Below are 115,343 nucleotides of genomic sequence, written 5' to 3' on the forward strand. Positions count from 1 at the left end.
TTTCCGGTATGGCAATAATGCCTACCTGGCCCCGCCCGTCTCATTTCCCTATAGGTCAATTTTCTTTAGCTTAACTAAGTTAAATTAACCTTGCTTAGTACAGTACAAAAGTAAAAGCCCCGCCCAATAAAAGGCGGGGGTGCTCCCATTCATATGCGTTAACCATTAAACCTTATCCTATAGCGTTACATACGAACAATCATGCCCATGGGATTTTCCGGGAGCGAAAAACAGCTGATTGTGTATTATTTGTGAACGATATACCAGTAATGCACATACTTACTTAGGTGTTTGAACTGATGAGGGTATTTTATGACCGGCTATGGGTTAATTATTCCTATAATTACAACATCGTACATCCCGGCTCCTTAACCACCAATAATTAATTGTGGAAACAACTTCCCGTCTTATACCCCCCATTGGGGAAACAGCCAAACCAGGCCGGTGTACAAAGAATTTGTTGAGCGCACCAGGTACCTGTCCACGAATTAACGAACCATTATCCAGCAGAAGTACAGGAGGAAGCACCCCTCACACCAACCCTTTCCCCAAAGAGATACATTCAAAACCATATAAAAATAAAGAACCCCTCTGCTTGCGCAGAAGGGCTCCTTTGCTTGTCATGTCAGTGTACCTATTTTATGTATAGTCGCTGACTAAGAAACTTTTCACGCAGCCACAAGGGCTTTATGAAGATCCTTAGCGCAGGAACAACATTTCGCGGTATTTAGGCAGCGCCCAGTATTCGTCGGCCACCAGCAATTCCAGCTTGTCAACGCGGTAACGGATATCGTCGAAGAACGCATCCTTTACCTGGCTTTGATAAGCAATAGCCTTGGTGCGCGTATCGGTCATCACATTAACCACCTTGCGGGCTTCGATCATCTTCTCAACCAGATCGCTCAGCTTGTTGATGTGCTCGGAGATCTTCTCGAGGATCTGCATTTGATTGGCATAGCTTTCTGCTTTCAGACCAATCTCTTTCAGACCCTTGATATTGTTGATCAGGATGTTCTGGTACTTGATCGCTGCAGGCAGTACATGACTGGTGCACAGCTCACCCATAATGCGGGCTTCGATCTGGATGTGCTTGATGTATTTTTCCAGCTCGATCTCGTGACGTGCTTCCAGCTCAACATGGTTCAATACGTTGTTGTGCTCGAACAGGTGTTTAGCCTTGTCAGTAATCATAGCGTCGAGGGCAAGAGGAGTAGTACGTACGTTGGGCAAACCACGCTTTTCAGCTTCAGCATGCCATTCGTCGCTGTAACCATCACCTTCGAACAGTACTTTCTCGCTCGCAACGATATACTCACGGATAACGTGCATGATCGCGATCTCTTTCTTCTCACCTTTCTCGATCAGGGCGTCTACGTCTTTCTTGAATTGCTTCAGGGTTTCAGCCATGATGGTGTTCAGGGAGGTCATCGCGTTGGCGCAGTTGGCAGCGGAACCTACCGCGCGGAACTCGAACTTGTTACCAGTGAAGGCAAACGGAGAAGTACGGTTACGGTCGGTGTTGTCGAGCAACAGTTCAGGAATGCTGCGGTGCAGGTCGAGCTTCAGGATAGCTTCATCCTGCTCGTCGAATTTGCCACCTACTCTTTCCTTCACATCAGCCAGTACCTTGCTCAGGTAACCACCAATGAATACAGAGATGATCGCAGGAGGAGCTTCGTTCGCACCCAAACGGTGGTCGTTACCGGCAGAAGCGATAGCAGCGCGGAGAATATCAGAATAATCATGTACAGCCTTGATCGTGTTTACGAAGAAGGTCAGGAACATGAGGTTGGTCTTGGGGGTCTTACCGGGAGCCAGCAGGTTTACGCCTGTATCTGTAGCAAGGCTCCAGTTGTTGTGCTTACCGCTACCGTTAACGCCGGCAAATGGTTTCTCATGCAACAGCGCGCGCAGTTTGTGACGGCGGGCAACGCGGTCCATAACATCCATCAGCAGGGTGTTGTGGTCAACGGCAACACTTACTTCTTCGAAGATAGGAGCACACTCGAACTGAGCGGGAGCTACCTCATTGTGACGGGTACGCAGAGGAATACCCAGCTTGTAAGATTCAGTTTCGAAGTCGCGCATGAAAGCGTACACTCTTTCGGGAATAGAACCGAAGTAGTGATCTTCCAGTTGCTGGCCCTTGGCAGGAGAGTGACCAAATACAGTACGGCCGCTCATCAGCAGGTCAGGACGCGCATTGAACATACCTTCGTCGATCACGAAGTATTCTTGCTCCCAGCCCAAAGTAGCAGAAACCTTGCTTACGTTCTTGTCGAAGTAGTTACAAACTTCAACAGCCGATTTATTCAGCGCCTCCAGCGATTTCAGCAGGGGAGCTTTGTAGTCCAGTGTTTCACCGGTATAAGAAACGAAAATAGTAGGGATGCAAAGGGTTTTGCCGGTGCCGATCTCCATGATGAAGGGAGGAGAAGAAGGATCCCAGGCAGTATAACCACGAGCTTCGAAAGTAGCACGGATGCCACCGTTGGGGAAAGAAGAAGCATCAGGCTCTTGTTGTATAAGTGCATCACCGTCAAAGGTTTCCAGAGCGCTTCCGTCACCTTTCAGTGTAAAGAATGAATCATGTTTTTCAGCAGTGGTACCAGTTAAAGGTTGGAACCAGTGTGTATAGTGAGTAACCCCTTTTGTTTCAGCCCATTGACGAAGTCCGGCAGAAATTTGGTTAGCCATAGCCCGGTCGATCTTCTTACCACCTTTAATAGAGGTCAGCAGGCTCTTATAAGCCTCATCACTTAAGAATTCACGAGCTGTTTTAAGCGTAAATACGTTCTCACCAAAGAAGCCGGTAATTTTGGTTGACCCCTCCACCACCGTACCATTCGAAAGCGTTAGGTCGTTGATAGCTTTAAAGCGTAATGATTCCATTTCTTAGTTTTTTGCGTGTTGTGCAAATAAACAATAAATGGAGTGGATAAAAAATTTTTTGAGGCAGATGGGGATTTTTTTAAACAAAATGTGGGAAAAGCTACTGTCCTATTGAATGAAACCTCAGAAATTGCTTCAATTCGGAGTAGAATTTAAATATTTTTCTTTTTACTAATTTAATGCCCGCCAGGCCGCCTCCAGCCTTGTTTAATGGGGCCTGGCCGGCCCGCCAAAACCATCGTTACCAGCAGCAATAACTCAGGAATAGCCTTGTACCGTACAATAGCGCCCGGAAACGGTACCACCAACCCAATGAACAGGTAATTGGCGATACTGAAAAACACCATAAACCAGATCCAGGCCTGGGCTGAGCCCCGCAGCCCGGCCGTATTTCTTCTCAGCAGGGTCATAATCAATAAGGTCCAAAAGAACAGCACTTCAACGGCAGCCATGATCTGCAAGGGCCCGCGCGCTTCCCATAAAAAGGGCCGTACAAAGGCATTCAAAAAGGCTTCGGGTAAAACCTTCAAAAAGCTGCCCGCATCAGGGCTCAGGGGGGTAAGGCCAAACCGGGTATTGCCATGCAGTGTCATGAATTCCGCTTGCCGGTCCGCCACCAGGGCCGCCAGGTTAAAAGGCCCGGGTAAAAAGCCGCTTACCAAAAAGAGGAACGTAGCTATCCCGAACGCAGCACCGAAAACAACCCCGGGCTTGCGATCATACCTTACTGCAATAAACCAGGCCACGACCGCCGGCAGCATGATCAGCACCAGCACATTCCTGAAAATGAAAACACCCGCCAGTCCCAGCAACGCCCACCATAAAGAACGGCGCCGGTGATCATGGATCCATCGGTAGGCATGTATCAGGAAAAAAGAGACGCAGAGAAAAAGGAATCCGTCCGCCCGGATACCCGTGAGCCAGAAAACCACCGGCGGGAAAAAGAAGATCAGGAGAAACAGCCACAAACGCCTGGCCGGAAAGAGTTGCACCGTAAGTTTGAACAATAAGAAATGCCCCCAAAAGGTCAAAAAGGAATAATAGATCGCATTAGCATAGTAGTTGCCTCCGCTCACGAGGTTGAAAATACCCAGCGTTTTAACCTGCAGGTGCCACTCCAGTTTGTCTAAATAATAAGCAAGTGCTTGTGATATATCGCCACCCGATATCCGCCAGGCCTTGATGGGAAGAAAGTCCAGAAAGAACTGAACAGGATCCGTTTTCAACAACGCACATTCATTGATTGACCCGATATGGACATCCCAGGTATCATCACCACCATAATAATGTATGAAAAGATAGCCATAAAAGCAAGCCAGCAGCGCTTTCCAGCCAAAAGCAAGCGCCGCTTCCCAAATAGAGAGAGCCGGCACTGTTCTGCGTGTCAGGTAAACGGTCAGCACTCCAAACAATAAAAAAAACAATATGGTAATAGCCATGAAAAACAATTACCGGTTATGGCAATTGCAATCAAATCTATACATTTGATACAATATTTGCCAATGTCCGGAAAATCAGCGCTACATAAAAAATGCATTGCGTTCGTATCCAACAGTGCCTGGTCGGTATATAATTTCCGGCTCGATGTGATCAATAATCTCCTGGCACAAGGCTATGAAGTAATAGTACTCGCACCCGACGACAAATATTCCGCCCCCCTCACAGAAATGGGATGCCGTTTCATCCCCATCGATTTCGACAACAAAACAAAGAACCCTTTTCTCGATCTGTCTTTTTACTGGCAGTTGAAGAAACTATACAGGCATCACCAGCCTGATTTCATCTTTCACTATGTGGCTAAGCCCAATATCTATGGTTCACTCGCTGCTTCTTCCAATGGAATACCATCAGTGGCTGTGATCACTGGATTAGGTTATGCATTTGCTAAAAAGAACTGGCTCTACCGCGTCATCAGGCTGCTGTATCGGAATTCACTGCGCAAAGCACAGGAAGTATGGTTCCTGAACAATGAAGATGCCCGCATCTTCATCGATGAGAAGATTGTCAACATTGAAAAAGTAAAAGTACTCCCCGGCGAAGGCATCAATACCCGGCATTTTGCACCGATAAAAGTGCACCGCCCGGCCAAACATAGTTTCACCTTTCTGATGAGCACCCGCTTGCTGAAAAGCAAAGGGATCGGTCTTTATGCGGATGCCGCACGCATCCTGAAGAAGAAGAACTACGACGTTCGTTTCGAGCTCATCGGCTTCTTCGAAAACCACCATCCCGATTCCATCACACAGGAAGAACTGACCCGTTGGGAAAAAGAAGGATTGATCCATTATGGCGGATTTGCCAAAGACGTAAGACCATTCCTCGCGAAAGCAGATTGCTTCGTATTCCCTTCCTTCTACAATGAAGGCATACCCCGTTGCCTTATGGAGGCGGCCGCTATGGAATTACCCGTCATAACTTCTATGAACCGGGGCTGTAAGGAAGTAGTGCTGAATAATTCAACCGGGTACATCTGCAACCGCCACGATCCGTTCGACCTGGCCGATAAAATGGAGAAGATGATCAACCTGTCGCACGAAGAAAGAGCGCGTATGGGAAAGAATGGACGTTCACTCGTGCTGCGCAAATTCAACATCGAACACATCATCGACGAATACACCGATACCCTCCAGCAAGACCTTACAGATTAAAGCCTCGGTCACCCGACACGCTGCAGCCGACCTAACCGATTAACGCATCCGGCACAGCCAGGCCTTACGCCTCATCGCACTTCCAACATAGCCGGAAAGAACGGCTTCAAATACGCCAGCACACCCGACTGCCTGATCTGCGCCGCCCAACTCCAATCACGCATATCCGGCGTGAAATAATCAAACGAAGTCACCTTCTCCCAGCTCAGATCGTGCAGGTCAGGCGCCACAAACAGGAACCGGCCGCCAGAGCTACGGGCAAAATCCTGCGCCCAGGCATAATCGGTCGTCACCACCGGCACACCGCAGGCAGCATACTCCAGGAATTTGGTAGAAGTGAGCTGATTAAAAGGAGCCTTATCGGGAATATAGTTCAGGGCAAACCGCGATTGTAAAATATGCTGCATCACCGCAGCCTTCTCTACGGGCCCTTTAAAGATGATATTGGAATAAGCCGAATAACGTTGTCGCAAGGCCTCATAGTTTCTACTCAACAGCAGCAACGACCGCTCCCGCAGATCCCCTTCGGTAAAGCGGTCCAGCAACTGCTCCGGGTTCCGCCCGGCCGAAAGATCGCCTACATATATAAAGTCGTATACCTTTTCGGTAACCCCGCTCACCCCTGCAAACCATTCATCGGCAATGCCCACCTCCATCATACAGGAAGGCACGCTGTCCCGAAATGGGAACCGCCCCTGGGTGTACTCATTTTTAAAGATCCGGAGGTCGGGCTTTGCATTCAACACCAGCTTGCCCCAGTCCTTGAGGCCGCGCAGGGGGGGCGTAGAAGGCGAGATGTACTGGTGGATCCTGAAAACACCGGGTGGGGCAGCACTCCTGTCGAGCCCCATAAAATACCAGTCAACCTGCCTTTTCAGGCCAGGAAGCTCCCGGGGTGTCACCGCCTCACAGCGAATGCCCAGCCCGGCAAAAAATCGGGTATACCCATAAATCGCCGGTAAAAAAGCCTTGTTGTGATGAATTAGTGCAATGGTCATAGACAAACTGGAAAGTCATAAAAGTAATACATTCCCGGCAGCCTCAGGAGAGGCCTTCACAACAAAACCTGGCCAGAAAGCAATTGTCAATCAGTGGCTTGCGCAATCAGCCAAACCGCCTGCTGTAAAAGGTATAGGGGTAAGCGGGGCAAAAAGAATCACGAAACCTAAAGGCTAAATCCGAAATCAATAGTACTTTTGCGGCACCATGGAAATATCAGTTAAAACGGCGCAGCAGTTGCGCCTTACTCCCGAAGAATTCGAGCTCATAAAACAAAAACTTGGTCGCACTCCCAACTTCAACGAACTCTGTGCCTTCAGCGGCATGTGGAGCGAACACTGTAGCTATAAGAATTCCATCAAATGGTTGAAAACACTGCCCCGTGACGGTAAAAGAATGCTGGTAAAAGCCGGCGAAGAAAATGCCGGACTGATGGACATCGGCGACGGCTACGGCGTAGTGTTCAAAATTGAATCCCACAATCACCCCTCCGCCATCGAACCCTTCCAGGGTGCCGCAACCGGTGTAGGGGGTATTCACCGCGATATCTTTACCATGGGCGCACGTCCCGTGGCATCCCTCAACTCCCTCCGTTTTGGTCACCTCAAAGATGCCAAAACCCAACACCTGCTCTCCGGCGTGGTGCATGGCATCGGTCACTACGGTAACTGCTTCGGCGTACCTACCGTAGGCGGAGAGATCTATTTCGAAGGCCGCTACCATACCAACCCCCTCGTCAATGCTATGAGCGTGGGTATCGTAAAAAGCGGTGAAACCATCTCCGCCACCGCGGCAGGAGTGGGCAACCCCGTATTCTTCGTAGGTTCTGCCACCGGAAAAGACGGGATCGGCGGCGCCTCTTTCGCATCAGCTGATATTACCTCCGATAGCGTACAGGAATTACCTGCCGTACAGGTGGGCGACCCCTTCCAGGAGAAAAAACTGCTCGAGGCCTGCCTCGAAGTCATCCAGACCGGCGCCGTAGTAGGTATGCAGGACATGGGTGCTGCAGGCATCATATGCTCTACAGCCGAAATGAGCGCCAAAGGTGGCGTAGGTATGCGCATCGACCTCGATAAAGTACCCACCCGCCAGGCCAATATGAAGACCTGGGAGCTCCTCCTCAGCGAAAGCCAGGAGCGCATGCTGATGGTGGTAGAAAAAGGCAAAGAAGAAGCCGTACAGAAAGTATTCGAGAAATGGGATCTTCCCTGCTCCAATATCGGTGAGGTAACCAACGATGGCCTCCTTCGTTTCTACATGCATGGAGAACTGGAAGCCGAACTGCCAGCCGAAGAACTGGTACTCGGTGGCGGTGCTCCTCAATATACCCGCGAGTACAAAGAACCCGCCTACATGGAAAAGATCAAGGCATTCGATCCTGCCGCGATCAAAGTACCGGCCGACCTCAAAGCCGTAGCGGAAGAACTGGTAACCGTACCCAACATCGCCAACAAACGTTGGATCTATGTGCAGTACGATAGCATGGTAGGAGCCGGCAACGCCTCTACCAACCAGCCCAGCGACGCAGCGATAGTGATCGGAAAGCCAACCGGTAAGGGTCTCGCGCTCACTACCGATTGTAACAGCCGTTACGTATTCGCCGATCCTTATAAAGGAGCCATGATCGCAGTAGCAGAAGCAGCCCGCAACATCGTGTGCAGCGGCGGTGAGCCTCTTGGCGTAACCAACTGCCTCAACTTCGGCAATCCTTATGATCCCGAAGTATACTACCAGTTCGTACACGCCATTCAGGGCATGGGCGAAGCCTGCCGCAAGTTCGATACGCCTGTAACAGGTGGTAACGTGAGCTTCTACAACCAGAACCCCGATGGAGCCGTATATCCTACACCTACCATTGGCATGGTTGGCCTGCTCGACAGCGTGAACGATAAAATGACCATGTACTTTAAAGAGGCCGGCGATGTGATCTTCCTCGTAGGTAAATCCCGCGCCGACATCAACTCTTCCGAATACCTGCACAAAGTGAACGGCGTAGAGCACAGCCCTGCCCCTCACTTCGATATTGAAGAAGAGTTTACCCTGCAGCAAAAAGTAACCGAACTCATCAAGGCAAAAGCCATCGAGTCGGCCCACGATACCAGCGAAGGTGGCCTGTTCATCACCCTGCTCGAATCCGGTTTCCACAAGAATCTCGGCGTAGACGTGAAGGCCGATGACAGCAGCATCCGCAAAGATGCCTATTGGTTTGGCGAAGCGCAAAGCCGCGTAGTGGTAAGCGTTAAGCCGGCGAAAGTGGCAGCCTTCCGCAAACTGATGGGCGATCACCCGTTTGCCGAACTGGGTACCGTAACCAATGGAGCTATCAACATCGATGGAGCCAACTGGGGACCCACCATCACCTGGAAAGAAAAGTATGATACCGCCATCGAGAACCTGTTGGCCGGTACAGAATCAGAACAGGCATTAAGCGCATTATAAAATCCTGCACCTGCATTAAACAAGCAGTAAACGCAATAGAACCGGTGATCAGTCAGGATGGTAACATGTTGATTGATCACCGGTCTCATTAAAAGCTAACCATGAACAAGAACGCAACCATCGTCGTAACCGGAGCAGCAGGATTTATAGGAAGTTGCCTCGTCGGTTTTCTCAATAACCACGGCTACAACAACCTTATCCTCGTCGACGAATTCACCAGGGCCGACAAAGCCCCCAATCTGGATGGCAAAACCTTCCGGGAGAAAGTAGAACGCGAACAATTCTTCGACTGGCTCGGCAACGAAGCCAATACGGTCGATTTCATTTATCATATAGGCGCCCGCACTGATACCACCGAATTTGATTATGCCGTACACCAGAAGCTCAATGTGGAGTATTCACAGAAGATCTGGTCTTATTGCGTATGGAACCAGGTGCCACTCGTATACGCTTCTTCAGCCGCCACCTATGGCGCCGGCGAATTGGGGTACAACGACGATCACGAAGTGCCATTCAACTTAAAACCTTTGAACCCGTATGGCGTGTCGAAGAATGAGTTTGATAAATGGGCACTGCAACAACCCACGCATCCCCCCTTCTGGGCCGGCTTGAAATTCTTCAATGTCTACGGACCCAACGAAAACCATAAGGGCCGTATGGCCAGTGTGATCTGGCATTCATTCAACCAGATCAAAAAAGACGGACTGGTAAAGTTGTTCAAGTCCCATCGACCCGATTTCAAAGACGGACAGCAGCTGCGCGACTTTGTGTACGTAAAAGACCTGCTCAATGTTTGTTACTGGTTGATGGAACAGCACGATGCAACCGGCAATCAGTTGACCAGCGGCTTATACAACCTCGGAACCGGAAAGGCAAGAAGCTTCGAAGCCCTGGTGAAAGCCACCTATGCAGGCCTCGATAAAGAAGCCAACATACAGTACATCGATATGCCCGAAGATATCCGGGACAAATACCAGTACTTTACCGAAGCCAATATGCAGAAGCTGATCGCTGCCGGTTACAAAATACCCTTCCACACATTGGAAGAGGGGGTGGACGATTACGTACGCAACTACCTCTCAACAGGTAAATATTATTAATAGGCTATTTTATAAAACGCCGGCCGCAACCAACCGGTGTTTTGTAAACCCTGCTCCAAACTAAACGCTCATGAGTAAGAAGATTGCCATCATCGGCGGGGGAAACCTCGGCACCGCCATTGCAGAAGGATTGATCAATAGCGGCTTCTCCAAACCCGAGCACATCCTCATCACTAAGCGCAACATCAAAACCTTGCAAGCCCTCGAGCAAAGAGGGGTGTTGGTGGGTGACAACAACCTCGAAGCAGTCGCTTTTGCCGACCTTATCATACTCGCCGTAAAGCCCTTTCAGGTAAATGATGTATTGGCCAAATTGAAAGACGCCATCGAACCGGCCAGGCATACCCTGATGTCGGTAATAACCGGTATCTCCATCGATCAGTTGCTGAAAGCAGTAGGGAAGAAGGTGCCGGTGATACGCGCCATGCCCAATACCGCCATCGCAATCCAGGAAAGTATGACCTGCCTGGCAGCACACGAGGTCAGCAAGGAACTGGTTACCTACACAGAAGATCTTTTCAATCAACTGGGCCGCGCGGTTTGGATCGACGAAAAGCTGATGGATGCAGCCACCGTATTGGGTGCTTGCGGAACAGCCTACGCCATGCGTTATATCCGGGCCAATATACAGGGAGGAATAGAGATTGGTTTCGATGCGGCCACGGCAACGCTGATAGCTGCCCAAACAGTAAAAGGAGCGGCAGACCTATTGTTGAAGAAGGGAACCCACCCCGAGCAGGAGATCGATAAGGTAACTACTCCCAAGGGATGCACCATCGCAGGTCTTAATGAAATGGAACACCAGGGCTTTAGCTCATCCCTGATCAAAGGCATAGTAGCCAGCTACGATAAGATCGCCAAAGATTAGCAGTTCCATAACGCGCATACTTGCCATTAAACCTTGTTCACCAAATCTACAAATATGAAAAAGCAGATCTTATCCTGCGTATTATTGATCTCTGCCCTTTATTTGCAATCTTGTACCAAAAGTGTTGAAAAGGAAGCGCCTTTGGAAGAAATCAAATCAGCTACTCCTGAAGAAAGAGAAACGCTGAGTGTCCAGGATCCCAGTAAGGTATTTGTCGAATACGTTAATGGGCAATATGTAACCTCTTATCAGGGGGGATTAACTTTCGGCCCCACATTGCCACATCCCATTGACGATCCTACAGGGGTTTATGACGGTTATCAGATACCTACGATCGAGTTCCTCAACTGGACATTAAATGCTGCTGCACTGCCTTATACCCTCGACGGCGCTTATTTCTCCATGCTACAGCCTACATTTCCAAGTTCGGGTATAACTGGTGAGGCAGCCACGATTAGTTCAATAGAGACCTATCATTCGGCGCTTTATGATATATGGCAAAATGCAACCCTCACGCATACTCAAAAAGTACAGCAGGCAAATGCCGTTGCCACACCAACGATCACGGCTGTTGCGTCGGGAGGAGGAGAAGTTAAACGTGTTTCTGGTTTGCTGATCAGGGATCATGAATCCCCTACCAAAATGTCGGTGGTAAATGAGAAGTATATGGTTCCAACTGTTACAGGAACAGATAAAATAGTTGGCGTAGTTAACACTGGTGGTTATCGAATAGATATGTTTGCGCCAAGTTCAAGCACGGCCGGGCCTGTAACAAGGGTGACTGTCGAATATCTAACTTCTCCAAGAACCGTAGCATCATACAATATAACTTACTCAGGAACCTGGGAAAGCTATCATACGGTAGGAACACTTACACTCTCCAACGGTACTGTGTTTAATATCAACCATTACCTGGAGCCCTAAATTATAGATCAGCGAAGCATAATTGATTTATACGAGAAGAAGATGGCATTTTGTCATCTTCTTTTTTTTAGGATAGATGCCTTAATAGAACTTCCCATTCTCTACATCTACCTGGAAGGCGCGCAGGTTCACCAGTCTTTTTTCATATTGGGTCACCTCACTAACGCCGGCCGATGCCAGCAACAAGGGCCAGCTCGCACCGGCAATAACAGGCATGCGGGGCGCTTTGAATTCCATGGAAGCCGTGCCATAAAATTCCCAGGTCTGTTGATGGTTGTACAGCGGGAAAAAGTTCGAGCCCATCCGGATGAAGGTGATCTCGCCATCGCAGAAGCCCCATACATTCTTACGGGGATACAGCTTGCCATCCTGCTCTTTCACGTATAGGATATCGGTCAACGATTCAAACCTTACTTCAAAGTCCGGGGCAGAAGGGGTTCCTTTTTTAAATTCATTGAACGACAGGTAAACACCCTTTGCCGGCTTCCACTGGTCGGGGGTAAGGAAATACCGGCTGTTAAAGGCATCCACTTGTTCCTGGGTCATTTTCCGTCTCCGCATCACCTGGGCAAAATCGGTGCGTCCCAACTCCTCCAATCCTTGTAAGAGGGTATTGGTGATAAAGCCGCCCGAAGTATAGCCGTTATGCTTACGCGCATATACCACGGTATCGATGCGGTACACCGGATGCAGGGCTTCAGCCGATTGCAGGTAAACTTCCGCTTTCAGGTAAAGCCAGGCATTTTTCGGATGCGTATTGTGCAGGCTCAGTTCTGCCGAGTCGAATTCCGACAACCACATTTTCCTCAGGTACACGACCAGTTGCTGCGTCGATCCCTTTTGCAGGTTCCCGTTATAGTGAGCCATGAGAAAATTGGTGAGTTCCTCACTGGTGTTGTTGGTAAAGCGGTATTTGTACGAGTGCCGGTCTTTGGTAGAACGGTAAAAGCCAAGTTTGGTCGTGTCGGGCCTGATATCCCGTACCACAATAGCCGAAAAAGGCAGCACACCGGTTTCCGTTGACGTAGCCACAACGGGATATATGACCTTATACAGGCTCTTATTGGAGGGGGCAAGGGTCGAAGAAAGCGACCGCTGACCGAAATGGGTTTGGCTGAGCAAAAGCAAGGCTGCTAGTAGAACGGATAACCTGGACATGCAAAATTGGATTAGGCAGTTAGAAAATGAGTCAGGGGCTCATCCACAGGTCTATGATTTTGAAAGGAGATTTTAAAAGGTATATAGATCAAAAAGGGAGGGCGAATACGAATAACTGCCGCACAGTCATTCAGAAACACCAAAATACTGAAAATATGTGTAACTGCGGTAAACCCGGTTCAATCTCTTAAATATGTGGCCCAACTGCGATATTTGAATAACCACACGCAAAACTCCTATAACAGGCAATCACCATTCGTAAAAATAACGTAGCCAGCAGCGTATTGCTACGAAAATGTCAATAAAACCCTGTCGGTAGCTTGCAAATGAAATAAAAATTGCCTTCCTTCGTTTTAGAAATACTTTAACTCCCTTGATCCAATTTTACTATGAAAAGTGAGAGGTTTACACAAGTCGTCTTACTGGTAGAGATCGTAGCAATCGGCTTCTTGCATTCCGCCAAGAGTAGCCGGCCAGAAACCGTAACTGCCAAAAGTATTCAAACTGCACCGCAGCAAGCGAAAGGGCAGCAGCCCAATCAATGGAATAATTTTACCCTCATCAGACTAAGATAAACCACGTAGCGCGCCCATCCCCCGTAAGGAGCGTTCACCTGCTTGCCCGCGTAAGCACTACTATCCACCTGCCGGTCCCGGCTAAGCAATGCCCGCTGCTTTTTCCTCCTAAGCAAGATCCCCCCTGCGCGTCACGCGCAAACAACATCCCGCTCAGTATCCTACGTACGCACCAGCCCATCCGCTTTTTCAGGCCCCGTAAAAGGCACCTCAAGGCCCAGGTCATCCTATCTCTATATAAGTTAATACCTCTTAAACGGTAGGTTTTTCCACATTACGTTTTTGTGATTTTTATCAGCCAAAAAATTCGTGTATCTTTGCATGACCTTCAGGAAATAGTATTCCCCTATTGTGGTTTTCCGCTGGTCATAACCGGACTGGTTCAATAATCAAGTAAAAAGTAGTACGCCAGATATACAGACATCCAAGTAAACCCTGTTAAATCCATTTGGCAGGGAGCCCGGCGGTGTTTGTGTGGCTTATTATTTTGTACCCGTCCTGCAGCCGTGTTAGAAACTGAGCATTGTAAACTGATTTAACGAATATATTATGGCCAAGTACATTTTTGTAACAGGAGGTGTAACGTCTTCATTAGGAAAAGGGATCATTGCCGCGTCATTAGCCAAGCTATTACAGGCAAGAGGATTAAGGGTAACTATTCAGAAATTCGATCCCTACATCAACGTGGATCCAGGTACACTCAACCCCTACGAGCATGGTGAGTGTTATGTGACTGAAGATGGTGCCGAGACCGACCTCGATCTCGGACACTACGAGCGTTTCCTGAACATCTTTACCACACAGGCCAATAACGTAACAACAGGCCGTATTTACCAAACTGTCATCAACAAAGAAAGGGAAGGAGCCTTCCTCGGAAAAACAGTTCAGGTAATCCCCCATATCACCGATGAGATCAAGCGCAGAATGCTCCTGTTGGGCAAAAACAATGAGTATGATGTGATAATCACTGAGTTAGGTGGAACTGTGGGCGATATCGAAAGCCTTCCGTTCATCGAGGCATTGCGCCAGCTCCAGTGGGAACTGCCCGAGGAAGATACCGTAGTCGTGCACCTTACCCTCATCCCTTACCTCAAAGCGGCCAAGGAACTGAAAACAAAGCCCACCCAGCACAGCGTAAAAATGCTGAGCCAGGAAGGCGTGCACCCCGATATTATTGTATGCCGTACAGAGCGCTCCCTGTCGCCCGACCTGCGCCGTAAAATAGCCCAGTTCTGTAATGTAAAGCAGGAAGCGGTGATCGAAGCAGCCGATGCCCCCACCATCTACGAAGTACCACTGGCTATGATGCGGGAGAAGCTCGATCTCATCTGTATGAAGAAGCTCAACATCACTACACAGAATGAGCCGGAACTCCACCGCTGGAAAGAGTTCCTCGACAAGCTGAAATACCCCAAGAGCCAGGTCACCATTGGCCTCATTGGAAAATATATTGAACTGCAGGATGCTTATAAATCCATCCTGGAGGCATTTGTACACGCAGGCGCCATCAATGAAGCCAAAGTACAAGTGGTAAACGTGCACAGCGAATTCATAACCGACGACAACGTAGCCGAAAAGCTCGCTAACCTCGATGGATTGCTGGTAGCCCCAGGTTTCGGTCATCGTGGCGTGGAAGGAAAGATCATAGCGGTGAAATACGCCCGTGAGAATAACCTGCCATTCTTCGGTATTTGTCTCGGCATGCAGATGTCGGTCATTGAATATGCCCGCGATATCCTCAATCTGAAGAAAGCCCATTCTACCGAAATGGACCCCAATACGCCCGATGCGGTCATCGATCTCATGGAAGAGCAAAAGAAGATCACCGCTAAAGGTGGCACGATGCGCCTGGGTTCTTACACCTGTCAAACGAAAGAAGGTAGTCTGGCGCGCACCATCTACGGCAAAGAAATGATCACCGAGCGCCACAGGCACCGTTGGGAGTTTAACAACCAGTACCTCGCCCGCTTCGAAGAATCCGGCATGGTAGCCAGTGGTAAGAATCCCGAAAGCGGACTGGTAGAGATCGTGGAACTGCCCGCGCACCCCTTCTTCATCGGCGTACAATACCACCCCGAATTGAAGAGCACGGTCGAAAACCCGCATCCGTTGTTCGTGCACTTCATTAAGGCAGCCAAAGAATACGCCGATCAGAAAAGCGCGGTAAAGAACCCGCTTCTGCAAAGCGAAATGATATAACGACACATTCAGCCTGATCCTGGATCAAGTTGAAAATCAATAGCGGCACATTGAGTAACAAGTATTTACGGTTATTCAATGTGCCGTAATATTTTAAGGCACACCACGACTAAATAGACGGGAAAGCCCCGGCTGGGCTTCACACATAAATCATTTGTCATAAACCCCGGCCCTAGCCATATTCCCCTATCTTTGCACCTCCTAAAATTTTGTATTACATGAACATGGATCGCAATACGATAATCGGCTTTGTGTTATTAGCTGGATTATTGTTTGTTTACCTCTTTATCTCAACCAAGAATACGCACGAGCTCCAGGGCCAGCGCCAGCACTACGAAGACTCTGTGGCCAGAGTGAAAAGGGCCCTCGATTCCACAGCCGCCATCGCCAAGCGCGATACGGCTATCAAAGCCGTGTTGGGAACCGACAGTCTGCTTCAGCAGGTTCAGGGAGTAGAAAAGTTGGTAACCGTAGAGAATGAAGTGATCAAAGTAACCTTTACCAACAAAGGCGGACAGCCCGGTAAAGTTGAACTGAAGAACTATAAATCTGCCGATAGCAACCTGGTAGTATTGAATGGAACATCATTCGATAAGATCTCTTATCCGGTTAATGCGGCGCCCAACCAGGTAACGCAGGTATCCGATCTGTATTTTATCAGCGGTGATGTCGTGAAGAATGCCGACAACAGTCAAAGCATTGTATTCCGGTTCCCGTCAACGAATGGTACGCTCACACATACCTTCACCATCAGGCCCAACGATTACCTCATTGATTTCAATGTACAACTGGCCGGTGCTGATAAATTGTTAACGCAAGGTGCATTTAACCTTACCTGGCAAAACCAGCCCGTATCTCATGAAAGTGATTTCAAGTACGAGCGCTCGCAAAGCACTATCTGCTATTACACGGATAACGACTTCGATTATGTGATGACCAAGTCCGACAGGAAGTTCGAAACCCCCACACAATGGGTGGCCGTATCACAGCAGTTCTTCAACACCGCGCTGATTGCGAAGACTGGATTCAACAGTTTCTCTACTGGCGAAACCCGTTGGACAAGGCACACCGATTCCTCCAACAAGATCGCCGATGTTACCACCACGCTGCAGGCCAAGCTGCCCCTGGGCGCTGATGCATTGGTTCCCCTCCAACTGTACTACGGTCCTAATGATTATAAGATATTGAAGAAGCAGCCGGTGGCTGAGATGGATAAGATCATCAACCTGGGTCGCGATATGTATGCCTTCGTAAGGCCGATCAACAAATACATCGTGATGCCGGTGTTCAACTTCTTCAACAGCTTTATCGGCAGCATGGGTATCGCAATCTTGTTGCTGACGCTCTTTATCCGTCTGGCTACGTCTCCTTTGATGTATCCTGGATACCTGACCAGCGCCAAGATGAAGATTCTTCGTCCCGACCTGGCAAAGCTGAAAGAGAAGTATCCCGATCAGCAGCAGTTTGCGATGGAGCAAATGAAGTTCATGCGCGAAGCGGGTGTAAATCAGTTTGCGGGTTGTTTACCGAGCTTGTTGCAAATCCCCATCTTCTTTGCCTTGTATAGTTTCTTTAACTCCAACATCGCATTGCGTGGAGAGGAGTTCCTCTGGGCCAAGAACCTGGCATCGTATGACGTGCTGGTGCACTTCTCCTTCGAGATCCCGGGTCTGGGTAACCACCTTAGCTTGTTCACGATCACTGCCTGTCTTACCAGCTTCCTGATCTCTTTCTACAACATGGCGTCTACGCCCGATCAGGGTAACCCGGCATTGAAATACATGCCTTATATATTCCCTTTCATCCTGTTGTTTGTGTTCAACAAGCTGCCAGCGGCGTTGACCTGGTACTACACCGTGTCGAACATCATTACGCTGTTGTTGCAGTTCGTGATCCAGCATTATGTGATCAACCATGATAAGCTGGTAGCCAAGATCGAAGACGCGCGCAAAAAGCCCAAGGCGAAATCCAAATGGGCCGAGCGCCTCGAGCTAATGCAGGAACAGCAAAAGAAGATGCAGGAAGAAAGAACCAAAGGAAAAAAATAACCACAGAAGCGCACGCTTCAAGTTCATAGCCCAAGGGCGCCTCGCTAGAGGCGCCCTTGGGCGTTTTATGATGGTAGCAGTGAAGTACCTTCCGTTCAAAATATGGATGTTAATGGATAAACTTATGGATATAACAGTATAGCTGTAAAGTCTGACTACAGCAGAACTTGCTGTTAACCCGCAGCTCCCACCCAAACACCTGTCCGCCAGCCCCCAAGTCCACGTCAGCACCAACCTACCCACAGTCCGACCCACCACCCACCTCACGCCACCATCCACCTAACCCCAATCCTGCCAGCCACCCACAACCCCGCCGCACCCCCCCATTTCACCCGCACACCAGCCCACTCTCACAATTCCAACCCAAACTTGCTCGTTAATCGAAAGTATTTCGTTAAAAATCAAGATAATAGTACCTTAAATTGACCGGTTGTTATTATTTTAGGCAACGCTTAAGGTTACTTAACGCGTCTTTAAGGCAACTCATCAACCCAGGCTCAACATGAAAAAATACATAGTGCTCTTAGCGTTGAATACGGTCCTCCTGCTTACCGCAGCCGGACAAAAGCGGGTTTCTGAGCTCACCCTCGTGTATGATGCCGCCATATCCTCCGGCAGCAAAGAGCCAAAAATGGCCGATGCCCTCGATGGGGCAACCACCACCGTGTACCTCAAAGGCCCCATGAGCCGTACCGAAATGGTGAGTGCATTGTTTTCCTCTACCACCATACACGACTCCAAGGCCGGCACGTCGGTAGTGCTGCGCGAAGTGAGCGGACAAAAATTATTGATCAGGATGACGGCCGACAACTGGGCCGAGAAGAATAAGCGGTATACCGGCATGACATTCACCGATACAAAGGAAACCAAGGTGATCGCAGGTTACAACTGTACCAAGGCCGAGGCCAAACTGGCCGATGGCACCACCTTTACCGTCTATTATACTGCTGATATAATCCCCGAGAATAAGGATTACGACTCCCAGTTCAAAAACCTCAATGGGTTACCCCTCGAGTACGAACTGGTTCAGGGAAAGCTCACCATCAAATACACCGTATCCAGGATCAACCTGAACCCGGTACCGGCCTCCAGGTTTGATCTACCCAAAAGCGGATATCGTGAGCTCACGTACGATGAGAGCAAGAGGATGAATTAACAAGACTTTTTAATGACTTTTTAATCGATAAAGCTTACTTATGTAGCTTTATTTTAAGATCTAACAGGTTGAAATTCGACTTGAAGGTCGGTTTTACATTCATTTTAACCTGCTGGGGCATGATGTACACGGTGTTCCCCTTTTGGTAGGTTACCACTGTCCCGAGCGTTACAAAACTCCGGTTACGTTCGGCACTGAAAATGTGGCTTCCCGTATAGGAAGGACCAGCTTTCAGCGTGAACCCATTAGTGGTTCTTATTGGTGTGTAGATGGGCTTTAGCGGCGCCTCAGACTTCTTTTTACCACCACCGCTGCTGGCTACAGCAGCAAGTGCAACCGCCCCGATCATCGCACAACTGATGAGGGTCTTTTTTAGCATGTGGGTAAATTTAAGAGTAGAGTTTGCCTTCATAACTAACGCAAAAATATTGAAAAAATTTTAGAATCCTTTAACCTCTCGTCACAAATCTTAGTATCTCTTTAACGAATAAAGATGCATAAAGGTTACAGATTCCATAAAATTGACACAACTATTTTAACAAATGTTGCACGTCACCCCTAAAATATTAAGGTTCAACCATTTTGACCTCCAGTTATCAACACCCTGTCGATAAGAAAAAATTGGTATGCATCCACTAATGAGCTATTTTACATAAACCTTTACTTAATTACATGAGAGACAATCCATCACGAAATGACAATGAGGAACTGAGGGAATTGGTAAAGCAGTTTCAAAACCTCAAATCGGGCCGGAGCCACTCCTTCCTCGATGAGGAGGCCTTTGAGCGCATAATCGACTATTTCGACGACCGCGAAGACCTGCAACAAGCCCTGGAAGCAGCCGAACTCGGTATTGAACAATACCCGTATTCGGCCATGCTGCTTATTAAGAAGGCCGACCTGCTCATCGCCACCCGCCATTACCAGGAAGCCCTCAAGATCCTCAAGCATGCCGAACTGTTAGACAGCAACGATATCAACCTCTATATCCTCAAAACCGACGCCTACCTGGCGCTCGACCAACAGGAAAAAGCCGTTGCCCTGCTCGAGAATGCCCTGCAGCTCTTCGAAGGGCAGGAGCGCATCGAACTGCTGTTCGAACTGGCAGACGTATACGACGATTACGAAGAGTTTGATAAGATCTTCGATTGCCTCAAGCTCATCCTCGAACAGGAGCCCAACAACGAAGAAGCCCTGTACAAGATCTGCTTCTGGACCGACTTTACCGGCCGCAACGAAGAAAGCATCCTGCTGCACCAGCAGATCATCGAAGAACATCCCTACAGCGAGCTCGCCTGGTTCAACCTCGCCGCCGCCTACCAGGGCCTCAAACTATACGAGAAAGCCATCGATGCCTATAAATATGCGATCGTGATCGACGAAAAGTTCGATTACGCCTACCGCAATATGGGCGATGCCTATATCCGGATGCGCAAATACAAGGACGCCATCGAAGTACTGGAAAAGGTACTCGAACTGTCGCGCCCCGAAGACGTCATCTATGAGGCCATCGGGCATTGCTACGATCGTATGAAGAACTTCGCACAGGCAAGGTTCTACTACCGCAAAGCATCCCACCTCAATGTGGAAGACAGTAAACTGCACTACAAGATCGCTTATACCTATATCAACGAGGCACAATGGGCTACCGCCATCAAACACCTCGAAACAGCCCTGCAGATACACCGCATGCAGCCCGAGTACAATATGGCCATGGGCGAGTGTAAAATGCAGATGGGCGAATACAAGGAGGCGATACAATATTTCTCCAATGTGGTGAGGCAGCGTCCCCGCAATATATCCAGCTGGGAAGCGCTTATACGCTGTCTTTACAATGGCGAGTTCTATGAAGAAGCACTTGAGCAGGTAAAAGCCGCCATCAAGATGACAGAGGGCAAACCGCTTTTCCTGTTTTACCTGGTAGGCGTATACTTTGCCCTGGGTAAGGTCAAGGAAGCACTACTTCAATTGGAGAATGCCATGAATGTAGCACCCCGTATGGTGAAGAAGCTGGTGCAGCTCAATCCTGCACTGCTGCAGCATCAGCTGGTGGTGGAAGTAGTGGCACGCTACAAAAAGAACAAGCCCCAGTAATGGGCAGCAGTCCTGCCCGGTTTTCTAAGATTGATCAGGTGTTATTATGAATCGATGCATGTTGTATTAGCATAAAAGCAGTCTTATACAGCTTTTATCTAATATACTGTGCAGGATACCTTGTATCATTTCTGTTGTTTCTTCCCTATTTTTGCGGCGGTTTTTGAAACCGTAATAGTAAAATCCAGCGAATGAATTTCAATCTCACACAAATGCCCGATAGAAACCTTAAGCCTCGTACCAATGGTATAACCATGGTCATGGATAAGGGACTTAGTATTCCAGAAGTGCATAATTTCCTGAGTGTGTCGGGCCCTCATGTTGATATCGTGAAACTCGGATTTGGAACCTCCTTTGTTACCCCGAACCTGCGTGAAAAGATCGAAGTATACCAATCTTATAATATACCCATCTATTTTGGCGGTACCCTGTTCGAAGCGTTCCTCGTTCGTAACCAATTCAATGATTACATTGCCGTTTGTAAGGATTATGGCATCGAGTACATGGAAGTAAGCGATGGCTCCATCACCATCCCCCACGCGGAAAAATGTGGTTACATCGAGAAGCTCACCAAGCACGGCACCATCCTCAGTGAAGTAGGTAGCAAAGATGCCGCCCACATCATCCCGCCCTACAAATGGATCGAGCTCATGCGGGCCGAACTCAATGCAGGCGCAACCTACGTGATCGCCGAAGCCCGCGAAGCCGGTAACGTAGGTATTTATCGTGGCAGTGGTGAAGTAAGGGAAGGCCTGGTGCAGGAGATCCTGACGCAGATACCCGGCGAAAAGATCTTGTGGGAAGCCCCCCAGAAAGCACAGCAACTGTACTTCATAGAACTGTTGGGCTGCAATGTGAACCTCGGTAATATCGCACCCACCGAAATGATCTCACTCGAAGCCATGCGCGTAGGCCTCCGTGGCGACACCTTTAGCTTATTCCTCAATAAAGAAGAAGTATAATGAAACAGTTCGGGCTGATCGGTTACCCGTTAAGCCATTCGTTTTCGCAGAAATTCTTCACCGACAAATTCAGGGAAGAACATATCACCGGATGTGTATATGACAACTTCCCGTTGGATAATATAGACGCCCTGCGTGGGGTATTGGAAAAATACCCCAACCTGGCCGGGCTCAACGTAACCATCCCCTACAAGGAAAAGGTGATCCCTTATCTGCACCATCAAAGCGATGTGGTGAAAAGGATCGGCGCCTGCAACTGTATAAAGTTCGTCAATGGCGAACTGCATGGTTACAATACCGACGTAACCGGGTTCGAGGAATCCCTGCGTCCGCTCCTGCAATCGCACCACCAGAAGGCCTTGGTACTCGGTACCGGTGGCGCAGCCAAAGCCATACATTTTGTATTGGAAAAACTGGGCATCATATTCCTGGAGGTATCCCGCAACCCCTTCACCGGCCGGCAGATCAGTTATGAACAACTGACGCCCGAACTGCTGGAACAGCACACACTCATCATCAATACCACACCGGTAGGCATGTACCCGCACGTAGAAGAATGCCCGCAGCTGCCTTATACAGCGCTCACTAAAAGACATTACCTGTTCGACCTGGTCTATAACCCGGCCAAAACCATGTTCTTGCAAAAAGGGGAGGAGCAGGGAGCCGTCATCAAGAACGGGGCCGACATGCTCGTGATCCAGGCCGAAGAGAGCTGGCGCATCTGGAACAGTTAACGCTCCAGTCGTTCCTTGACGTCAGCCGGAATAGCCGTCACTTTCTTTTTGCCGTAATCATAACACACCATGCCCGTCTTGGCAGTGGCCACGATCACTGTTTTATCTCCCACCGTCTTTTCAAACTTGTAATACAGGTCGAAGGAAACCTTTGTAAAGTCGCCGGCAGCCACCGAAGCCTTGATTTGGTCGGGATAAAAGAGCTCCTGTTTGAACTCGATGCCCACGTCGCTCATGATCAGGCCAACCCCCGCCAGGTTCAGTTCTGTAAAGCCATGATGCGCCAGAAACTGCACCCTCGCTTCATGGATCAGTGAAAGCACCGTGTCGTTGCCAACATGGCCTCCATAGTTAAGATCAGTAATACGAACAGGGATGGTAGTGGCGAAAGTAAATTGAGTGGGTAGGTCCACTTTAATGCGTGCCATGAATAGAGTAGTTATGATCCTTTCTTAAATGCTATTTCTCTTCGATCAGGTCCTTCAATGCCATAATATCCAGGAAATTGACGGCTGTAGGGGTAAAGCTTGCTTCCTGCATGAGCCTGGCGCGCCATTGAAGGAACCGGCCCTTCCATAAACCATTTCCTCTGATCAGGGCCTCAAAATACTCAGCAGGATCCATCGGCGTGTTGAGGTCCGTAAGCACCGGAAGGAACTTGGCGCTGAGTCTCGTTTGCTCCCCATTGGGGCCTGTAATGATAATGTAGTTGTTATCCCGCGAAACAATGAGGCTTTTGTCGAGGATGATATTGCCGCTGGCATCCTTGATCAGCGGCGCCTTCACGCCTCTGCGCATGGTCGTTTGCTCAGCATGCAGGTCACCCATCGCCGCGTATTGAATATCGGCCGACTGTTCTTCGGGCAGCGTGCCATTGCCGTAATCGCCTGGCAGGGACTGTACCGCATTCACCCTTTTGGAAATATCGATCCGGCGCTTCGGCCTTCCGCCGATAGAGGCGTCTATTACGGGCAGACTGGGTTGTACCGTCCTGTCTTCAGTATCAGTAACCGCAGGCTGGGTGGTAGTCGGGTTGCCTTGTTGTACGATCGGTTCACTGCCCTCGATGCTCAGGAAGCGCCAGGTGGCAAAACCCACAATGCCCAACACAGCCGCAGCTATGGCGAGTTTACGAAAAGGGAGGTTGATCACTTTGGCCGGCTGGGCGGCAGGCACGGGGCCAGGTTCAGCGATAGCTTCATTCACCTGCAAAGCCAGGGCAATGTGCTGCCAGGCAGCTGGTGGGGGAGCGGTTTCCCAATCGTGCAGTCTATCGGCAACGCTCCTTTCCCGGGCATCGAACTCCGTGTCCAGCCGGGAGCTAATAGCATCCCAGGCAGCTGGTGGAGGAGCCGTCTCGAGGTTAAAGAGAATATTTTTTACGTTGGCGGACATATCAGCGGGTAAAGGATTTTTTCGTGTCGCTTAAATACTGGGTCACTTTCTTCTGCAGGATCGATTTGGCCCTTGCCAATTGCGATTTGCTGGTGCCTTCGCTGATCCCCAATAACTCACCGATCTCTTTGTGAGAATACCCTTCCACCACATACAGGTTGAAGACGGTACGGTAACCGGGCGAAAGCTCCTGAACTAAATTGATAATATCTTTTTCTGCCAGGGTGTCGAGCGCTGAGATATCCGTGTCCTCTATCGTGTTCTCTTCCTTTTCACTGACGCTTGATAACTGAGCCGATTTCTTGCGGAAATGTTCAATGGAGGTGTTGACAAAGACCCTCCGCACCCATCCTTCAAAAGAACCCTCAGCGCGAAAACGGTGAAGGTTTCTGAATACCTTGATAAATCCTTCCTGTAGCAGGTCCTGGGCATCATCGGCATTATTGGCATAACGCAGACATACAGCATACATCTTGGGGGCAAACCTGCGATACAGTTCTTCCTGCATTCGCCTGTCGCCCGCAATACATCCCTTAATCAAGTCGGATTCGGAAATGTTATAGTTGCTTTTTTGGTCCAAATTTTTAAATAAATATTTGAAAGAGTGGAATGGGGTGATTGATCAGCAGAAACTACTGTAACTCACCATTCTATCAGGCGTGCAGCACCTTATCCTGCAAAAAAGAAACCAGCTTATCGGCCGCTTTTTTGCGGTGGCTCAGCTTCCCCTTTTCTTCAAGTGACATTTCTCCAAAAGTAAGCGTACTACCGGCAGGAACAAATACCGGGTCATAACCAAAACCACCGTTTCCTCTTCTTTCCCCAATGATGGCGCCTTCGCAGATGCCTTCAAAAAGGTACTCCCGGCCCTCCCACAAAAGGGAGATAACTGTGCGGAACCGGGCCCGGCGGTCGGGGTTATTCCCCAGCTTGGATAGCAATTTATCGATATTATTATCAAAAGCCTTGTCTTCACCTGCATAACGGGCACTTTTTACACCAGGCTCGCCACCCAGGGCATCCACTTCCAGACCGGTGTCTTCACTGAAACAGTTCAGGCCCGTTAGTTGTAAAATCGTGCGCGATTTCTCCGTAGCATTGGCTTCGAGGGTATCATGCGGCTCGGGGATATCGATATCGATACCCGCCTGCTTCAGGCTGATCACCTCGATCTTTGAGCCAATCGCCGCTTGGATCTCCTCTACCTTATGCGCATTGTTCGTCGCGAAAATCAGTTGTATCATCAGTTCGGTTTACAGTTCGTCAAACGCCGAAGATCTTTCTCAAGCTGTCCCACAGCCTGCGCTTCAGCAATTTCCCATCTTCCGTTTCCATGTTCAGTTCATCCAGCGAAGGGGTAAAAAGATAAGTGGTACCGGCATACTCCTGTGCCTTGAAAGCAGGGAAGGAGAGAGGTAGGCCCGCTTCTTCCGGCGTAACGCCAAATAACAAAGCTGTTTTGGGCTGAAGCTGCCGCTTCAGCAGGTTCATATCTACCCGCAGATTAGCGTCATTCACAATGGCCACATCGCCCAGGTTCAGCTTGCACGCGCCCAGCATCTTCGTGAGTAGCTGAAGATTATTCTCGGGTAGAAAGGCCTCACCGGGCGAACGTACGATCACGGACACCTGCTGGCGGTTATTGCCCAGTATTTTATAGACAGAAGATGCAGAGGGTTGTAACGGTTGGGCAGGGCCTACAGTGGTAGACACCGGCGGAACATCAATACCTGTAGTCGACCCCAGGTTCGCCACTGGCTCCGCAGTGCCGCTGCCTGGTACGGAGCTGGATCGCACGGGTTCAGTCGCCCCGGTGGCTTGCACGGGATTAACCGTCCCAGCGGCTGTCACCGCATTGATCGGTCGCTCTCCGGTCCCACCGGCTGCCACACCTGGCTGAGCCGCAACCCTGGCTTCAATAGCCGCCGTAGTGCCTGCAGCCGACTGATTACCCGCTACCGTAGTTGCGGCCGAAACACCTGCCGAAGCCTGACCACCAGCGGACGCCTGCGACGGCGCGACCGGCGCTTCCACCCGGTCTTCGGCAAGCGGCAGCGCATTAACGCCCACCACGGCTTTCCCTTCTCCCTGCACAATCGCCTTTTTGTAAAGGCCGGCAAGCACAATGCCCGGTAATTCTATGTTATAAGCCGACATATAATTTTTTAATGATATTACCCTTTCATCCCTGGCCGGGCATTTTATCTTGACACTAACAATTGTTAGCAAAAGTTGCCTGGATTTTTTGCAGGCAGCAAGTTTAATTGTTTCTTTGTGGCTCAAAAATACTGGATTATGATTGATGCATATAGCATACCTGTGACAAAAATTGAAAGAAGCAAACTGAATGATATTCCGATGGATAACATTCCGTTTGGCAGGTATTTTACCGACCACATGCTCGAAGCCGATTATGAGAACGGTGAATGGAAGAATGTGGAGATCAAGCCCTACCAGCCCCTCGTACTGAGCCCCGCACTGGCCTCCATCCATTACGGTCAGGCTATTTTTGAAGGGATCAAAGCCTACCGCAACGAAGACGGAGAAGCATATATATTTCGTCCATACGATAATTTCAAGCGATTCAACGTATCCGCCACCCGCATGGCCATGCCCGAAGTGCCCGAAGAGCTCTTCATAGAAGGAATGCGCCAGCTGATCGCGGTTGATAAGAACTGGATCCCTAATAAAGAAGATCATTCCCTGTATGTACGCCCGTTCATGTTCTCGACCGACGAAGTGATTGGCGTAAAAGCATCTGATACTTACAAGTTTATGATCATCCTGAGTCCCACCGGCCCATATTACGCCGCACCGGCCCGGATCTATGTGGAAGAAAAATATACCCGCGCCGCTCCGGGTGGAGTAGGGTACGCCAAAGTAGCCGGCAACTACGGCGCCAGCATGATGGTAACCGCCGAAGCCAAGAGCAAAGGATACGATCAGGTACTATGGACAGATGCCGTTGAGCACAAATATGTACAGGAGATCGGAACCATGAACGTGTTCTTCATCGTGGGCAACAAAGCGATTACGCCCGATCTGAACGCAGGCACTATCCTCGCCGGGGTTACCCGCGACAGCGCGCTCACCGTGCTGGCCGAAATGGGACTCACCGTAGAAGAAAGGCCGGTGAACATCGAGGAAATGATCGAAGCCTACAAGGCCGGTCAGCTGCTCGAAGTATTCGGAACCGGCACAGCCGCCACCATCTCGCCGATCAAAGAATTGAAATACAAAGACTTTGTAATGACGTTCAATGTAGACGAGTGGAAGACGGCCCCCGAAATGAAACGTCGCCTCAATGACATCCGGGAAGGCAGAGTTGCCGACAAACACGGATGGATGTTCAAGATATAGTATTTTAAAAATAAGCCATTAGCTGACAGGAGGTTACGTGGATAAGCCTGCAGCTGATGGCTTCTTGTTTCGGCAAGAAATTAAGGAGTTATCCACATTCACCGGGAGAAATACGTAAAATCCCCGATTAAGATTTGGTATTTAAATAGCAGCGGTTTACCTTTGCCCTCCCAAAAATAAAAGGTTCAGAATGCCTACAATTCAACAATTGGTTAGAAAAGGAAGAGAGATCATCAAGGCCAAGAGCAAGTCAAGGGCTTTGGATTCCTGTCCGTTCCGTCGCGGTGTTTGCACCCGCGTATATACAACTACTCCCAAAAAGCCAAACTCGGCTTTGCGTAAAGTAGCAAAGGTGCGTTTGACAAATAAAGTAGAGGTGATTGCTTATATACCCGGTGAAGGACATAACCTGCAGGAGCACTCCATTGTGTTGGTTCGTGGCGGTCGTGTAAAGGATTTACCAGGTGTACGTTATCACATCGTTCGCGGTAGCCTTGACACTGCTGGTGTAAAGGATCGTAAGAAGAGCCGTTCTAAATACGGTACTAAACGCGAAAAAGCCAAGAAATAAATTGGCGTAACCCTCCCTGCACGTTCATCGTGCCTGTTGGGTAAATCAATTAAATAAGATAAATCTGGATCGGCCTGGCTGGTCCAACTTTAATAAGCGATAACAATGAGGAAGACTAAAGCCAAAAAAATTGCCCCGGCTCCAGACGCAAAATACAATGATGCACTGGTAACACGTTTCGTTAACAACCTGATGTGGCAGGGTAAAAAGAATACGGCATTCACCATTTTCTACGACGCTATGGATCGTATTTCCAAGCAAACCAATGAAAATGGATACGAAATATGGAAAAAAGCGTTGTCCAATGTAACGCCTGCTGTAGAAGTACGCAGCCGTCGTATTGGTGGTGCAACCTTCCAGATCCCTGCTGAAGTTCGTGCAGACAGGAAGATCTCCCTGAGCATCAAGTGGCTCATCCGCTTCAGCCGTGAAAGAAACGGTCGTAGCATGGCCGAAAAGCTGGCGAACGAAGTAGTAGCCGCTGCAAAGGGTGAAGGTGGTGCATTCAAAAAGAAAGAAGATACCCACCGTATGGCTGAAGCCAACAAGGCTTTCGCTCACTTCAAAGTTTAATCTACTTGTAGAGCATCATACCGAGAACCATCCGGCTTGTCCGGATGGTTTTTTTATTTTCACCCGCTCCGCCACCTCCCCTTTTGGCTCGCCGTATAGTATTTATGCACATTTATAACCCCGGCTGCCTAAAATTAATATCTGCCCAGGCTCCCTTTCAAATTACCCGGCAAACCCTTGAACAGCAGTTGTTCTGTGTATGAACAATCCTCTCCATACATACCCGCCCCTCCCCAAATAGCGTTGATTTTTCTAATAAGTTATCCTCACAGGCTTGCATTAATGGCCAAAACCTATTTATTTTATTCTCGTATTTCAAGAGAGCCTATATCCTATAGAAAAAAATAATCCGAAATCGTACCCCATGAAGAGCCTGTTGAAATTGACGTGTAAGGGGCTACTTGTACCCCTACTGTACCTGCACCCTCTGATAGGAGCGGCCCAGGATTGTACTAAGCTGAATTTTACCTACGCTACCAAAGAGTCGAGGTGTATGGCCACCGGTAGTATCCAGGTAAATGTAACCGGTGGTTCGGGCAGCTACAACATCAAAGTGACCGGGCCTGTTACCACAGCCTACACATCTTCCACCAACATTACGGGTCTTGCGGCTGGAACCTACGTGGTCAGCGTAAAAGACATCACGACCAACTGTGTTACCGAAAAATACAATGTCGTCGTTCCGGGTTCCTACGGTGAACCCCGTTTCGTTTTAAACAAGACCGACGTTACCTGTATGAACGGAGCCGATGGTACCGTAACGGTCGCCAACCTGCTCGGCGGAAGATCACCCTTTACCTACACGATCGTAGCACCATCACCTACCAAGGTGGGCACTACCAATACATCCGGATATTTCACTGGCCTCATAGCGGGCGAATATGCCATCCAGTTAAAAGATTCCTGCGGCGGTCAGCAAACCCGCCGCGTTACCATTTTGAACTATCAGTGGTGGATCGATGGAGTAACCATCGGAAAACTGGGTTGCGATAGTGCACAGGTTACCGTAAGCCTCAAAGACAGTAAAGGCAACACAAGTGGCTTTAGCAATTTCCGCTATGGAGTAGTAAGAGCAGCAGGCGATACTGTTTGGTCTACCAACAGTAACTTCCGCCTCTTCATTGGCAAGAAACGGTCACTCACGGTAGTGATCAAAGACCCTTGCGGAACCATGCTGGTGAAGTCGTGGGTCGATCCAAACGTGCCGTCCGTAAGCGCCAATGTAACCAATGGCGACTTTACCTGTAATACATTTACAGCCACCGTATCCGGACAAAACAAGCTAACCACTCCGGCGTTCAGGCTGTACAACAGCAGTAATGTAATGATAGCCAGCAACACCACTGGTGTGTTCACAGGCCTGGCCTATGGCAGTTATTGTATCGATATCCGTGACAACTGTTACGATACCACGATCAGGCGTTGCTTCACCACTTCGCGCCCCGTACCAGCTATAGGCTGGTGGGTAAACCGCGCCGATTGGCAGTGTGGTACCTTCGATGCCAACGTTACCGATCAGGTAAACCTTACCAACCCTACTTACAAACTTTATAACAGCAGCAATACGCTGATCGCAACCAACACTACCGGGGTATTCAATAATATTCCCTATGGTGATTATTGCGTACAAATGAAAGATGGATGCTATGATACTACTATTACACGCTGTTTTTCTGAAAAGGCGCCAAAACCGGCGGTAGCACTCAACATTGCTACATCCAACAATTCCTGTTCAAACTTTACAGGTAGCGTGGCGGGACAAACCAACCTCACCAATCCTGAATACTGTTTGTACAATGCCAGCAATGTGAAAATTGCCTGCAACAATACCGGCGTATTCGATAACCTGAAATACGATACCAGGTATTGTATCAGGGTGAAGAATGATGTTTGTTACGATACCACGATCGAGCGATGCTTTATAATACCCCGTCAGGTTCCCGGCGTAAATCCCACAGTCGATATTACACAGGGTTGTAGCACGATCAATATAAAGATAGCCGGCCAGGCAAACCTGAATAATGCGGAATATTGCCTGTACAATGCCAATAATGTTAAGATATCCTGCAACACCACCGGAACGTTCAATAACCTTCCCTATGGTAAGTATTGTATGAGGATCACCAACGATCCAACTTGTTATGATACAGTCATTGTAAGGTGTTTTGAAGTGATCAGGCCCAAGCCATCCCTCTCTTCTGTAGTGAACATCAGCAGCAAGGGTTGTGATGGGTTTACGGCCAAAGTGACCGGCACCAACATTCCGGCACCCAAATTCGTTCTCTACAATTCGTCAAACGTAGCCATAGATAGCAATGCTACAGGCACATTCAATAATGTACCTTATGGCTATAATTGTATCCGCGTAAGGAACAGTTGTTACGATACATTGATAGAAAGATGCTTTACCGTGAAAAGGGATATCCCTACCGGCGGCAATGTTTCCATCAGCAATAAAGTTTGTGGCACATTCGACGCCAAAGCAACTGGTCAGAACAACATCAAGAGCGCACAGTACAGCGTATACGATACGCTCGGAAACCTGGTGGCAACCAATACCACAGGATCCTTCCCTAAACTTCCTTACGGGTATTATGATCTGAAGATCAAAGAAACCTGTTATGATACGGTAATGGTTCGACGTTTCTTCGCCGATCCCATACCGATCTCCATCTCTGTAACGGCCACAGAATCCTGTACCTTCGGTACCACCGATATTAAGGTTACATTTAATAGTGGTAATGCACCGTACAAAGTAGAAGTGCTGAACCCGGTTGGTGTAATTGTAACCACGGTAACATCGGCCACCAGCCCGGTGTTGATCAATGCCCTGCAGCCGCTTACCGGTGGTCAGCAATATACCGTGATCGGAATCGACAATTGTAATGTGAAGGATACAGCGAAAGTTACTCCTAAGCCAAGTATCATCCAGAAGACCAAGTTCGTAAAATCGAAATGTCCTTCTGGAGTTTGGGAGAACGGTGCTACGGATATCGATATCGACGTAAGCTCCAACATGGGAACCGTTACCCCGAAGATCATTAAAAAGAACAACGTCACTACGACGATCAACTTTACGAACAATGTAGGTACCACCTATAAGTTCATCGATCTGGAGCCCGCTACCTATATCGTCCAATACAGTGTGCCGAGTTGTACGGGTAAGATCTATGATACCATTGAAGTGGCGCCATATTCATTCCCTGGCCTGCAGCAGTCTGCCGCTTACCAGTGCGATAACAACAACTTCAGCGTTGGTGCGGTGGTGACCGGCGGATGCGGACCTTTTGAGTATGAGATCATCGGCAGTATACCTGCATCACCAAGTATCAATGCTACGGGACAAACCAGCCCTGTATTCACCATCACCAATGGCGTACAATATTCCCTGGTTCGTTTGCGTGCAGTTGATGCCTGCGGTAACGCCACCCTCAACGACGTCAACATCCTGCCATTGGCCAACACGCTGATCTATGCCAGCTCGGATTGTTACTACAACCAGGTGGACCTGAATGTAGACTCTACAGCCAATGCTACTTACAAATGGTACAAGAAGACGAGCGCCACAGATAGTGTACTGGTAAGTAATACTACATCTTATAAGATAGCTTACCTGTTGCCTACCGATATCGGAACCTATGTATGTCATATGTCGGTGAACAACGGATGTTTATCCAAGATATCTTATTTCGAAGTAACCGGTATGTGCGGTGGTACCCTGGCCGAAGGAGTGAACCTGACAGGTAAACAGATCAATGGCGTAAACCACCTCAACTGGATGGCAAAGAACGATGCCAATACGAAAACGTATATCATCGAACGCAGCAACGCCGCTAATGGACAGTTTACCGCCATCGGTACGGCCAACTCGCGCCAGCTGAGCGGCCAAAGTATCTATGCCTTTGCCGATGAAACACCGTTGTCGGGCGCCAACTACTACAGGTTGCGGATCGTCAGCAACGAAGGCAAACAGGTGCATAGTAATATCGTTTCTGTAAAAACAGCGGTAGTCAATACCATAACCCTGTATCCGAACCCGGCCAGAGAGGTGTTGAACATAGCCATCTCGGCTACCCAGCAGGAAACCTATAAAGTAACCCTGCTCACCACCACCGGTCAGATCGTACAGGATCAAACAGTACAGAAAGCCCCACAATCTACCATCCAGGTTCATCGCGGACCCAGTGTTAAGCGTGGAGTGTATATGCTGCGTATCCTAGCCATCAATAGCCAGGAGTCTTATGTATACAAAGTAATCTTCGAATAAACGCTTTTTGAGGTTTAAGAACAGGAAGGCCGCCTTGTGCGGCTTTTCTGTTTGTACAACCGCCCGCATTAATAGATGAATAGACTACCGGTTTGCACCTTGCGGTCGCCTTGCCGCAATCGGTAAAAGTATAAGCCGCGTTGGAATTTTAGGAGGGAAATGGTTTGATGAAGATCCGTCAGGCGCTGTTGCAATACCTGCTGCCCGATGCTATTATAGAGATAAAAACTTCCCGTACCCGGTTCTGCAGAAAGGATATGGAGCAAAGAACCGGCGTTCACCGGATTGGGATAGACAACAAAGGCAGCATCCTTCAGGAAGTAGATCGATTCCGGCTCACTATAAACAACGCTGCCGTCGCTGCGTAACAGTTGAAGCCGGTAGGTATTGGCACCCCTTGTTAAAGCTGCATCCGTAAGCTGATAGGTCAACCGGTCAACGGGCGCAATGGATTGCAGTGGTTGGTAGCCCTGGTTGCCCAGCTTTTCCACCGTTAGTTTTTTAAGAGCATACAAACTGCCCAGTTCTATCCGCAGGCTTGCTCCATTATCCACTTGATCGGCGAGAAAGCTTTTTACATAACAGGCCACACCCTGATCGGTGTAATTGAACGTATAGGCTTTCAAGCCTTCGTATCCGCCGGCCAGTAACGGTGCTACCGTGTAGTACAAAGCCGGGTAATTGCTTTTTTGGAGAATGGCTGCCGTATCATTAGTCGTTAGAATAGGCACTAGGTAGCGTTCCCCCAGGGCATATACGCGAAACCGGCTGATGCCCGGGGGCCGGTTCCAGCTCAGCAAAAAAGAATCGGCACAGTTGAACCCCGTATTGGCCTTCAACCAGCCGGCGATCACGCAGGTATCGGAGATTGCTTGGTAAGCCGCCAGCCGCATCCTTATTTGTGCAAGGACAATCGTATCGGGCGTTGTCCACGCGAAGAACCCGGTCGACAGGTCTACGTCCTCACTGATCGCTTGCCAGGTTTTTCCATCCGTGGTGAATTCAAGTGTAGCGGGCGATGAATTGCTCATAGTCGATGACCAGCGAAGAATATTGGTTTCGCCGCCGGTGATGAAATCACCCCTGGCCGGGAAATACCATTTGAAGTGATCGGCCGTATCGGCCTGCCACGACAGGGCAAAAGGTTGTGCGCCGGAAGAGATCGAATAGCCCTTTACGTTGATGCGGTAAACACCCGCACCCGGGGCTTCCAGCGACACCTGTTCAATGTTGTTAATGCTGTCCCTGTGGCGCACCGGTAATTTTTGCAGGGAGTCTATATGCGGGAAGTGATTTAATACCCAGGGCCGCCACACCTCGCCGGTGAGTGTATTGACAAGTTCAAGATCGAGGTCATTGATAAGCGCCTTGCCGGCATTGGGAGCGGCCGGTGGATCGGGCCAGCACAGGGTTATTTTGAATTGTTTGAGGCCCGTTGGAATGGTGAGGGTGGTTGAATAGGTTTGACCATTCGATACCGACCCCGTCGCGTACTTGTTTTCCAACGCTGCTTGTACGGCAGCATAAGCGTTTACATGGCCGTACCCAGTTTGAAAGTCGATACCGGGAGCCGCCACATCATCTGCCGAGTTGAGGAGAATGGCTTTCACGACGGCTGCCGGTGGCAGCGCTCCCTGATTGGCTTTGATGGCTTGTTGCACCAGCAGGGCGATGCCGGAAGTAGTAGCTGCAGCACCAGAACTGCCGTCTTCACCAAAAGCCACCAGTTCAGGTTTCACCCGGCCATCGTACCCAGGCCCCTTCGATCCCAGCGCTTCCACCTGGTAAATGCTGTTCACGGCCCCTGTGGTAATGATGTTCTTGGCCATTTTGAAACTGCCCGATAGATTGGCGTAACCGGCGATACCGGCATAAGGCCCTTGGGGACTCACCTGGTTGCCGGCATTCCCGGCAGAGAAAACATGCAGCAGGGTAGGGTTGGCTACGCTGCTGGCATCATAGGCCGCGGCATCAGCACCATAATAATTTTCAATGCCAGTACCGTACGAATGGTTCTGTACGGAAATATGGTATTGCTGATAGTCGGCGTGCGCGTCGGGCAGCAGACTGGCAAAATTAGAGGAGGTGAGCCGCGCACCCCAGGCAATGCCAAGACCCGTATAGTCCGAGTTGCCACCTCCGGCGATCAGCGTGCTCATTATGCCCGCATGTTGGGTAATAGTAGGCGATGAAAGGGGCGTAGACAGATACCTGCCCCGCAGGTCGATATCGGCTGTATCGGGTTTATTTTCCTTTACAGATACGGTGAGGTCACTGCCGGTCAGCAAGGGAAATAGACTGTGTACAAGATTTACCTGGTTGCTGCTGTTATCGAAGCTGCTCAGTGGCTGTTCTTCTTTGGGAACCCGGAGAATATCGGCAAATCGCACCAGGGAAGAGGGGAGGATCAAAGAGTCCAGCTGGGCTTTGGAACAGCTGATGGTGATCAGGTTGGTGGCAGCATACTCCCCGCGAACCTGCGAAAGCATATGATGCCTGGTTAAGTAATCTTTAAAGGCAACCGGATCGGAGCACACGATCCAATATTGGTTTACCTGGCTGGCAGGTATTTTTCGGGAAGCCAATAGCGGCGACAACTTACCGGAAGCAAGGCGCTTGCCTTCCTGTGCCGTCAACACCATCGACCCGCTTAGGAACAAGGCTAATAAAAAGTAGATTCTCATAGTCAATCAGCAGGTCTTCTAAATTTAGGCAATCGCCCTTGATATATCGTTTTTTTATTTCGCGACATCTTCCACATTTCAGCCAGCCGCCATCGCCCGTTAGCAGTCTCACCTTTCTGCATCCGTCAGTCACCTTACCGCATCCGCCAGTCGCCTTACCGCATCCGCCGTCACTATACCGCATCCGCCGTCACCATCCCGCGTCCGGCGGCCTGCCACATCAGCGCAGCCGCTCCCTGCTCCATTAATTGCAATCCTGTTGCTCTTTATACTTGATAAGAATCGATAATGTTTTGGTATATTAGAAATAGAATACATGCAATCGGGAGTACTGCAGTTCAACATCCCGGAATCCCCCGTCTTATTATTCATCTTCTAACCTTCTTTCATTATGAGAAAACTACTATCCGTTACAGTTATCTGTAGTCTCGGCTGTTTGCTCTTCTTCACTGCGTGTAAGAAAGCCGCTACCAATGAAACATCCGACCAAACGGCCGGGGAGATCGATCAGGCATCCCTCGATGCGATCTACCAGCTCGGGTTCAGCAACAAAAATGTTTCGACCGATGAGGATGGCAACTACCTCGTCGAAGGCGATATCGTGATCTCTCGCCAGGATCTGCAGGCAAAGGCAGACATGCGTTTCCTCCGGATCGGTAATGAAGAGCAGTATCGCACCAACAACCTGGTGTCTGCACTGCCCCGCACGATCAGGGTAAGTCTGGCCAATCAACTGCCCTCGTCGTACGTCGCCGCCCTGGATGAAGCGCTGGCGAGGTACAATGCGCAAGGGCTTAGGATTACCTTCACGCGCGTATCATCCGGTGCCAACATCAGCATCGTGCGGGGAAATGGCAATTACCTCGCATCAGCCGGCTTCCCTACCAGTGGTGGAAATCCCTATGGACAGATCAAGGTGAACGCCCGCGCCATCGGCAACCAGCCGCAAAGCACCGTGGCCAGTATCCTCGCCCATGAGATCGGCCATTGTATTGGGTTCAGGCACACGGACTATATGGATCGTAGTTTTAGCTGCGGTGGGCAACCGGTCAACGAAGGTGCCTCCACCATTGGAGCCGTCTATATTCCGGGAACAGCGGCCGGGCCCGACCCCAATTCCTGGATGTTGTCCTGCATCGGATCGGGGCAAAACAGACCGTTTAACGCAAACGACCGGACCGCCTTGAATTATTTGTATAAGTGATTGAAAAGTAAATAAATAACTGCACTCCCAAGGCCCTGCCCCAGTGCAGGGCCTTATTTTTGCTCCATACCCGATGTATGCAAAAAGGATGGCGGTAAACCTGCGGCAGGCACGGATTTGGCTGGTTTTCCACATTTAATCTTTTGTTCTCATCTATTCTGATTTTTACGGGAGAATTTGCATACCTTTGCGCACTTATTTTCAGGGAGTTCCCTGCACTACATTAAACAGAAAACAACAACAAAGTCATGGCAGACTTACGATTACAGAGAAACTTTGGTATTGCGGCACACATTGATGCCGGTAAAACCACTACTACGGAGCGTATCCTGCGCTACACCGGTATGATCCACAAAATTGGTGAGGTGCATGATGGCGCTGCTACCACCGACTGGATGGAGCAGGAAAAAGAAAGAGGTATCACCATTACCTCTGCTGCTGTTAGCTGCCAGTGGAATTTCCCTACCGTAAAAGGTAAGGCTGATGCTAACACTAAAAAATATTACTTCAACATTATTGATACTCCAGGTCACGTGGATTTCACTGTAGAGGTGGAGCGTTCTATGCGTGTACTGGACGGTCTGATCGCCCTGTTCTCTGCAGTTGATGGCGTTGAGCCTCAGTCTGAGACCGTTTGGCGCCAGGCTAACCGTTATAAAGTTCCCCGTATCGGTTTCGTTAACAAAATGGACCGTTCCGGTGCAGACTTCCTGATGGTAGTTAAGCAGGTGAAAGAAATGCTCGGTGCTAAAGCCGTTCCCCTGCAATTACCCATCGGTGCAGAAGACGACTTCAAGGGTGTGGTTGACCTCATCACCATGAAGGGTGTTATCTGGCACATGGAAACAGAAGGTATGACCTTCGATGAGATCCCTGTACCAGAAGATATGAAGGCTGAAGCAGAAGAGTGGAGGCAGAACCTGATCGAAGCTGTTGCCGAATACGACGACAAGCTGCTCGAGAAGTTCTTCGACAACCCGGCTTCAATCTCTGAAGAAGAAGTACACGAAGCGATCCGCAAAGCTACGATCGATCTGAGCATCGTTCCGATGATGTGCGGTTCTTCCTTCAAGAATAAGGGCGTACAAACTGCCCTCGACGCAGTTTGCCGTTACCTGCCTTCACCCGTTGATATCGATGATACCGTAGGTACCAACCCCGATACCGGCGAACAGGAAACACGTAAACCCGATCCCAAAGCGCCTTTCGCTGCATTGGCCTTCAAGATCATGACCGATCCTTTCGTAGGTCGTCTGGCATTCTTCCGGTGCTATAGCGGCCACCTCGATGCTGGTTCTTATGTATTGAACGTAAGAAGCGGTAAGAAAGAGCGTATCAGCCGTATCATGAAGATGTTTGCCAACAAGCAAAACCCCATCGACTTCATCGAAGCTGGTGATATCGGTGCAGCAGTTGGTTTCAAGGAAATCAAGACCGGTGATACCCTTTGCGACGAAGATCATCCCATCACACTCGAGAACATGTTCATCCCTGAGCCTGTGATCGCGATCGCCGTTGAGCCTAAAACACAGGCCGACGTTGATAAAATGGGTATGGCCATCGCCAAGCTGGTTGAAGAAGATCCTACACTCCGCGTTAATACCGATGAAGATACCGGTCAAACCATCCTCCGTGGTATGGGTGAGTTGCACCTCGAGATCATCATCGACCGTATGCGTCGTGAGTTCAAAGTAGAAGTTAACCAGGGTGCTCCCCAGGTTGCCTATAAAGAAGCGTTCCGCAAAACTGTTGAACACCGTGAAACACTGAAGAAACAAACCGGTGGTCGTGGTAAGTTCGCGGATATCGTATTCGAACTCGGACCTGCCGACGAAGAGTGGCTGACAGCAAACCCCAAAGAGAACCTGCAATTCGTGAATGATATCTTCGGTGGATCTATCCCCCGTGAGTTCATTCAGCCAATTCAGAAAGGATTCCAGTCTGCACTGGGTACCGGTGTACTGGCAAACTATCCTGTAGAGCACGTGAAGGTGCGGATCTTCGACGGTAGCTTCCACCAGGTTGACTCTGATGGTATGTCGTTCGAACTTTGCGCAAGAGCTGGTTTCCGTGAAGCCGGCCGCAAAGCACAACCCGTACTGCTCGAGCCTATCATGAAAGTAGAAGTTATCACACCCGACCAATACATGGGTGATGTAACTGGTGACTTGAACCGTCGTCGTGGTATGCTGGAAGGCATGGACAGCCGCGGTGGTGCACAGGTTATCAAGGCTAAAGTGCCTTTGAGCGAAATGTTCGGTTACGTAACGCAATTGCGTAGCTTGAGCTCTGGCCGTGCAACTTCTACCATGGAGTTCAGCCACTACTCTCCTGCACCCAACAACATCGCCGAAGAGGTGATCGCCAAGGTGAAAGGAAAGCTGAAAGTAAGCGAATAAGCTTTAAGTTTATATCTCATATAAGCCCCGCCGTTCGGCGGGGCTTTTTTTTATTGCCACATCTATGGCCCCCGGCTCGGGGGCCACCTGCTCCACCCATGCCTTTAGCCTTCCCCTCCCTGCACACTTACAGCCCGAAACTGCACAGTTATGGGCTCAATCTGCGCACTTATTGGTTTGTCCTTGTGTCGTCTGCGGCAAACCGTTAATTTGGTCAATAAACCCCTAAACTCTCCAAACATGCGAAAGCTAACGCTAATGCTATGCCTGTTCATGGCATCGTACACCCTCTCTGCGCAGGAATTCATGCACTCATTTGGCGGCAAGTATCTATTCTACGGTAATTCCGACGGCGTTACCGGCGGCGTTCTTCTGTACTCGCCTCGTCTTAACCTCAATGCGGAAGGAAACAGCACCTTGTCGATCGGCACTCACTTCGGTCTCGGCTTCAATGTATCGTCACGTTCCGACGAGGGAGGTGGCAGCAGCTCCTTCATCCTGGATCTGCCGCTGGTAGCCGAATACAATGTTGGCTTTGGTTCCACCTCCGACGCCGATGGATCATTTGGTGGATATGTAGGAGCCGGCTACGGCATTCACCGCGCCAGCATGAGTACCGCCTATGGAAGTGGCAGTGCCACCTTGCATGGCCCCGTATTTACCGGCGGTCTCCGTTTTCTCATCGGTTCGGTCGGAGCCTTTGAACTGGGAGCCAGCTACAACCTCGACCTTAAAACAAAAGTCAAGGAAGCCAAGTCGAATATATTCGGCATATCCGTTTCTTACATCTTTGGCTTTAGGGAAAGTGCTTTTTAGCATGGGCTGAAGATTGAATTGTTTTATGTACATGCATAGCCTATCTTGCATCAACGATCGCTGGCCCCCAAAGGCTTTTGATTTGTGCTGGCCCTACAGGCTGCAACTCTCCCCCAAGTGAATTCTAAAAGCAATGATGAACTCACGTGAAAGAGCCTCTCTCCGGAGAGGCTTTTTTATTCCTCATTAAAGCGACATTAAAACCAACAAGCCGATTAAACTTTCTTTTTTGGCATATGTCAAACAACCGCATCGCCGGCCCGGCCGTATGATGCATAAAGCGACAAGAATTATCGGATCAATGGATACACGCTCCCTGAACATGGGAAGCTAAGGTTAGCAGATCCCGGCACCGGCCGGGATTTTTCTTGTCCGGCTTACAGCAAACTAACCCGGCAGGCCATGGCAACCTGCGCCCTACGTCCACCTTCTCCGGATACTACACTAGGTAATGCTGGGAGCCAACCTGCTACTGCCACCATTCGGCGCCATCCGTCAATGAAGCAATAGGGTTGGTTAATCCTTGTTTACCCCATGTCGGGCTTTTCCGTTAATTTCCCGCCCTAAAAATCTACAGCATGAAATGTCAGTCGGCTTTCTTTTCAAGATGGCTAAGTGTTTGCCTGTGCCTCCTTTCCTTTCAGTTCCTGCAGGCCCAGGGGGGCGTTCGCTGGGCAAAGGATGGCAATAGCTATTACAGTGCCCAGGGAGGTGAATTGCTCCAGTTCGTACTTCCCAAAAACGAGAAAACGGTGTTATTGACCAAAGAACAGCTGACCCCGCAGGGACAAAGCCCGCTGGCATTCCGCAACTTCTCATTCTCTGAAGACGATACCAAAGTATTACTGTTCACGAATTCGAAGAAGGTTTGGCGCCTCTATACCCGGGGCGATTATTGGGTATATGACCGCACAGCCAAAACCCTGAAGCAGATCGGCAAGGGCCGCCCCGCTTCTTCCTTGATGTTTGCCAAGTTTTCGCCCGACGGCAGCAAAGTAGCTTACGTGAGCGAGTATAATATTTATGTAGAAGACCTGGCCTCCGGCGTCATAAAGAAACTTACCACCGATGGCAACCGTAAGCTCATCAACGGAACGTTCGACTGGGTATACGAAGAAGAGTTTTTCTGCCGTGATGGATTCCGCTGGAGCCCCGATAGCAAACAGATCGCCTACTGGCAGATCGATGCCAAGAATACGAAGGACTACCTGATGGTGAACAATACCGATTCCATCTATCCCTTTGCCGTGCCCGTTGAATACCCCGTAGCCGGCGAAGCGCCCTCTCCTTTCAAAATTGGCGTGGTCAATACCTCCACCGCGCAAACCCAGTGGATGTCGGTTCCCACCGACGCTGTTTGGCAGAGCTATGTGCCCCGCCTGGAATGGGCCGGAAACAGCAACGAATTGATACTCCAGCACCTCAACCGCAAGCAGAACGAAAGCAAGATACTTTTGTGCAATGCACAGACCGGTGCGGCCCAAACCATCTATACAGAAAAAGATTCGGCCTGGATCGATATCCAGCCACTTTGGGATAACGACTACATCTGGGGCGGATGGGATTGGCTGAATGGCGGTAAGGAGTTCATCTGGTCATCCGAAAAAGACGGCTGGCGACACCTTTACCGCGTGAGCCGCGATGGCAAGAAGGAAACCCTCATTACGGCCGGTAACTACGATGTCATGGAAATTACCTGCATCGATGAAAAGGGCGGTTTCCTGTACTTCATGGCATCGCCCGAAAATGCCACGCAAAAATTCCTGTACCGCACCAAGCTCGATGGAAAGGGTAAACCTGAAAGGCTGTCACCCGCCACCCAGCAGGGCACCCATGATTACGATGTATCGCCGAATGCAAAATATGCCCAGCATACTTTCACCAATTATTACACCCGGTACGCATCCGAGCTCATCTCCCTGGCCGACCACAAAGGACTCAATGGAGAGAACAAGGTAGGCGAGGCGGTAGCCCAGGCCAACAAAGCGGCATCGAAGGTCGAGTTCTTTAAAGTGACCACCTCCGAAGGCGTGGAAATGGACGCCTGGATGGTAAAACCCGACAACTTCGACGCTACAAAGAAATACCCCGTGGTGTTTTATGTGTACACAGAACCCTGGGGACAGAACGTAAAAGACCAGTTTGGGGTAGAGAACAATTTCCTGTACCAGGGCAGCATGGCCAAAGACGGCTACATCTATATCTCGATCGATAACCGCGGTACACCAGTGCCCAAAGGCCGTAACTGGCGTAAGGTGGTATATCGTAAGATCGGTCTGGTAAACATCCGCGATCAGGCGCTCGCCGCCACCGAGATCCTGAAATGGCCATTTGTCGACAGCAGCCGCGTGGCCGTATGGGGCTGGAGTGGTGGTGGATCAGCCACCCTTAACCTCATGTTCCAATATCCGGAGATCTATAAAACCGGTATTGCTGTGGCAGCCGTGGGCAACCAGCTTACTTACGACAATATCTATCAGGAGCGCTATATGGGACTGCCCCAGGAAAACCGTGAGGATTTCGTGAAAGGATCGCCCATTACGTATGCTAAGAACCTGAAAGGAAACCTGTTGTATATACATGGCACCGGCGATGACAACGTGCACTATAACAATGTGGAGATGCTGGTCAATGAGCTGGTGAAGCACAACCGCCAGTTTCAGTTGATGGCCTATCCCAACCGCACCCACAGCATCAGCGAAGGAGCCGGAACCTTCCAGCACTTATCGACCCTGTACACCAATTACCTGAAACAACATTGCCCTCCGGGAGGAAGGTAAATGGAGTCGGGTAGGAGGAACAAGCGCTTTACCTAAGCAGCCATAAATAATAATGATCGCCATCAGGCCGACCAGTACGACTGGCCGGCCTGATGTCTTTTTGTGCTTACCTGATCCCGGCGGAGGTAGCCAGATGTTTCGCTGTTGATTCGTTTATATCAGGTATTTGTCTCGTAGATATCCCGTCTCTTTAAGAGACGAGACATATACGGCACATCTAGGGGACATAGACGAGACATCTACGAGACATCTTAAAATGCCAGTAGGGTAGGGCTACTGGTGGCGCCCTGCTGCCGGCTTAAGGCCGGCGCGCCGCTCCCGGTTGCCGGACACCGGGCACCCGCGCGCGCAGCGGGCCAACCCAAGCTCCGTGAATCGAATGTTGCTGGAGCTCGGCGCCTGGGTGAAAGTCTTGGCAATTTGAATTTCCTTAACACAAGGCCTTGATCTTCTGTAGTAAATTGGTAGAAAACCCGATCTATGAAGTATATTCTACCCGCCCTGGCTACTGCTTTATTGTTTTCCTGCACCACCTACCAGGTGATGACCGTATCGAGTAAAGAAGCCGCTCAGCAGAATACCGCCGCCGAATTTGTGATTGACAATGACAGTCTGGAGCTGTGTTACAATTTCAATGGACACAATGGACCGATCAAAGTGAAGATCAGGAACAAACTGAACAAGCCAATCTATGTCGATTGGCAACGCTCGGCCTTAATAATCAATGGAATGGCTATTAGTTACGCCAATCAAAAAGTACCGATCAGCGGAGCCCTGTCGTCTACGTCACTGAATTGGACCCCCGACGTTTCCTCGAGCTTTGGGAGGTTCCATGGCACTGCGACCATCCCGCCTGAAATTGAATTCATTCCTCCACAGACCTTTGTGACCAAAGAACTGATCGGTATTACTAACAAAGGCATCCTGAACCTGCCCGAAAGCGCTTTTTCGAAGAAAAAGGTGCCGGCTATGGGCTCGATGTATGCGTCTATCAGGATGGCTTCTTTTTCGCCTGAGTCTACGCCGCTCGCTTTCAGCAGCTACCTCACTTTCATGGTGGGCGATACCCTGCCCAGGCCGATGGTTTACCAGCACAACTTTTATGTGTCGGAGCTTGTTAAAATGACCGATCCGCCACAGGTGTTAAACGGCGACAAGCGGGGCGACCGCTTTTATGTGGTGCAGGGAAATGCCGGCGATAGCATCACCTACGGCTACGGCGTGGTGGGCGGAAAGCCGGTATTACAGAAATATGCACGGGCGCTGCAATAATTTCCTGGGAGGAATGGGGTATCTATCGACCACGCCAGCACAACTGGAGCGAAAAGGAATGAATTACATTGTAATTAATTGAATAATAATCAATTATGCATAATTTAAGCCGATTTGCTTCTACATCTTCTTCGGCTAAGGCCGGCGGTAGTGGCGGGTATTAAATTGGCTTTCAGTATATTGCAGAAATGGAAATTCTCATGGGAAAAGCGGGTGCAAATGCCGGAAGGTGCAAAAGCGAACGGCAGACGCCAGATTTTTAGTGTGGGCATGCAAAATTTATCTTCAAATCTTTTGTAAGTAATCAAACTACACTTACCTTTGCATCCCCATTAGAAAAATGGGATAGAACTATGTCTCAACGAATCAGAATCAAATTACAGTCTTACGATCACAACCTGGTAGATAAATCTGCAGAGAAAATCGTAAAGACAGTGCGCAGCACCGGAGCGGTAGTAACAGGTCCTATTCCTTTACCTACCCGCAAAAAGATCTTTACCGTATTACGCTCTCCGCACGTGAATAAGAAGAGCCGTGAGCAGTTCCAGTTGTGTACGCACAAGCGTTTGCTGGATATTTATACTTCTTCCAGCCGTACGGTGGATGCCCTGAGCAAGCTCGACTTGCCTAGTGGTGTGGAAGTTGAGATCAAAGCATGATAAAAGCATTTGATGAACCCTGTCAGGGTTCTAAAATCCTGACAGGGTTTTTTCATATATAGCTACGTCAAGTAGTTAAGTTCTTTCAAGCCTATCTGTAAACTTTGTTGCCGTTGGTGACGAATAAAGCAGCGCTGGGTAAATAACAATTGAAAAAGCTGAAGGGGTGCAAGCCCTGACAGTCTCTATAAACAATAAATATGAACTGACCCTTCGAGGTTAGTTTACTATCGGTACTTCGAAGTCTGCGGCTTTCATGTAAGGTGAAAATAAGCAGATAATAAAAGAAAAGGTCGGTAGCAAACGGGGATTGAAGTTGCCATGGTTGTGCCTTCACTGTCCTCCCGGACAGCAGGTTTAGACAATCATACCGCAAATGTCTCTTAAACCGAGAAGGCAAAAACGAACAATGATGAAAGGAATTATTGGCAAAAAAATCGGGATGACCAGCATCTTCAGTCCTGATGGTAAACAAACTAGTGTTACCATCATCGAGGCAGGTCCCTGTGTTGTAACCCAGGTCAAAACAAAAGACACTGATGGTTACAGCGCTGTGCAGTTAGCATTCGGCGACAAGAAAGAAAAGCACACGACCGCTGCAGAAAAGAATCACTTCGCAAAGGCCAATACAGCCGCAAAAAAATTCGTAAAAGAGTTCCGTGATTATTCCATAGAGAAAGCTATTGGAGAATCAATCACCGTTGACATTTTCACTGAAGGTGAAAAAGTTGAGGTAGTTGGTACTACCAAGGGCAAGGGTTTCCAGGGTGTTGTGAAGCGCCATGGTTTCTCTGGTGTGGGTGAGCAGTCTCACGGTCAGCACGATCGTCAGCGCGCCCCCGGTTCTATCGGTAACTCATCTGATGCTTCCCGCGTATTCAAAGGTATGCGCATGGCAGGCAGAATGGGTCAGGACCGTGTGAAAGTTAAAGGATTGAAGGTGGTAAAGATTTTCCCCGACAAAAACTACATCCTGGTAAGCGGGTCTGTACCCGGTCATATCGGATCAATTGTATTAATTCAAAAATAACAACGTCGGGAAATTGATCAAGCCACGCGCCATCAACTTTCTGATCTGAAAAATAGCGTACAATGCAAGTAGATGTTTTAAATATAAGCGGAAAGAAAACAGGTCGCTCTGTAGAGTTGCCTGATGAGATCTTTGGTGCTGAGCCGAACGATCACGTGATCTACCTGGCTGTTAAGCAGTTTTTGGCTGCACAGCGTCAGGGTACCAGCAAAGTAAAGACCCGTCTTGAAGTGAAAGGTTCCAGCAAGAAGCTGCACCGCCAAAAGGGTACCGGTGGTTCCCGTAAAGGTAACCTGCGTAACCCCTTGTTCAAAGGTGGTGGTACAATCTTCGGACCTAAGCCCCGCGATTACGATTTCAAACTGAACCGTAAGGTGAAAGACCTGGCAAAGATCAGCGCTCTCTCTTACAAGGCTAAGGAAAATGCGATCGTAGTAATTGAAGATATCAACCTGGAAGCGCCCAAGACAAAGACTTTTGTAGGTGCGTTGAAAGCCCTGGGTATCGACAGCAAAAAATCATTGGTGATCCTGCCCGAGTACAACGACAACCTGTACCTGAGCCTGCGTAACGTGCCTAACGTAAATGGTGCACTGATCGCTGACGTTAACACTTATGATATCGTAAACTCCAATGTACTGGTGTTTACTGAAAGTGCTGCGAAGATCTTCGCTGATGACGAAGCTGAAGTAACTGCATAGTATATGCGGTTTATGAAAATGCTGCGGCATTTTCAGCTATACAAATTCTTAAATTTTCAAATTAGAGTTATATGAAACTCGCTGAAGTATTGATAAAGCCGATCGTAACCGAAAAGAGCAATAAGCTCACTGACAAGAGCAGGACTTATGCTTTCAAGGTTAGTCGCAAAGCCAATAAACTGGAGATCAAGAAAGCGGTAGAAGGATTTTACAGTGTGAATGTGATCGACGTTAACACCGTAGTGGTTCCAGGAAAGGCAAAGAGCCGTTTCACTAAGGCCGGATTCATTTCCGGTGTTAAGCCGGCTTTCAAAAAAGCGTACGTAACTGTAGCTGAAGGCGAAACCATCGACCTGTACGCTAACATTTAATGATTGCTCCGCTGAGGCGGAACGGTTATTAAAAAGAATGGCGCGTCAAACGCCGCAAAGGATTGACAAAACGATTTTTAACACAGAATAAGAATTAAAACATGGCACTGAAAAAGTATAAACCAATTACGGCCGGAACTCGCTGGAGAATTGGCAATGCATATGAAGAAGTGACAACGAATGTTCCTGAGAAAAGCCTGGTAGAAAAAGTAAAATCTACCGGTGGTCGTAACGTTCAGGGACGCCGCGCAATGCGCTACATCGGTGGCGGTCACAAGAAAATGTACCGTATCGTTGATTTCAAGAGAAACAAGAAAGACATCGAAGCTACTGTAGCTTCTATCGAATACGATCCGAATCGTACTGCTTTCATCGCACTGCTGAACTATGCAGACGGTGAGAAAAGATATATCATCGCTCCTCAGGGCTTACAGGTAGGTGCTACCGTTATCTCTGGTGATGCAGTTGCTCCCGAAATCGGTAATGCTCTTCAAATGAAGAACATGCCCCTCGGTACCAACATTCACAATATCGAAATGCAGCCTGGTCAGGGTGGCAAGCTGGTACGCAGTGCCGGTGCTTCTGCTCAATTGACCAACAAAGAAGAAAGATATGCTGTATTGAAGATGCCTTCTGGTGAACTGAGAAAGGTATTGATCAACTGCTTCGCTACCGTAGGTATCGTGAGCAATGGCGATCATAACCTGGAGATGAAGGGTAAGGCTGGCCGTAACCGTTGGAAAGGTATTCGTCCCCGCACTCGTGGTGTTGCGATGAACCCTGTAGATCACCCGATGGGTGGTGGTGAAGGTAGAGCTTCCGGTGGTCACCCACGTTCCAGAACTGGTAAGTACGCTAAGGGTCTGAAGACACGTACACGTGGCAAGGGAAGCGATAAGCTGATCATCCAACGTAAGAATGGTAAAAAATTAGCTAAATAATCAAACGCTGATTTTAAAACTTCAAATACTCAAATTAAGATAATATGGCTCGTTCGATTAAAAAAGGTCCTTATGTAGCTGCTAAACTGGAGCAGAGAGTATTGGCCGTAAACGAAGGCAAATCAAAGAAGGGTGTTATCAAAACCTGGAGCCGTCGTTCTACCATTACTCCGGACTTTGTAGGTCATACTTTCGCCGTTCACAACGGTAATAAATTCATCCCGGTTTACGTGACTGAATTTATGGTTGGCCACAAGCTGGGTGAGTTTGCGCCCACCCGCAACTTTAAAGGACACTCAAGTAAAAAAGTAGCATAATTAAACGGTAAAGAGGTCGGAGCCTGAAGTTCGCAAAACGGCTCCCGGCTCCGGACTCTGAACTTGAAAATTAATAAAAATGGAAGCAGTAGCTAAACTGAGAAATTATCCCACATCACCCCGCAGAATGCGTTTGCTGGCTGATGAGATCCGCGGTGTTGAAGTGGAGAAAGCCCTGGCTTTGCTGGAACACCATCCGCAACATTCCGCCACACCTTTGCTCAAGCTGTTGAAGAGTGCTATCAACAACTGGGAGCAGAAGAACGAAGGCAAGAGTGCTGCTGATGCACAACTGGTGGTGAAAACAATCTTCGTTGACGGTGCACGTACCCTGAAAAGGATGTTACCTGCTCCTCAGGGAAGGGCGTATCGCTTACGTAAACGTAGCAATCACGTAACCATCATCGTTGATTCGAAAACAAACTAAACAAGCGAAAAACCCGAATCCTGCAGATGGTTTAATCGGCAAGAGCTTCAGGTTTTCAAATATTCAAATTTTCAAATTCAAATAAATGGGTCAGAAATCAAATCCTATTGGTGCCAGGTTAGGGATCATCCGCGGTTGGGAATCTAACTGGTATGGTAACAAAAAAGATTTTTCTACCAAGTTGATCGAGGATAACAAGATCAGGACCTACCTGAATGCCCGTATCAACAAGGGTGGTATCTCGAAGATCGTTATTGAGCGTACGCTGAATAAACTGATCGTTACCATTCATACCTCTAAGCCCGGTATCATCATAGGTAAAGGCGGTGGCGAAGTAGACCGTATCAAGGAAGAGTTGAAGAAGCTGACTGGTAAAGAAGACGTTCAGATCAACATCCTCGAAATTCGCCGTCCCGAACTGGATGCCATGATCGTGGGTGACACAATTGCCCGCCAGATCGAAAACCGTATCAACTACAAACGTGCCATCAAGATGGCGATCGCTTCTGCGCTCCGTATGGGTGCCGAAGGTATCAAGATCAAGGTAAGCGGCCGTTTGGGTGGTGCTGAAATTGCCCGTACGGAAGAAATCAAACAAGGTCGTACACCTTTGCACACACTGCGTATGGATATCGATTACGCCAACGTGTTTGCACTGACTGTGTATGGTAAAATAGGTATCAAGGTATGGATCTGTAAAGGTGAAGTACTTGGTAAGCGTGACCTGAACCCCAACTTCGTTGGTGGCAAGAGCGATATTAGTGACCGCCGTGATAGAAGAGAAGGTGATGACCAGCGTGGTGGAGATCGTCGTGATGACCGCAGAGGTGGTGGTGGTGACCGTCGTGGTGGCGGTGGTGGTGATCGTCGCGGTGGCGGCGGTGGTGGTGACCGCAGAGGCGGTGGTGGCGGTGGATTCCGCGGTGGAAACAACAGAAGAGGTTAATTGGACACCGGTTTGTACCGGAGCTGAATTAAATCTTCAAATTATCAAATTTTCAAATTGTCAATAGATGTTACAGCCTAAAAGATCGAAACACAGGAAAGCGCAGAAAGGCCGCATCCGGGAAGTAGCAAAACGCGGTACGACCATCTCTTTTGGTTCTTTCGGTCTGAAAGCCCTCGAGCCAATCTGGTTGAATAACCGTCAGATCGAAGCTGCCCGTCAGGCGCTGACCCGTTCAATGAAACGTGAAGGTAATGTGTGGATCCGCATTTTCCCTGATAAGCCTATCACCCGCAAGCCTCTTGAAGTGCGTATGGGTAAAGGTAAAGGTAACCCCGAGTTCTGGGCTGCAGTAGTTGAACCAGGTCGTATCATTTTCGAATGCGACGGCGTAAGTGAAGCAACAGCAAAGCAAGCGCTCGAGCTGGCTGCACAGAAGCTGCCGATCAAGACCAAGTTCATCGTTCGCAGGGATTATCAAGCGTAAACACAGTAAGGTGATTATTTGAAAAGGAGAGGAGTGAACCGAAGCGTTGATTTTCAAATTTTCAAATTGCCAAACTTTCAAATTGTATATCATGTCTAAGAAAATTGATTTCGTAAAAAGCCTGAAAGATCTGAGTGAAGCTGATCTGAAAGCCAGGATCCAGGAAGACGAACTGCGCTTGAAGAAGCTGGAGTTTGCTCATGCTATCTCTCCTTTGGAGAACCCAATGAGCATCCGCGGCCTTCGCAAAGACCTCGCTCGCCTGAAAACCGAGTTGAAGCAGAAACAACAGGCTGTATAAAAGCTGTTAGCAGTTGGCTGTTGCAGTTGGCTGTATAAGGTACAAGAACAAACTATATAAGTTGAGCGCTAATAGCTGAGTGCTAAAAGCTAAAACCTAAAAAAATGTTAGATAGAAATTTGCGTAAAACAAGAACTGGTGTTGTTACCAGCAACAAGATGGCTAAGACTATCACTGTTGCTGTTGAAAGGAAAGTAAAGCACCCGATCTATGGTAAGTTCGTAAAGAAGACCACCAAGTTCCACGCTCATGATGAAAAGAATGAGTGCACGATTGGTGATGTGGTAAAGATCATGGAAACCCGCCCGCTGAGCAAAACTAAGCGTTGGAGACTGGTTGAAGTGGTAGAGAAGGCGAAGTAATCGGAAGAGCTGTGAGCTACGAGCTTGGTGCTACGAGCCACGGAAAAAATATAATTGTAATAATGCTCGAAGCTCGCAGCTAAGAGCTCAAAGCTTAACAAAATGATTCAGCAAGAAAGCAGATTAAACGTAGCTGATAATAGTGGTGCCAAAGAAGTATTGTGTATCCGCGTGCTGGGTAACAGCGGCCAGGATTACGCGAAGATCGGCGATAAAATTGTTGTTACCGTAAAGGATGCAATCCCTGCCGGTGGTATTAAGAAGGGTACCGTTACCAAAGCGGTTATCGTTCGCACGAAGAACAAGCTGCGTCGCAAAGACGGATCTTATATCCGTTTTGATGACAATGCAGTAGTACTGTTGAACGCTTCTGATGAGCCCCGTGGTACACGTATCTTCGGACCCGTTGCACGTGAACTGCGTGATAAAGGTTACATGAAGATCATCTCTCTGGCACCTGAGGTACTCTAGGAACAGCAACGAGCTACGAGCCCTGCGCTACGAGCCGTCTCTAAATAGAATTTTTATATCGCTATCAGCTCGCCGCTCGCAGCTCATAGCCCAAAGCTTAAAAAAATGAGCAATCGTTTTAAACCGAAGTTCAATATTAAAAAAGGCGACACCGTGGTAGTGATCACAGGTGACGATAAAGATGTTAAGAAAGCCCGCAAAGTGCTGGAAGTATTTCCAGACAAAGAAAGGGTGATCGTTGAAGGAGTGAACATCGTTACCCGCCACACTAAACCTTCTGCCCGCGATACCAAGGGTGGTTTGGTGAAGAAGGAAGCCCCCATCCACATCTCCAACGTGATGCTGTGGGATGCGAAGAAAGGCGAAGCTACCAAGGTAAAACGTACCCGCGAAAATGGTAAGCTGGTGCGTGTTTCCAAAGTATCCGGTGAAGTTATCAAGTAATTCCAACTGCGGCAACGGTCCTCAAAAGGGGGATACGGCCGGCAGTCATAGATAGATCATTGCAAAACGCTATTAGCCCGTAACCGCGGTTCATAGCAAAAGCTTTAAAAAATGAGCACAACAAAATATTCTCCGAGATTAGCAGACAAGTACAAAAAGGATGTTGTACCTGCACTGATGAAACGTTTCAGCTACGGTAGCATTATGCAGGTTCCCCGTTTGGAAAAGATCTGCCTGAACCGTGGTGTAAACGGTGCCGTAAGTGACAAGAAGCTGGTTGATGTGGCGGTTGATGAACTGACACAGATCACCGGTCAGAAAGCGGTAACCACTTTGTCTAAGAAAGATATCTCTAACTTCAAACTGCGTAAAGCGATGCCGATCGGCGCCCGCGTTACACTGCGTGGAGTTAAGATGTACGAATTCCTGGACAGGCTGATCGCTACTGCACTGCCCCGTGTTCGTGACTTCAAGGGTATCAGCGAGAAGGCTTTCGATGGCCGTGGTAACTACACCCTGGGTATCACTGAACAGATCATCTTCCCGGAGATCGATATCGATAAGGTAAACAAGATCACTGGTCTTGATATCACTTTCGTAACAACGGCTGGTACCAACGAAGAAGCTTTCGAGCTCCTGAAAGAACTGGGTATGCCGTTCAAGAAGAAAGACTAAGTACCTGCGGTACTTTCAACCGAAGTAAAAAATACAAATCCGGGATCGGGTTAGCACAGCAGCCAGGTTCCGACATTCAAAATTCGAATTTGTAATTATTATGGCAAAAGAGTCAGTTAAAGCCAGACAAAGGAAAAGAGAACGTATGGTAGCTCAGTATGCTGAAAAGCGTGCTGCTCTGAAAGCTGCCGGAGAATGGCAGGCATTGGATGAACTGCCCAAGAATTCTTCTTCAGTTCGTCTCAAGAACCGCTGCCAGTTGACCGGCCGTCCCAAGGGATATATCCGTTATTTCGGATTGTCTCGTGTAACGTTCCGTGAAATGGCCCTGAATGGCAAGATCCCGGGAGTACGTAAGGCTTCCTGGTAAGACACTGCTGCAGGATATGAGGTACGGTAACTATCAGTCCCGTATCGGTCCATCCTGTAGATTAGATTCAACTATATTTAGAACTGATACAACAACTTCTATAAAAATGGTAACAGATCCTATTGCAGATTTTCTGACCAGAGTTCGTAACGCACAAATGGCGGGCCACCGTATCGTTGAGATCCCGGCTTCTAACCTGAAAAAGCGTATTACAGAGATTCTGTACGATCAGGGCTACATCCTGAAATACAAATTTGAGGATGACAGCAAACAAGGTGTGATCAAGATCGCCTTGAAATATGATGCTCAATCTAAAGAACCTGCTATCAGGTCTCTGGAAAGAGTAAGCCGTCCCGGTCTGCGTCAGTATGCCAGCCCCGCTGAGTTCAAACGTGTGAAGAATGGTTTGGGCGTTGCTATCATCAGCACTTCTAAAGGAGTGATGACCGACAAGCAGGCAAAGGTGCAGAACGTAGGTGGCGAAGTACTTTGCTACGTATATTAATAGCGCGGGCCTCAGGCCCTCGCTATTCTCTATATAAAGTTCCTGATACATTAAGCCCTACCTATAGAGGCTGACCGGCCAGGAACAAACAAACAGAATCAGAAATTATTAAACTCATTTTTTATGTCTCGTATAGGTAAACAACCCGTCGTTCTGCCCAGTGGTGTTACTGCTGCCGTAGGTAAAGACAATGTGCTGACCGTAAAAGGTCCCAAAGGTGAATTGAAGCAAGCAATCGACCGTGATATCACTGTTGAAGTAAAGGACAACGCTGTTCTCTTCACTCGTCCTACCGACCAGATCCGCCACCGCGCTATGCACGGTTTGTACCGTGCGCTGGTAGCTAACCTGGTGAAGGGTGTTACAGAAGGTTACAAGAGAAACCTGGAGCTGGTGGGTGTAGGTTACAAAGCCTCTAATCAGGGCAACCTGCTCGACCTGTCGCTCGGTTACTCTCACAATATCATTTTCGAAATTCCCAAGGAATTGAAAGTGGCCACTTCTCAGGAAAAGGGTGAAAACCCCAAGATCATGCTGGAAGGCATCGATAAACAACTGATCGGTCAGGTAGCTGCAAAACTGCGTAGCCTGCGTAAGCCCGAGCCATACAAAGGAAAGGGTGTTAAATACGCTGGTGAAGTTATTCGTCGTAAAGCTGGTAAGGCTGCTGGTAAATAATTTGAAAATAGGCCGCCCGGCAGTATCGGGCGGCTCTTAAAATAAAGAGCAATGAATAAATTAGTTAAAAGACAGAAAATCCGCTACCGGATCCGTAAGAAAGTTGCCGGTACAGGTCAAAAACCCAGGCTCGCAGTTTTCAGGAGCAACACAGAAATCTATGTGCAACTGATTGACGATGTAACTGGTACTACACTGGCTGCGGCTTCTTCTAAGGATAAGGAAATTGCTGCTCAAAAAGTAACCAAAGTTGAAAAGAGCAAACTGGTAGGTGCTGCAATTGCCCGCAAGGCAACTGAACTGGGGCTTACTACTGTTGTTTTCGACCGTGGCGGTAACCTGTATCACGGCCGCGTGAAGAGCGTTGCTGATGGTGCCCGTGAAGGTGGTCTGCAATTCTAATCCCTAGCGTAATTACAATTAAAATCGTCAATTCGAAATAATGGCAAAAGTTAATTTAAACAGAGTTAAAGCCGGCGATCTTGAGCTGAAAGAGAAAGTGGTAGCCATCAACCGGGTGGTAAAAACCACTAAAGGTGGTCGTGCCTTCAGTTTTTCTGCCCTCGTAGTGGTAGGTAACGAAAATGGCGTGGTTGGTCATGGTCTCGGTAAAGCCAAAGAAGTACAGGAAGCTATTACCAAAGGCATTGAAGATGCCAAGAAGAACCTCATAAAAGTGCCCATCATGAAGGGTACCATTCCTCACGATCAGTGGGCGAAAGTTGGTGCTGCCAAAGTATTGATTAAGCCAGCCGCTCACGGTACTGGTGTGATCGCCGGAGGTAGCATGCGTTCAGTGCTGGAAAGTGCTGGTGTTACCGACGTATTGGCTAAATCACTCGGTTCTGCCAACCCGCACAACGTGGTAAAAGCTACATTTGCAGCTTTGGCCCTGTTGCGTGAGCCGGTTACTGTTGCCAAGCAACGTAAACTGAACCTGAAGAAAGTATTTAACGGATAACTATTGGCTGAAAGCCGGATGCCTGCAGCATTGCTGAAGACAGCCGGCCAATAGCTGATCATAATGATTATATCATGAGCAAGATTAAGATCACTTTAGTAAAGAGTGCTATTGACAGACCCGAGCGTCAGAAATTAACGCTCCAGGCGCTGGGCCTGAACAAGCTGCATGCTACCAAAGAAGTAGAAGCTACTCCGCAAATACTGGGTATGGTTCGTGCTGTAAACCACCTGGTAAAGGTAGAACAGGCTTAATGACACCCGGGACAGTAGCAGCAATGCGAATAGTCCCGGATGCATCAGTTGGATCCTTATTATCAATTTTGTAAAGCGAGGGGAGATTCCCCGTTGAGTTAAAATCAGAAAACATGAAATTACATCAGATCAAGCCCGCAGAAGGCGCAACGCATAAAGAGAAAAGATTAGGTCGTGGTGAAGCATCCGGTAAGGGTGGTACTTCTACAAAAGGTAACAAGGGTGGTCAAAGCCGCGCTGGTTATCAACGTAAGAACGCCCATGAAGGTGGTCAGATGCCTATTCAGCGTCGTTTGCCAAAACGTGGTTTTACTAATATAAACAGGGTTGAATACAAAGTATTTAACCTCGGTCAGGTAGATCACCTGGTTGAAAAGTATGAACTGAAAGAATTCAGCCTGGAGAACCTGTACATCAATGGACTGGTTAGCCGCACCGACCTGGTAAAAGTATTGGGAAATGGTGAGCTGAAGAGTAAAGTGACTTTCAAGGTTAACGCCGTAAGTGATAAAGCCAAGGCTTCGATCGAAGCTGCCGGTGGTACAGTGGAAATTGTAAAGTAATTTTCCGTAACTTGCAAGGACGCATGGTAGCATGCGTCTTTTTTGTATAACAAAGCATTGTAGTTAACCAGCTTAATATCGGTACAGCAGGTTTGCCATAAGGGATTGAATGGTCTTTTTAAGCAAACCTGTTTGTGGTTTTCCAAAACTGAGGCCATCATAAAAAATTTCTGGATTCCGTGAAAAAATTCATACAAACCCTGAAGAATATCTGGAGTATTGAGGAACTGAAGAGCAAGATCCTGGTGACCATTACTCTGATAGCCGTATATCGCCTCGGCACCCATATCGTACTGCCGGGTATTGATCCCACAAAGATCAATACAGCTGCCTCTGGTGGTGGAATCCTCGGGCTGATCGATGCCTTTGCCGGTGGCGCCTTCTCACAGGCTTCTATCCTGGCCCTCGGTATCATGCCTTACATCTCCGCTTCTATCTTCATGCAGTTGATGACCATTCTCTATCCCCCATTCCAGAAAATGCAAAAAGAAGGAGAGAGTGGCCGTAAAAAAATTAACCAGTACACCCGTTACCTCACTGTTGCTGTAGCCATCCTGCAGGCCAGCGCTTACGTGGCGTTCCTGCACCAGACCAATAAAGAAGCAATGATCGATGCTTATGCTTCTTATTTCTGGTTGTCTACAACCATCATCCTCAGTGCCGGCACCCTCTTCGTAATGTGGCTGGGTGAAAGGATCACTGATAAAGGTTTGGGTAATGGTAGCTCCGTGATCATCATGGTGGGTATCCTTGCCCGTCTTCCCCAGGCGATCATGCAGGAGTGGCAATCGAAAGTTACCGGCGGCAGCGGCCGTGGTATCCTCTTCTTCGTAATTGAAGTAGCAGTACTCGTAGCCATTATCATGGGCCTCATCATCCTGATCCAGGGTGTACGTAAAATACCGGTTCAATACGCTAAGCAAATTGTTGGTAACCGCCAGTTTGGTGGTGCCCGCCAGTTCCTCCCCATCAAGGTGAACAGTGCTGGTGTAATGCCCATCATCTTCGCGCAAGCGATTATGTTCCTGCCTACGCTGTTGTCGAATTTCGATTCTACACGCGGCCTGGCCCGGGTATTCGGCGACCATAGCAATTTCTGGTATATGTTGATCTACGCTGTAATGGTAATTGGTTTTACCTTCCTTTACACAGCCCTGATCTTCAACCCCAAGCAGATCGCAGACGACCTGAAACGCAACAACGGCTTTATCCCCGGCGTAAAACCCGGTCAGCCCACTGCCGATTATATCGGTGCAGTGATGGACAAGATCACCCTTCCCGGTGCGGTATTACTCGCCGTGGTTGGTATCCTGCCCGGTTTTGCACAACGTCTGCAGGTTCAGCCTTCATTCTCTTCCTTCTTCGGCGGTACGTCACTGCTGATCATGGTAGGTGTGATCCTGGATACACTGCAACAAATTGAGACCCAATTGTTGATGCGTCAATACGATGGTTTGATGAAGAGTGGACGCGTACAAGGCCGTCAGACGGTTTCGCCTGCATCCTTGTAATAAATCATCATACAACATTAAAACCTGGCAGCTGTTATATAGCTGTCAGGTTTTCTTTTAAACAATAGATTTTATTAAGCATGGTGCATATTAAAACTCCGGCAGAGGTGGAACTGATGCGGCACAGCGCATTACTGGTAAGCGCCACTCTGGCCGAGATTGCCAAAGTTATTCGCCCCGGGATCACTACGCTTTCACTCGATAAAACCATCGGTGAAATGATCCGTGATCATGGTGGCATCCCCTCCTTCCTCAATTTCCATGGCTATCCCTTCAATTCCTGTATATCGGTAAATGATGTGGTGGTGCATGGTTTTCCCAACGAGAAAGAACTGAAGGACGGTGATATCATTTCCGTGGACATCGGTATCGTGAAGAATGGTTACCATGGCGACCACGCGTATACATTCGCTATTGGCGATGTAAAGCCCGAAGTGCTTCAACTGATCCGTGTAACCAAGGAATCACTCTTCAAAGGCATTGAACAGGCTATTGCCGGAAACCGCATCGGCGATATCGGCGCAGCCATCCAGGAGCATACCGAAAAGAAATACGGTTATGGTGTAGTGCGTGAATTGGTGGGGCATGGATTGGGCAAAAGCCTGCACGAAGATCCGCAGGTACCCAACTACGGCAAACGGGGTGCAGGCGCCAAGCTGAAAGAAGGTACAGTGCTGGCCATCGAACCCATGATCAATATGGGTAAGAAAGAAGTGTATACCGAGTCGGACGGCTGGACGGTACGTACCATCGACGGTACTGCCTCAGTTCATTTCGAACACGATGTATGCGTGCAGAAGAACAAGGCCGATATCCTGTCAGACTATAGCATTATCGAAGCTGCTGAAAAGGCCAATAGTCACCTGGTGACCAGCGAGCCTGTGCTGGTGGCATAATTATGATCACATTTCGCATGTAGATATTTTAAAAGGAACCCTCTTACCGGAGGGTTTTCTTTTAGGTAAACGACCTAAACAATATGGCTGGCAATAAAAAAAGACTGGTAGTGGTGGGCGGCGGTGCCGCGGGTTTCTTCTGTGCAGTGAATGCTGCGAGGATGCATCCCGGCCTGGAAGTGATTATCGTGGAGAAGACGAACAAGGTATTGTCGAAGGTAAGGGTGTCGGGTGGGGGCAGGTGCAACGTAACGCATGCGTGCTTTTCCATTGCCGATATGGTGCGCAGGTATCCGCGCGGAACCAATTTTCTCAAGAAGTCCTTTCACCATTTTTTTACGACCAATACGATTGAATGGTTCAAGGAACGCGGCGTGGCCTTGAAAACCGAAGAGGATGGCCGCATGTTCCCGGTGACCGATTCTTCGCAAACCATCATCGATTGTTTGATGCGGGAAGTAAACAAGTATGGCATTGAAGTATGGATGTCGGCAGAAGTTCAGCGTATCCAACAACACGAAGGCCGGTTCCAGCTTACGTTTGCGAGTGGGAAGGAGTTGACTGCCGATTACGCGTGCATCGCATGCGGAGGATATCCCAAAACAGTTATGTTCGATTGGCTCAAGACATCGGGCCACAGCATAGAAGAGCCGGTACCTTCCTTGTTCACGTTCAATATGCCAGGTAACCCCATCACACAACTGATGGGTGTATCCGTACCGTCTGTGCAGATAAAGATCACCGGTAGTAAGCTCAGTGCAGAGGGGCCGGTATTGATCACCCACTGGGGACTTAGCGGACCTGCGGTGTTGCGCTTATCGGCCTGGGGGGCCAGGGACCTCGCGGCCGGTCATTACTCTTTCTCCATTGTACTCAACTGGCTGCCAGACTATAATGAGAACAGTATGCGGGAGCACCTGCAGGCGCTACGTTTTGAACTGGCTGCCCAAAAGATCAGCAACCGCAATCCCTTTGGTTTGCCGCAGCGACTGTGGGATTATTTACTGGAGCAGTCGGGGATCAATGGCGATATCCGCTGGGCCGATGTGCCGGCGAAAGAACAGAACAAACTGGTAAAGCAATTGTGTGCGCAGGAGTTTGCGGTAAAGGGCAAAACGACGTTCAAGGATGAGTTTGTGACGGCAGGCGGTATCAGGCTGGCCGAGGTAGATGCCAATACCATGGAGAGTAAATTGTTGCCGGGACTATATTTCGCGGGAGAGATACTTGATGTGGATGGAATTACCGGGGGCTTCAACTTTCAGCATGCCTGGACCAGTGGTTACCTGGCGGCGGTTTCGATTGCGCGGAAGGAAGGCGCGCAGACCTGAAGGAATTGCAATAAGAGGATGGCACAGCAGGTTGCGGGATAACCGTGGCGTAGCCAAAAAAAGAAAGGTTTGATGCGAAGCACCAAACCTTTATAGAATTGGATTAAGCCGGTTGCTGGGCCAATAATCTTCTGTGGTAGTTGATCTGACCGATGTGGTAGTTCAGGTGTGCCAGGAGGTACACGAGAAAATACTCGGTGTTGACCATTTCGCCGTTGATGGGCAGGGGATAATTGTTGTCGAGTTGTCTTCTGCTAACCTGCTCGAGGGTATCCTTCACTGCTTTTCTGGCTTCATCAATTTCGTTGAGCAGCTTTGCTTTTACGATGTTCTTTACTTTGAACTCTGCTTCGCGGTTGCGTACATAACCCGATTCGTTCAATACAGCCCCCAGGAAATGCTGGAGGTTACCTGTAAGGTGCAAACATAGGTTGCCGCCGCTGTTGTTAACGCCATCCTTAACTACCCACAAGCTCGCATCATCGGGGTATTGATTGATTTCTTCTGTCAGTTTGTTAAGGCCTTCCTCAAATAGCTGGATTAAAACCGGTGTGATCATTGTTGACGGTTGGTATAAAAAGGGTTCAAAAATAGCAGAAAACTGTGTGTTGTGAAATGTTTTGCAGAAAAATAATAATCAACATTTTGCTTATACATCCGCATAAGGGCATTGTAGCTACTGCTTTGCTGCCACAAAGGTATCCTGTTTTTGCACATTGATCGTAAAAGATTGCGATTGAAGTCTTTATTGAGGCAAAAAAACGATAAAAACCCGCGCCCATTCAGCATTTTGGCGTATCTTTGCAGCCCGGAATTAAAACCCTCCGGGATTCTATCATGTTTCAAAATTTAATTGTTAAACAACTAAACGCTGATGCACAGGAGTCTTCTTCCGCACCTGCTGAAGAGACTACAGCGACAACAACTGCACCTGTGGCGGCTCAGTATGTAGAAGATACATCTGCGCATGATGATTTCGACTGGAGCATTGACAAGCGTAATGTAGCTACTTACAGCAAGGAAGAAAAGCTGAAGTATGATGCAGTGTACGAAGGTACTTTCAAAGCAGTTACCGACGGTGAGCTCGTAAAAGGCCTGGTGGTTGCCATGACTAAGACAGACGTGGTGATCAACATTGGTTTCAAGAGTGATGGTCTGGTTTCCCTGAACGAATTCCGTGACCTGGTGAACCTGAAAACAGGTGATGAGGTTGAAGTGATGGTCGTTGAGAAGGAAGACCGGGATGGTCACCTGAACCTGAGCCGCAAGCAAGCACGTATCACTCGTGCCTGGGAGCGTATCGTGGAAGTTCACAAAACTGGCGAAGTTATTACCGGTACAGTTACTTCTAAAACTAAGGGTGGTCTTATCGTTGATGTATTTGGTATGGAAACGTTCCTGCCAGGTTCTCAGATCGATGTTAAGCCTGTAACTGATTACGATCAGTTTGTAGGTAAGACCATGGAGTTCAAGGTTGTGAAGATCAACGAAGCGATCAAGAACGCTGTAGTATCTCACAAGGCACTCATCGAGAGCGATATCGAAGCACAACGTGCAGAGATCATGAGCAAGCTCGAGAGAGGCCAGGTACTGGAAGGTACTATCAAGAATATCACCGATTTCGGTGCGTTCATGGACCTCGGTGGTCTGGACGGTCTGCTGTATATCACCGATATCAGCTGGGGACGTATCAGCCATCCGAGCGAAGTACTGAAACTCGATCAGAAGCTGAAAGTGGTGGTATTGGATTTCGACGACGAGAAGAAACGTATCAGCCTCGGCCTGAAGCAACTGACTCCTCACCCATGGGATATTCTGCCCGAAAACGTGCATGAAGGTTCTGTAGTGAAGGGTAAAGTTGTAAACATCGAAGATTACGGTGCATTCCTCGAGATCATGCCTGGTGTAGAAGGTCTGGTTCACGTAAGTGAGATCACCTGGGCTAACACGCCGATCAATGCGAAGGAATTCTTCAAATTGGGCGATGAGTACGAAGCGAAGATCGTTACCCTCGATAAGGGCAGCCGCAAAATGAGCTTGTCTATCAAGCAAATGAGCGAAGATCCCTGGAGCACTATCGAAACTAAGTTCCCTGAAGGAAGCCGTCATACCGGCCTGGTGAAGAACATCACTCCTTACGGTGTGTTTGTTGAACTGGCTCCTGGTATCGGTGGTATGATCCACATCAGTGACCTGAGCTGGCTGAAGCGCTTCAACCATCCTTCAGAGTACACTAAAGTTGGTAGCAACATCGACGTAGTGATCCTCGGTATCGATAAAGAAAACCGCAAACTGCAACTCGGACACAAACAACTGGAAGAAGATCCCTGGAATGCACTGCAAGACACATTTGCTGTTGGATCAGTGCATGAAGGAACCGTTATCCGCCGCGACGACAAGGGTGGTATCGTTCAGTTGCCTTACGGCCTCGAAGGATTTGCGCCTAACCGTCACCTGAGCAAGGAAGATGGTAAGAGCATGGGTGCCGACGAAACTGCACAATTCATGGTGATCGAATTCGATCGCAATGAAAAGCGCATCGTTGTATCGCACACACGCATCTGGGAGCAATCCAAGATAGAAGAGAAAGAAGCTGCCCGCAAGGAAGCTCGCTCCGAAGCCGATAAGACCAAGAAGGCAGTGAAGAATATTCAAGGCAAAGTAGAGAAAGCTACCCTCGGTGATCTGGGTGCTTTGGCTGAGATCAAAGAAAAGCTGAAGCAGGAAGAGAAGCAAGGTGGTGAGACTAAAGAGTAATTGAATCATTCATTACCTGATATAAGCGTTCCGGCCGAAAAGCCGGAACGCTTTTTTTATGCTGCTCCGTTACGGGTAGATGGTTGCTACCTGTATCTTCTAGTAAAATAAAGTAGATAGGCTGGGATATCCTGCAGCTTTATATGCCGGAAATTCGTATCTTACTGTTCCATTTCACAGCAGTATTCCCGATTTAGTAGCAATTCCTGGGTGTCCCCATACCCAACTCTGATTATTAGTATCCCCGCCAATCGTGTATTGATTTTCATTGGGAAGGTCGAAGCTAACTATTCAAAATTTCCTTATGAAAGATGAAAAATTGCAGCCGCTTTATTTGCTGTTGGCGATACTCATGTTGATCTGTTTCTTTCATTGTAGCACGTAGTGCCCGGCAGGTTTGTCCGGCCAGGCGTTGTGTACATGAATGCAAGTAATTGTTGCTAAAACGGGTGAGGCCTGCTACAGCAGGCGTGTATGTATTTAAAGCTCATCCAGCACCTGGTCGTTGAGATCGAGCAGGGAGCCCAATTTAATGTCGGCAGCATCCCATCTTGACTGGTGCTGCTGGTGCCTGGCTGGGATCACAATGCACTTCATCCTGGCTGCTTTTACGGCGATCATCCCATTAAAAGAGTCTTCCAGACAAACACATTCGAGGGGCGAAACTTCCAATGCTTCCGCGCAATTGAGGTATACCTGCGGATGCGGCTTGCCATATTTCAGCTCTTCGGCGGAGGCGATAGCCTGCAGGTATGGATTGATCTGTAGTTTTTCGGCAACTACTTTTACCAGCGCCAGGGGAGAGGAAGTGGCCAGCCCGATCTTGTATCCCTTTTCTTTAAGAAAGGGAAATACTTCCAGCGCGCCGGGCATAGCGATGCCGTGCGTATCTATTTTTTCGATGGCTTTTTGTACGATGGTTAGCTCGGCCTCGAGGGAATGTTTCTTGTCGATATTGAACCAGGTAAACCACCAGTCGACCCATTCTTTCGTGCGCAGCCCTGTGCTGAAATGATATTGCTCATCGGTGAGGCTTACGCCGAAACCGGCGAGTGTTTCTTTCCCTGCTTCTTCCCAGAGGGGTTCAGAATCAATGAGCAGGCCATCCATATCGAAAATAACGGTCGTTGGTTTCATAATACCTGACTTACGTGGTTTTATTGGAGGCCGCAAAAATACAGATGATCGGCGAGTTTCCCCTTCTTTATTACCTTTGCGGGATGCGCAAACTGAGCATGGACGAACTGAACCGTAAATCGGTGGATGAATTCAGGGAGTCGGACAAAATACCCATCATCGTAGTACTGGACAATATTCGCAGCATGCACAATGTGGGCAGTGTATTCCGCACTGCCGATGCCTTCCTGTTGCAGGGCATTTATTTATGCGGGTATACACCGCAACCTCCTCACCGCGATATTCATAAAACGGCCCTGGGGGCTACCGACACGGTTGCCTGGCAGTATTTTGCCAATACCCTGGAGGCGGTGCAGGCGCTCCGCGACGGGGGGTACCGCATCTGGGCGATAGAGCAGGTGGAAAATAGCCAGTCTTTACATCAGTTTGATGACAACCAGAACGGTCCGCTCGCTGTTGTATTTGGCAATGAAGTGAGCGGCGTAGATCCCGATGTGGTGAAAGCCTGCGACGGATGTATTGAGATACCCCAGCTGGGGATGAAGCATTCCCTGAATATATCGGTGGCTGCCGGTATCGTGTTGTGGGAATTGGTGCGTACCAAAATCGACCCGCCAACCGACGGTCATATAGCCTCCTGAACTCAAGCATAGAAAACAGAATTATGTCTACGATAAAGAATTATCTCTCGCTCATAAAGTTCTCACATACCATCTTCGCCATGCCCTTTGCGTTGATTGGGTTTGTGCTGGGCGCAAGGGAACCATTGATAGGTTGGATAATAGAGCTAACACGTGATTATATTCCATCTTCCTGGTCGGGCATCGAGCAGCCCAAGCCAATGTGGCAAACCTTGATCTTGGTAGTGCTTTGCATGGTCTTTGCCCGCAGTGCCGCCATGGCTTTTAACAGGTATCTTGATCGCGAATTCGATGCAAAGAATCCCCGTACTGCGATCCGTGAAATTCCAGCAGGTATATTGAAAGCCGATCGTGTCTTGATGTTTACCATTGTGAATTGCCTCCTGTTTGTGATCATCTGCTGGTTTATCAACCGGATTTGTTTTTACCTCTCACCGGTAGCCTTGTTCGTCGTTCTCTTTTATAGTTACACCAAGCGTTTTACGCCTTTGTGCCACCTGGTTTTGGGAGTAGGATTGTCGTTGGCGCCGATTGGGGCATTCCTCGCGGTGACTGGTCATTTTGAGCTGCTACCGATCCTGTTCTCTTTTGCTGTGGTGTTTTGGGTAAGTGGATTTGATATCATTTACGCCTTGCAGGATGAAGAGTTTGACAGGTCAAACAAATTGCACTCTATTCCAGCATGGCTCGGTAAGGTCCGTGCATTGCGTGTATCGGAAGGTTTGCATGTGCTGAGCGCGGCCTGTGTGATAACCGCCGGATTTGTGGGACATTTCCATTGGTTATACTGGACCGGTATTGCAGTCTTTGTCGGTATGCTGATATACCAACACGCTATCGTCAAGCCCAACGACCTGCGGAGGGTTAATTTAGCTTTCATGACCGCCAATGGTATTGCCAGCGTGGTATTTGCTGTTTTCGTGATTGCTGATCTATTACTAATTTGGCCACCAAATCCTGGAATATAATGGCGCGCATTCTCTCTATAGACTACGGACTTAAACGTACTGGCATTGCAGTTACCGATCCCCTGCAGATCATTGCTTCGGGGCTTACCACTGTTGAATCACCCAAGCTGATCGCTTTTCTCAAAGACTATTTTTCGAAGGAACCGGTGGAACTCATTATCATCGGCGAGCCCAAGAACTGGGATGATACCGATACCCATGCCACACCCTTGGTGAAGAAGGTCATCGAACGGTTGAAAAAGGAGTTTCCCACCATGCCGATCAAAACGGTCGACGAACGATATACCTCCAAGATGGCATCGCAGGCCATGATCGAGATGGGCCTCAAAAAGATGCAGCGCCGGAATAAGGCCCTGGTCGACGAAATTGCGGCCACTATCATGCTGCAGGAATACCTGCAAAGGATAGGCTCCTAAAGACGGTACAGGGCCGGCAGGTGCTGTATGCCTCAACAGCCCGGTCCCGATGAACCGACAGTCAGCCAACCTAAAGTAGCCGCCCGACGGCCTGCCATGCGTCACCCGCCTTCCGCGACCTATACACCCGGCACCTGCTACCCGCCAGCAGCCGTCCCGTGTTACCCGCCAACACATCCCGCTTCCCTTGGGCCAGTTGGCATTTTTGGCGTATATTTGCCCCTCGCATAAGAATTTAACAATCGAATAATCAAGCAATTAAGTATAAGAACATGATCCTTCCCATAGTAGCTTACGGAGCCCCCGTTTTAAGGGTTGTAAGCAAGGACATTACTCCGGAGTACCCCAATCTAGCCAAACTCATCGAGGATATGTGGGAAACCATGTACGCCAGCAATGGGGTAGGGTTGGCTGCACCACAGATCAACCGCGACATCCGCATCTTCGTGGTCGACAGCGCCCAGATCTTCGAAAACCAGGATGAAGATGAAAAAGGCAAATACCCCGACGAACCCGGCATCAAGCAGGTATTCATCAACGCACACATAAAGGAATTGAATGGTAAAGAGTGGGCCTACAACGAAGGTTGCCTCAGCATACCCAAGATCCGCGAAGATGTGAACCGTCCCGAAGAAGTGACGCTTGAATACGTGGATGAGAACTTCGTTGCTCACACCAAAACGTTCAATGGCATCACCGCCCGCGTTATACTGCACGAGTACGATCATATAGAAGGAAAGCTATTCATCGATTACCTGAAACCGCTGAAGCGTAAACTGCTGAAGGGAAAACTCGATGATATCTCCAAAGGGAAAGTAAGGGTCGATTATAAGATGACCTTTGTGAAATAACTTCCTGGTAACATTCCTTAAAAGCAGCACAATTATCACCTACGAAAACACTCCCTCCAACGGGAATAACTATATTACAGGGATGAAGGCACTGGCTTTTTTCCCTGTATTCTTTTTGGTCCTGAGCGCATGGGCACAGAAGGATACGGCCGTTACCGTTAACAATAAAGCAGTAACTCTGAAAGAAGTAGTCGTCAGGAGCAACCTCAATGTGCCCGCCTTTATCGACCGGGTAAAAGAAGACACCACCTTCTATAAAGCCTTCCGCAACCTCAAAGTATTAGGATATACGGCGCTCAACGATATCCGCATGCTGGAGAAAAAAGGAGCAGTTAAAGCAACCCTGCGCAGCCGCACCCAGCAAATAGTTAAAGACACCTGCCGGTGGATGAAAATACTCGAAGAATCCACTACCGGCGACATGTACGATAAGAACCGCAATTTCAATTACTATACCGCCAATCTTTACGCCGGTTTGTTCTTTGCAAAGGATACCATTTGCGGAGAAACCAATATCGTAAGAGGACATGAGTTCAATACACAGAACAAAACCGGCATAGAAAAACACAAGGAGCAGCTGAAAATGCTGTTCTTCAACCCCGGTAAAAAGATCCCCGGCATTCCTTTTATCGGCAACAAGATCGCCGTGTTCGATGACGAAGCGGCCAAACTGTACGATTACATCATCGACATGAACACCTTCAACGGGCAGATGTGTTACATCTTCAAACTCATACCCCGCGCCGACCTTACCAGCAGCGAACGCGACCGGATCGTGATCAATGAAATGACCACCTGGTTCAATATCGATAACTGGGATATAGTAGCCCGTAACTACGACCTCAGCTACAATGCCGGCGTATACCGCTTCGATGTGAACATGGAAGCCGAGATGACACGCTTTGGCGAATACCTCGTGCCCAAAGTACTGCGCTATAACGGCAGCTGGGGCGTAGTGCTCAAGAAGAAAGAAAATGCCGTATTCACCGCTACGCTGTTCGACTTCAAAAAATAAAAAGACCGCCGATCGTTTGAACCCCTCCGGCGCCTAAGCGCTTGTTGAAGTGGTCCTTTGACCTGCGGCCTTTTCAATATGATTTCCTGTTCAGGAACTGCCTGCTTAGATGATGTTCTTTACCTGCACATAATTCCTCCACTTCACGATCAACTGCGCCATATCATCTGGTATTTCACTGTTGAATACCACTTCCTGACGGGTGCGTGGGTGAATGAAGCCCAGTGTCTTGGCATGCAATGCATGACGCGGACAAAGTGCAAAGCAGTTATCTACAAACTGTTTGTATTTGCTGAAAACGGTTCCTTTCACGATCCGGTCGCCACCATATACCTCATCGTTGAAGAGCGGATGGCCGATGTGTTTCATGTGCACGCGTATCTGGTGCGTACGGCCGGTCTCCAGCTCGCATTGAACCATGGTCACGTATCCAAAGCGCTCCAATACTTTGTAATGGGTTATAGCTTCTTTACCATGCTCGCCATCGGGGTAGGCGTCGAAAATCTTACGGAAGCGCTGGTGCCTGCCGATATGTGCATTGATGGTGCCACTGTCTTCGGCAACATCGCCCCACACGAGCGCCACATACTGACGATGTATCGTATGGTTGAAGAATTCCTTGGCCAGACTGCTCACGGCTTTCTCCGTTTTGGCCAATACCATCAGTCCGCTTGTATTTTTATCGATGCGGTGCACCAGTCCAAAGCGGGGCAACACCTCCGTATTGAGGTCGGCGTTTTGCTGCAGCAGGTGCCAGGCCACTCCATTGATGAGGGTACCGCGTGGGTTGCCGCTGGCGGGGTGAACCACCAGACCAACCGGCTTGTTAATGATTAGGATATCGTCATCTTCAAAGAAGATGTTGAGGGGCATCTGTTCGGGAACAATGTCTTCTCCCTGCACTTCCTTATCGGAATACACCACGATCTCCTCACCGGGTTTGATCTTGTGGTTCGATTGTACCTGCTTGCCGTTGATAAGCACCCGGCCGCTTTCGATGGCATGCTGCACCTTGTTGCGGGAAGCATTTTCGATGCGTTGTACCAGGAATTTATCGAGGCGCATGGGCTCCTGACCCCGGTCTACCACCAGGTTCATGCGTTCATAGAGTTCCTCGGACCCTTCCGAACTGTCGTCCAACTCATTATCCAGCTCTATATCTTTTTTGCTCATGGAAACCACTCAATTTGGCGCAAAGGTAAGATATCGGAAGGAGTACTCATAAACACGTAAATTTGCGTTCGCTATGGCCCATTCAGACAAACAGTCCGTCATTTTTGAAGACCTGCAGCGTATGCGCTACCAGGACGCCTGGGACTACCAGGAAAGCCTCCTGAAGGAAAATGTTCGCCGCAAGACCGAAGCCCGCACCAGGGAAGCCGCCACCGTTTCCGAACAGGGTAGTAATGGGTTGGAAATCAATTCTATAAATGATGCTGCTGGTCAGCCCGCAGACCAGTCTACCACTCACCACCTGTTGTTTGTGGAGCACCCGCCGGTGTATACCCTCGGTAAAAGCGGCGACATGGCCAATGTGCTCATCAGCGATGAAGAGCGGGCCGCCCGCAATATCGAGTTCTTCGCCATCAACCGCGGCGGTGATATCACCTTCCACGGCCCCCAGCAATTGGTAGGATATCCCATCCTCGACCTCGAAAGATTTTATACCGACATCGGTAAATACCTCCGTAACCTGGAGGAAGTGATCATCCTCACCATGGCCGAATATGGCCTGAAGGGGGAACGCTCTGCCGGAGAAACCGGCGTTTGGCTCGATACCACCGTGCCCGGCCGGGAACGTAAGATCTGCGCCATGGGCATCCGCTGCAGCCGTTGGATCACTATGCACGGGTTTGCCTTCAACGTCAACACCGACCTCACTTATTTCGATCATATCGTTCCCTGCGGTATCCGCGACAAGCAGGTAACCTCTCTCCAAAAAGAACTGGGTTATGCACCCGACTTCGAAGCCGTGAAACAAAAAGTAAAGAGGAATTTCGAGAAAGTGTTTAATGTAGTGCTCCAGTCTGCAGACAGAACTGTAGAAGCCTAGGCTTTAACCGGACGCCGAAGATGCAGTAAGGGGCTATTCCGGCTCGCACAAGCTTGATCCATGCGCTGGAAGTCTAATCCTTCGGTATAAAGAACTTGTGCAGTTCCTTTTCCTTTCCATCTTCCAGCAGCTCAAACTTGAACCATCCGGCATGGAGGAAATTGGTCTTGTCGACCACCAGGTAAGGTTCCTTGATCTGCTTTACTTCAAAGAGGAAAGTGCCATCGTCTTCAAAGAATTTAACCGCAAAGTTTTTGGTTTTCACATCCGGCAACTGGATCACCACATTACCGGTATTGTCTGAATAAACAAACCTGGAAGGTTTGAAGACGGCCTTTGGTATAAAGGGTTTTAAGAGGATGGTATCTGAATTGCGGAAGGTCATCGTGTCCCTTGTTCTCAATACGATCGAGTCCCTGAACCGGCCCAGCTGTTTTGCCGGCAATAGCCTGATCACGGAGTCCCTTCTTTTGATGATGAAGAAACGCTCGGGTTCGGGGGCGGGTTTGGGTTTCTCTACCGGACTTACCGTTTTAGGTTCTTCCTTCCTGGTAGCTTCCTGTATTTTTTCTTTCAACAACTCTGCTTCTTTGGGCGCCATGTTCTCGGCGATCACCACACGCTGGCGCACATTGTTCTCGGGCATCACTTCTGTTTTCGGTACATAGGCGCTATGGGAGGTGGTATCATAATGCGGTCTTTGCGATTGGGTGAACACATACTTACCACTATCGAGTACAATGAAAAGACGGTAGAACATTTTAGGGTTGGTGCCTTTGGCATCGAGGTAACCATTCTGCGGTACCATTGGGTCGGGTACAGTGAGGATGGTCTTAAACAGCTTGAGGCTATCGAATGAACGCTGAATGCTGATCTGCGAAACTTTGGGATAGGTGTTCGTCCAGCCGATAATGACCTTATCGTTGCCCCTGGTATATGCAGAGAACTTAGGCAAGGTATCCTGTGCAAGGGAGTTTAGTGAGAGCAATAAGAGAGCAAGCGATACGATCCTTGTCATGAGCCTATAACGGATTTTTGGGTGGTTCTATTTTAGTGCCGCAAAGATAGGACTTGCAGCACTACAGGGCACTGGCAAGCGAATTTTGTACCGTTTCATCATTTAGGGAGCCTACGCGTCAAAAAAAGTCTTTAGGAGCTTCTAAATCACCCTTTTAAAAGCACAGTGTACCTGCAGGTAGTGACCGGTTGCCCTGCAGGCCGCCGCTATGAATGGCAAGGATCTCACTGCCGGGCTGAAAATAACCCTGTTGAATAAGGTCGTACAGGCCATACATTAGTTTTCCTGTGTATACAAAATCGGTTGGTAAACCCGTTGCCTGGTAAAGCTGGTTCATGAAGGCCAGCAGCGTATCGTTCTTGCGCGCGTAGCCGCCAAAATGATAGTCATAGATCAATTGCCACGAACTGGAGGTGCTATGCTGGCCGATCATAGACAACAGGCTGTTGTCGTCATGGTTGGCCAGCTTGAGGCTAGAGAAGCCTAGCACCTGCTGATGCGGTGCGATGCTGTTGATGATCCCGGAAAACATGGTGCCGGTACCCGCCGCGCAGGCTACGTGCGTAAAGGAAGCGGCATTTGTCAACGACAGTATCTCTGCTGCACCTTGTACACCTGCTGCACTTTGCCCGCCTGCCGGTACGATCAGGTAATCGGGATATTGTTGCTGCAAAGTGTCTATAAGAGCTTGTTCATGCTGGAAAACGCTACGGGGCACATACTGAATTTGCATACCATAGCGTTTAGTGTCGTGCAAAGTATGAGACAGTACGGCAGGTTCTTCTCCACGTACAATGCCGATGGCTGCAAGGCCTTCCAGGTTACAGGCTATGGCAGTAGCCACGAGGTGATTGGAATAGGCGCCACCAAAAGTGAGTATCCCTTTCTTTTGCAGTTGGAAAGCCTGCTGCAGGTGGTATTTCAGCTTGAACCATTTGTTGCCCGATAGTACAGGGTGTATGAGATCGAGGCGCAGCACGGCAACGCGAACGCCTTTATCCCTCCACTGTTCATGGGTCAAAGGCTGCACGAAAGCTTTTGCGCAATCGACTGTCCTATTTGTATCAATACTTCTCAAGTATGTATCAATAGCCGTTAAGATATATTTTGATCACTTATTTTTATATATTTTCGTGCCCGAATCTTTAAAAATACGATAATAATGCAACCAACCTTGTTGATCTTAGCTGCCGGTATGGCTTCCCGCTATGGAAGTATGAAACAGATCCAGTCTTTCGGACCCGGTGGTGAAACGATCATGGACTATTCTATTTATGACGCCATCCGCGCTGGATTCAAAAAGGTAGTATTCATCATCCGCAAGGATTTTGCCGAAGACTTTAAAGCCATCGTTGAACCAAGGCTCAAAGGTCGTATCGAGATCGATTATGTATTCCAGGATTTGAAGTCTTTTACCAATGGATATGAAATACCTGCCGATCGCAGCAAACCCTGGGGTACTGCCCATGCGGTATTGTGTGCTAAAGATGCCGTGAAGGAACCATTTGCGGTGATCAATGCCGACGACTTCTACGGTCGCGACGCATTTGAAAAAGCGTATAAATTCCTCACTACCGATGTAAAGGCTAAAGTATGGTCTATCATCGGTTACGAATTGCTGAAGACCCTCAGCGACAACGGTACCGTAAATCGTGGCGTTTGCCAGGTTGATGCACAGGGTAACCTGTCTTCCATCGCTGAGCGTTTGAATATTGAAATGAAAGATGGCGTGATTGTTACCGAAGATACTTTTGTACCCAAGGAACTGCCCCGCGATTCCAGTGTGTCGATGAACTTCTGGTGCTTCGATCCCGCTGTGTTCGATTATTCTCAAGAACTCTTCACTGCATTCCTGAAAGAAAGCGGTACGCAACTGAAATCGGAGTTCTTCATTCCTATCGTGGCCGACCAGTTCATTAAGGATAAAGTGGGTGTTATTAAAGTGATCCCTACTTCTTCTGAGTGGTTTGGTGTTACTTACAAGGAAGATGCGCCTGAAGTAAAGGCTAACCTGGAGAAACTGGTGAATGCCGGTGAATATCCTCCTGCTTTGTGGACTAAATAATCCTGATCATATTTTGATTGATGAAAGCGCTTCCTCCGGAGGCGCTTTCTTATTTAATACCCCCCCTGAAAATACAAAGCTCCGTCTGTTGAGGACGGAGCTTCTATTGTCAGTACTTGAGTAAAAAAGCTGCTTAGTAGCGGATCACCATGAACATGCAATCTTCGATCTTTTTGATCTGCTGTATGCGGTCGAGGCCTTTGATAGAGGAGGGGAGCAGCAACTTGATACGATCTTCGTTCGTGCTGTCTTTCCTGATCTCGTGCAGGGCCGTAAAGATGTTCCTGGTACGGCTTGAGAATACCACGCCTTCGGCTGTGGTTTGTTTGCCACTGAGGATGCCGATCACTTCACCGCTGTGGTTGAAGATGGGGCCGCCGGAGTTACCGGGGTTGGCAGAGATGGCCAACTGATAAGTAGTGGTGTCGCCGTTGTAACCTGTTTTAGCACTCAGGTAACCTTTATTATAAACGATCTCGGTAGACGTTCTTGGGAAACCCATAGTAAATACATCTTCGCCAAGATCAGCCAGGTTCTTTTGTAAGGCGTAGGGCAGGTTCTTGATGGGTTGATAGCGGTTATCAACGATCTTGAGTACCGCGATATCGGTTTGCTTATTGACGTAGAGTGTAGAAACTTTGAAATAGTCGCCTTTGGTGTTTTGAATATAAACAGAATCTGCATTGGCAACGATGTGCGCGCTGGTTACGAGGTAACCTTTGCCATCGATCAGGAATCCGGTACCGCCGCTTTTAGGATCGGCAGGTGGAATGAACCGGGTACTGGCTTGTCCAGTCAGTGCATTGATCTTTTTATCGGTAATTGTTTGCGTTCTTTTAATATTGGCCAGTTCACGCGATAACAATTGTATTTCAGAAGCAGGCTTAGGTGCAAAATAGTAGGCGATGGCGCTGATGGTAAGGGCAGTGATACCGGCAATGGAAGCCGCAACGGCTACTACACGCTGGTATTTTTTCCAAAGTTGTACCACAGTAGCGCGGGGCGCTTTTTCCTGTATGGAGCCCGTCTCGAGGAGTTCGGAATGTACATCGTGGAGGGTGGCTTTGTATTGTTTCCAATCGCTGAAGCGGTCCATTTGTTGCAGGAACATGGAATGCTCCACCACCAACTGATCTACTTCGGGATTGGTTTTGCGCAGCTGTTCAAAGAAAGCCTTTTCGTCGGCGGGCATTTCATTGTTGAGGTAGCGCTCCACGGCATCCAGTAATTGCATCTCTTCCATTACGGTGTGTTGTTTTTGTAAGCAGCGAAGAATAACTTCTTCAACCGCATTAAACATTTGTATTTCTGGTTTTTGGCATTATCGGCGTTGGTGTAGCCGAAATGGCCCGCAATGTCAAGCATATTCCTTTTCTGGATGTAGAAAGCTTCGAGCAGGCTTCGGCAGGGTTCGCCGATGTGCTGCATGGCTTTCTCCATCATCTGGAATTCAGTGTTCCTTTGTCCGTGTGCCTCTAGTTCATCTTCTACCGGAACAGTTTCACTGACGTTCTCGATATCCGATACGAACTTTTGTTGCTGTTGCAGCCGCTTCAACCATAACCTCCTGCAAACGGAGTAGATATAGGTCTTTAACAGGCAGTTAAGCTCGAAAGTTCCGGATCGGGCTTTTTCATATAAAACGATCATGGCTTCCTGGAAAACGTCCCGTGCATCGTCGGCCGAACCATTGTTGTTGATTATCAACGTCTGCACCATATTATAGTGCTGCTTGTAAATGGTCTCAATGGCTTGCCGGTCATCTTTTGCCAGTCCTTCCAATAAAGCTATTTCCCGGGGATCTGTTTTCACGTAAACCGTATTATTAATACCCAAATTAATGAGAAGTAACCCAAAATCGGGGCGCAAAGGCTGAATTTGGGAGATTTCGGCGCACAAAGTACTGTGTTCCTGTGGCTTAAAAAATATTTAGAATTTTTTTGAGGAGGCGGGGTTACCTTTTTCCTGTTTCAGTATTAATCCTTAAATCATCTGTTAACAAAACAAAAAACGGTACAAATGAAAAAGCTCCTGTTAGTATTGGCAATCGGCGCATTCGTAGCATCTTGCAATGACGGTGGAACTGCAACTGAAACTAAGTCTGATTCTACTGCAGCTCCTGCTCCTGCTGCTGATTCTACTGCAACTCCTGCTGACTCTACAGTTAAGGCTGCAGATTCTACTGCAACGCCTGCTGCTGACTCCACGAAGAAATAAGTTTTTTTTCATATGGCAAGCAATCGTTAGAGGCCGTCCTGTTCCCAGGAGGGCTTTTTTCTTTTGGGACCGTCCGGGAAATTTGTAGTTGAAGACATTCCGTTGCAACCGACCGTCATGCCTGACCAGGCAAGCTGGAAAGAGCACCGTGCACGGGCGGCCAATGATTACCTAAGTGCTTATTTTGTACCGGTTTATGCCACGAGAACACCGAATATGTACCGAATGAGGCATGAATGAGGTCCGACGAAGGTTAATGCAGGGGCATAAAAAAAGGCACCATTGTTATGATGCCGTCCAGAAGATCAAATCTATTCGTGCTGTTGCTTAGCGGTAACCCGACATGCCCTGAGTAGACTTACAGCCGCCTCTTGAAGCTGTGCAAGAAGTTACAGTAACGCCAAGTGCAACGATCAATGCGATAATAGTCAAAATCCGTTTCATTTTTGTGGTATTTAGGTTTGAGAATAAGCCTGATGAATTGGAATTAAAGGGATGGTAACAAAACGATCATCAGGAAATTCAAAGGAGCGGATTAGGCTAAATCAAAGGACTAAATGAGTACGGAAATTGATAGGGATTGGAGAGTAGGAGGGGATCAATTGCGTTTGATGAGTCAAAGAAACAAACTAAATTCGGTTCTTGCAAGATGGGGTACAAAAAAAGATCCCTCCAAACACAATAAAACAACTTCCCTGGCACATAATTACCTGTTACATAGGTAGTAAAACATAATGGGTAAGGCTCAAAACAATTAAAATCTTACCTTTCGGCTTCGCATATGAAAGTACATTTTATAGCCATTGGCGGTAGCGTAATGCACCAGCTTGCCCTGGCACTCAATAGGAAAGGATATTTAGTTACAGGCAGTGATGATGAGATATTTGAACCCGCCCGGTCGAACCTGGCCAAAGCGGGCATACTCCCGGAAGCCGAAGGCTGGTTTCCTGAAAAGATTGCTGCATCAATCGACGCTATCATTTTGGGCATGCATGCCAAGGCCGATAACCCGGAACTGCTGCGCGCCCGTGAACTAGGATTGAAGATCTACTCTTTCCCTGAATACATTTACCAGGAAAGTCAGCAAAAAACGCGAGTGGTAGTAGGCGGCAGTCACGGTAAAACGACCACCACCTCCATGATCATGCACGTGCTGAAGCAATCTGGCAAGGCTTTCGATTACCTGGTGGGGGCCCGCCTCGAAGGATTCGATCAATCGGTCAATATTACCGATGCACCGGTGGTGGTGTGCGAGGGCGACGAGTATCCTGCCAGCACCCTGGAGAAAAGACCTAAGTTCCATTTCCTGTTTCCCCATATCGCGATCCTTACCGGCATCGCCTGGGATCACATCAATGTATTTCCCACATTCGATTTTTACCTGGAGCAGTTCGTCATTTTCATCAATAAGATCGAGGCAGGCGGCATCCTTATCTATAATGAAACGGATGCGGTACTGCGCAAACTGGTGGAAGACAACAAACGGGCAGATATACGTTATCAGCCTTACGGCGTACCTGCACACCATATACAGGATGGCGTTACCACCGTTAGTATCAACGACCAACCTACTACGCTACAGGTTTTTGGTGATCACAACCTCATGAATCTGTATGCTGCCTGGTATGCCTGTCGCGAACTGGGCGTCGATGCTACAACCTTCACGAAGGCCATTGCCACCTTTACAGGTGCAGCCAAACGCCTCGAACTGCTGGCTAAAAATGATCGTACCATCGTATACCGCGATTTTGCGCACGCTCCTTCGAAGGTGAAAGCCACTATTGACGCTGTCAAGCAGCAATTTCCCGATCGTCAATTGATCGCCTTGCTCGAACTGCATACGTACAGCAGCCTCAATGAACAGTTCATGACAGAATACAAAGGAGCTATGGATAAGGCCGATTCGGCGGCTGTATTTTACTCGGGCCATGCGCTCGAATTAAAACGCATGCCCCCGCTTCCCAAAGAGAAGGTCGTGGAAGGTTTCGGCAAAAAAGGGCTGGTTGTCCTTAATCAAAAGGAGGAACTGGTACAATGGTTGCAGTCACAGGCATACCAAAACGCCAATTTGCTTTTGATGAGCTCCGGTAACTATGATGGAATAGATATGCTTACATTTGCAAAAAAGGTGACCAATTAACCCAATATCAAAATTGATGTTACAATTAGCAAAGCCATTAGCGATCATTGACCTGGAAACAACAGGTATTAACCTCAGCACGGACCGTATTGTAGAGATTGCCATTGTGAAGATCCAGACGGACGGCACCAAGCAGGTAAAGCGTAAGCTGATCAATCCGGAAATACCCATTTCTGTTGTTTCGAGTGATCTGCATGGCATTACCAATGAAATGGTAAAAGATGCCCCAACATTTAAGATGGCTGCCAACGAGATCAAGCAGTTCCTGGATAATTGTGATCTGGCCGGCTACAATTCCAACCGTTTCGATATTCCGATGCTGGCAGAAGAGTTCCTGCGGGTTGGGCTCGATTTTGATTTCAAGGGTCGTCGCCTGGTCGATGTGCAGAAGGTGTTTCACCTGATGGAGCAACGTACCTTAAGTGCTGCCTATAAATTTTACTGTAATAAGAACCTGGAAGGGGCTCATGGCGCCGAGGCCGATGCTACAGCCACCTGGGAAGTGCTGGTAGCCCAGATCGAAAAATACCCCCAGTTGGGTAATACGGTCGAAAGCATTCTCAAAGTGATCGGCGAAGACAATACGGTTGATTTTGCCCGCCGCATGATACTGGAAAACGGTGTCGAGGTATTCAATTTCGGTAAACACAAGGGAAGGGCGGTTGCCGACGTCTTAAGGGCTGAACCCCAGTATTATGATTGGATGATGAAAGGTGATTTTCCGATGCACACCAAGCAAAAACTCACCGAGATCTTCAATAGAACCTTGTTAAAGAAGGGCTAAAATGCCTATGTGAGGAATTTGGGCAAAAACTGCCGCCTGAATTGTCGTAAATTTGTGAATCTCATTGATTGCCTGATTTGGATAAAATAGTAATCATACCCACTTATAATGAGAAGGAAAATATAACCCTCATTATCGACGCAATATTTGCATTGCGGCAAGGCTTCCACGTGTTGGTGATCGATGACGGTTCACCAGACGGAACAGCAGCCATTGTAAAGTCACTTCAGTTAAAATATACTGGTCAGTTATTCCTGGAAGAGCGTACCGGCAAACTCGGTTTGGGTACGGCCTATATCCACGGGTTTAAATGGTCGCTCGCGAAGGGTTATCGCTTCATCTTCGAGATGGATGCCGACTTCTCCCACAATCCCACCGATCTTCAACGTTTATATGAAGCCTGCAAGAACGGTGCTGATGTAGCCATCGGCTCACGTTACGTAGCCGGCGGCGGCACGGTAAACTGGCCCCGCAACAGGATCCTCCTTTCTAAAGGCGGTTCGTTGTACACAAGGCTTATTACCTGGATGCCCGTTAAGGATACAACGGCAGGCTTTGTATGCTACCGTGCAGAAGTTTTGGAAGCCATCAACCTCGACCAGATACAATTCCTGGGTTATGCTTTCCAGATCGAGATGAAGTTTGCTTCCTGGAAACTCGGTTTCAAGATCAAGGAAGTGCCCATCATTTTTGAAGACCGCAAGTTCGGTGCTTCTAAGATGCACAAGGGCATTGTGAAGGAAGGTATCCTGGGTGTATTGAAGCTTCGCTGGCACAGCCTCTTCAAAGATTACCGCAACCGGGTAAAGAATACCGGTGCCCCCACTGTATTTCCTACCATGCAGGGAGAAGATCAGAAAGTAAAATGGGGATAGCCCATAGTGCCTGCAGGCCGGGAAAGGCCATTTCCACCACTTTTCATATTTTCTAAAGCAGCTACTGGCTTCTTTATTATCTTGCTGCATGCGCAAAGCGTTACTTCAGTTACACGGGGCCGTGCTGCTGGCAGGCTTCACCGGCATCCTGGGCCGTTTGATCACCTTAAATGAAGGCCTCCTGGTTTGGTACCGCCTCCTCTTTACAGCCGTAACTTTGTGGCTATTATTCTTTCTGCAAAAGAAGTTGCAGCGCATCCCTTTTCAACAGATCATGAAGATTACCGGAGTGGGTGCCATTGCGGCCCTGCACTGGGTAACCTTTTATGGCAGCATCAAATACGCCAACGTTTCTGTAGCCCTGGTTACTTTTTCGGCGATCGGGTTTTTCACCGCACTCCTTGAACCCATTGTGCTGCGCAAACCGATCAACTGGACCGAGCTGCTGCTTGGGCTCATCGCCATTCTCGGCATCTCACTCATCTTCCACTTCGATCCACAGTACAAGACAGGTATCGTTATTGGATTGATCTCGTCGCTGCTGGGCGCTCTTTTTCCTATCCTCAACCGCCAGTTGCTGCAGCAGCACACGCCCGAAACAGTTACGTTGTACGAACTGAGTGGCGGCTTCCTGTTCCTCAGTTGCCTCATACCATTTTACTTACAGGCTTTCCCCGCCGACCATATCCTCCCTACCTGGAGCGATCTGGGCTGGTTGCTCGTACTCGCCTGGTTCTGTACGGTGCTGGCTTTTATGTTGTCGATGAATGCGCTCAGGAGATTATCAGCCTTCACTTTCAACCTCACGTATAACCTGGAGCCATTATACGGTATTGCTTTGGCCTTTGTCGTTTACCGGGAAGATAAGCTGTTGAAGGGTTCCTTTTATATCGGCCTGTCATTCATAGTACTATCGGTATTGCTACAAACCTGGCTCGTGTACAGGGCCCATAAGAAGAGCAAGCTGTCTGTTGCCTGATGCCATAGCTACGGGCTTCTTTATGAACGGCCACAATGGCTGATGATAAAGGACGTCAAATGAGCAATTAGAGTAATTTTATTTCCAAACCAATCGTAAATATGAGACGACTAATCTACCTGCTACCGGGCTTGCTGTGCTCTGTTGCCCTGATGGCACAGAAAAAGCCCCTCGACCATTCAGTATATGATGGTTGGCAAAGTATCGGCGAACGCGCCATCAGCAATAACGGCAAATACGTGGCCTATGCCATAACTCCCCAGGAAGGCGATGCCACCCTGGTGTTGCAGGCAGCAGATAATTCCTGGAAGAAAGAGATTGCCCGTGGCTATGGCGCCACCATTACAGAAGATAGTCGATTCGTCGTATTCAGGATACGTGCCCCCTTTAAGGATACCCGTGATGCACGCATCAAAAAGAAAACGCCCAACGATATGCCCAAAGATAGTTTGGGTATCATAGAGCTGGGTAAAACCGATCTCACCAAAATAGCCCGCATTAAATCATTCAAAACACCTGTTAAGGGTACTGGTCAGTGGATGGCTTACCTGCTTGAAAAGGCCGTGCCGGAAGCTTCAAAACCTGCAAAACCCGACTCGCTCACACAGGTCAATAACCTGTTGCGCATGGCTGATAGCCTGGTGCGTGTGGCAGACAGTTTGCGTGGTAAGGTTACCGAGGCACAATCGAAGGGACTTGCTGCATTGCAAGCACCTAAGCGGGAAGGTGGCAGAACTGGCCGCGGTGGTGAAGAAGTGGAAGAAGGTACCGAACTGGTATTGCGCAACCTCTATACCGGCGAAGAAAAGAAGTTCAAACTGGTGAACGATTATTTCTTCAGCGAGCAGGGCAATGTACTGGTCTATAAAACGACCCGTAAGAATGGCGATAGTTTGTCGAAAGCAGCGTTACTGTGGACAAGCCTGCCATCGGGTAAAGTTGATACGGTGATGCGTAAATTCAACGACATCAAAAATATCGCGTTCGATGAAACAGGTGCTCAACTGGCATTCGTGGCAGAAAGAGATAGCGTTACCAAGGCCCTGCAGAAGTTTTATAAACTGTATTATTATAAACCCGGCTTCGACAGTGCCCGCCTGCAGGTAGACCGTTCTACCGCCGGCGTAAGCAAAGGCCTCACGGTAAGTGAAAATTATTTCCTCACCTTCAGTAAAGATGGCAGCAAGTTGTTCTTCGGATTGGCTGCTATCCGTAAACCCAAGGATACCACGTTGGTGGAATTCGAAACAGCCAGGCTCGATGTGTGGCACTATAACGACGACTACCTGCAGCCACAGCAATTGCTGCAGTCGGCCGGCGAACTGCGCAAAAGCTATGCATCGGTATTACACATTGGCAGCGGTAAGTTAGTACAACTGGGTACCGATAGCTCCGATAATATTCAACTGGTTGATGAGGGCAATGCAGGGTTTGTATTGGGTACTTCCAGCAAGGGCAACCGGGTAGAAGCGCAATGGCAGGGATTCTCCCGCCAGCGTGCCTATATTATTTCGCTGGCCGACGGTTCGCACAAACTGATCAGAGATAAGCAAAGAGGATTCTTTGCTGCTTCTCCCAAAGGCAACTTTGTTCTGTGGTACGATATGCCCACAAAGCAATACTTTACTTATGAGGTAAGCACAGGAACGGTCAGGAACATAACACAGAAAGTAACTGCCCATTTGTATGATGATGAAGATGATCATCCCGATGATCCGTCTTCCTTTGGTACGGCGGGTTGGCTCGATAATGATGCGGCAGTATTGATCTATGACCGTTACGATATCTGGCAGGTAGATCCACGGGGCGAAAAGTTGCCTGTGAACGTTACCGGCGGTTATGGCAAAAAGAATAAGATCGTGTTGCGGTATGTGCGTACCGATCCTGAACAGCGCACCATTGCACCCGATGAGCAGATCATCATGGATGCTTTCAACAGAACTACCAAATACGATGGTTATTTCACCAAGAAGCTCAGTGTAGCCGGTGATCCGGTAGAACTGAGCATGGCCCCTGTTTCGAACGTGGCGCCCAGGAAAGCCAAACAGGCCGATGTATTCATCTTGGGTCGCATGAATGTGCAGGAAGCTGCCAACGTGTATACCACCAGCGATCTTACATCCTTCACCCGCCTTAGTGAGATCAATCCCCAGCAGAAGGACTATAACTGGCTTACTTCCGAGCTGGTAAAATGGAAGATGTTAGATGGCAAAGAAGCGGAGGGCTTGCTGTTCAAACCCGAGAACTTCGATCCTAAAAAGAAGTATCCCGTTATCTTCTATTTCTATGAGAGGGACGCCGATGGCCTCTATAATTACCGGGCTCCGGCGCCGAGCGCTTCTACGGTGAACATTGCCTATTTTGTTTCGAACGGATACCTGGTCTTCGATCCCAATATCTATTACAAGAATGGCGAGCCGGGCGAAAGCGCTTACAACTCCGTAGTTTCCGCTGCCCGCTACATGGCCAAAATGCCCTGGGTAGACTCTACCAAGATGGCGATACAGGGACAAAGCTGGGGTGGTTACCAGGTGGCTTACCTGGTTACCCGTACAAAGATGTTTGCGGCAGCAGGTGCCGGTGCGCCCGTGGCCAATATGACGAGCGCCTATGGTGGTATTCGCTGGGGCTCGGGCCTCAACCGCCAGTTCCAGTACGAGCATTCACAGAGCCGCATTGGCGCCACGCTGTGGCAAAAGCCAGACCTGTACCTGAAGAACTCTCCCTTGTTCAAGGCCGATAAGGTAACGACCCCTCTGCTCATCATGCACAATGATGCCGACGGTGCTGTACCCTGGTACCAGGGCATTGAATACTTTACCGCTTTGCGCAGGCTGGGCAAAAAGGTATGGATGCTTCAATACAACGGCGAAGACCATAACCTGGTAGAGAGAAGGAACCGCAAGGACCTCAGCATCCGCCTGGGCCAGTTCTTCGACCACTACCTGAAAGGAGCCCCTGCCGCCAAATGGATCGCTGAAGGCGTACCCGCTACCGATAAAGGCATCGATTGGGGTACTACGGTAGAGGAAAAGAGAGCCTTTTAATACCTCCGTTGAGCACGACTCAACCTATCATAAAGTGTAACTGAAAAAGTCCGCAAGTAGATTCCAATGGAATGCTGCTTGCGGACTTTGTATTGATGAGCAGGTTAGATCAGGCGGCGGTGGTGATATACCTCACCAGGCTGCGTTTGGCTACCGGCAGCAGGGTTTCGTCTACGGGAAACGTTAGCTCCGTCTCGATCGAATACACGGCCGGGTTGGGCAATTCTCGTTTATGGCGGATAAGCTCGGCCTTGATATTCTCGTAGGTATTGACCATATTCTTTTCCCACTGATCAACATAATCGGTCCGGATGGCCCGGTACTTTTCGTCGTGCTTTTCGAAGATGCTGAGGCGGTACTGGTATACGCGGGTATTGCGGTGCGTACCCTCGCTGAGGAAGAAATAGCCTTCCCGCACATCGAGTGGTATAAGCCCTACCGGGTAGATGATGAGCTTGTGCTCGACAAATTCATAGATCTCGGTACCGTTCTGGATGGCCTTTTGCATTTTGCCGGCCGAGTAGTTGATGATGTCTTCCAGTTCCTGCATCATTTCATCGTCTTCAATGATCTGCTCGTACAGCAGTTGCAGCTTCTCCAGCTGAACCCCCGTGAGTTTTTTGGGGAACTGCTCCTGCAGGTATTTTTTGTTCTCGCGGAAGGCGACAAGGTTGTTGTAATGAAAAATGATGTCCGCCAGCTGGGGGTATAGCTTATTGGCATCGAAGTACTTGTTCACTTCCTGGAGGTAGGCGAGCAGGGTGTATTTCTTCAGCTCGAAGTCGATATAGCCATCGGCAAACCAGGTTTCGGAGAGTGTCTTCATCTGGTAATTATTTTTGGTCTGATGATGCTGCGGGCTACCGACAGCGCTAAGCCTGTTGGTTTCGTATGGCGTTACAACCAGCGTGATAGCCTCGTCCTCACATCATGCTTAAATGGTTTAGCGGTTAATTGAATTTACGAAAATTGACGCCTATTTCGAAAGGTCGTTTAATTTTAGACTGTTAAAACTCTATCAAATGAAACTGCTTTTTGCAATATTGTCCCTTTCCTTACTGCTAACGTCCTGCCGGCATACTTATTATGTGGTTCGCCACGCCGAAAAGGCCGTTCCTTCGCCCGGAACTACGATGTCTACGCCCAACGATCCTCCCCTCAGCGAGGCTGGACAAAAGCGTGCAAACATGCTGCAGGTGGTCCTGCAAACCAAAAAGATAGATTACATCTTCTCTACCAACACGATCCGCACCCGCAGCACGGCCGAGCCGATACGCAACTTTCGCGATCTTACCATTCAAACCTATGGGCCCATGCCCGATTCGGCCTTTATAGCCCGGTTGAAAGCTCTAAAACGAAATACGCTGATCGTGGGCCACAGCAATACGGTCGACAATATTGTGAACGGTTTGACAAATGCAAACACCATTCCCGCCGATCTGGAAGACAGTGAATACGATAACCTGTTTGTGATCACCTATAAGCGCTTCCTGGGCACTACAATCAAATTTGAGCGGCAGAAGTATGGAGCGCCTTCGAAATAGGCCTTCAGCCATAGCGGTATAAAAAGAAAGCCCGGGATTAACCCGGGCGTTTCGCTTAAAATAGCCAGCAACACAACACTAAATTTCCCGATCCGGGTTAAAATGTTCGAGTTCTTTTGCAACGGCATTCAGGAAGGTAGATCCTAATGCGCCGTCTATAATGCGGTGATCGTATGACATAGACAGGTACATCATGTGGCGGATGGCAATGGAATCGCCCTGTTCTGTTTCAATGACAACAGGCCGCTTCTTGATCGCTCCTACAGCCAGGATGGCTACCTGCGGCTGATTGATGATCGGTGTGCCCATCAGGCTACCAAATGTACCCACGTTGGTGAGGGTAAAGGTGCCGCCCTGCGTATCATCAGGCTTCAGCTTCGCATTGCGGGCATTGCTGGCCAGGGTATTCACCTGCTTGGTGAGTCCTACCAGGTTCAGCTGGTCGGCGTTCTTGATAACCGGAACGATGAGGTTGCCACTTGGCAATGCGGCTGCCATGCCGATATTGATGTCTTTTTTAAGAATGATCTTATCACCGTCAACACTGCTGTTGAGCCACGGATATTTCTTGATGCAGCGGATCACGGCTTCGATGAAGAGCGGTGTAAAAGTGAGCTTTTCGCCTTCGCGTTTTTCGAATTGCTTCTTCACCTTCTCACGCCACAAAACCATGTTGGTTACATCCGCTTCGGTAAAGCTGGTAACATGGGCGCTGGTTTGTACGCTGTTGATCATGTGATGGGCGATGGCCTTGCGCATGCGGTCCATTTCAATGATCTCCACGTTGCCGGAATAAGTAGTGATCTGCGAGGTCTGTGCCACAGCAGGTCTTGTTTCCTGGGACCTGATGATCTCAGGCTGGGCAACGACCTTTGTTTCGGCAGCAGGTGCACGCTGTATCAGTTCAACGGGTTTGCCCGCCTTCTTCGCTTCAATATAATGGAGAATATCTTTCTTGGTAACCCTTCCTTCATTACCGGTGCCGGGAATGGCTTCCAGTTCGCTCATGCTTACACCTTCACCGGCAGCAATGGTAAGTACGAGGGGCGAATAAAAACGACCTGCATTGCCATTGACGGGTGCAGTAGGCTGCGTATGCACGACGGCTGTTTCGGCAACAGGTCTGTTGGCCTGCGGGCTGGATGTGCCCTGGTTACCGGCGGCAGGTTGTTGTGGCTTTTGAACAGGAGCAGCGGGCTCTGCAGCGCCGGTGCGAATGCGGGCGATCACCGTACCGATGGGCACCACGTCATTTACATTGAAGAGCACTTCTTCAATAACGCCTTCTGCTGTAGAGGGAACTTCACTGTCTACTTTGTCCGTGGCTATTTCCAGCACGGTTTCGTCCATCTTCACAGGATCGCCGGGTTGCTTGTGCCACTTCAAAACAGTGGCTTCCATGATACTTTCGCCCAGCTTAGGCATTACCAGGTCAACAACTGCCATAATGAGTTTCCGGTTTTATTTTAGTTTTTTGGTTCCCAACAAAAGGTTGGCTGTCTGTGGTGGGGCTACCATATTGAAAAAGAATACGGTACAAAGAAACAGCAATCAACACAAACAACAAACTTCATCCTTTGAACGTCCCCAAGGGGCCAAAGGTAATGATTTTACTAACAATCGTTCGCCTCAGCCCTGCTCTTCGATAAATTTTCTGAGGAAGTTGAGGCTGTTGTTGGCGGTCATTTCAATATTCCGCATCCTGTCGAACCGGAAATTGAATTGCTGGGTCACGATCTTTTCCTGGTTGCCTACCGCTACCCAAACCATACCTACCGGTTTTTCGGCAGTGCCGCCATTGGGACCCATAATGCCCGAAGTGACCAGCACATAATCGGTATGCAGGGCATCGAGTGCCCCCTTTACCATTTGCCGCACCGTTTCTTCACTGACGGCCCCGGTGGCTGCAATCGTGGCGGGTGATACGTGTAGTACATTTTCTTTGATCTCATTGGCATACGATACTATACTGCCTTTATAATACGCGCTGGAGCCCGGTACAGAAGTGATGAGATGGGCGATATAACCACCGGTACAGCTTTCGGCCGTGCCCATGGTTTTACCCTGTTCCATTAGTTTTTTGCCGACTACCACATGCAATGGCAGATCTTCGTCGATCACCATCCACTGCTTCACCAGTACTTTGAGTTTGGCAAACTCGGTGTCGAGGTCCTTGTCCAATTGGTCCTTGTCGGGGCCGGAGCCGGTGATGCGCAAGCGTACCATACCGTAATTAGGCAGGTAGGCGAGTTTAAGGTGTGCAGGAAGTTTTTCTTCCCAGGATTGTATCACATCGGCCAGGTAACTTTCTCCGATACCCGCTGTGTGCATGGTGCGGTGTGCAATGTGCGGCATGGTGAAATGCTGTTGCAGGCGGGGTATCACTTCGGTTGTCATCAGCCCTTTCATTTCATGCGGCACGCCGGGAAGGGATATGAAAACACGGCCATCTTTTTCGAACCACATGCCTGGCGCCGATCCACGTGCGTTGGGGAGTACCGTGCAAACATCGGGCACTTCGGCCTGCTTAAGGTTGCGCTCGGTGAGCGGCCTGCGGTAAATGTTTTCGAAGAGGTGATGCAGGAAGGCCAGTGTCTTTTCATCGACCACCAGTTTGCCGCCGAAGTATTCGGCCAGCACCGGCTTGGTGATATCGTCCGCTGTGGGGCCCAGGCCTCCCGTCAGGAGGATGATCTGTGTGTCATGAGCCTGATCGTTCAGGGCGTTGATGATCTCCTGTTTATCATCACCCACCGCTACCCGTCGCTTTAACCAGATGCCTGCCTTATTCAATTCCTGCGCCATCCAGGTGCTGTTGGTGTCTACTACCTGTCCTATCAATAATTCATCGCCAATGGTAATGATTGATGCATATACCTGTTCCATAGCATTTCTAATTGGGCCACAAAGGTAGGGGATCAGCCGAAGATCGACTTATTGGTGCACAGCAATGCGTAATTCATAAATTTTCGTTACGTTGGTGATCCATTAACAGAAAGTACTGTCATGAAGAAAATTGTCTTTTTTGTTGCCTGCTGGTGCTGTATTTCGGTGGTTGTTGGGCAAACCCTGCCGCAAGAACTGGCAAAGGCCGTACAACAGTTCGAAGCAGCTCCCTCGATGAAATATGCCACCTTTAGTTTATATGTGGTGGATATGAAAACGGGCAAACCTGTTTTTGATCATCACGGTAATGTTGGACTGGCACCTGCCAGCACCCAGAAGTTGTTTACCAGTGCAGCTGCCTTTGAATTGCTGGGTCAGCAATATAGTTACAAAACGAAACTAAGCATTGATGGTGCCACACAGGCCGGCGTTTTAAAAGGCAATCTGTATATAACGGGCAGTGGCGATCCAACACTGGGAAGCTGGCGTTGGAAAGAAACCCGTGATTCTGTTGTATTGAAGCAATGGGTGAATGAACTTAAAAAGGCTGGGATCACCCGGTCGGTAGAGGGTGCCATCCTATCAGTAAATAATGGGTTCTCTACGCAGGCCATACCCGATGGATGGATATGGCAGGATATCGGTAACTATTATGGTGCAGGTGCCTATGGCATCAACTGGCAGGAAAACCAGTACGACCTTCATTTGCGGTCGGGCGCCGTTATCGGCGATAGTGTTGCGATCACTGAAGAAGCAGGTCGTGTGGTTACCTATACGAACGAGTTGAAAGCTGCTGCGAAGGGTAGCGGTGATAATGCTTTTATTTACCTGAGCCCGTCACCACGGCAAAACCAGTTGGTAAGCGGTACCATCCCTGTCAATGAAAAAGCTTTCTCCATATCCGGTGCTTCGGCCGACCCGGCCGGCGACCTTACCGCCGACCTCACGAAGGCTTTGCAGGGGGTGGGTGTTCGGGTTAGCGGCAGGCAACATAAAGCCGTAGCCGGCAACAAGGTGGCCCCAAGGATCATTAGTACCATCACTTCACCACCACTTGATAGTATCAACTATTGGTTTCTGCGGCGCAGCATCAACTTGTATGGCGAAGCATTGGTGAAAACACTTTCTTTAGAGAAAACAGGTGTTGCTGCTACCGATAAGGGAGTTGAACTGTTGCGCGATTTCTGGCAGCAGCAGGGTATCGATAAGGGCGCCATCCATATCATGGATGGAAGCGGCCTTTCTCCACAAAACCGCGTTACCACGGGATCGCTGGTGCAGGTACTGCAATATGCCCGCACACGGCCCTGGTATACTTCCTTTTACAATTGTTTGCCCGAGTTCAATGGCATGAAGATGAAAAGCGGGTCTATTGGAGGCGCACGCGCCTTTGCCGGTTACCATACTGCCAAAGATGGTAATGAATACGCCTATGCGATCATCGTCAATAATTATGATGGTTCCTCCGGCGATGCAGTGCGTAAAATGTACCAGGTGCTTAACCTGTTGAAATAATCCAGTAGGAAGGCTGTGCTGCTATTATCTGTTTCTTTTCGTTCAGTCTCAATAGGTTGCGAGAGCACCAAAATAATGTAAAAATTATTTGCTGCAGGTTGTCCAATTGTGTCCCCTCCGGTCATTATTGATATGTAATCACAAACGATCAATAATAAAATCAACAAACCATGGGACAAAGGCTTAACATCCACGCAACAGGACAACAGGCAATGAAAGCAGTGTACGGACTGGGTATTTACCTTGCTAAATCACCGGTTGAGCAATCATTGCTGAACCTGGTCTACTACCGCGTATCGCAGATCAATGGCTGTGCTTATTGCCTCGATATGCATTCGAAAGATCTCCGGGCAAAAGGTGAAACCGAACAAAGGTTATTTGTACTGGACGCCTGGCGTGAAGCTCCATTCTATTCGGCGCGCGAACGGGCTGCATTGGCCTGGGCCGAAGCGCTTACTAAATTTTCCGTTGGTCATGTGCCCGATGCGATCTATGAAGATGCCAGGAAAGAGTTTTCTGAGCAGGAGTTGATCGACCTTACCATAGGCGTGATCACCATCAATAGCTATAATCGTATTAATATTGCTTTTCCGGCGCCAGTGGGCGGTTATCAACCAGGGCAGCACGGATAAGTGTATGCTGCAGCGGCCTTCATTTGTATTCAATGATCTCTTAATCTCATTACAAACTATTTAAAGTATAACCATGAAAGAGTTTATGTTACTGTTCCGCCAACCGAGTTATGACTATAGCCAAACATCACCTGCCGAGATGCAGGACCTGTACAGGAAATGGCAGGATTGGGTAGGGGGCATTGCCAGTCAGGGCAAGCTGGTGCAAACCGGTATCCGCCTTGCCGAAGAAGGAAAAGTGTTGCGGGCCGGCGGTGTTGTCACCGATGGTCCTTTTGTAGAGATCAGGGAAAGGTTGGGAAGCTTTTTGGTGATCAAGGCAGATGACCTCGATGCGGCTACTGCTATGGCAAATGGCTGTCCGGCCCTTGATGCAGGCGGTAGTGTGGAGATCAGACCGGTATTTCAATAAGCAGTTACCGATAAAAAATGGGTTCCCGCGCATTGCCGGGATCCCATTTTCTTTGTTAGTAATAAGCGATTAGTTGATCAACTCGGCCAGCTTTTTCTCCAGCTCTTCGCCACGCAGGTTCCTCGCGATGATCTTGCCGCTTGGGTCGAGCAATACATTGCCCGGTATGCCGCGAATGCCGTACAGTTTGGCCGGACCGCTATCCCAGAACAGCAGGTCAGATACCTGGGGCCAGTTCAATCCATCTTTTTGAATGGCTTGTATCCAGGCGTCTTTTTTGCTGTCGAGCGATACACCGAAAACAGAGAATCCTTTATCCTTGTACTTGTTGAACACACGAACGATATTGGGGTTCTCCCTTCTGCAAGGTCCGCACCAGGCCGCCCAGAAATCAACCAGCAGGTATTTGCCGAAGTGGTTGGATAGTTTTACCAGCTTGCCATCAGGACCCGGTAATTCAAAGTCGGGGGCTTTTTCGCCGATCGCCGTACTACGCAGCGAAGCCGGCAATTCCTTTAACAACTTAACGTATTGGGTATTGGAAAGAGAGGCATCCAGCAGGTTGGTGTATTTCACTACCTCATCGGCCGAGAGGCTGGGAGAGAAATAGCGGTACAGTACAAAGGCTGAAACGATAGATGCCGGTTGTTCCTTGATGAAAGTTTCGATATTGGTATTCCGGGCGTTCTGTTGGTACAGCTTATAGCGGTCTGCCGCTGCTGAGCCGGTAATGGTCGAGTTGCGGCCGCCTCTTGCCGTATCGAGCTTAATGGTTAGGTCGTTTTTACTGTCTATAAAAACAAACAGCGTAGACAATTCTCCTGGATCAGTAGAGATACCATAGAGTTCAGGGATCTCAAGTTTGGCTGCGAAGGAGAACTTGCCATCTTTCACGATCGATGAGTCGATCACAAAGAACATCTTGTTCTGGTAACGTTGCAGGTAAACTTTGCCTGCATTGGCAATGCCAACGGCTTCTCCTTTTATCCTGACCAGTTCTTTAGGCGGATTGGCAAAGGCCGATGTGGCGCCTGCCGATAAAACCAGCATCCCAAGGATGGCGCCGGTAATCTTACAGAGTCGAGTTATCGAATTTTTGATCATAACTGATATATTGGTAGGTGAGTAATCGTTGTTGTTTATTCCGAAGCCTTCCAGCCTTCATTGGGCGCCGTAGCTACTTCGCCGTACTTGCCTTTTTCGCCAAAGAAGGCTTTGCCGCCGAATGTGTATACCTGCGTTTTGGTTAATTCAAGCTGAAGTTGCGGAATGGGATACTCGGTAGGTGTACCTCCCACCAGCAGGTTGTTGCGACGCATAAACGTAAAGGGCACAAAGGCGCCACCTGCTGCATCAATCTCGATGGCATATTCATAGTGTAGTGCCTTCCTGAGATCGGCTTCATTGGCTGCCACCACAGGCAGTTTACCTTTAGCGATACGCGAAGCTGTAGCATCATTCAGTTCGGCGGCGGCGCCATTATAGTCCTTCAGCCAGAATTTGGCTTCTGCTTTCAGCAGGCGGATCTCTTCAAAGAGGAAATAGGGATTAACGGCATCGGGCACGTTCAGGGTATTACGGCTATTGTACCACCGTTTCCTGAAGTAGTTGGTGAATAAACCACGTCCGCGCGACTCGAGCATAATACCAAAGCTGGCAGTGTAACCGAAGTATTCATAAAACCTTTCATCATCGGTAGTAATGGCCGGCAGTATGCCGCTGGTAGGGTAAAACTTAGGCGTATTACCGGTTTTATCGGCGAGGTAGGCCACTTTAAGATCGGGAGCCAGCCAGCCCGATCCATCGGCGTTGCGTTGAACCAGGTTGGTCACCAGCTGGTTGTAATACCCCCCGGTAACGGTATTGATGGTATAATCGGCGGTGATGCCTTTTGACGCATAGCTCAATACCTTATTCCAGAAATCATTGCCAAGCGCCGCTGCTTCGGTTTTGTCTCTGGGTTGCGAAGAAAGTATCCGCGCGATCAGCGAGTTAACCAGTTTGGTAAAGGTGGCTTTGGGAATGGTTATCCCTGCCAGGAAGTCGAATTTGAAGCTGGTGTTCTCATCCGCCAGCTTGATCGCTTTTTCAAGATGTGCGACGCCATTTGCAATGAGCTCTTTATAAGAATTGGGAAGTGATCTTTTGGACAGGTTCAAGGTATCCACAATGATACCCCTGTCGAATATTACACCGAGGTATGCTTGTGCCAGTCCCTTTGAAAAGTAAGCCGCTGCCTGGCAATCCTTGGTGCGGTCGTTGCCCGCATTGTCGACAATCTTCAGCTTTTGGTTTTCGATGATGTCGAGCGCAATGGTGGCATCCAGGTTCGACTGGTAAAAGTTATTATAAAACGTATTCCAGGTTACAGCACCCCGGTACGAAGCGTTGTTATTGAGCCGCAGCCTTGGCTCGTTGGCAAAATCCCACCAGGAAGAGTTGCCGTTGGTATTGGTTGTTTGATCGGCCAGTAAGCTGAAATGCGTACCGGATGAGCTCGTAGAAGTACTGAAGGCTGTTTGCACACTACTGGTTACCAGCCGGTATCCGAGGTCCGGCACTTTGATCACTGCTTCATCATTGGTAAGCGTAGTGGGATCATCGAAATTGAGCTTCTTGCAGGAAGCCAGGATCGTGACGGAGGCCAGTATATAGATTGCTTTTTTCATTGAAGTTTTTTTAGAAGTTGATGGTAAGTCTTCCGCTGAAGGTGCGGTAGATGGGGTAGGCATAGAAGTCGATGTCAAACCCTTCGGGCGTTACGCCGGTAAAGTCGGTCCAGGTATACAGGTTGCGGCCAATGGCAGAGAGCTTGGCTCCCTTAACAATGCGGCCGATACCCAATTTCTGCACAGGCAACTGATAGCTGAGCGAAACTTCGCGGAGTGATACGTAGCCGCTGTTTTCCAGCCAGTAGTCGGTTGTTTGCTGAGCATTGAACACAGCCGTTGTGAAAGGCAGGGGCAAACCTGCAGCCACTGCTCTGTCTGTGAATGTTGAGCGATATTGATAAGTGAGGTAGTTAACGGTCTCATTATACTTTTGTCCGCCCTGTTTCCAATCCAGCACTGCATAGAGTGAAAGGGGGCCCCAGCTTACGGTGTTGGTAAAGCCTACCTGGAAGTCTGGCTGGGCGTCTCCAATAACCTTGTTGTTGCCGGTAGCTGCATTTTGATAGAATACCGGTGTTTCTGCAGATGTACCGATCTGGCTTTTCAACACCACAAAACCAAGTTGGTTGACGGTGAAGTCTTCGGGCTTCAGGGTGCCGCCTGCTGCATTGGATACAAAACCTTTGTCATCTACTTCCAGCTGCGAGAGGCTGGTAAGAATGCTGTAGCCGTAGTAAGAGTAAGGGCTGATGCCGGTTGCCTTGCGGAAATCGCCGGAGACGAACTCGGGCACAGTACCCAGTGAAGTGATCCTGCTTTTTACTTTGCTAAAGGTGGCGCCGGCGCTCCAGTTCCATTTCCTGTCATTGATGATCGTACCATTAACCTCCACTTCAAAAGAGCTTGATTTCACTTCGCCCATATTGCTCCATATGTAGGCTACACCATCTTCGGGACCAAAAGGCGGTTTACTGATGAAGTCGCTCTTGCTGCTGGCTTTTGCATAGTTGGCCTGCACGTTGATCTTGTTGAAGAGCACGGCGTCGAAACCAACTTCAAGTTCGGAGGTCACGGCGCGGGTTAGTTCGGTATTACCGGCGCGTTGGTAGCTGACGCCGCCTGAGCTGGTCAATGCCACCTGGCTTTCTTTGGCGCCATAGCCCGGCAGGCTACCAGCCTGGCCGTAGGCTACACGAAGTTTAAGGTCGGTAACGGGACCCAGGGCGATGTCTTCCGTAACGCGATAAGCCAGCGAAGCACGGGGAAACAAAGTGGTTTCTACATTGCTACCGAAACGAGAGCTTTGGTCCAACCGGGCTAATACGTCGAGGAATACTTTATTCTTCCAGGCCGATTTAACGTTGAGGAAGTGGCCATAGTTCACCAGTTGCGACCAGGAGGAAGAGCTGGCGCGGGAAGCTGCTTCTACTACACTCAAACTCTTTACCGGCGCTGTGAGGTTATAACCCGAAGCGCTGAGGCCAGTATTACGTGATTCTTCATACACGGTCTTGAGGTTCACCCCAAAGTCGAGATCACCAAAATGGTCGGTATAGTTTAACTGTACTTGCCCGTTCTTGGAGGCCTGGCGGTCGTTGGATAATCCATAGTAACCGTTGTTCCTGGTGATGTCGGGTGTAAGGGTCTGGTATCCTTTGGGATAATAGTCTTCGCGCTCATTGTACTCGTTCTGGAAAGCTCCTGCGATCTCAGCCGAGATCTTTTTGGAGAATTTGTATTTAAGACGGCCGCCGATCAGGAAGCTGTTGGAGGTATTGGAATATTCGCGGTAGCTCAATTGGTAGAAGGGGTTGCCTACGTTGAATTTTTGGATATCGAATCCATAAGGCTTGAAGGCGTATCTTCCATCGGCCTGCTTTTCGGTAAGGTCGACGAATGGTTCATACAGGAGCGCTGAATACAATACCGAACCTGCTCCGCTGGAGGAGAGGGAAGCGGAAGGTGTATTGCGGTTGAAGTATTGAAGCGTTACTTCGGTTTCGATGTTCTTGTTGGGTTTGAAGCCAACATTAAGCAGGGCAGTTCTGCGGGTATCGGGATCGATGGGGCCAGCGATGCCTCCTTTCGACTGATTCTGGAAAGAGCCAAACAGGTTGAATTTTTCACCGGCTGTTGATACGGACACGTAGTTGGTGTAGTACGGATTGTTGCTCAGCATATTGTTCACGTTATCGTTGTACTTCGTGTACCTATGCTGATTGAGGGAGAAGCCATTGTCTTTAAAATCCAACGTTCTGTTATTGCCAGAGCTCAATACAAAGGAGCCGTCGGCATTAACTTTATAGAAATGGTATTGCGAGGTAGGGGGTGTGCGTTGCACGTCACTAACGCCATATTCATTATCTACGGTAATATTGATCTTGTTGAGACCCTTTCCTTTTTTGGTGATGATCTGGATTACTCCACCTTCACCGCGGGTGCCATAGAGGGCAGAAGCGGCAGCGCCTTTTACGACCTCGATCGATTCAATGTCCTGTGGGTTAAGATCGGAAAGGCCCAGGCCTGTTACATAACCATCTACTACAATCAGCGGGGCGATATTTCCATTGATGGATTTGGCGCCTCTCAGGTATACAGTAGCGCTTTGGTTACCTGCCGCCTGGTCTATCTGAATACCGGCCACCTTGCCACGTAGTGACTGGGAGGCATCAGTGGCAGGTACGGTATTCAATTGTTCGGTACTTACTTTGGTGAGGGCAAAAGACAGTTTTTTACGGCTGGTTCCTTCTGCAACGCCGGTTACCACTACGTCTTCGAGTTGGTTGGCCAGTTCCTCCAGTTTTACTTCCACGTTTTCCGTACTAACGGTAATGGTTTGGGGTTTGTAGCCCACAGAACTTACCACGAGTATATAGGGCAGTTTCTGTCCGGTGCGAAAGGTGAATTTGCCATCCGCATCAGTGATCACACTATGGGTGGTATTGCGGATACTTACGGTAGCACCTTCGAGCGGCGTGCCTCGTTTTTGATCAGTAACCCTGCCATGTAGTACAGAGTTGATGGTGGAGTTGGCGTTTTGGGCGAAGATGTGCAATGGCAACAATAAAATAGCCATTAACCACATCCGGAGATGTTGCTTCATTCGTATACATTATATAGTTAAAAAATCAGGGGCTGGATAGTATGGGCATGGAAATTGCCTTTCACCTGTATGGCGACAGATGGCATGTAATGGCAATGACGAACCGGAGTCCGTGCAGTATCCAATCAGCTAGTAAATATTAACGGATTAACAGCGATAAATAGAATTATGCTGGCAGGCACTGAGGCCCGTGTACAGGAGATGGAGGGTTCGTTCAGTATTCATAATAGTTGATTTGGTACAGTGTTCGTTATAAGTCTACCTAAATAGTAGACAAATATACTTCTCCTGATACATTCCTCCTAATATATTTGAAGAAGAAACATGATCTTTCTCGTAAGAAGTGCGGGGATGCACGCTGTGGCTGGATTTCTGTTGCTAATCATTAAAGAAAGTATATTTGGCAATCATTATAATATACGGCAAAGAACGCCATTCCGATTTAAGCCAGTGATGCATATGGAAAAACAACAGGATTCACTCAAGCAGTTATTTCAACAGGAGTTCTCCCGGATGGTGGCGGTTATCAGTAAGCAGTTTGGCCTGCAGTACATAGAAACGGCCGAGGATATCGTTAGTGAAACTTTTCTTCAGGCGGCGGAATCATGGGGTATGAAGGGCCTGCCAGCTAATCCGGCTGCCTGGTTGTATGCCGTAGCTAAACAAAAGACCTTATACCACTTCCGAAGAAATAAGATACTGGCGGAAAAAGTGCTGCCGGCTGTTGCGGCCGGTCTCGAAAAAGAAACGGAACCGGAAGAGCCCGATTTCTCGACGCCGAATATTCAGGACAGTCAGCTCCAAATGATATTTGCGGTGTGCAATCCTGTCATCGCCGCTGAGGCGCAGATCGGGTTGGCCTTACGTATCCTTTGCGGCTTTGGGATCGATGAAATTGCAGAGGCTTTTCTAACCAACAAAGAAACGATCAACAAGCGACTGTTCCGGGCAAAGGATAAGCTGCGAGACGGCCAGGTGAAAATGGAGTTGCCGGCCGAACAGGAAATTGGTAATAGGCTTGATAATGTACTACGGGTCATTTATCTGCTATTTAATGAAGGATACTATTCCAAAACACAGAACGAAGTGTTGAAGAAAGAGCTTTGCTTGGAAGCACTGCGCCTGGGTCATTTGCTTACCGGGCATACAGCTACGAACCTGCCTTCTACCAATGCCCTGATGGCCCTGATGTGTTATCATGCCTCCCGGTTGGAGGCCCGGGTCGATGGCAGCGGCCAATTGGTATTGTATGAAGCGCAGGATGAATCTTTATGGGATAAAGCACTGGTGGCGCAGGGCGATCATTTTCTCAGCATATCTGCGGAAGGGAATGAGGTGAATTCCTATCATCTCGAGGCAGGTATTGCTTACTGGCATTGCCGCAAGGAGGATACCCCCGAAAAGTGGAACAATATTCTTCAGTTGTACGACCTGCTGATGCAGACCAATGCTTCGCCCGGCGTAGCCCTCAACAGGGCCTTCGCGTTGTACAAGGTTAGGGGGCGCAGGGAAGCGATTGCCGCCGCAGAAAGTCTGGATATGCAGCATGAACACTTTTATCATGTGTTGCTCGGCGAGTTGTACACGACCGTCGATGATGGTAAGGCAAGAAGCTTTTATGAGAAAGCACTGGCACAAGCGCGTACGGCAGCAGAAAAGCACACGATTGAGGACAAGCTCAAGCGGTTGCCCACTTCCTGATACTTATGCTTTGTACTTATTCCTGTAGTCGATGGGGGAGAGGCCGGTGTATTTTTTGAATACGGAGCGGAATGCGTTGAGGTCGGAGTAGCCCACTTCATAGATCACTTCATTGATCGTTTTCCTGCCGGCTTCCAATTGTCGTTTTGCCGCCTCTACACGTACCCGTTGAATGTATTCGTTGATGGAATTGCCAGTCGACTTTTTGAAACGCCGCTCGAAGGTGCGGCGGCCGATATGGTTCTTTTCACTCAATTCATCTACCGAGATCTTTTCCTGGTAATTGGCCTCGATGAACTCCTGCGCATTGACCACGGTGCTGTCGCCGTGCTGTTTTTGCCCTACGAAAATGGCAAAGGGTGTTTGGTCTTTTCGCTCATAATCGATCTGGAACATCTTGGAGGCCAGTATGGATATCTCTCTACCCAGGTGTTTTTCGATGATGTACAGGAGCAGGTTGAGGTACGAATAGCCTCCGCCGCTGGTATAAATGGCTTGATCGTCGGTGATGATCTTATCGGCAATGACGTGTATGGCCGGGTACATTTGCTGAAACGCTTCGGCCGATGCCCAGTGAATGGCGCATTGCTTCCCGTTGAGCAAGCCGGTAGCAGCGAGGCAATAAGATCCAACGCATAAGCCAGCTACTTCTGCACCCCGGTGGTATTGATCAATGATCCAATCATAATAGTCTTTGTTCTGTTCCACGATCTTGCCAAAGTCGCCACACACGGTAGGCAGGATGATGAGGTCACTCTTGGTAACCTCTTTCAGCAACCGGTTGGCCTGTACAGCATATAACCCATGACCGATGGAAGTATTGTGTTCCGTGGCGATCACTTCGATCCTGTAAAAGGGTTCCTGACCCTTGTGCTTCAGGAAATCGTTCACCCGGGAAAAGATCTGTAAACTCCCATCGATGCTGGAAACGGTGGCTCCCTTCAGCACGAGTATTGATACGTGTTTCATGCCCTAAAATTAAGTCAAATGCCTGTCGCAATCAACCGCGCAGTTTGTCGCAAATGCTATGCAGGCGGGCCGTTGCGTACAACTAGGTTTGTAGTCTAATCTTAAAACTTTTCATTATGACTACCACTGTCAATGCCTATCTCGGCTTCAATGGCAAATGCCGCGAAGCCATGAATTTTTATCAGCAATGCCTGGGTGGCGAGCTCGCTCTTCAACCGGTAGAAGGTTCGCCTATGGAAGCCCAATGCCCTGCTTCCATGAAACACCAGATCCTGCACTCCTCGCTCACCAAGGGGAGCCTGGTCATCCTGGCTACCGATATGGTGCATGAAGAACATGTACATGGCAACAACGTGAGCCTCTGTGTTAATTGCAGCAGCGAAGTGGAGATCCGCGCTTATTTTTCGGCCGTTCAGGTTGGTGGACGCGTCATCGACCCGCTCGGCGAACGCTTCTGGGGCGCCACCTTTGGCGCGCTCATCGACAAGTATGGCGTTCGCTGGATGTTCAATTTTGACAGGCAGCAAAATTGAGAACAGGATTTGGTGATGTCAGAAAGTATTTAGACATTTGTCTAAATATATAATTGCTCAGCCTGTACCATGAACGACGTATTCAAGGCGCTTAATGATCCCGCACGGCGAGAGATACTTAAACTTTTGCGTAAGCGGGATATGACGGCAGGAGAGATCGCTGCCAGGTTCGACATGGCGGCACCCAGCGTTTCGCATCACCTCGATAAATTAAAGCGCGCAGGCCTGGTAACCACTGTAAAGGAGGGGCAGTATATTCATTATTCCATCAACACGACGGTCCTCGACGACGTCATCCAATATATTCTCACCCTTAAAAAATAATCTATGAACCGGTTCATAAGGGAAATATTGTTGTGGATTATGATGCTGATTCCTTACGGTTACCTCGCTTATATCTGGAATGATCTGCCCGATCAGGTGCCTACTCATTTCAATATCAGTGGCAAGGCAGATGACTGGTCGGGCAAATCAACTTTATTGCTGGTGCCATCGGCTATCGGCGTTTTCATCTACGGGCTGATGTTACTGCTGCCTTTCCTGGACCCGAAGCGAAAGCTGAACCGGATGGGCGATAAATACCACAGCCTTCGTTTTATGCTGGTTCTGTTCATGTCTGGCTTATCGGTATACCTGCTATATGTATCGAAGGTGGGGCAAATAGAGAACCCGCAATGGCTGCTGGCGATCATCGGATTGATGCTTACCATGCTGGGTAATTATTTCCAGGCATTGCGTCCCAACTATTTCGTGGGCATTCGCACCCCCTGGACCCTCGAGAACGAAGAGGTATGGAAAAAGACACATTACCTCGGTGGCCGGCTCTGGATGGCCGGTGGGTTGCTCATCGTCATCTGTTCCTTTGTGGTGAAAGCCCATGTGCCCCTGCTGATCATTGCAGGTGTTATTCTCCTGATCCTCATCATTGTGCCGGTAGCGTTCTCCTTCCTGGAGTTCAGAAGGCAGTCTCCGGCCAAATAAGGATGCCTGCTTCTTGTTTCCGTAAATTTCTTCTCATGAAGTTGTATATAGGCTTCTTAGCGATCTTATTGCCCTTAAAGGGCATTTGTCAGGCTGTTGCGGGTGTTGGCCAATCCGTTACAGAAACGGCTGTTACACTCAACACCGCAACCGGTAATATTGCCGGTACCTTATCGGTGCCTGCCGCAACCCGCAAAACCAACATACCCGTTGCCTTGATCATTGCTGGGTCGGGACCTACCGACAGGAACGGCAATAACCCTGTGATGAAGAACAATTCCCTTAGGATGCTGTCCGATTCGCTCCTGCAGCACGGCATTGCCACCCTGCGCTACGACAAGCGGGCGATCGGTGAAAGTGCTGCTGCGGCCAGGAGTGAGGATCAGTTGAGGTTTGATGATTATGTGAGCGATGCGCGTGGATGGTTACACGAGCTTAAGCAAGGCAAGCGGTTCTCCAAAGTGGTAGTGATCGGCCATAGCGAGGGCTCGCTCATCGGCATGCTCATAGCGCAGGAGGCGGATCAATATGTTTCGCTGGCCGGCGCCGGCCAGTCTGCCGATCTGGTACTGAAAGAACAACTCAAGGCCCAGCCGCCCATGATCAAAGACATTGCTTATCCGATATTGGATAGTTTGGCCCAGGGCAAAACCGTAGATAGCGTCAATAAGCTGCTGTATTCATTGTTCAGACCCTCTATTCAGCCGTACATGATCTCCTGGTTCAAATACAATCCGCAAACGATCATCGGTAAACTGACTGTTCCTGTACTCATTGTGCAGGGCGAAAACGATATCCAGGTATCGGTGGAGGAAGCAAAACTGCTCTCGGCCGCCAATAAAAAGGCAACGCTTGTGCTGGTGCCCCGCATGAACCATGTGCTGAAACCGGTAGAGGGAGACCGCGCAGCCAATATTAAAGTCTACAATGATCCCGCACTGCCCCTTGCGCCGGAACTGGTAAAAAGTATTGTTGGGTTTATTGCTGGTAAGAAGTAGGAGTGGGCTGACGGTAGGCAGGACCCTGCTAAAAAAGAAAAACATCCACAAGGGATGTTTCTCAAAGGACGTTCGGACGGAATCGGTTTTTCTCTCCGGCCTGCGCCATAATACGCACGCCTGGTGGATCTGGATCTGGTTTTTCTTCGGACGTGGACTTCGGTTTTTCTACGGAATCGGACTGGTTGGTTTTTCTACGATGTTTGGATCGGATGGCTTTCATCGATATTGGAGCAGCAAAATAATAGCATCCGCCCCGTATTTGAAAGATTATGAGATTAAGGAATCTTTAACTCGCGTGCTCAAAGAAAGGGGCCAATGCCTTACGGAGGGGCTCGGGCATGGTGGTTTTGGCCTTGGTTTTCATATCCAGGAAGTAAAGCACCACTTTTCCGGCGGTGAGCAATTTACCTTGTTCGTTGTATACCTCCTGGTGAAACTCGATCTTATGCCCCGTGGGCAGTTCCCGCAAACTGGTTTTGATCGTCAGCAGGTCGTCGTAATGAGCCGGCCGCAGGTATTTCACCTGCATTTCCACCACCGGCATCATCACGCCGTTATGTTCCATTTCTTTATAGCTGAATCCCAATTGGCGGATGGACTCCACGCGACCCACCTCGAAATACTGAGCATAGTTACCGTAATAAACGATATCCATCTGGTCGGTCTCGGCGTATCGTACACGTATGTTGGTCTCCGCAATAAACACAGGAAAAATTGATTGGTGATTGATAATGGAAAGGCTGCCGGGGTGTTATTTACCCATAGCGCCATCAACGCTCGCTCTGCCAGGGCCGATGACCAGGATCACCAGGAAGCCGAACATGAACAGGGCCGCATGCTCACCTTTACCAAAGATATCGAGGTTATGTCCCTTCCACAGCGCCACGAACATAGCGATGAAGGGAGCGATAGCTGCCAGCCTGGTGGCGAGGCCGAGTATAACGAACAGGCTGCAGAAAAGCTCCGCAAATACGGTGAGCGACAATGAAGCCGTTTGTCCAATGCCCATGAAGTTGATGAACTTTGCTTTGTATTGTGCAAAGTGAACGAGTTTGTCGTAACCATGCGGCAACAGCAGGCCGCCCATAGCAAGGCGAAGTACGAGGGCCCCAAAATTGAATGCGCCGTCAGAGTAACTAGTGGATATAAGTTTCATCAGTAGGATGTTTTTTCAAAAGTAATGGATTTGTTTTTGTGTTCATTATCAAAAAGAATTGTTAATCCTTGCACTTATCCACAGTGTTAGGAACGATCTTTGGTTGAACATAAAATAATTAGAAACTTTACCACGTTAAAAACCCAGCAGGGGCGCCAACAGAAGCACTACGAATGCCGAACTGGAATTAAGAATGAGCTACTAAAATCCGATTCGATGTTCGTATTTTTTTTGTTCCCCCACATCCAAAAGAATTGAATTAAAAAGCAGGGAATGAAAAAAACGACAGCTATCATTGCGCTTCTTGGCCTTTCCCATTTCACCATCGCCCAGCAAACGAGGTTCCTCGACGATCCGCAGGCTAATTACAAACAGGCCAAAGAGTATTTTCAGCGCGAACAATATAGTCTGGCCTACCCTTTACTCAAAGACCTCGAGCTGAAGCAGCGTGAGCCCGATATCACCAACCAGGCCCTTCCATACCAGGAGATCAAATATTACACCATCGTGTGCGCCCTCAAGCAGAATGAGGCCGCGGCAGTAGAGAAAGCAAAAAGCTTTATCGATCTCGAAGACAATGAAGCCCGCGTGCAGATGATGGGTTTTCACCTGGCCGAGTATTATTTCAGGCAGCAAAATTATGGCGATGCCATTCCGCTGTACGAAAAGGCCGATATCTCCAATCTCACCAACCAGGAGATCGCCGATATGAAATTCCATCTTGGCTATGCTTATTTCACCAATAAGGAATTTGCCAAGGCCAAGCCGATGTTCGATGCTATCCGGCAGATCAAGACCGATCCCAACTATATCGACGCCAACTATTACTACGGTTTCATATCCTTCTACGATAAAAAATACCGCGATGCGCTCGATGCCTTCGCCATCGTGGAAGATCATCCCAACTATGGTAAGGTAGTTCCGTACTATGTAGCCAATATCTACTATTCGCTGGGCCAAAAGGACAAGGCCCTTGAATATGCCGAGAATAAGCTGAAGCGCGGTAACCTGCATTACGACCTTGAAATGCGGCAGATCGTGGGCCATGCTTATTTTGAAAAGCAGCAGTACGCAAAGGCATTGCCCTACCTTGAAGCCTATGTAACGAAGTCGGATAAGGTGCGACGGGAAGATGTGTATGAGCTTTCTTATTGCTATTATAAGGCCAATAACTGGAACAAGGCCATCGATGGCTTCAGGCAGATCAGCGGCAAGGAAGACTCCCTGGCGCAAAATGCCATGTACCTCCTGGGCGATGCTTATCTCAAGACCGGACAAAAAGCCAATGCCCGCAATGCCTTCCTCATCGGTGCCGCCAATAACAGCAATGCCAAGCAGAAGGAAATATCCATGTACAACTACGCCAAGCTGTCGTACGAGCTTGGCTACCAGGATGTGGCCCTCACCGAGCTGCAGCGCTTTATTCAGGCCTATCCCCAATCGGAATACGCCAATGAGGCCCGCGAGCTGATGGTGGGTGTGCTGGCCAATACAAATAACTACAAGGATGCCCTGGCGCTGCTGGAAAGCGTAAAATCGCCTTCGGCCAATGCACGCAGGCTCTATCCTAAAATACTTTATGGCCGCGCCACGGAGCTGGCCAACGATGGGATGCTGGTAACGGCACTCGAGTTGCTCACCCGGGCCGAGATCGATCCCAACAGTACCGCCGTATTGCCTTATGTGCAGTTCTGGAAAGGGGAGATCTCTTACCGCCTCAATAAGCTGGATGATGCCATCCGCTATTATTTCGATTACCTGAAGAGCAGCGCCGTTAATGGTGAGGTAAACCCCACCAATGCCAAATACAACCTGGGTTATAGTTTCCTGAAAAAAGAGAACTACAAACAGGCGCAAGGTTTCTTCGAGCAAGTGGCTTCCACCAGTCCGAAGATCAATGCTTCGGCCATCGAACAGGATGCTTACGTACGCATCGCCGATTGTTATTATATGGCCCGCGATTATAAGAAAGCGGAAGCCATGTACAATAAAGTGCTGGACTATTCCTGGCCCGCCAGCGATTATGCTACCTTCCAGAAAGCGATGATCGCGGGTGTAAACAATGGGAAAGAGAAGATCAACCTGTTGTCTACCATCAGCCGCAAGTATCCCACTTCGAGCCTGGTGGCCGATGCCAATATGGAAGTGGCGGTAACCCTGCTGGCTAATGAGCAGTTCCGAGAAGCCATCCCTTACCTCAAGAATGTCGTGAGCGATCCCAACTCTTCGCTTAAACCGAAGGCGCATTTGAAAATGGGTATTGCGTACTACAACCTCGACAACAATGGCGAGGCCCTGAACCAATATACCACCATCCTGCAGCAGTTTCCCAATTCGCCCGAGGCAGAAGCGGCCCTCGAGAATGCGCGTATCATTTATATAGAGCAGGGTAAAACCAGCGAATATGTGGCCTTTGCCCGTAAGATGGGTAAAGAGGTAACCGGCTCGCAGGAGGATGAACTGGCTTACCAGGAGGCTGAAGTACAGTTCAACAACGGCAACTTCCCCAGTGCAGCTAAGAAGTTCGAAGATTACCTCGCGAAGTTCCCCGAAGGAAAGAATTCACTGGAGGCACTGTACTATAAGAGCGAGATCTATTTCAACCAGAAAGATTGGGTCAAGGCTGCTGCCGGTTATGAGATACTGGCCGACAGGGTGCCGCATAAGTTTGGTGAGAAATCGCTGGTGAATGCCGCCCGCCTGAACTTCTTCGATCTGAAAGATTACAATAAAGCGGAGAAATACTTTGGTAAGCTGAAGGATTTCGCGTCATCACAGGAGAGCAAGCTGGAGGCCATGCGTGGATTGCTGCGCAGCCAGTACCAGTTGCAGAAATGGAGTGAGGCCGTAGCCAATGCCCGCGACCTGCTCAACCAGAAGGGTATCGGAACCGATGATAAGGTACTGGCGAACCTGGCCATTGCCAAATCGCACCAGAATGCCAAAGAATACGATCAGGCTATCACGGCATACCGCTCGGTAGTATCCCTGAGCAAATCGGCTTATGGCGCCGAAGCCCGCTATGAGATCGCGAATAGCTTCCTGGCACAAAACCGCCTGCCCGATGCAGAGAAGGCTGCCTTTGAGGTGATCAACAAGGCTGGTTCATATGAGCAATGGGTTACCAGGGCCTATATCCTGCTGGGTGATGTTTACTTCAAGCAACAGGATTACTTCAATGCCAAAGCCACTTATCAGAGTGTAGTAGACAATGCCAAGATCGAAGAATTGAGGCAGGAAGCTGTACGGAAACTGAAGGAAACTGGTGATGCAGAGAAAAAGAACAGCAAAGTAGAGTAGGGCATCGGGGAAAAGCCGGCACTGCCGGTAGCGTAACACAACCACTTAACAAAGAATCAATTTTGCAGATGAATAATAAGTCAGTTCTTAAAGTAGTAGCAATGGGAGCCTGTTTCTGGGGAACGGCCCTGGCTGTCCAGGCACAGGACACTACTAAACGCAAAACGATTGACATTACCTCCACTTTCAAACCGGTATTGCGGGAAGCAGCCAAGATCAATTTCAATGCGGCGCCTCCTGTGGCCGATACTTCGCGCCCGGTACTCAACTATAATATACCTGTTCAAAATCTATACTTTACCTATCAGCCAGCCGAGCTGAAGCCCGTGGCTCTGCAGATGGATTCACTCAGGAACTGGCTGTACAACAACTATATCAAGGTTGGTATTGGCAATGTACATCAACCTTATATCAAGGCTGGTTTCAGCTTTGGCAATGGCGAGAACAGTTATTTCAATGTATTTGCCAATTACTATAACTCCAAAGGCGATAAGCCCTTCCAAAAGAACAGTCTGGCCAGTGTAGGCGCGGCTGGTACTTATAAGACATCAAAGAACCTCGAATGGAACGGCACCCTCGGGTTCAGCAGCAACGACTATTATCTATACGGCTACAAGCCCGAAACACTGGAGTTCTCAAAAAGCGACCTGCGCCAGCGCTTTCAGACTATCGAAGCTAAAGTGCATTTCCGCAACCTGGAGCCTACAGAGTTTGGGCTCAACTACCACCCCAGCCTGCGCGTGAGTGTGTTTGGCGATAACCACAGTGCCAAAGGACGGGAATCCAATACCGTGCTGAACCTGCCATTGGAAAAGACCTTTGGTGATGAATTTGCTTTCAAGCTGGGCGTTACTGCCGACCTTACCAATTACTCGGTCAACACACCGGGCAAAAAATACACCGACAACAATAACCTGTACCAGGTAGGGGCAGCTGTACTGTACAAAACGCCCAACCTGTATATCCATGGTGGCGCCTTGCCCACCTGGCAAAACAAGAAGTTCAACCTGCTGCCCAACCTGATGGCGGATATCACCACCAACGACAAGCAGCTGACCCTTCAACTGGGTTATATCGGGTATTTCCTAAAGGGATCTTACCAGCGCTTTGCTTCGCTCAATTCCTGGATAGCACAGCCCGATTCGCTGATGAATACGCGGGTAAGTGAAATGTACTTTGGGTTAAAAGGGTCACTGGCGGGCCATTTCTCTTACTCGGCCAAGCTGGGCTTGCAGAAATACCGCGACATGAACCTGTTCGTGAACGATACGACCGATGGCAAGACCTTCCTTACTATCTACGAACCGCAGATCAATGTCGTAAACCTGCATACCGAAGTTGGCTATCTTATAGGAGAAAAATTCAATGCAACAGCGGGTTTCAACCTCAACTGGTTTACCAAGGTGGAGCGTGAAATGAAGGCCTGGGGTATGATACCGATCGAATTGAATGTAGGGCTGCGCTGGCAGATGCTGAAAGACCTCTGGTTCCATTCGGATCTTTGGGTATGGGACGGTGCGCAATACCGTACAAAGACCGGAGATGCACACAAGAGTCCGGCCGGTTTCGACGTTAATGCTGGCGCGGAGTTCAGGATCACCAAAAACTTCAACCTCTGGTTGCAGATGAATAATATCCTCAACAACAAATACGAGCGCTGGAATCAATACGAGGTATTCGGGTTCAACATCCTGGGTGGCATCACGTATTCATTTAACCAACGATAGCTCCCGCATGGGTTTTGCCCGATTTAACGGCTAAACCTTATCTTGCGGCCTCATTGAATACTTATAAAACAGGAGGAATATGATAGAAGCGCTGACCAGTTATTTGCTTCAGCATAAAAGCATCAGCATCCCGGGGCTCGGTACCGTTTATATAGAGCGGATACCGGCGCAAACCGATTTTATCAATAAGCAGATACTGCCGCCTTCTTACCATTTCCGGTTCGATAAGTATTTCGATGCGCCGGATAAGGAGTTCTTCACCTACCTGGCCCAGCAAAAGGACATGGCCGATTATGAGGCCATTAAATGGTACAATGAATGGGCCTATGAGCTGCGCAACCGCCTGCGTACGGAAGACAGCGTGGAGTGGAAGGGAGTAGGCGCCCTGCGTAAAGATGTATCCGGCGAGATCGTATTCGAAGCCGCGGGGGCCATCGCCTCACCCCAGGAGCCCGCTCCTGCCATAAGGGTTATCCATAGCAATACACAACACACCATGCTGGTGGGCGACCGTGAAGTGATCCGGGAGATTTCACCCACCGAAATGGCCGATCCTTTTGCAGAGGAAGCCGATGGCGCCAAAAATACCTGGTGGATCTACGCCATCATCATCGCGGCGATCGCTTTAAGCGCCATCTTTTTCCATTTCTACAAGAATGGCTTTTCCCCCTCTTCTACGGGCAATCAGCAGCCCGTGGGCATTTCCCAATAGGCCCGGGAGCTTGGTCGATAATGGCATTTCAGTACGCTGAAATCCATATAGATTCCCTTTCTTTGCAACCGTAGAAAAAATGGACAAGATTCACTATACATATTGCCCCGCCTGCAAGGGCACGGCCATTCAACCGGTACTCACCGTTGAGGACTACACTGTTTCGCACGAAACATTTGCCGTATGGCATTGCAATAGCTGCACGCTACGGTTTACGCAGGATATTCCGGCCGCCTCCGCTATCGGAAAGTATTACCAGTCCGAAAATTATATCTCCCATACCAACACCAGCAAAGGGCTGGTGAACAGGTTATATCATATCGTTCGCAATTATACACTGGGCAGTAAGAAAAAACTGATACGGTCAGTAAGCAGCCGTAACACAGGCACGCTGCTCGATGTAGGCGCGGGGGTAGGTGCTTTCGCCGCCTATATGCGCCAGCAGGGCTGGCAGGTAACCGGGCTCGAGCCGGATGCCGAAACCCGTAAGCGTGCACAGGAGCAAAACCGGATCGCTTTACAGGATACAGCCGATCTTTTCAAGCTGCCCGCCGCAAATTTTGACGTGATCACGATGTGGCATGTGCTGGAACATGTGCATCAGCTGGATGAATACCTCATTCAATTAAAAGCGCTATTGAAACCCGGTGGTGTATTGCTGATTGCCGTACCGAACTACACATCGCACGATGCTGCTCATTACCAGCAATACTGGGCTGCCTACGATGTGCCGCGCCACCTGTACCACTTCTCACCCGCTTCCGTACGCACGCTGTTGCAACAGCAGGGCCTTTCGCTGAAGAACATCAAACCCATGTGGTTCGATAGTTTCTATGTGAGCCTGCTGAGCGAGAAATACAAAACAGGAAAAGCCAGCATCGTAAAAGGATTCTGGCGTGGTTTTGTGTCGAACCTCAAAGCGGCCGGCAATAAGGAAAAGTGCAGCTCGCTGATCTACCTTATCACCAAGTAATTCTTACAGTTTTATCTCGAAGAGGATCGGCCATTTTTTGCCGGTTACGTAGAGCTTACCGGTTGCATGATCGTAAGCGATACCGTTCATCTCCATGCTGCCGGCATAAGCTGCCTGGGCTTCCTGGGCGAGGTTGTCGAGGTTGATCTGTCCCAGTACTTTACCACCCACCGGATCGATCTTGAGGATCGTATTCTCTCCCCATTTATTAGCATAGAGCACGCCGTTCACATATTCCAGCTCGTTGATATTGTTGACCGGGTTGCCATTGTGAAAGACGGACACGGTATACTTAACCCGTAAAGAATCGGGGTCGAGGAAGTACAGGTTGCTGGAACCATCACTCATGATGAGAGAGGCTGTGTCGTGCGTCAATCCCCAGCCTTGCTTGGAGGGTATCCTGAATTCTCTGAGCTGTTTAAAGGTCTTGGCGTCATACACGAAACCTACTTCACTGGTCCAGGTAAGCATATATATCTTATCCTTGAACACGGTGATGCCTTCTCCAAAGTACTTGGCCCTGTCGAGCTTTACCTTGGTCGATACCTTGCCGGTAGCTTTGTCTACCACCCCCATTTCGGAAGGGTAGGGGCTGCTGTCTTCATTGCCGCCAGAGCTTTCGAGCAGCTGACCATTATAGAACTCCAGACCTTCGGTGAAATAGGAGGTATCGTGAGGCAGTTTATTGACTACGGTGAAAGGGATCACCGGTGGCGGTCCATCGGTTGTTCCCGAATTGGGAGTAACCGGAGGTTTATCGTCGGTACATGCACTTAAGGTGATTGCTGATATTATCGATATATAGAGAATGTTCTTCATAATTATATGGTGCTCAAAGGGTCAAAAATACAATTTGACCCTACATTAACCGTTTTCCATCCCCGAAAATTTTGGTAAAGTGTTTTGAATTACAGAAAACTTTCATTTGCTTTACAGTAGCTTATCGATTGAGTACTATCCTTTAGTACAATTCATATCCTTACCTCACTTTCCTCTATTCCAATTTTCCTAAAGAATTTCCAGCCTGCCTCCGTGCAGATAAATCCTGATGAAAACGACTTCCATTACCTATGTGAAGCTCCACAAAGAAAGTCGTTACCATGAAACATTTTGTACTTGCTTGCTTATTGCTGTACACTACCTGCTGTGCTTACGCGCAACGTAGTTGTGCCTCTTTCGAATACCAGCAACAAAAGATACAATCGGATCCCTTACTCGCCCAACGACTGGCAAAAGCGCTTACTCCCCGTCACGAAGATATTATGCTCAATGGTGCCGATGCGCCGCCTCCCGTTATCATCAGGATCCCGGTGGTCGTTCATATATTGTACAACAAACCTGCCAATAACATCACCGATGTGCAGATCAGATCGCAGATCGATGTGCTGAATAAAGATTACAGAAAGCTCAACAGCGATAGCGTTTTTATACCTGCTTATTTCAAACACCTTGCGGCGGATTGCCGCATCGGGTTCGAGTTGGCAAAGCTCGATCCATCAGGAAAGGCTACTACCGGTATTGTGCGCAAGAGCACTTCGGCGCAAACCTTCGGCCTCGATGACCGCATCAAGTTCACCGCCCGCGGTGGATCGGATGCCTGGGATGCCGATAGTTACCTCAACCTTTGGGTAGGCGATCTGTCGGGCGGCTTACAGGGCTATGCGAGTGTGCTGGGTTGTGATAAATCGGTAGATGGCGTTGCCATCGCTGCCAGCGCCTTTGGAACAACAGGCACGGCTACTGCACCCTATAACAAAGGCCGCACAGCTACGCATGAAATAGGGCATTGGCTGGGCCTGCGGCATATCTGGGGCGATGCGCTTTGCGGCGATGACCAGGTAGATGATACACCGCCACAACGTTCACCCAGCCGAAGCTGTCCCAAAGGCGTTGTGATCAGTTGCGGCAGTGGTCCCTATGGCGATATGTACAACAACTTCATGGATTTTACAGACGATGCCTGTCTCAACCTGTTTACAACCGGGCAGCGCAATAAGATGAGGGAGTTGTTTTTGCCGGGCGGCGTTCGTTATTCTTTATTGTCATCAAAAGGACTCACCGGCACAGGCATCATTGAACCCGACAAACCGGTCGAGGATCCGGTAAGGATCATTCAAAATACCATCAGGCTCTATCCCAATCCAGCACCTATTTTCTTCACGGTAAGCGAAACCAGCGAACGGCCTCTGACCGGTAAGCTCATTACACTCACCAATCGCTTCGGACAGAAGACACTGCAAAAACGCATCACCCGCAGCAATGAGTCCATCAGCATCCAGCACCTGCCGGATGGGGTGTACATCATCACGATTGAAGGTGATGCGAAGTCTTATAAATTAATGAAAGGTCAATAGCCTTTACGACCAGATCATCCCATCATCATATTGGCTACTTTTTCACCCACAATGGGCGCCAGGGCAACCCCCATACCGCTCATGCGTACGGCGCAATAAATGTCGGTGGTAATTTCTTTCACGACGGGCATCTTCTCCGCGCCCATGCCCATGATGCCGCTCCAGCGGTCGGTGATGGCGTATTCTTTGCCCGGTAATATGTATTTGGAAAGGAAGCGCTCCAGCTCTTTCTGGATGGTGTCGGTAGTGGTCATGGTAGTGGTGCGCTCGGCATCGAATGCCTTGTTACGGGCGCCACCCAGCAATACACGGTTGCCGATATTGCGGAAGTAATAATATCCTTCATCAAAATGGAAAGTGCCATTGAGTTTGAGGTCTTGTATGGCCGAAGTAACAAGTACCTGGCCGCGTGCAGGAATGATCTCGATAGAGGGCAGTAGTTCTTTGGCAAATGCATTGGTACAGATAAGCAGTTTGCCGGTGGTGAACCGGATATCCTGGTTGGTGTACAGTACAATTTTGCCGAGTATCTTTTCGTAGCGGGTGATCTCTACGCCGTTGAATACGGTGATGCCCATCGATTGTACCAGCTGCAGTAGTGCCTGGCAGAGTTTGCCGGAATGCAGGTAGCCTTCCATTTTATTTTCGACGAGGTGGGCTACATGTTGAAACCCGAAATCACTGATCTTTTTATCGGAGAGTTTGAAGGTCTGACTTGTTTTGACGGCCGATTTTAATTTCTTGTTGACAGTAGCCATCGTTTCTTCCAGAGCTTCCACACCGGGATCGTTATCGGATGCGATCATTTCGTAACCACCGCAGAGTTCGAAGTCGATGAGTTTTTCGTCGAGCACTTTGCGGATGCGTTGCAGGCCCTGGAAGCGCATGCTGACCAGCTCGAGGGTTTTGTCTTCACCCATTTTGGTGAAGTCTTCCTGCAGTTCGGTCACACTGCCAAAACAGGCAAAACCTGCGTTACGGGTGCTGGCGCCGGTGGGGATGATGCCCCGGTCGACGATGGCCACCGACCATTTAGGATTTTGTTTTTTGATATAATAAGCGCTCCACAAACCAACCAGTCCACTGCCAATAATGATAACATCTTTCGGTGCGTAAAAACTTTCTTTTTCCCAAATGGAGATCTGCATACGGTTTATTTATAGAATACTGGTACTATGTTTGAATTTACTCTTTGCAGGGAAGAAGTGCAATTTTTTGCGTATGAATTTGCCCACACACATACGGAAAAACCAATCAGAATATTGTACGTTTGTGGTGGACATACAACAAAATTAATCGACAATCCATTCGCCCTCAAATTATTCCTAATGAAAAGATCGGTCTACGCCCTACTGCTCTGTACCATTACCTTTAGCAGCTGTGAAACTGCTCATCAGATCCTGAAAGATTATGGCCAAACCGCCAACGGCGGTTTAACGAATGCCGACATTGTGTCGGGTTTAAAGGAAGCGCTTTCGGTGGGCGCCCAGCAATCATCGAATCAGTTATCGGCCCTCGACGGGTTTTTCAAGAATGCAGCGATCAAGATATTGTTGCCCGCAGAGGCGCAGAAGGTAGAAAAGACGCTGCGTGATGTTGGCCTGGGCAGCCTGGTCGACAAAGCCATCCTGTCGGTAAACCGTGCTGCGGAAGATGCTGCCAAATCGGCTGCTCCCATTTTCATCAATGCGGTGAAGACCATGAGCATCCAGGATGCCCTGGGTATTTTGAAAGGCGGCGATTTTGCAGCCACCAATTACCTGAAGGATAAAACTACGGCGCAGTTGACGGAAGCTTTCCGTCCGGTGATCGAACAATCCCTCAGTAAAGTAGGCGCTACGAAATACTGGTCGGATGTATTTACCAATTACAACCGTTTTGCCACGAACAAGATCAATCCCGACCTGGCCAGTTTTGTAACGGGCAAAGCGATGGATGGTATTTTTTACCAGGTGAGTCTCGAAGAGCAGAAGATCCGCAAAGATCCTGTTGCGCGCACTACCGAGATCTTGAAGAAAGTATTCGGCAGCAAGCAGGCGCAGGGAAGCTAATGTATTTGACAAACCTACCGGTGGTTGACAGCAGTAAACGTGCGTCAACCCGGTCCAGGCCATAAACGTTTTCTGGTTCCAACTTCAACCAATGCAGGCGACCCTCCGGGGTCGCTTTGCTTTTAGGGGCTTGTGGGAAAGAACCGGTTGACCGCCAATCCGCCGCGGGTTAGATTTATTTGGTTCCAGGAAATGCCGGTGTATTGGCGACTACGTATTGCTCTATAAACAAAGAGGCCGCATCATCGATGCGGCCTCTTGTGTAATTATATCAGAGCATCCATTAGAGGTGGATCGCCTCACCGTATGCAACTTCGATCGCATCTTTAATGCTTTCGCTGATGGTGGGGTGGGGGTGGATGCTGTTGAGTACTTCGTGATAAGTAGTTTCCAGTTTGCGGGCAACTACAGTTTCAATAATGATCTCGGTTACGTTGTAACCGATCATGTGGGTACCTAACCACTCGCCGTACTTGGCATCGAAGATCACTTTTACGAAACCTTCTGTGTGGCCGGCGCCTACTGCTTTACCAGATGCGCTGAGCGGGAACTTGCCTACTTTGATCTCGTAGCCGGCTTCTTTGGCTTGCTTTTCAGTATAGCCTACAGAAGCTACTTCGGGTGTGCAATACGTACAGCCCGGTACGTTGCCGTAGTCGAGTGCCTCAGGCTGGTGGTTGTATTTCTTTTCGTTGTAGCCGATGTTCTCTACGCAGATGATACCTTCTTTCGAAGCTACGTGTGCCAGGGCCTGGCCGGGAACGCAGTCACCGATGGCATAGATACCGGGAACATTTGTTTGATAGTATTTGTCTACAGCGATCTTGCCTTTTTCAGTTTTAACACCTGTCTCTTCGAGACCGATGCCTTCGATGTTGGCGCTTACACCAACAGCGCTCAATAAAATGTCGGCTTCGAGGGTGATCTCTCCATTGGCTGTTTTTACTTTGGCTTTAACACCGGCACCGCTGGTGTCTACGCTGGTAACTTCAGCATTGGTGAGTACATCGATACCTTTCTTCTTGAACTGCTTTTCCAGTTCTTTGGAGATATCCTCATCTTCAACAGGAACGATCCTTGGCATGAACTCAACGATGGTCACCTTAGTGCCCATGCTTGCGTAGAAATAGCCAAACTCAACGCCGATGGCGCCGCTGCCTACTACGATCAGGCTCTTGGGTTTTTCGGGAAGCACCATGGCTTCGCGGTATCCGATGATCTTTTTGCCATCCTGCTTCAGGGCAGGCAGCTCACGGCTGCGGCCACCGGTGGCAAGGATGATATGTTTACCTTCAACGACCTGCTTACTGCCGTCTGCGGCGGTAACTTCGATCTGACCTTTTGCAATCAGTTTACCAAAACCCATCACCACATCGATCTTATTCTTCTTCATCAGGAACTGAACACCCTTGCTCATCTTATCGGCTGCACCGCGGCTGCGTTTGATCACAGCGGCGAAGTCGGCAGTACCGGAAGCTTCGATACCAAAATCTTTGGAGTGGTTGATATATTCCATAACCTGGGCACTCTTCAGGAGGGCCTTGGTGGGGATACAACCCCAGTTGAGGCAGATACCTCCCAGGCTTTCTTTTTCGATAATTGCTGTCTTAAAACCCAGCTGGGCGGCACGGATTGCTGCCACGTATCCACCGGGGCCGCTACCGAGAACTACTACGTCGTATGCCATATGTGATGTACGATTTTAGATTTCAGATTTCTGAATATGAACACTTTATTGCTCAAAAGACCAGCGAAGCTACTCGAAAAACGCAAAAAAGCCAAATGAGCGCAATCTATAACATCAGATGGATAGGAGATGTTTATTGTGTAACTTCCTTCTCAAACCTATTGCCGCATGAAGAAGGTAGCCCGGTATTTTCTCTATGTTATCCTTTCGATCCTGCTTATATTCTCCCTGTACGCTGTTGCCAGTGGTCGCACCTATCTGTTCAAAGCCGTTTGGTACAATTTTGCCGATATCGATGATTACGAAAAGTTCACCAACAATACGGTGGTCACGGGCGAACACCAGCCCTGGGATACGGCAGCCGCTTACAACAAGGCAAACATGCCAGCCGACCTGCAGACCTTGCTGAAGGAGATCGGCACAGTGGCGGTGCTGGTGGTGCGCAACGATTCGTTGCTGTATGAGCGGTACGATGAAGGGTATACCGACAGTTCCTGGTCGGGTTCTTTTTCCATGGCCAAAAGCATTACGAGCCTGCTGGTGGGCGCGGCGCTCAAAGACGGCAGCATCGGCTCCCTGCAGGATCCGGTAGGGAATTACCTGCCAGAATTTGCCGTGGGCAACAAGGCAGCGGTGAAGATCATCGATCTGCTCACGATGAGCAGTGGCAGTGATTGGGATGAATCATACTCCAATCCGCTATCGGTGACCACACAAGCCTACTACGGCAGCGATATTTATAAAACGGCTACGGGCGTCAACATCATCCATACGCCAGGCACCTTGCATAGTTATAAATCCGGTGATACTCAATTGCTTGGGCTAATTGTCGAGAAGGCCACCGGCAAATCGCTAAGTGCCTATGCCTCCGAAAAGTTATGGAAACCACTGGGGGCCGAGCATCCGGCGCTGTGGAGTACCGACCATACAGGAGGCCATGAGAAGGCTTATTGTTGCTTCAATACCAATGTGCGCGACTTTGCCCGGCTGGGCCGGCTGATGCTGGATAGCGGCCGCTGGAAAGGGTATGAGATCATTACCCCCGATTACTTCCAGGCCTCCATTACGCCTTGCGGCATAAAAGATGAGGGCGGTAATGCCTGCGATTACTATGGGTATCAATGGTGGATCGTGCCTACCCGGCAGGATATCTATTATGCCCGCGGGATTCTGGGGCAGTACATTATCATGATCCCGTCAAAGAATATGG

The 115,343-nt window shown here is 49.0% G+C and carries 104 protein-coding genes (1 of these 104 running past the window's edge); 74 read left to right on the plus strand and 30 right to left on the minus strand.

Translation table 11 applies throughout. The features are described 5' to 3' along the window. Positions 1-699 precede the first annotated feature (699 nt). Together P2H89_RS24860 and P2H89_RS24865 are read right to left on the minus strand one after the other, a co-directional pair. Entirely contained in the window at positions 700-2,892 is a 2,193-nt protein-coding gene (locus P2H89_RS24860; protein WP_275832103.1) for a glutamine synthetase III, read from the minus strand. 176 nt (positions 2,893-3,068) lie between these two features. Next, on the minus strand, positions 3,069-4,331 hold the full coding sequence (locus tag P2H89_RS24865) for a hypothetical protein (RefSeq protein ID WP_275832106.1): 1,263 nt from the start codon (positions 4,329-4,331) through the stop codon (positions 3,069-3,071). A 63-nt stretch (positions 4,332-4,394) separates the two neighbouring features. Between P2H89_RS24865 and P2H89_RS24870 the strand changes: the two genes are divergently transcribed. Further along, positions 4,395-5,540 carry a glycosyltransferase family 4 protein gene (locus P2H89_RS24870; protein WP_275832108.1) on the plus strand — a complete coding sequence of 382 codons (1,146 nt, stop codon included), beginning with the start codon at positions 4,395-4,397 and terminating at the stop codon, positions 5,538-5,540. 71 nt (positions 5,541-5,611) lie between these two features. Here P2H89_RS24870 and P2H89_RS24875 read toward each other — a convergent pair whose 3' ends face one another. Next, positions 5,612-6,538, minus strand: coding sequence for a glycosyltransferase (locus tag P2H89_RS24875; RefSeq protein ID WP_275832110.1), 927 nt, complete (start codon positions 6,536-6,538; stop codon positions 5,612-5,614). 208 nt (positions 6,539-6,746) lie between these two features. Between P2H89_RS24875 and purL the strand changes: the two genes are divergently transcribed. From purL to P2H89_RS24895, 4 genes are all read left to right on the plus strand, one after another. Then, complete coding sequence (gene purL / locus P2H89_RS24880; protein WP_275832112.1) at positions 6,747-8,981, plus strand: phosphoribosylformylglycinamidine synthase subunit PurL; 2,235 nt, start codon at positions 6,747-6,749, stop codon at positions 8,979-8,981. A gap of 101 nt (positions 8,982-9,082) precedes the next feature. Further along, the gene (gene rfaD / locus P2H89_RS24885) at positions 9,083-10,081 is read left to right on the plus strand and encodes an ADP-glyceromanno-heptose 6-epimerase (RefSeq protein ID WP_275832114.1); all 999 of its coding nucleotides are present in this window, start codon (positions 9,083-9,085) and stop codon (positions 10,079-10,081) included. Positions 10,082-10,151: 70 nt separating this feature from the next. After that, positions 10,152-10,949, plus strand: a complete 798-nt coding sequence (gene proC / locus P2H89_RS24890) for a pyrroline-5-carboxylate reductase (protein ID WP_275832116.1) — start codon at positions 10,152-10,154, stop codon at positions 10,947-10,949. A 54-nt stretch (positions 10,950-11,003) separates the two neighbouring features. Continuing rightward, complete coding sequence (locus P2H89_RS24895; protein WP_275832118.1) at positions 11,004-11,873, plus strand: hypothetical protein; 870 nt, start codon at positions 11,004-11,006, stop codon at positions 11,871-11,873. 81 nt (positions 11,874-11,954) lie between these two features. Here P2H89_RS24895 and P2H89_RS24900 read toward each other — a convergent pair whose 3' ends face one another. Further along, complete coding sequence (locus tag P2H89_RS24900) at positions 11,955-13,031, minus strand: hypothetical protein (RefSeq protein ID WP_275832120.1); 1,077 nt, start codon at positions 13,029-13,031, stop codon at positions 11,955-11,957. A 1,124-nt stretch (positions 13,032-14,155) separates the two neighbouring features. On the opposite strand from P2H89_RS24900, the gene P2H89_RS24905 reads away from it, so the two are divergent. The 3 genes from P2H89_RS24905 to P2H89_RS24915 all read left to right on the plus strand — a co-directional run bounded on the left by P2H89_RS24905 (position 14,156) and on the right by P2H89_RS24915 (position 19,009). Then, positions 14,156-15,805 (plus strand): CTP synthase, encoded by a 1,650-nt coding sequence (locus tag P2H89_RS24905; protein ID WP_275832122.1) that lies wholly within the window; start codon positions 14,156-14,158, stop codon positions 15,803-15,805. A gap of 218 nt (positions 15,806-16,023) precedes the next feature. After that, on the plus strand, positions 16,024-17,853 hold the full coding sequence (gene yidC, locus P2H89_RS24910) for a membrane protein insertase YidC (protein WP_275832124.1): 1,830 nt from the start codon (positions 16,024-16,026) through the stop codon (positions 17,851-17,853). A 502-nt stretch (positions 17,854-18,355) separates the two neighbouring features. After that, positions 18,356-19,009: a hypothetical protein gene (locus P2H89_RS24915; RefSeq protein WP_275832126.1), complete on the plus strand. Its 654-nt coding sequence runs from the start codon at positions 18,356-18,358 to the stop codon at positions 19,007-19,009. Between the two features lie 34 nt (positions 19,010-19,043). Here P2H89_RS24915 and P2H89_RS24920 read toward each other — a convergent pair whose 3' ends face one another. Continuing rightward, entirely contained in the window at positions 19,044-19,388 is a 345-nt protein-coding gene (locus tag P2H89_RS24920; protein WP_275832128.1) for a hypothetical protein, read from the minus strand. Positions 19,389-19,681: 293 nt separating this feature from the next. Between P2H89_RS24920 and P2H89_RS24925 the strand changes: the two genes are divergently transcribed. From P2H89_RS24925 to P2H89_RS24935, 3 genes are all read left to right on the plus strand, one after another. Then, the gene (locus P2H89_RS24925; RefSeq protein WP_275832130.1) at positions 19,682-21,103 is read left to right on the plus strand and encodes a tetratricopeptide repeat protein; all 1,422 of its coding nucleotides are present in this window, start codon (positions 19,682-19,684) and stop codon (positions 21,101-21,103) included. 191 nt (positions 21,104-21,294) lie between these two features. After that, complete coding sequence (locus P2H89_RS24930) at positions 21,295-22,065, plus strand: phosphosulfolactate synthase (protein ID WP_275832132.1); 771 nt, start codon at positions 21,295-21,297, stop codon at positions 22,063-22,065. Further along, positions 22,065-22,799 (plus strand): shikimate dehydrogenase, encoded by a 735-nt coding sequence (locus P2H89_RS24935; RefSeq protein ID WP_275832134.1) that lies wholly within the window; start codon positions 22,065-22,067, stop codon positions 22,797-22,799. The genes P2H89_RS24930 and P2H89_RS24935 overlap by 1 nt, the downstream gene beginning before the upstream one ends. On the opposite strand, the gene P2H89_RS24940 is transcribed toward P2H89_RS24935, so the two are convergent. The 5 genes from P2H89_RS24940 to P2H89_RS24960 form a co-directional block, all read right to left on the minus strand. Beyond that, positions 22,796-23,227, minus strand: a complete 432-nt coding sequence (locus P2H89_RS24940) for a thioesterase family protein (RefSeq protein ID WP_275832136.1) — start codon at positions 23,225-23,227, stop codon at positions 22,796-22,798. The genes P2H89_RS24935 and P2H89_RS24940 overlap by 4 nt on opposite strands. Before the next feature lie 31 nt (positions 23,228-23,258). After that, entirely contained in the window at positions 23,259-24,194 is a 936-nt protein-coding gene (locus tag P2H89_RS24945; RefSeq protein WP_275832138.1) for a hypothetical protein, read from the minus strand. Between the two features lies 1 nt (position 24,195). Then, positions 24,196-24,735, minus strand: coding sequence for a sigma-70 family RNA polymerase sigma factor (locus P2H89_RS24950; protein WP_275832140.1), 540 nt, complete (start codon positions 24,733-24,735; stop codon positions 24,196-24,198). A gap of 112 nt (positions 24,736-24,847) precedes the next feature. After that, positions 24,848-25,438 (minus strand): RdgB/HAM1 family non-canonical purine NTP pyrophosphatase, encoded by a 591-nt coding sequence (gene rdgB / locus P2H89_RS24955; RefSeq protein ID WP_275832142.1) that lies wholly within the window; start codon positions 25,436-25,438, stop codon positions 24,848-24,850. 19 nt (positions 25,439-25,457) lie between these two features. After that, positions 25,458-26,351: a hypothetical protein gene (locus P2H89_RS24960; RefSeq protein ID WP_275832144.1), complete on the minus strand. Its 894-nt coding sequence runs from the start codon at positions 26,349-26,351 to the stop codon at positions 25,458-25,460. Between the two features lie 138 nt (positions 26,352-26,489). Here P2H89_RS24960 and P2H89_RS24965 point away from each other — a divergent pair, with 138 nt between their 5' ends. The 4 genes from P2H89_RS24965 to P2H89_RS24980 all read left to right on the plus strand — a co-directional run bounded on the left by P2H89_RS24965 (position 26,490) and on the right by P2H89_RS24980 (position 32,965). Then, complete coding sequence (locus P2H89_RS24965; protein WP_275832146.1) at positions 26,490-27,554, plus strand: branched-chain amino acid aminotransferase; 1,065 nt, start codon at positions 26,490-26,492, stop codon at positions 27,552-27,554. Between the two features lie 190 nt (positions 27,555-27,744). Beyond that, entirely contained in the window at positions 27,745-28,125 is a 381-nt protein-coding gene (gene rpsL, locus P2H89_RS24970) for a 30S ribosomal protein S12 (RefSeq protein ID WP_054281116.1), read from the plus strand. A 105-nt stretch (positions 28,126-28,230) separates the two neighbouring features. Next, positions 28,231-28,698: a 30S ribosomal protein S7 gene (gene rpsG, locus P2H89_RS24975; RefSeq protein ID WP_275832149.1), complete on the plus strand. Its 468-nt coding sequence runs from the start codon at positions 28,231-28,233 to the stop codon at positions 28,696-28,698. Positions 28,699-29,062: 364 nt separating this feature from the next. After that, positions 29,063-32,965: a T9SS type A sorting domain-containing protein gene (locus P2H89_RS24980; protein WP_275832151.1), complete on the plus strand. Its 3,903-nt coding sequence runs from the start codon at positions 29,063-29,065 to the stop codon at positions 32,963-32,965. 68 nt (positions 32,966-33,033) lie between these two features. On the opposite strand, the gene P2H89_RS24985 is transcribed toward P2H89_RS24980, so the two are convergent. Next, a complete protein-coding gene (locus tag P2H89_RS24985) occupies positions 33,034-35,649 on the minus strand; it encodes a S8 family peptidase (RefSeq protein WP_275832153.1) in 2,616 nt (871 codons plus the stop codon). A 391-nt stretch (positions 35,650-36,040) separates the two neighbouring features. Here P2H89_RS24985 and P2H89_RS24990 point away from each other — a divergent pair, with 391 nt between their 5' ends. The 29 genes from P2H89_RS24990 to P2H89_RS25130 all read left to right on the plus strand — a co-directional run bounded on the left by P2H89_RS24990 (position 36,041) and on the right by P2H89_RS25130 (position 59,321). After that, on the plus strand, positions 36,041-36,853 hold the full coding sequence (locus P2H89_RS24990; RefSeq protein ID WP_275832155.1) for a M57 family metalloprotease: 813 nt from the start codon (positions 36,041-36,043) through the stop codon (positions 36,851-36,853). A 248-nt stretch (positions 36,854-37,101) separates the two neighbouring features. Next, positions 37,102-39,252: an elongation factor G gene (fusA, locus tag P2H89_RS24995; RefSeq protein ID WP_275832158.1), complete on the plus strand. Its 2,151-nt coding sequence runs from the start codon at positions 37,102-37,104 to the stop codon at positions 39,250-39,252. Between the two features lie 240 nt (positions 39,253-39,492). Further along, entirely contained in the window at positions 39,493-40,068 is a 576-nt protein-coding gene (locus P2H89_RS25000; protein ID WP_275832160.1) for a hypothetical protein, read from the plus strand. A gap of 578 nt (positions 40,069-40,646) precedes the next feature. Then, positions 40,647-42,848 (plus strand): DPP IV N-terminal domain-containing protein, encoded by a 2,202-nt coding sequence (locus tag P2H89_RS25005; RefSeq protein ID WP_275832162.1) that lies wholly within the window; start codon positions 40,647-40,649, stop codon positions 42,846-42,848. A 480-nt stretch (positions 42,849-43,328) separates the two neighbouring features. After that, the gene (locus tag P2H89_RS25010) at positions 43,329-44,120 is read left to right on the plus strand and encodes a hypothetical protein (RefSeq protein ID WP_275832164.1); all 792 of its coding nucleotides are present in this window, start codon (positions 43,329-43,331) and stop codon (positions 44,118-44,120) included. 353 nt (positions 44,121-44,473) lie between these two features. Then, positions 44,474-44,779: a 30S ribosomal protein S10 gene (gene rpsJ, locus P2H89_RS25015; protein WP_014220852.1), complete on the plus strand. Its 306-nt coding sequence runs from the start codon at positions 44,474-44,476 to the stop codon at positions 44,777-44,779. Positions 44,780-45,188: 409 nt separating this feature from the next. Further along, positions 45,189-45,809, plus strand: a complete 621-nt coding sequence (rplC, locus tag P2H89_RS25020; protein ID WP_275832175.1) for a 50S ribosomal protein L3 — start codon at positions 45,189-45,191, stop codon at positions 45,807-45,809. A gap of 62 nt (positions 45,810-45,871) precedes the next feature. Next, complete coding sequence (rplD, locus tag P2H89_RS25025; protein ID WP_275832177.1) at positions 45,872-46,510, plus strand: 50S ribosomal protein L4; 639 nt, start codon at positions 45,872-45,874, stop codon at positions 46,508-46,510. A gap of 71 nt (positions 46,511-46,581) precedes the next feature. Beyond that, the gene (gene rplW / locus P2H89_RS25030) at positions 46,582-46,881 is read left to right on the plus strand and encodes a 50S ribosomal protein L23 (RefSeq protein ID WP_275832179.1); all 300 of its coding nucleotides are present in this window, start codon (positions 46,582-46,584) and stop codon (positions 46,879-46,881) included. Between the two features lie 101 nt (positions 46,882-46,982). Further along, a complete protein-coding gene (rplB, locus tag P2H89_RS25035; protein ID WP_275832181.1) occupies positions 46,983-47,822 on the plus strand; it encodes a 50S ribosomal protein L2 in 840 nt (279 codons plus the stop codon). Positions 47,823-47,866: 44 nt separating this feature from the next. Next, a complete protein-coding gene (gene rpsS, locus P2H89_RS25040) occupies positions 47,867-48,139 on the plus strand; it encodes a 30S ribosomal protein S19 (RefSeq protein ID WP_275832183.1) in 273 nt (90 codons plus the stop codon). A gap of 79 nt (positions 48,140-48,218) precedes the next feature. Next, positions 48,219-48,566 (plus strand): 50S ribosomal protein L22, encoded by a 348-nt coding sequence (rplV, locus tag P2H89_RS25045; protein ID WP_275832185.1) that lies wholly within the window; start codon positions 48,219-48,221, stop codon positions 48,564-48,566. Between the two features lie 85 nt (positions 48,567-48,651). Next, complete coding sequence (rpsC, locus tag P2H89_RS25050) at positions 48,652-49,512, plus strand: 30S ribosomal protein S3 (protein ID WP_275832187.1); 861 nt, start codon at positions 48,652-48,654, stop codon at positions 49,510-49,512. 67 nt (positions 49,513-49,579) lie between these two features. Next, positions 49,580-49,999: a 50S ribosomal protein L16 gene (gene rplP, locus P2H89_RS25055; RefSeq protein ID WP_275832189.1), complete on the plus strand. Its 420-nt coding sequence runs from the start codon at positions 49,580-49,582 to the stop codon at positions 49,997-49,999. Between the two features lie 91 nt (positions 50,000-50,090). Then, a complete protein-coding gene (gene rpmC, locus P2H89_RS25060; RefSeq protein WP_275832191.1) occupies positions 50,091-50,300 on the plus strand; it encodes a 50S ribosomal protein L29 in 210 nt (69 codons plus the stop codon). Between the two features lie 104 nt (positions 50,301-50,404). Then, positions 50,405-50,662: a 30S ribosomal protein S17 gene (rpsQ, locus tag P2H89_RS25065; RefSeq protein ID WP_119051018.1), complete on the plus strand. Its 258-nt coding sequence runs from the start codon at positions 50,405-50,407 to the stop codon at positions 50,660-50,662. 102 nt (positions 50,663-50,764) lie between these two features. Continuing rightward, the gene (gene rplN / locus P2H89_RS25070; protein ID WP_167290996.1) at positions 50,765-51,133 is read left to right on the plus strand and encodes a 50S ribosomal protein L14; all 369 of its coding nucleotides are present in this window, start codon (positions 50,765-50,767) and stop codon (positions 51,131-51,133) included. Between the two features lie 105 nt (positions 51,134-51,238). After that, positions 51,239-51,577 carry a 50S ribosomal protein L24 gene (rplX, locus tag P2H89_RS25075; protein WP_275832198.1) on the plus strand — a complete coding sequence of 113 codons (339 nt, stop codon included), beginning with the start codon at positions 51,239-51,241 and terminating at the stop codon, positions 51,575-51,577. A 111-nt stretch (positions 51,578-51,688) separates the two neighbouring features. Next, a complete protein-coding gene (rplE, locus tag P2H89_RS25080) occupies positions 51,689-52,252 on the plus strand; it encodes a 50S ribosomal protein L5 (protein WP_275832200.1) in 564 nt (187 codons plus the stop codon). Positions 52,253-52,352: 100 nt separating this feature from the next. Further along, the gene (gene rpsN, locus P2H89_RS25085) at positions 52,353-52,622 is read left to right on the plus strand and encodes a 30S ribosomal protein S14 (protein WP_275832202.1); all 270 of its coding nucleotides are present in this window, start codon (positions 52,353-52,355) and stop codon (positions 52,620-52,622) included. A 106-nt stretch (positions 52,623-52,728) separates the two neighbouring features. Then, positions 52,729-53,127, plus strand: a complete 399-nt coding sequence (gene rpsH / locus P2H89_RS25090) for a 30S ribosomal protein S8 (RefSeq protein ID WP_275832203.1) — start codon at positions 52,729-52,731, stop codon at positions 53,125-53,127. A gap of 123 nt (positions 53,128-53,250) precedes the next feature. Further along, on the plus strand, positions 53,251-53,805 hold the full coding sequence (gene rplF, locus P2H89_RS25095) for a 50S ribosomal protein L6 (RefSeq protein WP_275832205.1): 555 nt from the start codon (positions 53,251-53,253) through the stop codon (positions 53,803-53,805). A gap of 51 nt (positions 53,806-53,856) precedes the next feature. Further along, positions 53,857-54,207, plus strand: coding sequence for a 50S ribosomal protein L18 (gene rplR, locus P2H89_RS25100; protein WP_275832207.1), 351 nt, complete (start codon positions 53,857-53,859; stop codon positions 54,205-54,207). 40 nt (positions 54,208-54,247) lie between these two features. Then, positions 54,248-54,766, plus strand: a complete 519-nt coding sequence (rpsE, locus tag P2H89_RS25105) for a 30S ribosomal protein S5 (protein WP_275832209.1) — start codon at positions 54,248-54,250, stop codon at positions 54,764-54,766. A 74-nt stretch (positions 54,767-54,840) separates the two neighbouring features. Then, a complete protein-coding gene (gene rpmD / locus P2H89_RS25110) occupies positions 54,841-55,020 on the plus strand; it encodes a 50S ribosomal protein L30 (RefSeq protein WP_345799378.1) in 180 nt (59 codons plus the stop codon). 113 nt (positions 55,021-55,133) lie between these two features. Beyond that, on the plus strand, positions 55,134-55,583 hold the full coding sequence (gene rplO, locus P2H89_RS25115; protein WP_275832211.1) for a 50S ribosomal protein L15: 450 nt from the start codon (positions 55,134-55,136) through the stop codon (positions 55,581-55,583). Positions 55,584-55,762: 179 nt separating this feature from the next. Then, positions 55,763-57,094, plus strand: a complete 1,332-nt coding sequence (secY, locus tag P2H89_RS25120; protein ID WP_275832213.1) for a preprotein translocase subunit SecY — start codon at positions 55,763-55,765, stop codon at positions 57,092-57,094. 80 nt (positions 57,095-57,174) lie between these two features. Beyond that, a complete protein-coding gene (map, locus tag P2H89_RS25125) occupies positions 57,175-57,990 on the plus strand; it encodes a type I methionyl aminopeptidase (protein ID WP_275832215.1) in 816 nt (271 codons plus the stop codon). A gap of 83 nt (positions 57,991-58,073) precedes the next feature. Continuing rightward, the gene (locus tag P2H89_RS25130) at positions 58,074-59,321 is read left to right on the plus strand and encodes an NAD(P)/FAD-dependent oxidoreductase (RefSeq protein WP_275832217.1); all 1,248 of its coding nucleotides are present in this window, start codon (positions 58,074-58,076) and stop codon (positions 59,319-59,321) included. A 103-nt stretch (positions 59,322-59,424) separates the two neighbouring features. Here P2H89_RS25130 and P2H89_RS25135 read toward each other — a convergent pair whose 3' ends face one another. After that, the gene (locus P2H89_RS25135; protein WP_275832219.1) at positions 59,425-59,880 is read right to left on the minus strand and encodes a DinB family protein; all 456 of its coding nucleotides are present in this window, start codon (positions 59,878-59,880) and stop codon (positions 59,425-59,427) included. A 278-nt stretch (positions 59,881-60,158) separates the two neighbouring features. On the opposite strand from P2H89_RS25135, the gene rpsA reads away from it, so the two are divergent. After that, entirely contained in the window at positions 60,159-62,078 is a 1,920-nt protein-coding gene (gene rpsA, locus P2H89_RS25140) for a 30S ribosomal protein S1 (protein WP_275832221.1), read from the plus strand. A 480-nt stretch (positions 62,079-62,558) separates the two neighbouring features. On the opposite strand, the gene hxpB is transcribed toward rpsA, so the two are convergent. After that, positions 62,559-63,215, minus strand: a complete 657-nt coding sequence (hxpB, locus tag P2H89_RS25145; protein WP_275832222.1) for a hexitol phosphatase HxpB — start codon at positions 63,213-63,215, stop codon at positions 62,559-62,561. Between the two features lie 83 nt (positions 63,216-63,298). Between hxpB and P2H89_RS25150 the strand changes: the two genes are divergently transcribed. The 5 genes from P2H89_RS25150 (at position 63,299) to P2H89_RS25170 (ending at position 67,106) form a co-directional block, all read left to right on the plus strand. After that, positions 63,299-63,856, plus strand: coding sequence for an RNA methyltransferase (locus P2H89_RS25150; protein WP_275832224.1), 558 nt, complete (start codon positions 63,299-63,301; stop codon positions 63,854-63,856). Positions 63,857-63,879: 23 nt separating this feature from the next. Beyond that, positions 63,880-64,824 (plus strand): UbiA-like polyprenyltransferase, encoded by a 945-nt coding sequence (locus tag P2H89_RS25155; protein WP_275832226.1) that lies wholly within the window; start codon positions 63,880-63,882, stop codon positions 64,822-64,824. After that, a complete protein-coding gene (gene ruvX / locus P2H89_RS25160; protein WP_275832228.1) occupies positions 64,824-65,240 on the plus strand; it encodes a Holliday junction resolvase RuvX in 417 nt (138 codons plus the stop codon). Before P2H89_RS25155 ends, ruvX begins: the two co-directional genes overlap by 1 nt. A gap of 272 nt (positions 65,241-65,512) precedes the next feature. Further along, a complete protein-coding gene (def, locus tag P2H89_RS25165; protein WP_275832230.1) occupies positions 65,513-66,091 on the plus strand; it encodes a peptide deformylase in 579 nt (192 codons plus the stop codon). Between the two features lie 82 nt (positions 66,092-66,173). Next, complete coding sequence (locus tag P2H89_RS25170) at positions 66,174-67,106, plus strand: hypothetical protein (RefSeq protein WP_275832233.1); 933 nt, start codon at positions 66,174-66,176, stop codon at positions 67,104-67,106. 105 nt (positions 67,107-67,211) lie between these two features. On the opposite strand, the gene P2H89_RS25175 is transcribed toward P2H89_RS25170, so the two are convergent. Next, a complete protein-coding gene (locus P2H89_RS25175; protein ID WP_275832235.1) occupies positions 67,212-68,279 on the minus strand; it encodes an RluA family pseudouridine synthase in 1,068 nt (355 codons plus the stop codon). 73 nt (positions 68,280-68,352) lie between these two features. Between P2H89_RS25175 and lipB the strand changes: the two genes are divergently transcribed. After that, complete coding sequence (gene lipB, locus P2H89_RS25180; RefSeq protein ID WP_275832237.1) at positions 68,353-69,159, plus strand: lipoyl(octanoyl) transferase LipB; 807 nt, start codon at positions 68,353-68,355, stop codon at positions 69,157-69,159. A 73-nt stretch (positions 69,160-69,232) separates the two neighbouring features. Here lipB and P2H89_RS25185 read toward each other — a convergent pair whose 3' ends face one another. After that, positions 69,233-70,177: a hypothetical protein gene (locus P2H89_RS25185; protein ID WP_275832239.1), complete on the minus strand. Its 945-nt coding sequence runs from the start codon at positions 70,175-70,177 to the stop codon at positions 69,233-69,235. 154 nt (positions 70,178-70,331) lie between these two features. Beyond that, positions 70,332-71,198, minus strand: coding sequence for a pyridoxal-phosphate dependent enzyme (locus P2H89_RS25190; protein ID WP_275832241.1), 867 nt, complete (start codon positions 71,196-71,198; stop codon positions 70,332-70,334). Positions 71,199-71,339: 141 nt separating this feature from the next. On the opposite strand from P2H89_RS25190, the gene P2H89_RS25195 reads away from it, so the two are divergent. Continuing rightward, complete coding sequence (locus tag P2H89_RS25195; protein WP_275832243.1) at positions 71,340-72,242, plus strand: sugar phosphate nucleotidyltransferase; 903 nt, start codon at positions 71,340-71,342, stop codon at positions 72,240-72,242. A gap of 133 nt (positions 72,243-72,375) precedes the next feature. Here P2H89_RS25195 and P2H89_RS25200 read toward each other — a convergent pair whose 3' ends face one another. Together P2H89_RS25200 and P2H89_RS25205 are read right to left on the minus strand one after the other, a co-directional pair. Then, a complete protein-coding gene (locus P2H89_RS25200) occupies positions 72,376-73,485 on the minus strand; it encodes a serine protease (protein ID WP_275832245.1) in 1,110 nt (369 codons plus the stop codon). Next, entirely contained in the window at positions 73,485-74,054 is a 570-nt protein-coding gene (locus P2H89_RS25205) for a sigma-70 family RNA polymerase sigma factor (RefSeq protein ID WP_275832247.1), read from the minus strand. The genes P2H89_RS25200 and P2H89_RS25205 overlap by 1 nt, the downstream gene beginning before the upstream one ends. A 207-nt stretch (positions 74,055-74,261) precedes the next feature. Between P2H89_RS25205 and P2H89_RS25210 the strand changes: the two genes are divergently transcribed. The 6 genes from P2H89_RS25210 to P2H89_RS25235 all read left to right on the plus strand — a co-directional run bounded on the left by P2H89_RS25210 (position 74,262) and on the right by P2H89_RS25235 (position 82,284). After that, positions 74,262-74,459 (plus strand): hypothetical protein, encoded by a 198-nt coding sequence (locus tag P2H89_RS25210; RefSeq protein WP_275832249.1) that lies wholly within the window; start codon positions 74,262-74,264, stop codon positions 74,457-74,459. A 781-nt stretch (positions 74,460-75,240) separates the two neighbouring features. Beyond that, a complete protein-coding gene (locus P2H89_RS25215) occupies positions 75,241-76,599 on the plus strand; it encodes a Mur ligase family protein (protein WP_275832252.1) in 1,359 nt (452 codons plus the stop codon). Positions 76,600-76,615: 16 nt separating this feature from the next. After that, on the plus strand, positions 76,616-77,383 hold the full coding sequence (locus P2H89_RS25220; protein WP_275832253.1) for a 3'-5' exonuclease: 768 nt from the start codon (positions 76,616-76,618) through the stop codon (positions 77,381-77,383). Between the two features lie 77 nt (positions 77,384-77,460). Next, positions 77,461-78,258 (plus strand): polyprenol monophosphomannose synthase, encoded by a 798-nt coding sequence (locus P2H89_RS25225; protein WP_275832255.1) that lies wholly within the window; start codon positions 77,461-77,463, stop codon positions 78,256-78,258. Between the two features lie 88 nt (positions 78,259-78,346). After that, the gene (locus P2H89_RS25230; protein ID WP_275832257.1) at positions 78,347-79,237 is read left to right on the plus strand and encodes a DMT family transporter; all 891 of its coding nucleotides are present in this window, start codon (positions 78,347-78,349) and stop codon (positions 79,235-79,237) included. A gap of 101 nt (positions 79,238-79,338) precedes the next feature. Beyond that, on the plus strand, positions 79,339-82,284 hold the full coding sequence (locus P2H89_RS25235) for a prolyl oligopeptidase family serine peptidase (protein WP_275832259.1): 2,946 nt from the start codon (positions 79,339-79,341) through the stop codon (positions 82,282-82,284). Positions 82,285-82,393: 109 nt separating this feature from the next. On the opposite strand, the gene P2H89_RS25240 is transcribed toward P2H89_RS25235, so the two are convergent. Then, positions 82,394-83,110 carry a hypothetical protein gene (locus tag P2H89_RS25240; RefSeq protein ID WP_275832261.1) on the minus strand — a complete coding sequence of 239 codons (717 nt, stop codon included), beginning with the start codon at positions 83,108-83,110 and terminating at the stop codon, positions 82,394-82,396. 196 nt (positions 83,111-83,306) lie between these two features. On the opposite strand from P2H89_RS25240, the gene P2H89_RS25245 reads away from it, so the two are divergent. Next, positions 83,307-83,828 carry a histidine phosphatase family protein gene (locus tag P2H89_RS25245; protein ID WP_275832263.1) on the plus strand — a complete coding sequence of 174 codons (522 nt, stop codon included), beginning with the start codon at positions 83,307-83,309 and terminating at the stop codon, positions 83,826-83,828. A gap of 78 nt (positions 83,829-83,906) precedes the next feature. On the opposite strand, the gene P2H89_RS25250 is transcribed toward P2H89_RS25245, so the two are convergent. Further along, complete coding sequence (locus P2H89_RS25250) at positions 83,907-85,274, minus strand: dihydrolipoamide acetyltransferase family protein (protein ID WP_275832265.1); 1,368 nt, start codon at positions 85,272-85,274, stop codon at positions 83,907-83,909. Between the two features lie 183 nt (positions 85,275-85,457). Next, on the minus strand, positions 85,458-86,714 hold the full coding sequence (locus tag P2H89_RS25255; RefSeq protein ID WP_275832267.1) for a CinA family nicotinamide mononucleotide deamidase-related protein: 1,257 nt from the start codon (positions 86,712-86,714) through the stop codon (positions 85,458-85,460). A gap of 120 nt (positions 86,715-86,834) precedes the next feature. On the opposite strand from P2H89_RS25255, the gene dacB reads away from it, so the two are divergent. The 3 genes from dacB (at position 86,835) to P2H89_RS25270 (ending at position 89,273) form a co-directional block, all read left to right on the plus strand. Next, positions 86,835-88,229, plus strand: coding sequence for a D-alanyl-D-alanine carboxypeptidase/D-alanyl-D-alanine-endopeptidase (dacB, locus tag P2H89_RS25260; protein WP_275832269.1), 1,395 nt, complete (start codon positions 86,835-86,837; stop codon positions 88,227-88,229). A gap of 170 nt (positions 88,230-88,399) precedes the next feature. After that, positions 88,400-88,861: a carboxymuconolactone decarboxylase family protein gene (locus P2H89_RS25265; RefSeq protein WP_275832271.1), complete on the plus strand. Its 462-nt coding sequence runs from the start codon at positions 88,400-88,402 to the stop codon at positions 88,859-88,861. A 73-nt stretch (positions 88,862-88,934) separates the two neighbouring features. After that, the gene (locus P2H89_RS25270; RefSeq protein ID WP_275832274.1) at positions 88,935-89,273 is read left to right on the plus strand and encodes a YciI family protein; all 339 of its coding nucleotides are present in this window, start codon (positions 88,935-88,937) and stop codon (positions 89,271-89,273) included. A 69-nt stretch (positions 89,274-89,342) separates the two neighbouring features. On the opposite strand, the gene P2H89_RS25275 is transcribed toward P2H89_RS25270, so the two are convergent. The 3 genes from P2H89_RS25275 to P2H89_RS25285 are packed head-to-tail and all read right to left on the minus strand — an operon-like array spanning position 89,343 to position 94,988. Further along, the gene (locus P2H89_RS25275; protein WP_275832276.1) at positions 89,343-90,377 is read right to left on the minus strand and encodes a TlpA disulfide reductase family protein; all 1,035 of its coding nucleotides are present in this window, start codon (positions 90,375-90,377) and stop codon (positions 89,343-89,345) included. Positions 90,378-90,412: 35 nt separating this feature from the next. Beyond that, a complete protein-coding gene (locus tag P2H89_RS25280; protein WP_275832278.1) occupies positions 90,413-91,942 on the minus strand; it encodes a hypothetical protein in 1,530 nt (509 codons plus the stop codon). 10 nt (positions 91,943-91,952) lie between these two features. Beyond that, entirely contained in the window at positions 91,953-94,988 is a 3,036-nt protein-coding gene (locus P2H89_RS25285) for a SusC/RagA family TonB-linked outer membrane protein (RefSeq protein WP_275832280.1), read from the minus strand. Between the two features lie 459 nt (positions 94,989-95,447). Between P2H89_RS25285 and P2H89_RS25290 the strand changes: the two genes are divergently transcribed. Next, positions 95,448-96,689 (plus strand): DUF6596 domain-containing protein, encoded by a 1,242-nt coding sequence (locus P2H89_RS25290; RefSeq protein WP_275832282.1) that lies wholly within the window; start codon positions 95,448-95,450, stop codon positions 96,687-96,689. A 3-nt stretch (positions 96,690-96,692) separates the two neighbouring features. On the opposite strand, the gene P2H89_RS25295 is transcribed toward P2H89_RS25290, so the two are convergent. Further along, entirely contained in the window at positions 96,693-97,658 is a 966-nt protein-coding gene (locus P2H89_RS25295; protein ID WP_275832284.1) for a helix-turn-helix domain-containing protein, read from the minus strand. 116 nt (positions 97,659-97,774) lie between these two features. On the opposite strand from P2H89_RS25295, the gene P2H89_RS25300 reads away from it, so the two are divergent. From P2H89_RS25300 to P2H89_RS25315, 4 genes are all read left to right on the plus strand, one after another. Next, positions 97,775-98,191, plus strand: a complete 417-nt coding sequence (locus P2H89_RS25300; RefSeq protein ID WP_275832286.1) for a VOC family protein — start codon at positions 97,775-97,777, stop codon at positions 98,189-98,191. A 69-nt stretch (positions 98,192-98,260) separates the two neighbouring features. Beyond that, positions 98,261-98,515: an autorepressor SdpR family transcription factor gene (locus P2H89_RS25305; protein WP_275832288.1), complete on the plus strand. Its 255-nt coding sequence runs from the start codon at positions 98,261-98,263 to the stop codon at positions 98,513-98,515. A gap of 3 nt (positions 98,516-98,518) precedes the next feature. Then, a complete protein-coding gene (locus tag P2H89_RS25310; protein WP_275832290.1) occupies positions 98,519-99,172 on the plus strand; it encodes an SdpI family protein in 654 nt (217 codons plus the stop codon). 35 nt (positions 99,173-99,207) lie between these two features. Beyond that, the gene (locus P2H89_RS25315; RefSeq protein WP_275832291.1) at positions 99,208-100,170 is read left to right on the plus strand and encodes an alpha/beta hydrolase; all 963 of its coding nucleotides are present in this window, start codon (positions 99,208-99,210) and stop codon (positions 100,168-100,170) included. A 289-nt stretch (positions 100,171-100,459) separates the two neighbouring features. Here P2H89_RS25315 and P2H89_RS25320 read toward each other — a convergent pair whose 3' ends face one another. Further along, positions 100,460-100,879, minus strand: a complete 420-nt coding sequence (locus tag P2H89_RS25320; protein WP_275832293.1) for a thioesterase family protein — start codon at positions 100,877-100,879, stop codon at positions 100,460-100,462. A gap of 45 nt (positions 100,880-100,924) precedes the next feature. Next, a complete protein-coding gene (locus tag P2H89_RS25325) occupies positions 100,925-101,329 on the minus strand; it encodes a DoxX family protein (RefSeq protein WP_275832295.1) in 405 nt (134 codons plus the stop codon). A gap of 273 nt (positions 101,330-101,602) precedes the next feature. Here P2H89_RS25325 and P2H89_RS25330 point away from each other — a divergent pair, with 273 nt between their 5' ends. The 4 genes from P2H89_RS25330 to P2H89_RS25345 all read left to right on the plus strand — a co-directional run bounded on the left by P2H89_RS25330 (position 101,603) and on the right by P2H89_RS25345 (position 108,041). Then, positions 101,603-104,629 (plus strand): tetratricopeptide repeat protein, encoded by a 3,027-nt coding sequence (locus tag P2H89_RS25330; protein ID WP_275832297.1) that lies wholly within the window; start codon positions 101,603-101,605, stop codon positions 104,627-104,629. 68 nt (positions 104,630-104,697) lie between these two features. After that, positions 104,698-106,356: a hypothetical protein gene (locus P2H89_RS25335; protein WP_275832300.1), complete on the plus strand. Its 1,659-nt coding sequence runs from the start codon at positions 104,698-104,700 to the stop codon at positions 106,354-106,356. Positions 106,357-106,435: 79 nt separating this feature from the next. Continuing rightward, positions 106,436-107,068 (plus strand): hypothetical protein, encoded by a 633-nt coding sequence (locus tag P2H89_RS25340; protein WP_275832301.1) that lies wholly within the window; start codon positions 106,436-106,438, stop codon positions 107,066-107,068. A gap of 79 nt (positions 107,069-107,147) precedes the next feature. Beyond that, complete coding sequence (locus P2H89_RS25345) at positions 107,148-108,041, plus strand: methyltransferase domain-containing protein (RefSeq protein WP_275832303.1); 894 nt, start codon at positions 107,148-107,150, stop codon at positions 108,039-108,041. Between the two features lie 3 nt (positions 108,042-108,044). On the opposite strand, the gene P2H89_RS25350 is transcribed toward P2H89_RS25345, so the two are convergent. Continuing rightward, on the minus strand, positions 108,045-108,860 hold the full coding sequence (locus P2H89_RS25350; RefSeq protein WP_275832304.1) for a glutaminyl-peptide cyclotransferase: 816 nt from the start codon (positions 108,858-108,860) through the stop codon (positions 108,045-108,047). Between the two features lie 281 nt (positions 108,861-109,141). Here P2H89_RS25350 and P2H89_RS25355 point away from each other — a divergent pair, with 281 nt between their 5' ends. Continuing rightward, on the plus strand, positions 109,142-110,395 hold the full coding sequence (locus tag P2H89_RS25355) for a M43 family zinc metalloprotease (RefSeq protein ID WP_275832306.1): 1,254 nt from the start codon (positions 109,142-109,144) through the stop codon (positions 110,393-110,395). Positions 110,396-110,409: 14 nt separating this feature from the next. Here P2H89_RS25355 and P2H89_RS25360 read toward each other — a convergent pair whose 3' ends face one another. Beyond that, positions 110,410-111,543, minus strand: a complete 1,134-nt coding sequence (locus P2H89_RS25360; RefSeq protein WP_275832308.1) for an FAD-dependent oxidoreductase — start codon at positions 111,541-111,543, stop codon at positions 110,410-110,412. 180 nt (positions 111,544-111,723) lie between these two features. Here P2H89_RS25360 and P2H89_RS25365 point away from each other — a divergent pair, with 180 nt between their 5' ends. Further along, the gene (locus P2H89_RS25365) at positions 111,724-112,446 is read left to right on the plus strand and encodes a DUF4197 domain-containing protein (protein ID WP_275832310.1); all 723 of its coding nucleotides are present in this window, start codon (positions 111,724-111,726) and stop codon (positions 112,444-112,446) included. A gap of 283 nt (positions 112,447-112,729) precedes the next feature. Here the strand turns inward: P2H89_RS25365 and lpdA are convergent, their stop codons facing one another. Beyond that, a complete protein-coding gene (gene lpdA / locus P2H89_RS25370) occupies positions 112,730-114,133 on the minus strand; it encodes a dihydrolipoyl dehydrogenase (protein WP_275832313.1) in 1,404 nt (467 codons plus the stop codon). Between the two features lie 168 nt (positions 114,134-114,301). Between lpdA and P2H89_RS25375 the strand changes: the two genes are divergently transcribed. Then, positions 114,302-115,343, plus strand: the 5' portion of a protein-coding gene (locus P2H89_RS25375; RefSeq protein WP_275832315.1) for a serine hydrolase. It continues 95 nt past the right edge of the window; 1,042 of the gene's 1,137 nt are visible here — the first part of the coding sequence; it begins with the start codon at positions 114,302-114,304; the stop codon falls past the right edge of the window.

Origin of the sequence: Paraflavitalea sp. CAU 1676, assembly GCF_029223285.1 — a bacterium.
In the GTDB taxonomy this organism is placed as follows: domain Bacteria; phylum Bacteroidota; class Bacteroidia; order Chitinophagales; family Chitinophagaceae; genus Paraflavitalea.

Bases quoted from the DNA above. Each gene is read 5' to 3' on its own strand.
- rplR (WP_275832207.1), top strand. From the start codon at position 53,857: ATGAATAAATTAGTTAAAAGACAGAAAATCCGCTACCGGATCCGTAAG.
- P2H89_RS25350 (WP_275832304.1), bottom strand. From the start codon at position 108,860: ATGAAGAACATTCTCTATATATCGATAATATCAGCAATCACCTTAAGT.
- P2H89_RS25130 (WP_275832217.1), top strand. From the start codon at position 58,074: ATGGCTGGCAATAAAAAAAGACTGGTAGTGGTGGGCGGCGGTGCCGCG.
- P2H89_RS24900 (WP_275832120.1), bottom strand. From the start codon at position 13,031: ATGTCCAGGTTATCCGTTCTACTAGCAGCCTTGCTTTTGCTCAGCCAA.
- map (WP_275832215.1), top strand. From the start codon at position 57,175: ATGGTGCATATTAAAACTCCGGCAGAGGTGGAACTGATGCGGCACAGC.
- rplV (WP_275832185.1), top strand. From the start codon at position 48,219: ATGGAAGCAGTAGCTAAACTGAGAAATTATCCCACATCACCCCGCAGA.
- rpsN (WP_275832202.1), top strand. From the start codon at position 52,353: ATGGCAAAAGAGTCAGTTAAAGCCAGACAAAGGAAAAGAGAACGTATG.
- P2H89_RS25005 (WP_275832162.1), top strand. From the start codon at position 40,647: ATGAAATGTCAGTCGGCTTTCTTTTCAAGATGGCTAAGTGTTTGCCTG.
- yidC (WP_275832124.1), top strand. From the start codon at position 16,024: ATGAACATGGATCGCAATACGATAATCGGCTTTGTGTTATTAGCTGGA.
- P2H89_RS25295 (WP_275832284.1), bottom strand. From the start codon at position 97,658: ATGAAACACGTATCAATACTCGTGCTGAAGGGAGCCACCGTTTCCAGC.
- P2H89_RS25330 (WP_275832297.1), top strand. From the start codon at position 101,603: ATGAAAAAAACGACAGCTATCATTGCGCTTCTTGGCCTTTCCCATTTC.
- P2H89_RS25280 (WP_275832278.1), bottom strand. From the start codon at position 91,942: ATGAAAAAAGCAATCTATATACTGGCCTCCGTCACGATCCTGGCTTCC.
- P2H89_RS24925 (WP_275832130.1), top strand. From the start codon at position 19,682: ATGAGAGACAATCCATCACGAAATGACAATGAGGAACTGAGGGAATTG.
- P2H89_RS24870 (WP_275832108.1), top strand. From the start codon at position 4,395: ATGTCCGGAAAATCAGCGCTACATAAAAAATGCATTGCGTTCGTATCC.
- lpdA (WP_275832313.1), bottom strand. From the start codon at position 114,133: ATGGCATACGACGTAGTAGTTCTCGGTAGCGGCCCCGGTGGATACGTG.
- P2H89_RS25240 (WP_275832261.1), bottom strand. From the start codon at position 83,110: ATGAAGACACTCTCCGAAACCTGGTTTGCCGATGGCTATATCGACTTC.
- P2H89_RS25305 (WP_275832288.1), top strand. From the start codon at position 98,261: ATGAACGACGTATTCAAGGCGCTTAATGATCCCGCACGGCGAGAGATA.
- P2H89_RS25195 (WP_275832243.1), top strand. From the start codon at position 71,340: ATGCAACCAACCTTGTTGATCTTAGCTGCCGGTATGGCTTCCCGCTAT.
- P2H89_RS25170 (WP_275832233.1), top strand. From the start codon at position 66,174: ATGAAGGCACTGGCTTTTTTCCCTGTATTCTTTTTGGTCCTGAGCGCA.
- rplN (WP_167290996.1), top strand. From the start codon at position 50,765: ATGATTCAGCAAGAAAGCAGATTAAACGTAGCTGATAATAGTGGTGCC.
- P2H89_RS25210 (WP_275832249.1), top strand. From the start codon at position 74,262: ATGAAAAAGCTCCTGTTAGTATTGGCAATCGGCGCATTCGTAGCATCT.
- P2H89_RS24990 (WP_275832155.1), top strand. From the start codon at position 36,041: ATGAGAAAACTACTATCCGTTACAGTTATCTGTAGTCTCGGCTGTTTG.
- P2H89_RS24860 (WP_275832103.1), bottom strand. From the start codon at position 2,892: ATGGAATCATTACGCTTTAAAGCTATCAACGACCTAACGCTTTCGAAT.
- P2H89_RS25315 (WP_275832291.1), top strand. From the start codon at position 99,208: ATGAAGTTGTATATAGGCTTCTTAGCGATCTTATTGCCCTTAAAGGGC.
- P2H89_RS25235 (WP_275832259.1), top strand. From the start codon at position 79,339: ATGAGACGACTAATCTACCTGCTACCGGGCTTGCTGTGCTCTGTTGCC.
- P2H89_RS25175 (WP_275832235.1), bottom strand. From the start codon at position 68,279: ATGAGCAAAAAAGATATAGAGCTGGATAATGAGTTGGACGACAGTTCG.
- P2H89_RS24915 (WP_275832126.1), top strand. From the start codon at position 18,356: ATGAAAAAATACATAGTGCTCTTAGCGTTGAATACGGTCCTCCTGCTT.
- P2H89_RS25265 (WP_275832271.1), top strand. From the start codon at position 88,400: ATGGGACAAAGGCTTAACATCCACGCAACAGGACAACAGGCAATGAAA.
- P2H89_RS24895 (WP_275832118.1), top strand. From the start codon at position 11,004: ATGAAAAAGCAGATCTTATCCTGCGTATTATTGATCTCTGCCCTTTAT.
- P2H89_RS25285 (WP_275832280.1), bottom strand. From the start codon at position 94,988: ATGAAGCAACATCTCCGGATGTGGTTAATGGCTATTTTATTGTTGCCA.
- P2H89_RS25135 (WP_275832219.1), bottom strand. From the start codon at position 59,880: ATGATCACACCGGTTTTAATCCAGCTATTTGAGGAAGGCCTTAACAAA.
- ruvX (WP_275832228.1), top strand. From the start codon at position 64,824: ATGGCGCGCATTCTCTCTATAGACTACGGACTTAAACGTACTGGCATT.
- rplW (WP_275832179.1), top strand. From the start codon at position 46,582: ATGAAACTCGCTGAAGTATTGATAAAGCCGATCGTAACCGAAAAGAGC.
- P2H89_RS24930 (WP_275832132.1), top strand. From the start codon at position 21,295: ATGAATTTCAATCTCACACAAATGCCCGATAGAAACCTTAAGCCTCGT.
- P2H89_RS24945 (WP_275832138.1), bottom strand. From the start codon at position 24,194: ATGTCCGCCAACGTAAAAAATATTCTCTTTAACCTCGAGACGGCTCCT.
- P2H89_RS25300 (WP_275832286.1), top strand. From the start codon at position 97,775: ATGACTACCACTGTCAATGCCTATCTCGGCTTCAATGGCAAATGCCGC.
- rpsA (WP_275832221.1), top strand. From the start codon at position 60,159: ATGTTTCAAAATTTAATTGTTAAACAACTAAACGCTGATGCACAGGAG.
- P2H89_RS25345 (WP_275832303.1), top strand. From the start codon at position 107,148: ATGGACAAGATTCACTATACATATTGCCCCGCCTGCAAGGGCACGGCC.
- P2H89_RS25310 (WP_275832290.1), top strand. From the start codon at position 98,519: ATGAACCGGTTCATAAGGGAAATATTGTTGTGGATTATGATGCTGATT.
- P2H89_RS25290 (WP_275832282.1), top strand. From the start codon at position 95,448: ATGGAAAAACAACAGGATTCACTCAAGCAGTTATTTCAACAGGAGTTC.
- P2H89_RS25230 (WP_275832257.1), top strand. From the start codon at position 78,347: ATGCGCAAAGCGTTACTTCAGTTACACGGGGCCGTGCTGCTGGCAGGC.
- rpsJ (WP_014220852.1), top strand. From the start codon at position 44,474: ATGTCTCAACGAATCAGAATCAAATTACAGTCTTACGATCACAACCTG.
- P2H89_RS25270 (WP_275832274.1), top strand. From the start codon at position 88,935: ATGAAAGAGTTTATGTTACTGTTCCGCCAACCGAGTTATGACTATAGC.
- P2H89_RS25340 (WP_275832301.1), top strand. From the start codon at position 106,436: ATGATAGAAGCGCTGACCAGTTATTTGCTTCAGCATAAAAGCATCAGC.
- rplX (WP_275832198.1), top strand. From the start codon at position 51,239: ATGAGCAATCGTTTTAAACCGAAGTTCAATATTAAAAAAGGCGACACC.
- P2H89_RS25200 (WP_275832245.1), bottom strand. From the start codon at position 73,485: ATGGAAGAGATGCAATTACTGGATGCCGTGGAGCGCTACCTCAACAAT.
- hxpB (WP_275832222.1), bottom strand. From the start codon at position 63,215: ATGAAACCAACGACCGTTATTTTCGATATGGATGGCCTGCTCATTGAT.
- proC (WP_275832116.1), top strand. From the start codon at position 10,152: ATGAGTAAGAAGATTGCCATCATCGGCGGGGGAAACCTCGGCACCGCC.
- rfaD (WP_275832114.1), top strand. From the start codon at position 9,083: ATGAACAAGAACGCAACCATCGTCGTAACCGGAGCAGCAGGATTTATA.
- P2H89_RS25245 (WP_275832263.1), top strand. From the start codon at position 83,307: ATGAAACTGCTTTTTGCAATATTGTCCCTTTCCTTACTGCTAACGTCC.
- rplP (WP_275832189.1), top strand. From the start codon at position 49,580: ATGTTACAGCCTAAAAGATCGAAACACAGGAAAGCGCAGAAAGGCCGC.
- P2H89_RS25275 (WP_275832276.1), bottom strand. From the start codon at position 90,377: ATGATCAAAAATTCGATAACTCGACTCTGTAAGATTACCGGCGCCATC.
- P2H89_RS24875 (WP_275832110.1), bottom strand. From the start codon at position 6,538: ATGACCATTGCACTAATTCATCACAACAAGGCTTTTTTACCGGCGATT.
- rpsC (WP_275832187.1), top strand. From the start codon at position 48,652: ATGGGTCAGAAATCAAATCCTATTGGTGCCAGGTTAGGGATCATCCGC.
- P2H89_RS25325 (WP_275832295.1), bottom strand. From the start codon at position 101,329: ATGAAACTTATATCCACTAGTTACTCTGACGGCGCATTCAATTTTGGG.
- rpsE (WP_275832209.1), top strand. From the start codon at position 54,248: ATGGCAAAAGTTAATTTAAACAGAGTTAAAGCCGGCGATCTTGAGCTG.
- rplF (WP_275832205.1), top strand. From the start codon at position 53,251: ATGTCTCGTATAGGTAAACAACCCGTCGTTCTGCCCAGTGGTGTTACT.
- P2H89_RS25215 (WP_275832252.1), top strand. From the start codon at position 75,241: ATGAAAGTACATTTTATAGCCATTGGCGGTAGCGTAATGCACCAGCTT.
- P2H89_RS24935 (WP_275832134.1), top strand. From the start codon at position 22,065: ATGAAACAGTTCGGGCTGATCGGTTACCCGTTAAGCCATTCGTTTTCG.
- lipB (WP_275832237.1), top strand. From the start codon at position 68,353: ATGGCCCATTCAGACAAACAGTCCGTCATTTTTGAAGACCTGCAGCGT.
- P2H89_RS24905 (WP_275832122.1), top strand. From the start codon at position 14,156: ATGGCCAAGTACATTTTTGTAACAGGAGGTGTAACGTCTTCATTAGGA.
- def (WP_275832230.1), top strand. From the start codon at position 65,513: ATGATCCTTCCCATAGTAGCTTACGGAGCCCCCGTTTTAAGGGTTGTA.
- P2H89_RS25000 (WP_275832160.1), top strand. From the start codon at position 39,493: ATGCGAAAGCTAACGCTAATGCTATGCCTGTTCATGGCATCGTACACC.
- rpsL (WP_054281116.1), top strand. From the start codon at position 27,745: ATGCCTACAATTCAACAATTGGTTAGAAAAGGAAGAGAGATCATCAAG.
- rplC (WP_275832175.1), top strand. From the start codon at position 45,189: ATGATGAAAGGAATTATTGGCAAAAAAATCGGGATGACCAGCATCTTC.
- rplB (WP_275832181.1), top strand. From the start codon at position 46,983: ATGGCACTGAAAAAGTATAAACCAATTACGGCCGGAACTCGCTGGAGA.
- fusA (WP_275832158.1), top strand. From the start codon at position 37,102: ATGGCAGACTTACGATTACAGAGAAACTTTGGTATTGCGGCACACATT.
- purL (WP_275832112.1), top strand. From the start codon at position 6,747: ATGGAAATATCAGTTAAAACGGCGCAGCAGTTGCGCCTTACTCCCGAA.
- P2H89_RS25155 (WP_275832226.1), top strand. From the start codon at position 63,880: ATGTCTACGATAAAGAATTATCTCTCGCTCATAAAGTTCTCACATACC.
- rpsG (WP_275832149.1), top strand. From the start codon at position 28,231: ATGAGGAAGACTAAAGCCAAAAAAATTGCCCCGGCTCCAGACGCAAAA.
- P2H89_RS25250 (WP_275832265.1), bottom strand. From the start codon at position 85,274: ATGGCAGTTGTTGACCTGGTAATGCCTAAGCTGGGCGAAAGTATCATG.
- P2H89_RS24980 (WP_275832151.1), top strand. From the start codon at position 29,063: ATGAAGAGCCTGTTGAAATTGACGTGTAAGGGGCTACTTGTACCCCTA.
- P2H89_RS25360 (WP_275832308.1), bottom strand. From the start codon at position 111,543: ATGCAGATCTCCATTTGGGAAAAAGAAAGTTTTTACGCACCGAAAGAT.
- rplD (WP_275832177.1), top strand. From the start codon at position 45,872: ATGCAAGTAGATGTTTTAAATATAAGCGGAAAGAAAACAGGTCGCTCT.
- P2H89_RS25365 (WP_275832310.1), top strand. From the start codon at position 111,724: ATGAAAAGATCGGTCTACGCCCTACTGCTCTGTACCATTACCTTTAGC.
- P2H89_RS25355 (WP_275832306.1), top strand. From the start codon at position 109,142: ATGAAACATTTTGTACTTGCTTGCTTATTGCTGTACACTACCTGCTGT.
- P2H89_RS25220 (WP_275832253.1), top strand. From the start codon at position 76,616: ATGTTACAATTAGCAAAGCCATTAGCGATCATTGACCTGGAAACAACA.
- P2H89_RS24965 (WP_275832146.1), top strand. From the start codon at position 26,490: ATGATTGATGCATATAGCATACCTGTGACAAAAATTGAAAGAAGCAAA.
- dacB (WP_275832269.1), top strand. From the start codon at position 86,835: ATGAAGAAAATTGTCTTTTTTGTTGCCTGCTGGTGCTGTATTTCGGTG.
- P2H89_RS25335 (WP_275832300.1), top strand. From the start codon at position 104,698: ATGAATAATAAGTCAGTTCTTAAAGTAGTAGCAATGGGAGCCTGTTTC.
- P2H89_RS25185 (WP_275832239.1), bottom strand. From the start codon at position 70,177: ATGACAAGGATCGTATCGCTTGCTCTCTTATTGCTCTCACTAAACTCC.
- rplE (WP_275832200.1), top strand. From the start codon at position 51,689: ATGAGCACAACAAAATATTCTCCGAGATTAGCAGACAAGTACAAAAAG.
- P2H89_RS24960 (WP_275832144.1), bottom strand. From the start codon at position 26,351: ATGTCGGCTTATAACATAGAATTACCGGGCATTGTGCTTGCCGGCCTT.
- P2H89_RS25150 (WP_275832224.1), top strand. From the start codon at position 63,299: ATGCGCAAACTGAGCATGGACGAACTGAACCGTAAATCGGTGGATGAA.
- rpmD (WP_345799378.1), top strand. From the start codon at position 54,841: ATGAGCAAGATTAAGATCACTTTAGTAAAGAGTGCTATTGACAGACCC.
- P2H89_RS24920 (WP_275832128.1), bottom strand. From the start codon at position 19,388: ATGCTAAAAAAGACCCTCATCAGTTGTGCGATGATCGGGGCGGTTGCA.
- rpmC (WP_275832191.1), top strand. From the start codon at position 50,091: ATGTCTAAGAAAATTGATTTCGTAAAAAGCCTGAAAGATCTGAGTGAA.
- P2H89_RS24940 (WP_275832136.1), bottom strand. From the start codon at position 23,227: ATGGCACGCATTAAAGTGGACCTACCCACTCAATTTACTTTCGCCACT.
- P2H89_RS25255 (WP_275832267.1), bottom strand. From the start codon at position 86,714: ATGGAACAGGTATATGCATCAATCATTACCATTGGCGATGAATTATTG.
- rpsQ (WP_119051018.1), top strand. From the start codon at position 50,405: ATGTTAGATAGAAATTTGCGTAAAACAAGAACTGGTGTTGTTACCAGC.
- P2H89_RS25010 (WP_275832164.1), top strand. From the start codon at position 43,329: ATGAAGTATATTCTACCCGCCCTGGCTACTGCTTTATTGTTTTCCTGC.
- P2H89_RS24865 (WP_275832106.1), bottom strand. From the start codon at position 4,331: ATGGCTATTACCATATTGTTTTTTTTATTGTTTGGAGTGCTGACCGTT.
- P2H89_RS24985 (WP_275832153.1), bottom strand. From the start codon at position 35,649: ATGAGAATCTACTTTTTATTAGCCTTGTTCCTAAGCGGGTCGATGGTG.
- rpsH (WP_275832203.1), top strand. From the start codon at position 52,729: ATGGTAACAGATCCTATTGCAGATTTTCTGACCAGAGTTCGTAACGCA.
- rplO (WP_275832211.1), top strand. From the start codon at position 55,134: ATGAAATTACATCAGATCAAGCCCGCAGAAGGCGCAACGCATAAAGAG.
- rdgB (WP_275832142.1), bottom strand. From the start codon at position 25,438: ATGATACAACTGATTTTCGCGACGAACAATGCGCATAAGGTAGAGGAG.
- rpsS (WP_275832183.1), top strand. From the start codon at position 47,867: ATGGCTCGTTCGATTAAAAAAGGTCCTTATGTAGCTGCTAAACTGGAG.